General features: G+C 56.4%; 77 protein-coding genes and 1 riboswitch. Of the genes, 40 read left to right on the forward strand and 37 right to left on the reverse strand.

All coding sequences use genetic code 11. From position 1 onward, the window contains the following. Window positions 1–229: 229 nt before the first annotated feature. Entirely contained in the window at window positions 230–847 is a 618-nt protein-coding gene (locus QMN93_RS19695) for a transcriptional regulator (protein WP_033146969.1), read from the reverse strand. Window positions 848–1450: 603 nt separating this feature from the next. Here QMN93_RS19695 and QMN93_RS19700 point away from each other — a divergent pair. From QMN93_RS19700 to fabY, 7 genes are all read left to right on the forward strand, one after another. Then, window positions 1451–2148, forward strand: a protein-coding gene (locus tag QMN93_RS19700) for an IS1 family transposase (protein WP_226778077.1) whose coding sequence is annotated in 2 segments (ribosomal slippage) — window positions 1451–1700 and window positions 1700–2148 — 699 coding nt in all. Because the reading frame shifts where the segments join, the coding sequence is not laid out codon by codon here. A 20-nt stretch (window positions 2149–2168) separates the two neighbouring features. Further along, window positions 2169–2912, forward strand: coding sequence for a transcriptional regulator (locus QMN93_RS19705; protein ID WP_048981030.1), 744 nt, complete (start codon window positions 2169–2171; stop codon window positions 2910–2912). After that, window positions 2909–3379, forward strand: coding sequence for a hypothetical protein (locus QMN93_RS19710; RefSeq protein WP_033146967.1), 471 nt, complete (start codon window positions 2909–2911; stop codon window positions 3377–3379). The genes QMN93_RS19705 and QMN93_RS19710 overlap by 4 nt, the downstream gene beginning before the upstream one ends. Before the next feature lie 88 nt (window positions 3380–3467). Further along, window positions 3468–4067 (forward strand): glucose-1-phosphatase, encoded by a 600-nt coding sequence (gene yihX / locus QMN93_RS19715; RefSeq protein ID WP_064673051.1) that lies wholly within the window; start codon window positions 3468–3470, stop codon window positions 4065–4067. Further along, window positions 4061–4942, forward strand: a complete 882-nt coding sequence (locus QMN93_RS19720; protein WP_323619907.1) for a virulence factor BrkB family protein — start codon at window positions 4061–4063, stop codon at window positions 4940–4942. The genes yihX and QMN93_RS19720 overlap by 7 nt, the downstream gene beginning before the upstream one ends. After that, window positions 4939–5376: a D-aminoacyl-tRNA deacylase gene (gene dtd / locus QMN93_RS19725; RefSeq protein WP_008501836.1), complete on the forward strand. Its 438-nt coding sequence runs from the start codon at window positions 4939–4941 to the stop codon at window positions 5374–5376. Before QMN93_RS19720 ends, dtd begins: the two co-directional genes overlap by 4 nt. Before the next feature lie 44 nt (window positions 5377–5420). Next, window positions 5421–6362 (forward strand): fatty acid biosynthesis protein FabY, encoded by a 942-nt coding sequence (gene fabY / locus QMN93_RS19730; RefSeq protein ID WP_193140221.1) that lies wholly within the window; start codon window positions 5421–5423, stop codon window positions 6360–6362. 8 nt (window positions 6363–6370) lie between these two features. Here fabY and QMN93_RS19735 read toward each other — a convergent pair whose 3' ends face one another. Then, window positions 6371–7291, reverse strand: coding sequence for an alpha/beta hydrolase (locus QMN93_RS19735; RefSeq protein WP_069303436.1), 921 nt, complete (start codon window positions 7289–7291; stop codon window positions 6371–6373). A 199-nt stretch (window positions 7292–7490) separates the two neighbouring features. Between QMN93_RS19735 and QMN93_RS19740 the strand changes: the two genes are divergently transcribed. Then, window positions 7491–7733 (forward strand): ribbon-helix-helix protein, CopG family, encoded by a 243-nt coding sequence (locus tag QMN93_RS19740; protein WP_023309753.1) that lies wholly within the window; start codon window positions 7491–7493, stop codon window positions 7731–7733. Between the two features lie 2 nt (window positions 7734–7735). After that, window positions 7736–8107, forward strand: coding sequence for a type II toxin-antitoxin system VapC family toxin (locus QMN93_RS19745; RefSeq protein WP_083239553.1), 372 nt, complete (start codon window positions 7736–7738; stop codon window positions 8105–8107). A gap of 39 nt (window positions 8108–8146) precedes the next feature. On the opposite strand, the gene fdhE is transcribed toward QMN93_RS19745, so the two are convergent. From fdhE to fdnG, 4 genes are read right to left on the reverse strand one after another with little or no spacing between them, the layout of a single operon-like run. Next, entirely contained in the window at window positions 8147–9076 is a 930-nt protein-coding gene (fdhE, locus tag QMN93_RS19750; RefSeq protein WP_023309751.1) for a formate dehydrogenase accessory protein FdhE, read from the reverse strand. After that, complete coding sequence (gene fdoI / locus QMN93_RS19755) at window positions 9073–9708, reverse strand: formate dehydrogenase cytochrome b556 subunit (RefSeq protein ID WP_008501832.1); 636 nt, start codon at window positions 9706–9708, stop codon at window positions 9073–9075. The genes fdhE and fdoI overlap by 4 nt, the downstream gene beginning before the upstream one ends. Continuing rightward, window positions 9705–10607, reverse strand: coding sequence for a formate dehydrogenase subunit beta (fdxH, locus tag QMN93_RS19760; RefSeq protein ID WP_008501831.1), 903 nt, complete (start codon window positions 10605–10607; stop codon window positions 9705–9707). Before fdxH ends, fdoI begins: the two co-directional genes overlap by 4 nt. A 12-nt stretch (window positions 10608–10619) precedes the next feature. After that, window positions 10620–13670, reverse strand: a complete 3051-nt coding sequence (gene fdnG / locus QMN93_RS19765; protein ID WP_087822910.1) for a formate dehydrogenase-N subunit alpha — start codon at window positions 13668–13670, stop codon at window positions 10620–10622. A 373-nt stretch (window positions 13671–14043) separates the two neighbouring features. Here fdnG and fdhD point away from each other — a divergent pair, with 373 nt between their 5' ends. Both fdhD and QMN93_RS19775 read left to right on the forward strand, forming a co-directional pair. After that, the gene (fdhD, locus tag QMN93_RS19770) at window positions 14044–14880 is read left to right on the forward strand and encodes a formate dehydrogenase accessory sulfurtransferase FdhD (protein WP_064673053.1); all 837 of its coding nucleotides are present in this window, start codon (window positions 14044–14046) and stop codon (window positions 14878–14880) included. 114 nt (window positions 14881–14994) lie between these two features. Continuing rightward, on the forward strand, window positions 14995–15207 hold the full coding sequence (locus tag QMN93_RS19775) for a DUF1471 domain-containing protein (protein WP_033146958.1): 213 nt from the start codon (window positions 14995–14997) through the stop codon (window positions 15205–15207). Window positions 15208–15246: 39 nt separating this feature from the next. Here the strand turns inward: QMN93_RS19775 and QMN93_RS19780 are convergent, their stop codons facing one another. Both QMN93_RS19780 and QMN93_RS19785 read right to left on the reverse strand, forming a co-directional pair. Further along, window positions 15247–15570: an AzlD domain-containing protein gene (locus tag QMN93_RS19780; protein WP_033146957.1), complete on the reverse strand. Its 324-nt coding sequence runs from the start codon at window positions 15568–15570 to the stop codon at window positions 15247–15249. Beyond that, on the reverse strand, window positions 15570–16229 hold the full coding sequence (locus QMN93_RS19785) for an AzlC family ABC transporter permease (protein ID WP_193140219.1): 660 nt from the start codon (window positions 16227–16229) through the stop codon (window positions 15570–15572). The genes QMN93_RS19780 and QMN93_RS19785 overlap by 1 nt, the downstream gene beginning before the upstream one ends. A 103-nt stretch (window positions 16230–16332) precedes the next feature. Between QMN93_RS19785 and QMN93_RS19790 the strand changes: the two genes are divergently transcribed. The 4 genes from QMN93_RS19790 to QMN93_RS19805 all read left to right on the forward strand — a co-directional run bounded on the left by QMN93_RS19790 (window position 16333) and on the right by QMN93_RS19805 (window position 21444). Next, entirely contained in the window at window positions 16333–16881 is a 549-nt protein-coding gene (locus QMN93_RS19790; RefSeq protein ID WP_033146956.1) for a helix-turn-helix domain-containing protein, read from the forward strand. 17 nt (window positions 16882–16898) lie between these two features. Then, window positions 16899–17894 carry a LacI family DNA-binding transcriptional regulator gene (locus QMN93_RS19795; protein ID WP_193140217.1) on the forward strand — a complete coding sequence of 332 codons (996 nt, stop codon included), beginning with the start codon at window positions 16899–16901 and terminating at the stop codon, window positions 17892–17894. A 104-nt stretch (window positions 17895–17998) separates the two neighbouring features. After that, window positions 17999–20122 (forward strand): alpha-galactosidase, encoded by a 2124-nt coding sequence (locus QMN93_RS19800; protein WP_193140215.1) that lies wholly within the window; start codon window positions 17999–18001, stop codon window positions 20120–20122. A 44-nt stretch (window positions 20123–20166) separates the two neighbouring features. Next, window positions 20167–21444 (forward strand): MFS transporter, encoded by a 1278-nt coding sequence (locus tag QMN93_RS19805; protein WP_193140213.1) that lies wholly within the window; start codon window positions 20167–20169, stop codon window positions 21442–21444. Here the strand turns inward: QMN93_RS19805 and rhaM are convergent. From rhaM to rhaB, 5 genes are all read right to left on the reverse strand, one after another. Beyond that, the gene (gene rhaM, locus QMN93_RS19810) at window positions 21432–21746 is read right to left on the reverse strand and encodes an L-rhamnose mutarotase (protein ID WP_045888508.1); all 315 of its coding nucleotides are present in this window, start codon (window positions 21744–21746) and stop codon (window positions 21432–21434) included. The two genes, QMN93_RS19805 and rhaM, sit on opposite strands and share 13 nt — an antisense overlap. Further along, window positions 21743–22891, reverse strand: a complete 1149-nt coding sequence (fucO, locus tag QMN93_RS19815; RefSeq protein WP_193140211.1) for a lactaldehyde reductase — start codon at window positions 22889–22891, stop codon at window positions 21743–21745. The genes rhaM and fucO overlap by 4 nt, the downstream gene beginning before the upstream one ends. Window positions 22892–22932: 41 nt before the next feature. After that, window positions 22933–23763, reverse strand: a complete 831-nt coding sequence (rhaD, locus tag QMN93_RS19820) for a rhamnulose-1-phosphate aldolase (protein ID WP_047059155.1) — start codon at window positions 23761–23763, stop codon at window positions 22933–22935. A gap of 116 nt (window positions 23764–23879) precedes the next feature. Then, the gene (rhaA, locus tag QMN93_RS19825; RefSeq protein ID WP_193140209.1) at window positions 23880–25139 is read right to left on the reverse strand and encodes an L-rhamnose isomerase; all 1260 of its coding nucleotides are present in this window, start codon (window positions 25137–25139) and stop codon (window positions 23880–23882) included. Continuing rightward, window positions 25136–26605, reverse strand: coding sequence for a rhamnulokinase (gene rhaB, locus QMN93_RS19830; RefSeq protein ID WP_069303430.1), 1470 nt, complete (start codon window positions 26603–26605; stop codon window positions 25136–25138). The genes rhaA and rhaB overlap by 4 nt, the downstream gene beginning before the upstream one ends. 301 nt (window positions 26606–26906) lie before the next feature. Between rhaB and rhaS the strand changes: the two genes are divergently transcribed. Both rhaS and rhaR read left to right on the forward strand, forming a co-directional pair. Further along, window positions 26907–27743, forward strand: coding sequence for an HTH-type transcriptional activator RhaS (gene rhaS / locus QMN93_RS19835; protein ID WP_048976985.1), 837 nt, complete (start codon window positions 26907–26909; stop codon window positions 27741–27743). A 73-nt stretch (window positions 27744–27816) separates the two neighbouring features. Further along, window positions 27817–28665 carry an HTH-type transcriptional activator RhaR gene (gene rhaR, locus QMN93_RS19840; protein WP_064673062.1) on the forward strand — a complete coding sequence of 283 codons (849 nt, stop codon included), beginning with the start codon at window positions 27817–27819 and terminating at the stop codon, window positions 28663–28665. Here the strand turns inward: rhaR and rhaT are convergent, their stop codons facing one another. Further along, window positions 28666–29700: an L-rhamnose/proton symporter RhaT gene (gene rhaT / locus QMN93_RS19845; protein WP_039264206.1), complete on the reverse strand. Its 1035-nt coding sequence runs from the start codon at window positions 29698–29700 to the stop codon at window positions 28666–28668. It lies immediately after the preceding gene. 288 nt (window positions 29701–29988) lie between these two features. Between rhaT and sodA the strand changes: the two genes are divergently transcribed. Continuing rightward, on the forward strand, window positions 29989–30609 hold the full coding sequence (sodA, locus tag QMN93_RS19850; protein ID WP_004203668.1) for a superoxide dismutase [Mn]: 621 nt from the start codon (window positions 29989–29991) through the stop codon (window positions 30607–30609). 71 nt (window positions 30610–30680) lie between these two features. Next, on the forward strand, window positions 30681–31355 hold the full coding sequence (gene yiiM / locus QMN93_RS19855) for a 6-hydroxyaminopurine reductase (protein ID WP_064673063.1): 675 nt from the start codon (window positions 30681–30683) through the stop codon (window positions 31353–31355). A gap of 53 nt (window positions 31356–31408) precedes the next feature. Here yiiM and cpxA read toward each other — a convergent pair whose 3' ends face one another. After that, on the reverse strand, window positions 31409–32782 hold the full coding sequence (gene cpxA / locus QMN93_RS19860; RefSeq protein WP_023309731.1) for an envelope stress sensor histidine kinase CpxA: 1374 nt from the start codon (window positions 32780–32782) through the stop codon (window positions 31409–31411). Further along, entirely contained in the window at window positions 32779–33477 is a 699-nt protein-coding gene (cpxR, locus tag QMN93_RS19865; RefSeq protein WP_006179159.1) for an envelope stress response regulator transcription factor CpxR, read from the reverse strand. Before cpxR ends, cpxA begins: the two co-directional genes overlap by 4 nt. Window positions 33478–33627: 150 nt before the next feature. On the opposite strand from cpxR, the gene cpxP reads away from it, so the two are divergent. The 6 genes from cpxP to QMN93_RS19895 all read left to right on the forward strand — a co-directional run bounded on the left by cpxP (window position 33628) and on the right by QMN93_RS19895 (window position 39745). Then, a complete protein-coding gene (gene cpxP, locus QMN93_RS19870) occupies window positions 33628–34134 on the forward strand; it encodes a cell-envelope stress modulator CpxP (RefSeq protein WP_032662714.1) in 507 nt (168 codons plus the stop codon). A gap of 152 nt (window positions 34135–34286) precedes the next feature. Further along, the gene (gene fieF, locus QMN93_RS19875) at window positions 34287–35180 is read left to right on the forward strand and encodes a CDF family cation-efflux transporter FieF (RefSeq protein ID WP_023309697.1); all 894 of its coding nucleotides are present in this window, start codon (window positions 34287–34289) and stop codon (window positions 35178–35180) included. A gap of 174 nt (window positions 35181–35354) precedes the next feature. After that, window positions 35355–36317: a 6-phosphofructokinase gene (pfkA, locus tag QMN93_RS19880; RefSeq protein WP_023309696.1), complete on the forward strand. Its 963-nt coding sequence runs from the start codon at window positions 35355–35357 to the stop codon at window positions 36315–36317. Between the two features lie 209 nt (window positions 36318–36526). After that, window positions 36527–37516: a sulfate ABC transporter substrate-binding protein gene (locus QMN93_RS19885; RefSeq protein ID WP_023309695.1), complete on the forward strand. Its 990-nt coding sequence runs from the start codon at window positions 36527–36529 to the stop codon at window positions 37514–37516. Window positions 37517–37623: 107 nt separating this feature from the next. Continuing rightward, window positions 37624–38367: a CDP-diacylglycerol diphosphatase gene (locus tag QMN93_RS19890; RefSeq protein WP_193140207.1), complete on the forward strand. Its 744-nt coding sequence runs from the start codon at window positions 37624–37626 to the stop codon at window positions 38365–38367. 73 nt (window positions 38368–38440) lie between these two features. Next, complete coding sequence (locus tag QMN93_RS19895; RefSeq protein WP_039264211.1) at window positions 38441–39745, forward strand: SLC13 family permease; 1305 nt, start codon at window positions 38441–38443, stop codon at window positions 39743–39745. Window positions 39746–39844: 99 nt separating this feature from the next. Here QMN93_RS19895 and tpiA read toward each other — a convergent pair whose 3' ends face one another. Both tpiA and QMN93_RS19905 read right to left on the reverse strand, forming a co-directional pair. Next, window positions 39845–40612 (reverse strand): triose-phosphate isomerase, encoded by a 768-nt coding sequence (gene tpiA / locus QMN93_RS19900; protein ID WP_014172206.1) that lies wholly within the window; start codon window positions 40610–40612, stop codon window positions 39845–39847. 111 nt (window positions 40613–40723) lie between these two features. Further along, the gene (locus QMN93_RS19905) at window positions 40724–41320 is read right to left on the reverse strand and encodes a DUF1454 family protein (protein ID WP_023309692.1); all 597 of its coding nucleotides are present in this window, start codon (window positions 41318–41320) and stop codon (window positions 40724–40726) included. 112 nt (window positions 41321–41432) lie between these two features. Between QMN93_RS19905 and QMN93_RS19910 the strand changes: the two genes are divergently transcribed. Then, window positions 41433–41852, forward strand: coding sequence for a DUF805 domain-containing protein (locus QMN93_RS19910; protein ID WP_023293600.1), 420 nt, complete (start codon window positions 41433–41435; stop codon window positions 41850–41852). Here QMN93_RS19910 and fpr read toward each other — a convergent pair whose 3' ends face one another. The 4 genes from fpr to QMN93_RS19930 form a co-directional block, all read right to left on the reverse strand. Further along, window positions 41853–42599: a ferredoxin--NADP(+) reductase gene (gene fpr, locus QMN93_RS19915; RefSeq protein ID WP_029739198.1), complete on the reverse strand. Its 747-nt coding sequence runs from the start codon at window positions 42597–42599 to the stop codon at window positions 41853–41855. Between the two features lie 96 nt (window positions 42600–42695). Next, window positions 42696–43706 carry a class II fructose-bisphosphatase gene (gene glpX, locus QMN93_RS19920; protein WP_193140206.1) on the reverse strand — a complete coding sequence of 337 codons (1011 nt, stop codon included), beginning with the start codon at window positions 43704–43706 and terminating at the stop codon, window positions 42696–42698. Window positions 43707–43860: 154 nt separating this feature from the next. Then, window positions 43861–45369, reverse strand: coding sequence for a glycerol kinase GlpK (gene glpK, locus QMN93_RS19925; protein WP_193140204.1), 1509 nt, complete (start codon window positions 45367–45369; stop codon window positions 43861–43863). 21 nt (window positions 45370–45390) lie between these two features. After that, the gene (locus QMN93_RS19930; RefSeq protein ID WP_014885705.1) at window positions 45391–46236 is read right to left on the reverse strand and encodes an MIP/aquaporin family protein; all 846 of its coding nucleotides are present in this window, start codon (window positions 46234–46236) and stop codon (window positions 45391–45393) included. Window positions 46237–46635: 399 nt separating this feature from the next. On the opposite strand from QMN93_RS19930, the gene zapB reads away from it, so the two are divergent. Continuing rightward, window positions 46636–46875: a septal ring assembly protein ZapB gene (gene zapB, locus QMN93_RS19935; RefSeq protein WP_010436935.1), complete on the forward strand. Its 240-nt coding sequence runs from the start codon at window positions 46636–46638 to the stop codon at window positions 46873–46875. A gap of 587 nt (window positions 46876–47462) precedes the next feature. Here zapB and rraA read toward each other — a convergent pair. The 7 genes from rraA to priA form a co-directional block, all read right to left on the reverse strand. Further along, window positions 47463–47948: a ribonuclease E activity regulator RraA gene (rraA, locus tag QMN93_RS19940; protein ID WP_023309687.1), complete on the reverse strand. Its 486-nt coding sequence runs from the start codon at window positions 47946–47948 to the stop codon at window positions 47463–47465. A gap of 92 nt (window positions 47949–48040) precedes the next feature. Further along, window positions 48041–48961, reverse strand: a complete 921-nt coding sequence (gene menA / locus QMN93_RS19945) for a 1,4-dihydroxy-2-naphthoate polyprenyltransferase (RefSeq protein ID WP_033146936.1) — start codon at window positions 48959–48961, stop codon at window positions 48041–48043. A 68-nt stretch (window positions 48962–49029) separates the two neighbouring features. Then, complete coding sequence (hslU, locus tag QMN93_RS19950) at window positions 49030–50364, reverse strand: HslU--HslV peptidase ATPase subunit (RefSeq protein ID WP_023309685.1); 1335 nt, start codon at window positions 50362–50364, stop codon at window positions 49030–49032. 9 nt (window positions 50365–50373) lie between these two features. Beyond that, entirely contained in the window at window positions 50374–50904 is a 531-nt protein-coding gene (gene hslV, locus QMN93_RS19955; protein ID WP_008501802.1) for an ATP-dependent protease subunit HslV, read from the reverse strand. Between the two features lie 94 nt (window positions 50905–50998). Continuing rightward, a complete protein-coding gene (gene ftsN / locus QMN93_RS19960) occupies window positions 50999–51994 on the reverse strand; it encodes a cell division protein FtsN (RefSeq protein WP_048978883.1) in 996 nt (331 codons plus the stop codon). 93 nt (window positions 51995–52087) lie between these two features. Continuing rightward, window positions 52088–53113: a DNA-binding transcriptional regulator CytR gene (gene cytR / locus QMN93_RS19965; protein WP_023309683.1), complete on the reverse strand. Its 1026-nt coding sequence runs from the start codon at window positions 53111–53113 to the stop codon at window positions 52088–52090. A gap of 119 nt (window positions 53114–53232) precedes the next feature. After that, complete coding sequence (priA, locus tag QMN93_RS19970) at window positions 53233–55428, reverse strand: primosomal protein N' (RefSeq protein ID WP_033146934.1); 2196 nt, start codon at window positions 55426–55428, stop codon at window positions 53233–53235. 200 nt (window positions 55429–55628) lie between these two features. On the opposite strand from priA, the gene rpmE reads away from it, so the two are divergent. Continuing rightward, complete coding sequence (gene rpmE, locus QMN93_RS19975) at window positions 55629–55841, forward strand: 50S ribosomal protein L31 (RefSeq protein WP_003862040.1); 213 nt, start codon at window positions 55629–55631, stop codon at window positions 55839–55841. Between the two features lie 48 nt (window positions 55842–55889). Here rpmE and metJ read toward each other — a convergent pair whose 3' ends face one another. Then, a complete protein-coding gene (gene metJ, locus QMN93_RS19980) occupies window positions 55890–56207 on the reverse strand; it encodes a met regulon transcriptional regulator MetJ (RefSeq protein WP_007369220.1) in 318 nt (105 codons plus the stop codon). Between the two features lie 276 nt (window positions 56208–56483). On the opposite strand from metJ, the gene metB reads away from it, so the two are divergent. The 4 genes from metB (at window position 56484) to katG (ending at window position 63521) form a co-directional block, all read left to right on the forward strand. After that, entirely contained in the window at window positions 56484–57644 is a 1161-nt protein-coding gene (gene metB, locus QMN93_RS19985; protein WP_193140201.1) for a cystathionine gamma-synthase, read from the forward strand. Between the two features lie 2 nt (window positions 57645–57646). Continuing rightward, window positions 57647–60079, forward strand: coding sequence for a bifunctional aspartate kinase/homoserine dehydrogenase II (locus tag QMN93_RS19990; RefSeq protein ID WP_032662744.1), 2433 nt, complete (start codon window positions 57647–57649; stop codon window positions 60077–60079). 226 nt (window positions 60080–60305) lie between these two features. After that, window positions 60306–61193 (forward strand): methylenetetrahydrofolate reductase, encoded by an 888-nt coding sequence (gene metF, locus QMN93_RS19995; RefSeq protein ID WP_033146931.1) that lies wholly within the window; start codon window positions 60306–60308, stop codon window positions 61191–61193. Window positions 61194–61340: 147 nt separating this feature from the next. Continuing rightward, on the forward strand, window positions 61341–63521 hold the full coding sequence (katG, locus tag QMN93_RS20000) for a catalase/peroxidase HPI (protein WP_264884766.1): 2181 nt from the start codon (window positions 61341–61343) through the stop codon (window positions 63519–63521). An 83-nt stretch (window positions 63522–63604) separates the two neighbouring features. On the opposite strand, the gene QMN93_RS20005 is transcribed toward katG, so the two are convergent. The 5 genes from QMN93_RS20005 to argE form a co-directional block, all read right to left on the reverse strand. Beyond that, entirely contained in the window at window positions 63605–64708 is a 1104-nt protein-coding gene (locus tag QMN93_RS20005; RefSeq protein ID WP_193140197.1) for a glycerol dehydrogenase, read from the reverse strand. A 12-nt stretch (window positions 64709–64720) separates the two neighbouring features. Beyond that, window positions 64721–65383 carry a fructose-6-phosphate aldolase gene (gene fsa, locus QMN93_RS20010; RefSeq protein ID WP_193140196.1) on the reverse strand — a complete coding sequence of 221 codons (663 nt, stop codon included), beginning with the start codon at window positions 65381–65383 and terminating at the stop codon, window positions 64721–64723. A gap of 128 nt (window positions 65384–65511) precedes the next feature. After that, window positions 65512–66276: an AraC family transcriptional regulator gene (locus QMN93_RS20015; protein WP_058841961.1), complete on the reverse strand. Its 765-nt coding sequence runs from the start codon at window positions 66274–66276 to the stop codon at window positions 65512–65514. Window positions 66277–66370: 94 nt separating this feature from the next. Further along, window positions 66371–69022 carry a phosphoenolpyruvate carboxylase gene (ppc, locus tag QMN93_RS20020; protein ID WP_193140194.1) on the reverse strand — a complete coding sequence of 884 codons (2652 nt, stop codon included), beginning with the start codon at window positions 69020–69022 and terminating at the stop codon, window positions 66371–66373. Between the two features lie 271 nt (window positions 69023–69293). Next, on the reverse strand, window positions 69294–70445 hold the full coding sequence (gene argE / locus QMN93_RS20025; RefSeq protein WP_023309677.1) for an acetylornithine deacetylase: 1152 nt from the start codon (window positions 70443–70445) through the stop codon (window positions 69294–69296). Between the two features lie 88 nt (window positions 70446–70533). On the opposite strand from argE, the gene argC reads away from it, so the two are divergent. From argC to oxyR, 4 genes are all read left to right on the forward strand, one after another. Continuing rightward, window positions 70534–71538, forward strand: a complete 1005-nt coding sequence (argC, locus tag QMN93_RS20030) for an N-acetyl-gamma-glutamyl-phosphate reductase (RefSeq protein WP_193140192.1) — start codon at window positions 70534–70536, stop codon at window positions 71536–71538. A 6-nt stretch (window positions 71539–71544) separates the two neighbouring features. Next, window positions 71545–72321, forward strand: a complete 777-nt coding sequence (gene argB / locus QMN93_RS20035; protein WP_182382884.1) for an acetylglutamate kinase — start codon at window positions 71545–71547, stop codon at window positions 72319–72321. A 78-nt stretch (window positions 72322–72399) separates the two neighbouring features. Next, entirely contained in the window at window positions 72400–73773 is a 1374-nt protein-coding gene (gene argH, locus QMN93_RS20040; protein WP_182382885.1) for an argininosuccinate lyase, read from the forward strand. Window positions 73774–74076: 303 nt separating this feature from the next. Beyond that, complete coding sequence (gene oxyR / locus QMN93_RS20045; RefSeq protein ID WP_023309664.1) at window positions 74077–74994, forward strand: DNA-binding transcriptional regulator OxyR; 918 nt, start codon at window positions 74077–74079, stop codon at window positions 74992–74994. Here the strand turns inward: oxyR and sthA are convergent. After that, window positions 74977–76377, reverse strand: coding sequence for a Si-specific NAD(P)(+) transhydrogenase (gene sthA / locus QMN93_RS20050; protein WP_008501785.1), 1401 nt, complete (start codon window positions 76375–76377; stop codon window positions 74977–74979). The genes oxyR and sthA overlap by 18 nt on opposite strands. 196 nt (window positions 76378–76573) lie before the next feature. Here sthA and fabR point away from each other — a divergent pair, with 196 nt between their 5' ends. Together fabR and QMN93_RS20060 are read left to right on the forward strand one after the other, a co-directional pair. Next, window positions 76574–77212, forward strand: coding sequence for an HTH-type transcriptional repressor FabR (gene fabR, locus QMN93_RS20055; RefSeq protein ID WP_008501784.1), 639 nt, complete (start codon window positions 76574–76576; stop codon window positions 77210–77212). A 9-nt stretch (window positions 77213–77221) separates the two neighbouring features. Then, a complete protein-coding gene (locus QMN93_RS20060) occupies window positions 77222–77581 on the forward strand; it encodes a YijD family membrane protein (RefSeq protein ID WP_008501783.1) in 360 nt (119 codons plus the stop codon). Between the two features lie 79 nt (window positions 77582–77660). Here QMN93_RS20060 and trmA read toward each other — a convergent pair whose 3' ends face one another. Next, window positions 77661–78761 carry a tRNA (uridine(54)-C5)-methyltransferase TrmA gene (gene trmA, locus QMN93_RS20065; protein ID WP_047059188.1) on the reverse strand — a complete coding sequence of 367 codons (1101 nt, stop codon included), beginning with the start codon at window positions 78759–78761 and terminating at the stop codon, window positions 77661–77663. A gap of 104 nt (window positions 78762–78865) precedes the next feature. Next, a riboswitch (cobalamin riboswitch) is annotated at window positions 78866–79042 on the forward strand. A 65-nt stretch (window positions 79043–79107) separates the two neighbouring features. Here trmA and btuB point away from each other — a divergent pair. Both btuB and murI read left to right on the forward strand, forming a co-directional pair. After that, entirely contained in the window at window positions 79108–80955 is a 1848-nt protein-coding gene (gene btuB / locus QMN93_RS20070) for a TonB-dependent vitamin B12 receptor BtuB (protein WP_182382886.1), read from the forward strand. Then, window positions 80900–81751, forward strand: coding sequence for a glutamate racemase (gene murI, locus QMN93_RS20075; RefSeq protein ID WP_023309660.1), 852 nt, complete (start codon window positions 80900–80902; stop codon window positions 81749–81751). The genes btuB and murI overlap by 56 nt, the downstream gene beginning before the upstream one ends. The last annotated feature ends 294 nt before the right edge of the window (window positions 81752–82045 follow it).

Below are 82045 nucleotides of genomic sequence, written 5' to 3' on the forward strand. Positions count from 1 at the left end.
AGCTGATAGAAACAGAAGCCACTGGAGCACCTCAAAAACACCATCATACACTAAATCAGTAAGTTGGCACCATTACCTGCATTCGCGGTAAATAACGCTGACGATAACGCCAGTGAAATCGCAACTGCGACAGGTGAGTGTTTCATTAAATATGGCATGACTGCCCCCTTTCTTTCAGGCGTAGAACATCCTCCACGCGATTAATTGTGGGTATGCTAAGAGGTTGAAATTACAAAATAGAAACGAGAATTTTATGAATGCTGGTACCTAACTTCCTCTCAAGTCGTATTTTATGAACATAAATTTTTTTAACATCAATGCTGTCTGTTTTTATAATCTCCTGGAGGCATGCTCCTGATAAAAACCTGTTAAGCAAAGTAAATTCGACAGCATTCAACTTACTTCCACGTCTGCTATTTACCCGTCTTCCGGAGAAAAGGTGGTTGATTTTATCCTGCAATATAACGTCATTATCGTCTGAATAAATAACTCCCTTTATTTCACTGTGGTGAGTGAGTAAGTAATTAGCCAATGCCTCTAGTTTACGGTCCGAGATTATAACGATGTTCATGTTAGTTATCGCCAGGCGTTCAATCCATTGCGGATCGGCCAGTACGCGCAGGTTGTACATCGAAAAGTCTACAAAAATAAACCCTCGTGACAGGTGATTCTTGTTCCTGCGTAATATTTTATTTACAACTGCAATCTGCAGGAAATGATTCCCAACCGGCCAAACTGCGAACGAGGCATTACCACAATATTGTGATCGTACTGCGTTATCTGGAAATAACTGACAGGACAATTCACAGCTTATACAGCGGGCAACTGTTTTCGACGATGTTATCATCCAGTCCACTCCTGTCTTTTTTCATTGTCAATATTTCATTGCCGTTCAAATGTGTCAATCTTGAAACATATCCAGTTATCCTGTCTTGTTTATGAAAAAGAGTATCAGGGAAATAAATTCCTGGGCTTATCTATTCAGTCAGTCCGTCGTCATAGCGAAAAAATATCACCTGGCAGAAGTGCTCCAGGAATATTTGTCACTCCTTTAAGATTATTCGGCAAAAAAAATCCAGGAAGGAGGTACACGAAATAGCACTAATAGCTAAAGATTCGTTTCCTCAGTCTGCCGCAACGTCAGTCTTTTCTCTGGTTGCGGCTCAATATAATTATTTGGGCTGGCGAAGTGTAATGAAATCTCATTATGTCGTTTTAGATGAGGTAAACCTAAGAAAATTGCCTTGTAACTAATTGAAAAATAATATGTTGTTTTTAATCTTAGATGGGGCGGTATCGCGTCCTAATCCATCTGACCTATACTGTTGTTAAATATACGTATATGTTTTTGGTGTATAGAGTTATGTATTGTTATTTCTGAGGAAAGGAAAATTGGGTAATGGTGCCAACTTACTGATTTAGTGTATGATGGTGTTTTTGAGGTGCTCCCGTGGCTTCCATCTCCATCAGTTGTCCCTCCTGCTCAGCTACTGAAGGCGTGGTGCGTAACGGTAAAAGTTCTGCCGGACATCAGCGCTATCTCTGCTCTCACTGCCGTCAAACATGGCAGCTACAGTTCACTTACACCGCCTCTCAGCCCGGTACACACCAGAAAATTATTGATATGGCCATGAATGGCGTCGGATGTCGCGCCAGTGCACGCATTATGGGCGTTGGCCTCAACACGATTTTACGACACTTAAAAAACTCAGGCCGCAGTCGGTAAACTCACGCATACAACCGGGCAGTGACGTCATTGTTTGCGCGGAAATGGACGAACAGTGGGGTTACGTCGGCGCTAAATCACGCCAGCGCTGGTTGTTTTACGCGTATGACAGGATACGGAGGACGGTTGTGGCGCACGTATTCGGTGAACGCACGTTGGCCACGCTGGAGCGTCTTCTGAGCCTGCTGTCGGCCTTTGAGGTCGTGGTATGGATGACGGATGGCTGGCCGCTGTATGAATCACGCCTGAAGGGAGAACTGCACGTTATCAGCAAGCGATATACGCAGCGCATTGAGCGGCATAACCTGAATCTGAGGCAGCATCTGGCAAGGCTGGGCAGGAAGTCACTGTCGTTCTCAAAATCGGTGGAGCTGCATGACAAAGTCATCGGGCATTATCTGAACATAAAACACTATCAGTAAGTTGGAGTCATTACCGAAAATTGTATCTCATTAACAAGTTGGTCGAGTATGACCCAGAAAACAAAACCCTGGTAAATCATATTACCGGGCGAACGATACAATTGCAGCTTCCTGCCAATCTCTGTTTTCTTTATCTCATCACCCATCCTGGAAAAATAATTTCGCAAAATAAGTTAATGGTGGTGGGATGGGGGGAGCGCAATGACGTCACAACACCGAATACCTTTTACCAGGCCATTTTGACATTACGCAATGCGCTTGCTGAGGTGGGGTTGCCGCGCGATACGGTAAAAACGATTTCTCGCCGCGGGCTTACGCTTTCCGAAGCCACCCAGGTTGAAGTATTTACCCCAACCGCTGAGCCCGTGATGGTTAATAACGAGGCGGAAATAGCTGATGATACCGCGATGCAGATGCCGGTCTGGTTGATAATAACCACCGCTGTGCTTTTGCTGATCGCGCTTATCAACGGGGGGATATTATATAAGCATTACCAGAACATGCCGTTTAGCCACTACATGCCACTTTCAACGGGCAGTACGAACAACGCCTGCCAGCTTTTTTATGCACCTAATGAACCTGTTCAGGATCATTACTTGCGCCTGTTAAAAAATCATCCCGGTCTGTGCGCCGAAAAAAGATACGTTTTTCTGATCGGCTATAGTAAAACGGAGCGAATCGCGGCGTTTGTCTGTAATAACGATGCGCGACGGGATGCGGCAGCATTATGTACCACGCATTATTTTTGGGCGCATGAGCAATGAAGACATTCCGGAACCGTATTATTTTTCTGGCGGCGTTTCTGGGGGCCGCTATCACCAGCGGCTGGTTAGCGTATTCGCATTTCTCGAGTTCGCCGATACGCTGTACGGGGGATGTGGAATGGACGATTGGTAAAAACCGATTTGTGGGTACGGTCTCCTGGCGGATGCAGCATCGGGAGGGATCCACCGTCATTAACGGTAAATTATTTGGTCAGACGGTTTCTGAAGTTAACCGGACCATCTATTTTCACTACAGCTATCATCAGAACGCGCGCGTATTAAATAACGATCGTATTGTTAAAACCTTCGCCGATAATGCGGATGAGGCTGATATCAACGCCACGCTGCCGGGTTTTTATCGCACGCCGGGAAGAGAGCTGAGCCTGATGATCGATGAGTATCGGGGGGCCTGGCTTTTTGCCGCGTCAAACGTCCCTTCACTTTACTGTCGTAAAAGCGCGCCGTAGAAATCGATCGCACACCTTAGACTGCACGCATAGTCAAATCTCTTTATTCCCGCTACAGTTATCTCTCCACGGCGAGCAGGAGATAAACATGCTTTATATCTTTGATTTAGGAAACGTAATCGTCGATATCGATTTTAATCGCGTGCTGGGTGCATGGAGCGACTTTAGCCGCGTTCCGCTGGCGACACTGAAGCAGAATTTCGCGATTGGCGAGACCTTCCATCAGCATGAACGCGGCGAGATCGACGATGAAGAATTTGCTGAACGTTTCTGCCAGGAGATGGACCTACCGTTAAGCTACGAGCAGTTTTCTCACGGCTGGCAGGCAGTATTTGTCGCCATCCGGCCTGAAGCGATCGACATCATGCACAAGCTCCGCGAGCAGGGCCATCGGGTCGTTGTGCTGTCCAATACCAACCGTCTGCACACCACGTTCTGGCCTGAGGAATATCCTGAAGTTAAGGCGGCGGCCGATAAGATCTATCTCTCGCAGGAGATGGGCATGCGTAAACCTGAAGCACGCATTTATCAGGCTGTTCTCCAGTCGGAAGGATTCACCGCGGCCGATGCGGTCTTTTTTGACGACAACGCCGATAATATAGAGGGAGCTAACCAGTTGGGTATAACGTCAATTCTGGTGACCGGAAAAGAGACGATACCAAACTACTTTGCGAAGCAGCTATGCTAAAAACCGTTCATCAAAAAGCCACGCATCATACTCGCCCCCTGAGGGCCTGGCTGAAACTGCTCTGGCACCGTATTGACGAGGACAACATGACCACGCTGGCGGGTAACCTCGCCTACGTGTCGTTGCTCTCATTAGTGCCGCTTGTGGCGGTCATCTTTGCCCTGTTTTCCGCCTTTCCGATGTTTGCGGACGTCAGCCTGCAGCTTCGTCATTTTGTCTTCGCGAATTTCATCCCTGCAACCGGGGATGTCATCCAGAACTACATTGAGCAGTTTGTTGCCAACTCCAGCAAGATGACGGCAGTGGGGGCGTGCGGTCTTATCGTTACCGCGCTGCTGTTGATGTACGCCATTGATAATGCGCTGAATACAATCTGGCGAAGTAAAAAAGCGCGGCCAAAGGTCTATTCCTTTGCCGTGTACTGGATGATTCTCACGCTGGGGCCGCTGCTGGCCGGGGCGAGCCTGGCGATCAGTTCGTATCTTCTCTCCTTGCGCTGGACGAGTGATTTAAACGGCGTAATTGATAATGCGCTTCGCATCTTCCCGCTGATCCTGTCGTGGCTCTCGTTCTGGCTGCTCTACAGCGTCGTGCCGACCACGCGCGTGCCTAACCGCGATGCGGTTGTGGGAGCGCTGGTGGCGGCGTTGCTTTTTGAGCTCGGTAAAAAAGGGTTTGCCCTCTACATCACCATGTTTCCGTCCTATCAGCTGATTTACGGCGTGCTGGCGGTGATCCCCATTTTGTTTGTCTGGGTCTACTGGACCTGGTGTATCGTCTTGCTTGGTGCCGAAATAACTGTCACTCTCGGTGTGTACCGCGAACTTAAAAAAGCAGCAGAAGCTGAAAAACAATTAGAAGCAGACCAACCATGATTGCATTGATACAGCGCGTAACCCGTGCCAGCGTCACCGTGGAGGGAGAGGTGACGGGTGAAATTGGCCCAGGACTTTTGGTGTTGTTAGGTGTCGAAAAGGATGACGACGAACAAAAAGCCAACCGCTTGTGTGAGCGCGTGCTGGGCTACCGTATTTTCAGCGATGCGGAAGGCAAGATGAACCTGAACGTCCAGCAGGCGGGCGGCAGCGTGCTGGTGGTTTCCCAGTTTACGCTGGCTGCGGATACCGAGCGCGGCATGCGCCCGAGCTTCTCCAAAGGTGCCGCGCCGGATCGTGCAGAAGCACTTTACGAGTACTTTGTTGAGCGTTGTCGCCAGCAGGAAATGAATACGCAAACTGGACGATTCGCTGCAGATATGCAGGTTTCGCTGGTGAACGATGGCCCCGTCACATTCTGGCTCCAGGTATGAGCCAACTGGCGGCGTGGCCGCGGGTAACAAGAGAGAGTACAGCTATGTATCACCTTCGAGTACCGCAAACGAAAGAAGAGTTAGACGCTTATTACCAGTTCCGCTGGGAAATGCTGCGCAAGCCACTGCATCAGCCAAAAGGATCTGAACGCGACGCCTGGGATGCGATGGCCCACCATCAGATGGTGATGGACGAAGAGGGTAACCTCGTCGCCGTCGGGCGCTTGTATATCAACGCCGATAACGAAGCGTCGATTCGCTTTATGGCGGTTCATCCCTCCGTTCAGGACAAAGGTCTGGGAACGCTAATGGCGATGACCCTTGAGTCCGTCGCCCGTCAGGAAGGCGTTAAGCGCGTCACCTGTAGCGCCCGCGAAGATGCCGTAGATTTTTTCGCCAAGCTCGGCTTTGTGAATCAGGGGGAAATCACGACCCCTCAAACCACGCCGATTCGTCATTTTTTGATGATCAAACCCATCGCCACGCTGGATGATATTCTTCATCGCGCCGACTGGTGTGGACAGCTGCAGCAGGCCTGGTATCAGCACATTCCGCTCAGCGAAAAAATGGGTGTGCGCATTCAGCAGTACACCGGACAAAAATTTATTACCACCATGCCGGAAACCGGCAATCAAAACCCGCACCACACTCTGTTTGCCGGAAGTCTGTTTTCCCTCGCGACGCTCACCGGCTGGGGGCTCATCTGGCTGATGCTTCGCGAGCGCCATCTGGGCGGCACCATCATTCTTGCTGATGCTCACATTCGCTATAGCGCACCGATAAGCGGCAAGCCGAGCGCCGTGGCCGATCTGGGGTCACTGGGCGGCGATCTGGACCGCCTGGCGCGCGGCCGCAAAGCCCGCGTACAAATGCAGGTTGAACTGTTTGGCGATAAAACACCGGGTGCGGTGTTTGAAGGCACCTACATTGTTCTTCCAGCGAAGCCCTTCGGCGCGTATGAAGAGGGTGGGAACGAGGAGGAGTAATCTTCCGTTCACTCTCCTCGGGCGTGGTTAATCCGCCCGGCGATATCCCGCATAACGTCTCGCGCTGACTGGCTGACGCCGCCAAGCTGAAAGAAGCCATGGATGACGCCCAGCCAGCGCTGAGCGGTACACTTCACACCCTGCTCAGTCAGATGCTGATACAACATTTCTCCCTCATCGCACAGGGGATCGTACTCTGCGGTAATGATATGCACTGGCGGAAGCCCGTAAAAATCATCGCGCCACAGCGGGCTGGCTTCCGGATGCTGGCGGTCAGTCTCTGCGAGATACATTTCATACCCGCTGAGCAGGGTATCGCGGGTGATAATATAATCCGTGCCATTGAGAGCATAGCTTTCAAAACTGGCGGTGGCGTCGAGCATGGGATAGATAAGAATAAGCTGCACAGGTTGCCACAGCTTTTTAACCTTAAGCCTCAGCGCCGTCACCAGCGCCAGATGCCCTCCTGCGCTGTCTCCACAGAGGGTGAGCCTGTTCTTATCCACGCCTAATTTGTCCGCATACTTCCAGACCAGATCTGCACCTCTTTCAGCATCGTCATGTGCGGTAGGGAAGGTATGCTCCGGCGCCAACCTGTACTGAACCGCGATCACCCGGCAATTGCCGTAGCAGGCTAACTGACGGAGTTGGTTGTCATGGGTATCAAAGCCGCCGCTGATAAAGCATCCGCCGTGATAGTAGATGGCAGCAGGCAATATTTCAGGGGCATTAAGAGGTGAAAATACCCGAATGGTAAGGCCCTCAAGCACTAGCGCTTCTACCTGAACGCGCGTTTCTGTCTTCCCGGCAAGCCCCGTGCTGGCAATGTACCCTGCTCGTCGTACCTCAATGGTCTGTCGACGTGACGAAGGCCGGCCTGCAGCGATAAATCCCTGAACCAGCTGCGCAATACCCTGTTCCAGTGCCATGAAAACTCCCTTTAACTGTATGGATATACAGTTTTATAACCTGGTTTGATTCAAAAGAAAATAAGAAAATTGTCGAGGACTAAAAATCTGGAAAGCGCTTCGCAAATAGCAGGAAAACTATAGCTACGGGCTTTAACCCTTCTGAATGAAAGCGTATGTTGCCTTGAAAATAGACAATAGTGATATACTAAGGTGATATATGAGTCTTTCCGCGGATCTTGATATGGGCAGAATTCTGATCGATTTGTCTGATGACGTAATTCAACGACTGGATAATCTGAAGCAGCTGCGTAACCGGCCTCGTGCCGAATTGCTTCGGGAAGCCATTGAGCAATATCTTGACCAGCAAAGTTCATCGGTTATCCGCGATGCGCTTGGTTTGTGGGGAAATCAGCAGGAAGATGGGCTTGAGTATGAACGCAAGCTGCGTGAGGAGTGGTAATCATGGAGCACATGGCGGTGTTCGATACCAATATACTCATCGATCTTTTTAATAATCGCGTTGAGGCTGCGGATGCAATTGATCGCACAGCTTCGCATCGAGCCATTAGTCTGATCACATGGATGGAAGTCATGGTGGGGGCCCGCAAACATGGTCACGAAGCGAAAACTGCGACAGTGATGGGCGTATTTGAGATTATTGATATCACCCGAGATATCGCTGAAAGAAGTGTAATTCTGCGCGAGAAGCATGGAATGAGACTGCCTGATGCTATCATTCTGGCCACAGCTCAGAGCAGAAATTGTCCGTTGATTTCTCGAAACACGAAAGACTTTTCGGGCATTACTGGAGTCGTTTCACCTTACCAACTGTAGGCCGGGCAAGCTTACGCCGCCCGGCACTGTCAGAGGGAATTACTCCCCTTCGCCCGGGAACAGGAACGGGTTGATCGAGCTGCGGGCAAAGCCCTCCTGCTCCATCTTCGCATCCAGAATCAGCGAGGCGAGATCGTCGGCCACGGCTTCGACTTTCGGGTCTTTTTCCTGATAAAGAATCTTCAGGTAAGTGCCGCAGTCGCCGCAGCTTTCGGCTTTCACCGCCGCTTCTTCATTTTCCAGCGACCAGTAGTTCAGATCGCGGGTCTGCTCGCAATTGCTGCACTTGATGCGCACCACGTGCCACTCGGTTTCGCACAGGTTGCAGTGCAGGTAGCGCAGCCCCTGAGTGGTGCCGATTTGCACCATGCTCGATACCGGCATGGAGCCGCAGACTGGGCAGAACTGGCGCGCCTCGCCGTATTCGGCGCGGGCTTTACCGGGGATCAGGCTTGCCATTTGCGCCCAGTAGAGCGACAGCGCAGCCCAGATAAACGGCGCTTTATCGCTGCTCACCAGAGCGAAGTCGGAGGCAAACAGCGCGCTCGCCATCTCTTCCAGCTCCAGGTCAGAGGCTTTTTCCAGATTCTCAATGACCGCCAGCGCGGTGCCGCTCATCTCCGGCTTCAGCTCGGCAATCAGAGAATGCAGCAGCTTTTGCCAGTGCTTGTCGCGCGGCAGGACGTGAATGTCCAGCGGCGGCTTGCCCTGCGCGTTGGCTTCTTTGATGCGCGCAGTCAGATCCATTTGCAGCGGGTGGTCGTACAGCACCACTTCCTGCGCGTGGGCAACCAGCGCGGCAAAGCGCAGAAAATCACCCAGCGGGTTGTTCTCTGCCAGCTCGCGCAGACGCTCTGCGCGGCGGTTGTAGAGGTTCTTGAGTCTGGGGAATAACAACGGCGGAATATAATCCGCCGTGCGTTTCTCGCTCGACCCCAGCTCATCTTGCGGGATTATGCGAATACTCATTCAGATGACTTTTCCTGTTTCTGGCGGACTTCACGGTACCAGCGCGGGTGATGTTTCTTCGCCCACGTACTGGTTACCCATCCTTCCACCATCGCGGTAATGGTGCCTTTCACCCAGAGGGCGGCGTAGATATGCACCATGATAACCACAATTAACGCCACTGCGGCAAATGAATGCAGCATCAGCGCGAATCGGATCACCGGGATTGAGAAAGCAGGCGCAAAGTACGGACGCCAGATGATCACGCCGCTCACCAGCAACAGGACCAGGAAGATAATCGCCGCCCAGAATACGCATTTCTGGCCGAAGTTATAACGCCCGGTATCACCCACTTCCTCGTTGACGACGATCTTACGAATATTCTTCGCCCAAAAGATATCATCCCGATTGATTAGGTTATGATGCCAGTAGCGGAAAAACATGATGATAAACGACGCGAACATGATGACGCCCACAAACGGGTGCAGAATACGCGCCAGCTGTGGTGTCCCCATGATCTGCATCAGCCAGTTGAAGGACGGGAAGAAGAACCCCAGTCCGCTTATCGCCGCCAGCATGAAGCAGAAGGCGGTGACCCAGTGGTTGATGCGTTCCGGCGCGGTGTAGCGCACGATGGTGTCACGTTTTCTCATTTGCGCACCTCGTCTTTCTCTTCATGCAGGTTGTCGTCTTCCTCTTCCGCGCGGTTCGGACCAACGCCGACGTAGTGGAAGATGCTCGCTGCGAAGGTGGCAGCAAAACCGACCGCTGCCAGCGGTTTCCAGATGCCTTTCCAGAACTTCACGGTGGCGCTGATTTCCGGGTTCTCCGGCAGGCCGTGATACAGGTTCGGCTTGTCGGCGTGGTGCAACACGTACATCACGTGCGTACCGCCAACTCCGGCCGGATCGTACAGGCCCGCGTTGTCGTAACCGCGGGTTTTCAGCTCGCCCACGCGCTCTGCCGCCAGCGTTTTCATATCCTCTTTGGAGCCAAAGTGGATTGCGCCGGTTGGGCAGGTCTTCACGCACGCTGGCTCCTGGCCGACGGTGACGCGGTCAACGCACAGCGTGCATTTGTAGACGCGGTTGTCTTCCGGGTTCAGGCGCGGTACGTCGAACGGGCAGCCCGCGATGCAGTAGCCGCAGCCGATGCACTGTTCGGACTGGAAGTCGACGATACCGTTGGCATACTGAATGATAGCCCCTTCTGACGGACATGCCTTCAGGCAGCCCGGATCCGCACAGTGCATACAGCCGTCTTTGCGGATAAGCCATTCCAGTTTGTCGTTCTGCTCAACTTCCGAGAAACGCATCACCGTCCAGGACTTGGCGGTCAGGTCCGCCGGGTTGTCGTACACCCCGACGTTGTGACCCACTTCGTCACGCAGATCGTTCCACTCCGAGCACGCCACCTGACAGGCTTTACAGCCGATACAGGTGGTCACGTCGATAAGCTTCGCCACTTCCTGCTGGTGGTCCCGCGCCTGAGGCGCGGGCGTGAAACCGTTAGTCGCGGAACGACGGATAATGTCTTGAGATTGATAAGCCATAAGTCGTCTCCGTTACACCTTTTCCACGTTCACGAGGAAGGCCTTAAACTCCGGCGTCTGCGTGTTCGCATCGCCGACGAACGGCGTCAGGGTGTTCGCAATGAACCCTTTCTTCGCCACGCCCTCATAGCCCCAGTGGATCGGAATACCGATGGTATCCACCTGCTGACCGTGAACGTTCAGCGTGCGGATACGCTTGGTCACCACCGCCTTGGCCTTGATATAGCCGCGGTTAGAGGAGACCTTCACGGTATCGCCATGGGCAATGCCGAGCTTGCCCGCCAGCTTCTCGCCGATCTCCACAAACTGTTCCGGCTGCGCGATGGCGTTAAGCAGCGCGTGCTTGGTCCAGTAGTGGAAGTGCTCGGTCAGACGGTAGGTGGTGCCCACGTACGGGAACTTGTCCTTTTTACCCAGCGCTTCGAAATCGCCCTTGAAGATACGGGCTGCCGGGTTAGAGACCACGTTCGGGTGCAGCGGGTTGGTACCCAGCGGCGTCTCAAACGGCTCGTAGTGTTCCGGGAACGGACCTTCCGCCATCTTATCGATAGCAAACAGACGTCCCATCCCTTCAGGCTGCATGATAAACGGCCCAACGTCGCTGCCCGGTGCGGCAGTGCTGTAGTCCGGAATATCAACGCCGCCCCATTTCGCGCCGTCCCACTTCAGAAGCTGACGCTTCGGATCCCACGGGTTGCCCTGCGGGTCAGCGGATGCGCGGTTATAGAGGATACGGCGGTTGAGCGGCCATGCCCATGCCCAGCCCAGCGTATTGCCCAGGCCTGACGGGTCGGCGTTATCGCGGTTGGCCATCTGGTTGCCCTTCGGCGTCCAGCTACCGGCGAAGATCCAGCAGCCGCTTGACGTGGTACCGTCATCGCGCAGGTGCGCGAAGGTGCTGAGCTGATCGCCTTTCTTCGCCAGCACGGTACCGGTGGCCGGGTCGATAACGTCCGCCAGCGCCTTACCGTTGCTCTCCATCGCCACTTCTTCCGGCGCAGGGTTTTCCGGCGTCGAGTAGTTCCAGCTCATGTTCAGCACCGGCTCAGGGTTCGCGCCGCCTTCTTCCGCATACATCTTACGCAGGCGTAAGAAGATGCCGGCCAGGATCTCGCCGTCGTTCATGGCGATGCCCGGGGCGTCCGCACCTTTCCAGTGCCACTGCAGCCAGCGTCCGGAGTTGACGATAGAACCGTTCTCTTCCGCGAAGCAGGTCGACGGCAGACGGAACACTTCGGTCTGAATCTTCGACGGATCGACGTCGTTCGATTCACCGTGGTTCTGCCAGAAGGTTGAGGTCTCGGTATTGAGCGGGTCAATCGTCACCAGGAACTTCAGCTTCGACAGAGACTCAACAACCTTGTTCTTGTTCGGGAACGAGGCAACCGGGTTAAAGCCCTGGCACAGATAGCCGTTCACTTTGCCCTGGTGCATCATCTCGAAATACTGCAGAACGTCGTAACCTTTGTCCCACTTCGGCAGCCAGTCAAAGCCCCAGCTGTTTTCAGCCGTCGCTTTGTCGCCGAAGAAGGCTTTCATCATCGAGACGAAGAACTTCGGATAGTTGCCCCAGTAGTTTACCTGGCCTTCGAGCAGCGGTTTAGGCGTGCTGGCCGTCAGGTAGGTTTGCAGGTCGGTCTGTTTCTCGCTTGGCAGGTTCATGTAACCCGGCAGGCTTTGAGACAGCAGGCCGAGGTCGGTCAGACCCTGAATATTGGAGTGACCGCGCAGGGCGTTCACGCCGCCGCCTGCCATCCCCATGTTGCCGAGCAGGAGCTGAACCATCGCCATGGTACGGATGTTCTGCGCGCCGATGGAGTGCTGCGTCCAGCCGAGGGCGTACAGGAACGACGCGGTTTTATCTTTCGCGCTGGTCTCGGCGATAAGCTCGCACACCTTCAGGAAATCTGCCTTCGGCGTACCGCAGATATTCTCAACCACCTCCGGCGTATAGCGGGAAACGTGCTCTTTCAGCAGGTTCCACACGCAGCGCGGATGTTGCAGGGTGGTGTCGCGCTTCGCAAAGCCTTTTTCATCCAGCTCGTAGTTCCAGCTGGTTTTATCGTATTTGCGTTTTTCGGCGTCGTAACCGCTGAACAGGCCATCTTCGAAGTGGTAATCCTCACGCACGATCAGGCTGGCGTTGGTATAGGCTTCGGTGTATTCGCGGTTATATTTTTCGTTGGTCATCAGGTACAGCAATACGCCTGACAGGAAAGTGATGTCAGTACCTGAACGAATTGGGGTGTAGAAATCCGCCACTGACGCAGTACGCGTAAAGCGGGGATCGATCACAATCAGTTTCGCACCGTTGTGGATTTTGGCTTCCATCGCCCAGCGGAACCCGACAGGGTGCGCTTCAGCGGCGTTACCGCCCATCACCACAATGAGGTTGGCGTTCTTGATGTCGACCCAGTGGTTGGTCATCGCACCGCGACCAAATGTTGGAGCAAGACTTGCTACCGTTGGTCCGTGTCAGACACGCGCCTGGTTGTCGACCGCGAGCATACCGAGTGCGCGCGTAAATTTCTGGGTTAAATAACCGGTTTCGTTGCTGGAAGCAGAGGCACACAGCATCCCGGTGGAGAGCCAGCGGTTGACCGTGACGCCGTCGGCGTTCTTCTCAACAAAGTTGGCATCGCGGTCTTCTTTAATGTGTTTTGCGATGCGGTCGAACGCCTCTTCCCAGCTGATTTGCTGCCATTTATCGGAGCCAGGCGCGCGATATTCAGGGAACTTGAGGCGGCTTTCGGAGTGGATAAAGTCCACCAGACCGGCCCCTTTCGGGCACAATGCGCCGCGGTTGACCGGATGATCCGGGTCGCCTTCGATATGGAAAATAGACGCTTTGGCGTTTTTAGCACCGTCGCCGAGGCTATACATCAACAGCCCGCAACCGACAGAGCAGTACGTACAGGTATTACGGGTTTCACGGGTGCGCAGCAGTTTATACTGCCGCGTTTCCGCCAGCGCTACGCCGGGCGCAAAGCCCAGTGCCGCTGCCGTGGTGCCTGCCATACCGCCAGCGCAGATCTTAAAGAACTGCCTTCTGCTGACCTGCATGGGTCACTCCTTGTTTCGACATTGCTTACATATGTAGTTTTAACTTCGCGGTTGAGAATTGACCGCAAAGGAGAAAAATTTGCGTTAATCCCTCAATTCCACGAGGGATATCATCAGAATACCACAATGTCGGTACAGCTGTTCTAATGGCGTTAATACAAAGTGAACGTATTATCACCCTGTTGACTATAAAGTGTGATATTAATCACATTATTAACCCCGCATGTTAAAGGGGTGTAGCATGCGTTTTGTTGTACCTCTCACAAGTGAGTAGGTAAACTTGATGCTGAAAAGTTGATCCATACTATGCGTAAGCCCTGTTGTTTGTGATGCAATAGCAGGCTCACCTCCGTGGTTGTTCAGGAATACCGTTGTGTCTAAACAAAACCGTGCTCCCCACTCGTCCCCCCTGCCTGCGGGCATTGTGGAACTGTCGGTACACAGACCGCCCCACATTACCCATGCCACGCCGGATTTTCTGGCGGAAGAGGTGCCCGTTGCGCTCGTTTACAACGGTATCTCCCATGTGGTGATGATGGCTTCGCCGAAAGATCTCGAGCTGTTCGCCATCGGTTTTTCCCTCTCGGAAGGCATCATTGACCATCCGCAGGAGATCTACGGCATGGATGTGGTGCAGGCTTGCAACGGCCTTGAAGTGCAAATCGAACTCTCCAGCCGCCGCTTTATGGGGCTGAAAGAGCGCCGCCGCGCGCTGGCCGGGCGTACCGGCTGCGGCGTGTGTGGCGTTGAGCAGCTCAATGATATTGGCAAACCCGTTGCGCCACTGCCGTTTACTCAGATCTTTAATCTGGCTCACCTCGACCATGCGCTCGAGCACCTGAACGATGTACAGCCCATCGGCCAGCTGAGCGGCTGCACGCACGCGGCGGCATGGGTGTTGCCGTCGGGCGATATTGCCGGGGGCCACGAGGACGTGGGCCGCCACGTGGCGCTGGACAAGCTGCTCGGTCGCCGTGCGCGTGAAAGTGATGTCTGGATGCAGGGGGCGGCACTCGTTTCCAGCCGCGCCAGCTATGAGATGGTGCAAAAATCGGCGATGTGCGGTGTGGAAATTCTCTTCGCGGTGTCGGCGGCGACCACGCTGGCGGTGGAGGTGGCGGAGCGCTGCAACCTGACGCTGGTGGGCTTCTGCAAGCCGGGAAGGGCGACGATTTATACCCATCCTCAGCGATTAATAGTTAATCAATAATTTTGAATGATAATAGCAAATCCTTCCGCTTTTAGTTGTTCGAGATGAGGTCTAGTATTTATCTCATCAAGGCACGGTGCCTTACCTAAACAACTTAATGAAAGGGTTTATATCATGAAAAGCATCAAAACTTTTGTCGCTGTAATCGCTCTGGCTACTTCTTTCGGTTCTTTCGCTGCACAGACCGTGACCGCAACCGCCTCTACCATTGATGGCGCAGAAGCTAAAATCGCGGCTCAGGCTCAGGATGCTGGCGCATCATCTTACAAAATTACCCAGGCGTTCTCAGGTAACCGCGTACACATGACTGCTGAACTGACTAAATAAGCTGTCACACCGTCGAAAGAGCGCCCCCGGGGCGCTTTTTTAGTTTATGCCCGCCACGCGCAGCAGCGCGGTTACCACTGCCGCCGCCACGATCACCACAATTAACGGCATTTTCCGCCAGGCCAGAAATACCGCAAACGCCACGCCCAGCACGCGCGCCATTCCGGCAAAGTGGTCACCTTCATAAAACGTGGTCGCCAGCGCCACGGAAAACAGCAATACCGTTGCCGCATCTGACAGCAGCGCCTGTGAACGCTCTGACAATGCCAGCCTGCTGCCCAGTTTCGCCCCGCCAAGACGCATCAGATACGTTCCCGCAGACAAAATGGCGATGCCGAGAATAAAAAACGTCATATTTCCCATTATTTTTTCCTCGCAGCGAGACCCAGTAAGGAGAGCAGCACCGGTAATCCCACCGGGGCAAACGGCACGGCGGCCAGTGACAGCGCGGCGCCGCTGCAGGCGCGGATCAGCGTGGTACGGTTTTTAAACGCGGGAACCACCAGCGCCAGCAATATGGCCGGGAATACCGCATCCAGCCCGAGGGTTTCCGGATCCGGCAGCAGCTTGCCGACCATAGCGCCCAGCAGGGCCCCCAGTGGCCAGACAATCGCCACGCCTAAACCACATAGCCAGTACGCCGCTTTGCGCTGTTCGGGCGTTTTTTGCGACAGGCCAAACACCACGCTTTCGTCATTCATGATGTGGCAGCCCAGCAGGCTCAGGCCGCGTTTGCCGACCAGCTCACGCACCGTCACGCCAAACGGCACGTGCCGCGCGTTGACCAGCAACCCCGCGGCTGCGGCCGCCAGCGGGTTACCGCCGCTTGCCACGATGCCAATAAACATAAACTCTGACGCGCCCGCGAGTACGGTGATGGAGAGTACAAACGGTACCCAGACCGGGAAACCGTAGGCCATCGCCAGGGAGCCGTATGACATCCCGACCACGCCGACCGCGAGGCAGACCAGGATGATTGCTTTTATGGTGTCGCCTTTCAGGCAAGAGAGATGATGCTTCATACATTTTTAGCCATATCGAACGGGTATCCATTATAATGAACGCAACAGAAGTGTTTTTCAAGATGAACGATTCGTTCGGTTTATAGAACAAAGAGGCCGTTTTATGACGCAGCCAATCAGCGTAATCGCCAAAAGCCTGGTGCGAGAACGCCTGCGAACCGGGCTTTCACTGGCGGAAATCGCTCGCCGTGCCGGGATCGCAAAATCCACGCTTTCTCAGCTAGAGTCAGGCAACGGTAACCCTAGCCTCGAAACGCTGTGGTCGCTTTGCGTGGCGCTGGATATTCCTTTTGCCCGCCTGCTTGAACCACAGCAGCCTACCACTCAGGTGATCCGTCGTGGTGAAGGTACGAAGGTCGTTGCCGGACAGGCCAACTACGAGGCGATACTGCTGGCGGCATGTCCGCCTGGCGCGCGACGCGACGTATACCTCCTGCTTACCCAGCCGGGCGCAGACCGCATTTCCCAGCCGCATCCGCCGGGGTCCGTTGAACATATTATTGTGACGCAGGGGCGCGCGTTAGTCGGCCTGATCGACGCGGCGGAAGAGCTCGGCCCGGGAGATTACATCTGTTATCCCGCCGATCTGCCGCATATCTTTAAGGCGCTGGAGCCGGATACGCACGCGCTGCTGGTGGCGGAACAAAACTAACAGAGATACGGAAACTCATGTCGCTTAAATCCATTGCCAAAGAACTGGGGCTGTCAGTCACCACCGTCAGCCGCGCCCTCAACGGATATGACGACGTCTCCGCCGAGACGCGCGCACGCGTGGAAGCAGAGGCCCAGCGCCGTGGTTACCGACCGAACACCTTCGCCCGCCGCCTGAAGATGGGCAAAATTGACGCCGTCGGGCTGGTGTTTCCCGTACATCCTGTTCCGCTCAATAACAGCGTATTTATGGACATGGTCGGCGAAATTAGTCATGAACTGGCGCGACATGAGATCGACTTATTGCTCATCGCCGACGACGATCTGGCGGATAAGCACAGCTATATGCGCATGGTGCAAAGCCGACGCGTCGACGCGCTGATTGTGGCGCACACGCTGGACCACGATCCGCGTCTTGTTCAGCTTCAGGCCGCCGGTTTTCCTTTCCTGGCGCTTGGGCGCAGCCACCTCCCGCAGCCGTACGCGTGGTTTGACTTCGACAACTATGCCGGTACCTGGCAGGCGACCCGCTGGCTGATCGAGAAAGGCCATAAGCGTATCGCGCTACTTGGCGAAAGCAACAATCAGGCGTTTATCACCCAGCGCCGTCAGGGTTATCTGGACGCCCTGCGGGAAGCCGGGCTTTCCAGCGAATGGCTGCGCGCCATGCCGCCTTCGCGCCGCGTCGGGTATGCCACCACGAAAGAACTGCTTGCCCTGCCGCAGCCGCCAACGGCCATCATCACCGACTGCAACACCCACGGCGACGGCGCGGCGATGGCGCTGGCGCAGATGGGGCGTTTATCCGGCGACAACGCCGTCTCGCTGGTGGTCTATGATGGCCTGCCGCAGGACAGCATCGTTGATATTGAGGTGGCGTCGGTGATCCAGTCCACCCGCCAGGGCGTCGGGAAACAGATTGCCAATATGGTGCGCCAGCTGATTAGCGGCGACGATATTGAACAGCTTCAGGTGCTCTGGCAGCCTGAATTCTCTCCGGGCCAGACGGCCTAAATACCGCAAAATTTTAAACCCGATCACAGAACCGAAACGTTTTGGTTTGTATCCGAAACGTTTCGGATCAACACTCAGATCATCCCGATGACAGGAGATGTCTGATGCAAGATCCCGTTTTACGACTCGAAACCACGACGGTAGACGTGGTGATCAAAACCCATCCGTTCGCCGAAATTCTCTACTGGGGGCCTCACCTTCAGCACTTTTCGCCTCAGGATGTTGCTATTCTCGCACGTCCTGTTGCCAACGGCAGGCTTGACGTCGACTCCCCGGTCACGCTGATGGCCGAGCTGGGGCATGGTCTGTTTGGTTCGCCTGGCATTGAGGGTCATCGCCAGGGGCTGGACGGTTCCCCGGTGTTCAAAACCACGCAGGTGCATCAGGACGTAAACACCCTGACGATTACCGCCGAAGATGAGCATGCGGGCTTGCGCCTGACCAGCGAGCTGGCGCTGGATGTCAGCGGCGTGCTGGTGGTTCGTCACGGTTTAACGAACCTGAAAGCGATCCCCTGGCAGGTTGACCGTTTCGCCGTCACGCTGCCGGTGGCCGAGCGCGCGCAGGAGGTGATGGCCTTCCACGGACGCTGGATCAGAGAGTTTCAGCCGCACCGCGTAAAGCTTGAACACGACAGCTTCGTGATTGAAAACCGTCGGGGTAAAACCTCCCACGAGCACTTCCCGGCGCTGATTGCCGGTACGCCGTCGTTCAGCGAAATGCAGGGCGACGTCTGGGGCGTGCATCTGGGCTGGAGCGGTAATCACCGCCTGCGCGCGGAAGCGAAAACCGACGGTCGTCGCTATCTTCAGGCCGAAGCGCTCTACCTGCCGGGTGAAATGGCGGTTGAGGAGGGCGATACGCTCTGGACGCCGCGCCTGTACGCCAGCTACTCCACGCAGGGCCTGAACGGCATGAGCCAGCCGTTTCATCGCTACCTGCGCAACAACGTCATCCGCTTCCCGGAAAACAAACCGCGCCCGGTGCACCTCAATACCTGGGAAGGGATCTACTTCAACCACGATCCGGACTACATTAAGCGCATGGCCGACGAGGCTGCCGCGCTGGGCGTGGAGCGCTTCATCATCGATGACGGCTGGTTCAAAGGCCGCAATGACGACCATGCCGCGCTGGGCGACTGGTATCTGGACGAGAAAAAATACCCGAACGGCCTGACGCCGGTGATCGACCACGTCAAACGGCTCGGCATGGAGTTTGGCATCTGGGTTGAGCCGGAGATGATTAACCCGGATTCAGATTTGTACCGTGCGCATCCTGACTGGGTACTGGCGCTGCCGGGCTATCCCCGGGCGACCGGACGACACCAGCTGGTGCTCAATCTCAGCATCCCGGAGGCCTTTGATTACCTGGTGGAGCGCATGAGCTGGCTGCTGGGCGAGCATGCGGTCGACTACGTGAAGTGGGACATGAACCGCGAGCTGGTGCAGCCTGGACACAACGGTAAAGCCGCCGCCGACGCTCAGACCCGTCAGTTTTACCGCCTGCTGGACGTGCTGGGCGAGCGCTTCCCGCATATTGAGTTTGAATCCTGCTCCTCCGGCGGCGGTCGCATTGATTATGAGGTACTGACCCGCAGCCACCGCTTCTGGGCGTCCGACAACAACGACGCGCTGGAGCGCAGCACCATCCAGCGCGGCATGAGCTACTTCTTCCCGCCGGAGGTGATGGGTGCGCATATCGGTCATCATCAATGCCACGCCACCTTCCGCCAGCATAGCATCCAGTTTCGCGGGCTGACGGCTCTGTTTGGCCATATGGGGCTGGAGCTGGATCCGCTCACCGTGGACGCACGGGAGCGCGAAGGCTATCGCCATTACGCCGCGCTGCACAAGCAGTGGCGGAATGTCATTCATCACGGCACCCAGTGGCGAATTGATATGCCGGACGCCACCACGCTGGCGCAGGGTATTGTTAGCGAAGATAAGGCTCAGGGGCTGTTTATGGTCAGCCAGCTCGCGATGCCGGACTACAGCCTGATGATGCCGCTGCGCATGGCGGGGCTGGAGGCCAGCGCGCAGTACCGCGTCACGCTGCTCGATCACCCGAATATTCAGATTACGGGTGAAGGAGGGCACACCATGCGCAAGCTGCCGGCGTGGATGGAAACGCCGCAAACGGTGAGCGGCGAGTGGCTGATGCAGGCGGGCATTGCGCTGCCGATTCTGGATCCGGAAACCGCCATTCTGATTGGCGTTGAACGCGTGTAAGGGTGACGGGCCGGGCAGCCGGCCCTCCGTTGAGGATAAAAATAATGAACACAACAACCTGTACCTACAAAGACAACCCTAACTTCTGGATCTTTGGGCTGTTCTTCTTTCTCTACTTCTTCATCATGGCCACCTGCTTTCCGTTCCTGCCGATTTGGCTGTCGGACATCATCGGCCTGAATAAAACCCACACCGGGATTGTCTTCTCCTGCATCTCGCTGTCGGCTATCGCCTTCCAGCCAGTGCTGGGCGTGATTTCGGACAAGCTGGGGCTGAAAAAACACCTTCTGTGGATCATCGCGGTGCTGCTGTTTCTGTTCGCGCCGTTCTTCCTGTACGTCTTCGCGCCGCTGCTGAAAGTCAATATCTGGCTGGGCGCGCTGAGCGGCGGGATGTATATCGGTTTTGTATTTTCGGCCGGATCGGGGGCGATTGAGGCCTACATTGAGCGCGTGAGCCGCAACAGCTTCTTTGAGTACGGCAAGGCGCGGATGTTTGGCTGCCTCGGCTGGGGCTTGTGCGCCTCAACGGGCGGCATCCTGTTCGGCATCGATCCGTCGTACGTTTTCTGGATGGGATCGGGAGCGGCATTGCTGCTGATGCTGCTGCTGGTGGTGGCGAAGCCAAAGCCCAACCAGACGGCGCAGGTCATGGATGCCCTGGGCGCGAACCAGCCGCAAATCACCGCCAAAACCGTGTTCAACCTGTTCCGCCAGCGCAGAATGTGGATGTTTATCCTCTATGTGATTGGCGTGGCCTGCGTGTATGACGTTTTCGACCAGCAGTTTGCCACCTTCTTTAAAACCTTCTTCGCCACGCCGCAGGAAGGAACCCGCGCCTTTGGTTTCGCAACGACTGCGGGGGAAATCTGTAACGCCATCATTATGTTTTGCTCGCCGTGGATCATTAACCGCATCGGCGCGAAGAACACGCTGCTGATCGCCGGGGTGATTATGGCGACGCGCATTATCGGTTCATCGTTCGCCACCACCGCCGTGGAGGTGATTGCCCTCAAGATGCTGCACGCGCTGGAAGTCCCGTTCCTGCTGGTGGGCGCATTTAAGTACATCACCGGGGTGTTTGATACCCGACTGTCAGCGACTATCTATCTGATCGGCTTCCAGTTCTCCAAGCAGTCGGCGGCCATTTTCCTCTCCGCTTTTGCCGGGAATATGTATGACCGGATCGGCTTCCAGGAGACGTATCTGATGCTGGGCTGTTTCGTGCTGGCGATTACGGTGGTGTCGGCGTTTACGCTGAGCAGCAGGCAGGAGATCGCCGCCGCCGCGGGGGCAGCAGCGTTAACACATCAGTCCAGGTAAAAGACCTCTTTCAGCTCGGTACTCACCGGGCTGTTATCCGGGTTCGACGGCATGACGTCGCCCATATGTTTCCACCAGCGCTGGCAGACGTCGGTATTCGCTACCGCGCTCCAGCGCTCCTCCGATTCAATCTCTACGGTCGCAAACAGCAGGCTGCGGGCCCTATCGAGATAAATGGCGTAGTGGTGTGCGCCGTGGTCTTTCAACACCTTTTCCAGCTCCGGCCAAATTGGATTGTGGCGGCGCGCGTACTCCTCGTGCGCGTCCGGGTTTACTTGCATCACAAAGGCTTTGCGGATCATAGTGCCTCCAGATAGAGCTCGCGAACTTCCTCACGACTGGCGGCGCGCGGATTGCACGGCGCACACGGATCGGCGAGCGCTTTATCCAGCCAGCCTTCAATATCGGCTTTGGTCACGCCGAGCTGGCTAAAGCCCGCAGGGATGCCGACGCGAGCGCTCAGGTCGCGAATCGCCTGAATGGCGGACATGCTGGCGGCTTCATCGCTCATGCCGCGGGTATCGACGCCCATCGCCTGCGCCACGCGGGCAAAACGCGCGACCGCGTTCGGGCGGTTAAAGCTTTCGACGATCGGCAGCAGGATGGCGTTGCACACGCCGTGCGGCAGGTTGTGCGTCGCGCCCGGCTGGTGCGCCAGGGCATGCACAAGGCCGAGACCTGCACTGTTAAACGCCATGCCCGCCAGATACTGACCAAACGCCATCTGCTCGCGCGCCTCAAGGTTATGACCGTCTTCGACCGCTTCCGGCAGCCACAGGTTGATCAGGCGAATTGCTTCCAGCGCGTTGGCGTCGGTCAGCGGGTGCGCGCCAACGGACACGTAGGCTTCAATGGCATGGGTCAGGGCATCCATACCGGTTGCGGCGGTCACGGAGGCGGGAATATCGAGCATCACGCTGGCATCGTCCACGGCGATGTCCGGGATGATGTTTGGGTCAATAATCACCTCTTTCACCTGACGTGCGGAGTCGACGATCACCGCATTGCTGGTCATCTCCGCCGCCGTGCCTGCGGTGGTATTAATTGCCACCAGCGGCACGCCCGCATTTTTCACCTTGCCGACGCCGGAATAATTGGTTGACGGGCCGGGGTTGGCGGTGAGGATTTTAATCGCCTTGGCGGTATCAATCGGGCTGCCGCCGCCGAAGGCAATCACGTAATCACACTCCGCGTCCCGGTATGCCGCAAATCCTTTTTGCACCAGCGCTTCCGTCGGGTTCGGGAACACCTCATCGAACAGGTGATACGACACCTGATGGGCGTCCAGCGCGGTAAACAGGCTGTCGAGCAGGCCCAGCTTCACCAGCTGGCCGTCGGTGACAATCAGCGCTTTTCCCCACTGTTTGTTCGCTACCAGGTTGACCATATCGCCGATTGCGCCCGCGCCGTGAAGGCTGATTTTTGGAAGTGCCAACATAAAGCTCATGATAATTCTCCTTAACGATCAACGTTTGTCCTGCGAAGGCGTTATGCGTACAAATCCAGCGCGGATTGCAGCGGGCTCACGCCAAAGCGCTTGCCGAGGGCGATGAGTTCTTCCCGGGAAATGGTCTGCTTCATGCCGCCCATGGAGTACACCTTCACCAGCACTTCCGCTGATTTCTCGGCGGTGTCGATCAGGCCAAAGGTTTCATCCAGCGTTGGGCCGCTGCCGAACACGCCGTGGAACGGCCACAGCACCAGAGCATGTTTTTGCATATCAACGGCGGTTGCCTGGCCGATTTCGTCGGTACCCGGCACCATCCACGGCAGAATGCCCACGCCGTCCGGGAACACCACCAGACACTCGGTACTGCCTTCCCACAGCTTACGGGTGATGAAGTCGGCGCTGTTTTCCAGCACGTAGGTCAGGGCGATCAGGTTGGTGGCGTGGCAGTGCATGATCACGCGGTCTTTGCCGTTCGTCGCCCTGATGCGCTCGCAGTGGGAGAGGAAGTGCGCCGGCAGTTCGGAGGTGGGCACCGCCTCGTCGGTCAGTCCCCAGAGAATGTGGTAGCCCGCGCCATCGCTGTCCACTTTCACCACGCCGAGGTTGGCCTCCGGGTCGAGCTGGACGTTACGGAAGAACTTGCCGGAACCGGTGACGATAAACGGCGTGTTGGCGAGCAGCGGCATCGGCTGGCTCAGCGCGATATAGCGCGGCTTCTGGTGGAAATCGGCCGCGAACGGTTCAATATCCGCGTCGTCCAGGCGCAGCGTCAGGTTGCCGCCGTTGCGCTCGTCCCAGCCTTTCAGCCAGGCGTCGGAGGTGGCTTTGATCATGCCCTGGACGAACCAGGAAGTGGTGATGGTCTGCATAGTCTTCATTTTCCAGTTATCGCGGTGAGGTTGAACCCTCACCCCGGCCCTCTCCCACAGGGAGAGGGGGTAAAAGTTCCCTCTCCCTGTGGGAGAGGGTTAGGGTGAGGGCAAAATTACCCGCGCTGACTCAACACGTCTTTCTCGTATGCCCGTACGTTGTCCAGCCACTGGCTGCCCGCCGGGGCGTCGTTACGCTGGCAGTACATCTCCCACACCGCCTGCCACGGCAGGGATTTCTGCTCTTCCAGCAGCGCCAGACGCGCGGTGTAGTCGCCGTTAGCCTCCAGCTGTTTCAGCGCGGCGACAGGCTCCAGCAGCGCGCGCAGCAGGGCTTTCTTCATGTTGCGGGTGCCGATAACCCACGCTGCGATGCGGTTGATGGAAGCATCGAAGAAGTCGAGGCCGATGTGTACGCGCTCAAAGAGGTCGTGACGGATGATTTCGCTGGCAATCGCCTGGGTTTCGTCATCCAGCAGCACCACGTGGTCGCTGTCCCAGCGCACCGGACGGCTGACGTGCAGCAGCAGGCGCGGCACGTAGAGCATGGCGGCGGAGATTTTGTCGGAGATCACCTCGGTCGGGTGGAAGTGGCCGGCATCCAGACACAGCGCGGTCTGGCGGCTGGTGGCGTAACCCATATAGAACTCGTTTGAGCCTACGGTGTAGCTCTCGGCGCCAATGCCGAACAGCTTGCTCTCTACGGCGTCGATGTGGTGCGCCGGGTCCAGCTTCTCGCTGATGGCCTCATCCAGCGCGGCCAGCAGGCGCTGGCGCGGGGCCAGACGGTCGACGGTGATATCCTTCATGCCGTCCGGGATCCAGATGTTCATCACCGACGGCGTGCCGAGCTGTTCGCCGAAATAGGCCGAAACGCGGCGGCTGGCCTTCACGTGGTCGATCCAGAACTGGCGGATGTCGTCGTCCGCGTGGGCGAGGGTAAAACCGTCCGCGCTCAACGGATGTGAGAAGCAGGACGGATTAAAGTCCAGGCCCAGCCGGTTGGCTTTGGCCCACTCCACCCAGTTCTTAAAGTGTTCCGGTTTGATTTCGTTGCGCGTCACCGGCTCGTCGGATTCGAGATAAATCGCATGCAGGTTCAGGCGTTTTGGCCCCGGGATCAGGCTCAGCGCCAGCTCCAGGTCGGCGCGCAGTTCGGTCGCGTTACGCGCTTTGCCGGGGTAGTTACCGGTGGCCTGAATACCACCCGTCAGGGAACCGCCTGGGTTCTCGAAACCGGCGACGTCATCGCCCTGCCAGCAGTGCATGGAGACGGGCAGACGGTCGAGCTGGCGCAGCGCCTCTTCGACATCCACGCCGACGGCGGCGAAACGCTGTTTAGCCAGGCCCCAGGCTTGTTCTAATTGAGTTGTCATGCGCAAAGCTCCTTAGTCAGTCGGTTTTGCTGAAACTGCGCCCGAAAGCGAGCAATTTCACGGCAGGGATTGGGGGTGAAGGTGGTCAGGCTGGCGTTAGCCGCCACCACAGAACGGAAGTCATCAACGCTGGAAAGTTCGTCCAGGGTCATCAGCTGAATGCCGATATTCCCGAGCGTGGAGGCCTCCACGGGACCCGCCACCACGGTGATGCCGCAGGCATCGGCGCAGAGCTGGTTCAGCAGCTGGTTCTGGCAGCCGCCGCCCACGATATGCAGCTGGCTAAACGGTTTTCCGCGAAGGCTCGCCAGCTCGCTGAGGATGTCGGCATACAGCAGGGCGAGGCTGTCAAAAATGCAGCGCGCCAGTTCGGAAGGGCTCGACGGCACCGGCTGCCCGCCCTCGACGCAGGCGGCCTGAATTTCGGCGCTCATGTGCGCCGGGTTGATAAAGCGGTCATCGTTCGGGTTGATCAGGAACGTACAGGCCTTCAGCTTCTCGGTTTCGGCGATAAGCGCGGGCAGGTCGGTAATGTTTTGCTCTTTCAGCACCCGCTGGAGCAGCCACAGCCCCATGATGTTTTTCAGTACGCGGTAGCGGCCTTCGGCACCGCCTTCGTTGGTAATGTTTGCGGCCATCGCGGCATCGCTGGCGTACGGGGTTTTGCTCTCAAAGCCCATCAGCGACCAGGTGCCGGACGAGAGGTAAGCCGCGTCTTTGCTTGCAAGTGGGGACGCTATTACCGCGCTGGCGGTATCGTGGCTGGCGACGGCAACGACAGGGATTGCGTTCCCCTGGGGGCAAATCCAGTGACCGATCACGTTACCCGGGTGGGTGGGTGTGCCGAACCAGGAAGGCGACGCCCCCGTCCAGGCCAGCAGATGTTCATCCCAGCTATCCGAGTTGATATTGACCAGCTGCGTGGTGGTGGCGTTGGTATATTCCCAGTTCATGTTGCCGGTCAGGCGATAGCTCAGGTAGTCCGGGATCAGCAGCGCATGGGCCACATCCGCGACCAGCTCCGGCTGTTGCTCGACCAAAGCACGCAGCTGATAAAGCGTGTTAAACGGCAGAAACTGAATGCCGCTGCGCCCGTAGATGTTGTCCTTGCCAAGCTGGGCGATAGCGTTCGCCATCAGGCCGTCGGTGCGGCTGTCGCGATAAGAAACCGGCAAGCCGACGCGCTCGCCATGGCTATCAAGCAGAACGAAGTCTACGCCCCAGGTATCAATGCCGATGCTGTCGATGCGAATGCCGTCGTTGCAGACGTTGTTCAGTCCGGTACGGATCTCCGCCTCCAGGGCATCGATATCCCAGGTATCAAAACCGTCCTGCTTTTGCAGGCAGTTGGCGAAACGGTGCATTTCGCGAAGCGAAAGCGCGTGCTGCTCACGGTCCCAGCTCGCGAGCATTACGCGGCCGCTGGATGCGCCTAAATCGACAGCCACACAATGGCGAAAAGTCATGGTCGGGTCCTTTCTTAAGTCATTAGCGGTGAGTGTAAAAAAGGGAAGAAAAAGTCACCTTCTCACCACTGACAGGCCAAATCTCGCGCTGGCAAGAAAGCAAAGGTGAATGTGAGGGCGTTCACAGTTTCCAGCAGTGGCGGGATGCTCAGGCAGTGTGACGCTGGGCGCATTTCCCGATCTTTCCCCCTGTTTCTTGAAAAATGGACAGCTTTTGCGAGGTTTACTGCCAAAAATTGAAGGTGAGTGTGGGAGGCCTTAATTACTATTTTGAGAACATTTTTCATTGGTGGGGGCCGTTATGACCGTACTGCACTGCGTGGATTTTTTTCCTTCAGGAGGTTCGCCTGTCGCGATTGAGCCACGGCTTCCTCAGGCTGCGTTCCCGGAGCATCATCATGATTTTCACGAAATTGTGATTGTTGAGCGCGGGACGGGTATTCATGTTTTCAATGGCCAGCCCTATACCATCAGCGGCGGTACGGTGTGCTTCGTGCGCGACCACGACCGGCACCTGTATGAACATACCGACAACCTGTGTCTGACGAATGTGCTTTACCGTTCCCCGGACGCGTTCCAGTTTCTTTCGGGGCTGAGCCAGCTGTTGCCCCAGGAGCAAGACGGACACTATCCGTCGCACTGGCGGGTGAATCAGTCCATCCTGCAGCAGGTGCGTCAGCTGGTGAGCCAGATGGAGAAGAGCGAGGACGGGCAGGAGACGCACGCCATTGCCACGCGTGAACTGCTGTTTATGCAGCTTCTGGTGCTGCTGCGCCGCAGCAGCCTGGTGGAAGGGCTGGAAGATAACAACGCGCGCCTGAACCATCTGCTGGCCTGGCTGGAAGATCATTTTGCCGAGGATGTCTGCTGGGAAACGCTTGCGGATGATTTTTCCCTGTCGTTGCGGACCCTGCATCGCCAGCTTAAACAGCACACCGGGCTGACGCCGCAACGCTACCTTAACCGTCTGCGCCTGATCAAAGCGCGTCATCTTTTACGTCATACCGACGATAGCGTCACGGATATTGCCTATTGCTGCGGTTTTGGCGACAGCAATCACTTTTCAACGCTGTTTCGCCGGGAATTTAACTGGTCTCCGCGCGATATTCGCCAGGGAAAAGACGCGATGCTTCAGTAACGCGAGGGCAGTCACCGTTTTATTTCCGCAAAAAAGCTAATAGTGTCAGGTTATTCGGCGTAGAGGTCGTGGTGTGGCTGCTCAGTTAATTCTTCGCAAAGATGATTTTTTTGCCTCCGCGAGTCAGGCCGTCACGGTGGCCGATCGCTACCCGCAGGACGTCTTTGCCGAACATACCCACGAGTTTTGCGAGCTGGTGCTGGTTTGGCGCGGTAACGGCCTGCACATCCTCAACGACCGTCCCTACCGCATCACGCGCGGAGACCTGTTCTACATTCGCGCGGATGATAAACACTCCTACGCCTCGGTTAACGACCTGGTGCTGCAGAACGTTATTTACTGTCCGGACAGGCTCAAGCTTAACGTGGACTGGGCCGCGAGCATTCCGGGCTTTCTTGATGCTAAGGGTTCTCCGCACTGGCGCTTAAGCAGTAGCGGCATGGCTCAGGTACGGCAGGTTATTTCTCAACTGGAGCAGGAGAGCCAGAAGAACGATCCCGTTGCTAACCAGCTGGCGGAGTTGCTTTTCGCCCAGCTGGTGATGACGTTGAAGCGCCATCGTTACGCCACTGATAACCCCTCCGCCACAACGCAGGAAGCGCTGCTGGATAAGCTCATCACCCGGCTTGCGGGCAGCCTGAATAAAAACTTTGTACTGGATAAATTCTGCGAGCAGGAACAGTGCAGCGAGCGCGCGTTGCGCCAGCATTTCCGCACCCTGACCGGGATGACGGTGAACCACTACCTGCGCCAGCTGCGCATCTGCCATGCACAATATCTCCTCCAGCATACGGAGTGGATGGTCAGTGATGTGGCGATGCGCTGCGGCTTTGAGGACAGTAACTACTTTTCAGTGGTGTTTAACCGCGAGGTGGGGATGACGCCGGTACAGTGGCGTCATCGCAGTCGAAAGGGGGCGTAATCAGTTTGCCATGCCGAGGCCGACGATATTGGCAGCGATAATAATCACCACGCAGCCGAGGCTCAGTACGCCAACCGGACGACGTCCGGCGTTCGTCCACTCTTTCAGCACCAGCCCAACCAGCCCGCCGCAAAGTACGTAGAAACTCATGTGCAGCATCCAGCTTATATAGTCGTATTGCGCCGGAATGCTGGCGTGGCCCCAGGCGTAGAAGAAGAACTGCAAATACCACATCAGGCCGCCCAGAGCCGAGAGGAGCACGTTGGTGATGATGAGCGATGTTGCCAGCGAGAAATCGGTTTTTACCGACAGGTTTTTTACTTTTGCCAGACGAATGAAGCAGAAGCCCAGGTTAACCATCGCGCCGCCACCCATAATCACGACATAGCTTGGTAGCGCAACGTACAGCGGATCGACGCCCAGCGCGGCAGCCGCTTCGTGCATCGGTTTGGCGGCGTTCATGGCGAACGACATGCCGGCCGAGAAAATGCCGCACATCACCGCCAGCAGCAGACCTTTCTTCAGGTTAAAATCTTCAGCTTTAATGCCCATCTTGCGTTCTTTCAACTGCCCCGCGCGCGTCACAATTCCTACGCCAATGACCGCCACCAGCACGCCCAGGAGCGTCATCCGCCCACCCTGAGTATTAATAAGCACGTCGAAATTGCCGTTGAGAATTGGCGTCATCAGGGTACCGACGATCAGCGTGATGCCAATCGCGATACCAATCCCCATCGACATGCCAAGATAACGCATGGTGAGGCCATAGTTGATGTTGCCGACGCCCCACATCGCGCCGAACAGGAACACCGGCAGCAGGGTGGCGGCGCTGAAGGAGGAGAAGTAGCCCCAGAAATCGGGCAGCAGCATGGCGCTAATGGTCCAGGGCAAAATCAGCCAGGACACGATACCGCCAACGGACCACATGGTTTCCCATGACCAGCCTCTCACTTTTTTAAACGGAGCATAGAAACAGGCTGCACTGGCAGCGCCTATCAAATGCCAGAAGATACCCATCGTAATCGCATGATTCATTTTTACACCCTCATCGTTTTTATCGTCAGCGGCTTCCCACCGACTTGAGGAGTGTAAAAATTAGGCGGTTTGGGGACCTTCAGAAGGTTGCCGCACATGCGTTCTGGATGGCAATCAGCACGTTAACCGCGTGAGCAGACTCACAATTTCGCGATTAATCGAAAAACGAATAACCTTATAAAAAATACGGCATTGATAATCATTTTCAATATCATTTAATTAACTATAATGAACCAACTGCTTACGCGGCATTAACAGCTGTGCCGCCCGACAATAATGGAGAGGATTATGAGTTATACACTGCCATCCCTGCCGTATGCCTACGACGCACTGGAACCGCATTTCGACAAGCAGACGATGGAAATCCATCACACTAAACACCACCAGACCTATGTGAACAACGCGAACGCCGCGCTGGAAAGCCTGCCAGAGTTCGCTAACCTGTCTGCTGAAGAGCTGATCACCAAGCTGGACCAGCTGCCAGCGGACAAGAAAACCGTTCTGCGTAACAACGCAGGCGGCCACGCTAACCACAGCCTGTTCTGGAAAGGCCTGAAGACCGGTACCACCCTGCAGGGCGACCTGAAAGCGGCTATCGAGCGCGACTTCGGCTCCGTTGACAACTTCAAAGCGGAATTCGAAAAAGCCGCTGCAACCCGTTTCGGCTCTGGCTGGGCGTGGCTGGTTCTGAAAGGCGACAAGCTGGCGGTGGTTTCTACTGCTAACCAGGACTCCCCGCTGATGGGTGAAGCGATTTCTGGCGCATCCGGCTTCCCAATCCTGGGTCTGGACGTGTGGGAACACGCTTACTACCTGAAATTCCAGAACCGTCGTCCGGACTACATCAAAGCCTTCTGGGACGTGGTGAACTGGGACGAAGCAGCAGCGCGTTTCGCCGCTAAAAAATAAGGTTGCATTGACGCCTGTGAGAAGCGAGTCTTATGACTCGCTTTTTTTGTATCTGCGTAATGGAGGCAGCAATGCATTACCCGGTGAACGTGTTTACAGGCAAGGTAAGGGAGTACGACGGCAGCCGCCCAAGCGCCATCGCCAAAATTCAGGTCGACGGTGAGTTGACGTTAACCGACCTCGGGCTTGCGGGTGACGAGCAGGCCGAAAAGAAAATCCACGGCGGGCCCGATCGCGCGCTGTGCCACTACCCGCGTGAACACTATCAGCACTGGAAAACCGAGTTTCCCGAGCAGACGGACCTCTTTGTTGCTCCCGCGTTTGGCGAGAATCTCTCCACCGAAGGGCTCACCGAAAAGAACGTGTTTATCGGTGATATCTACCGCTGGGGCGATGCCCTGATTCAGGTGACGCAGCCACGCTCGCCGTGCTTCAAGCTCAACTACCACTTCGGTATTCAGGATATGTCGGCCCAGCTGCAAAAAGCGGGTAAAACCGGCTGGCTGTATCGCGTGGTGCTGGCTGGGCAGGTTTCAGCGGACGCGCCGCTTGAGCTGGCGTCGCGCCTGAGCGATGTGTCTGTTTATGACGCCTGCGCCATTGCCTGGCATATGCCGTTTGACGACGAACAGTATCACCGCCTGCTGTCGGCGGCGGGATTATCCATCAGCTGGACAAGAACGATGCAGAAGCGGCGTTTAAGCAGCAAGATCGAGGATAATTCGCGGAGATTGTGGGGGAAATAGTCCTCCGCAGAAAGTAGGCCGGGTAAGGCGAAGCCGCCACCCGGCACTAACAGCTACGAACGCTTATACAACGGCAGCCACAGCGTTAAACGTAGTCCACCCAGCGGGCTATCGTCGGCTTTCACCCAGCCGCGGTGCTGCTGCATGGCGGTTTCAACAATCGCCAGACCCAGTCCCGTGCCGCCCGATTCCCGGTCGCGCGCCTCATCGGTACGATAGAACGGACGGAAAATCTGCTCGCGGTCTTCCGGGCTCACGCCTGGGCCGTCATCATCGACAATGACGGTGATCCCGTCTTTATCCACCGAGAACGCCACCTCAATCTTCGTATGCGAGTAGCGCAGGGCGTTACGCACGATGTTCTCCAGCGCGCTTTCCAGCGTGTTGGGGTTTCCGTACAGCGGCCACGGGCCCGGCGGGAAGTTGACGGTAAAGGATTTACCCATCTGTTCCGCTTCGAACGCCGCGTTGTCCAGCACCTCGTGCCACAGGTGATTGGCTTTCACCGTTTCGCTAACCAGCGCGTTTTTCTGCTGATTGCGCGACATGACCAGCAGGTCGTTGATCATGCTGTCCAGGCGGTGCGCTTCCGTTTCAATACGCTCCAGCTCTTTGCTCTCACCGCTGCGGCGGCGCAGCAGCGCGGTGCCAAGCTGCAAGCGCGTAAGCGGGGTACGCAGCTCGTGCGAGATATCCGACAGCAGACGTTGCTGTGCGGTCATCATACGATCGAGGGCGCTCACCATCTGGTTAAAACTGGTTCCGGCGGCAAGGAACTCCTGCGGACCTGCTTCCAGTTCAGGGTGTTGTCGCAGGTTACCCTGCGCCACCTCATCGGCGGCATTCTTCAGCTTACGCGCCGGTTTTGCCAGGCTCCACGCCAGCCATAACAGCAGCGGTGAGCTGACCAGCATGGTGACAATCAGCAGCAGGAGAGGGCGGTCAAACAGCAGGTTGATAAAATCAGACTGGGAGTTGCTCGCCGGACGGATCAGATAGAGCTGATAATTATCCTCTCCGTCCCTGACGGAGAAAGGCCCTACCATCTCTACGCGGCCATATTTCTTCTTCTGGGGATGATCGGCATTATCCGCCTGGCCAATGAAGTTGCGGATAATCTGCATTTCATTGCGATCGGCCCCAATCACGCGGCCTTCGCTGGTCACCAGCAGCAGGCGTTGTCCGGGCGGCGCCCACTTGTCGATAGCGCGAAACAGCCTGCGCCACCACATTAAATCGTTTGGCGGATCGTTTGCCAGCTCGGCTTCCACGTGCTGCTCGATCATCACGCCCTGACGTTGCTCGCTGTCGAGAAGCTCCGTCATCTGGCGTGAGTCGAGTTTTGGCAACATCAAAACGAGCATTAAAACCAGTGCCAGCGTCAGCCAGAAGATGGCGAAGATGCGGGCGGTTAAGCTTCCTATCATGAAGCGGAAACCATCAGATAACCGCGACCACGCAGGGTTTTAAACCATGGGTGACCGTCTTTACGCTCCGGCAGCTTACGGCGCAGGTTAGAGATGTGCATGTCGATGGCGCGGTCAAACGGGGTGAGGCGTTTGCCCAGCACTTCCTGGCTTAGATGTTCACGCGATACCACCTGGCCGAGGTGCTGAGCCAGCAGATACAGCAGGGTGAACTCCGTGCCGGTCAGTTCCAGCGTCTGGCCATCAAAGCTCGCTTCCTGACGGCCCGGGTTGAGGCTCAGGGAGTCGACTTCAAGAGTAGGTGAGCTGTTGTCGGTATTTTGCTGCTGTTCGCTCCAGTGGGAACGACGCAGGATAGCGCGAATACGGGCAACCAGTTCACGGTCGTTAAACGGCTTGGGTAAATAGTCATCCGCGCCCAGCTCAAGGCCGAGTACGCGGTCAAGTTCGCTGCCGCGCGCGGTCAGCATAATAACGGGAGTCTGGTGTGTCTGGCGAAGCTCTTTCAACGTATCAATACCGTTTTTCTTCGGCATCATCACGTCGAGCAAAAGTAAATCGATGCTGTCGTCAAGGAGACTCAGCGCCTGCTCGCCATCATGGGCAACCAGGACGTTGAAACCTTCCATGTCGAGCAACTCCTTTAAAAGGGATGTGAGCTCTCGGTCATCATCAACTAACAGGATTTTATTCATTGTTTAAATACCTCCGAGGCAGAAATTACGACATCAAGGCTGTCTAATCCATGACTTTACGTTGTTTTACACCCCCTGACGCATGTTTGCAGCCTGAATCGTAGACTGTCTCTCGTTGAATCGCGACACGAAAGATTTTGGGAGCAAGTGATGCGCAAAGTTACCGCTGCCGTCATGGCCTCAACGCTGGCGTTCAGTGCGTTTAGCCAGGCTGCTGAAGCTATCATCAGCGATAACAGTCCCTTACAAGAGGGCGCAACGCAGAACAGCAGCCAAAGCCATATGTTTGACGGCATAAGTTTAACCGAACATCAGCGTCAACAGATGCGAGATCTGATGCAGAGGGCACGACACGACCAGCCCCCTGTTAATGTTAGCGAAATGGAGACAATGCATCGCCTTGTCACCGCAGAAAATTTTGACGAAAGCGCTGTACGCGCTCAGGCCGAAAAAATGGCACAGGAACAGGTTGCCCGCCAGGTAGAGATGGCGAAGGTCCGCAACCAGATGTTCCATCTGCTAACGCCCGAGCAGCAAGCGGTTTTGAATGCCAGACATCAGCAGCGAATGGACCAGCTGCGCGAGGTTGCACGGATGCAGCGAAGCTCAGAAACGACGTTTTTCAGTAGCAATAGCAGTACCCGTAGTAACCAGTAAACCCTGTTTTCCTTGCCATAGACACCATCCCTGTCTTCCCCCACATGATGTGGGGGTTTTTTTTGCCCCGCATCCGCGCTGTTAACCGTTTATTCATCCTTAGACTCCCCATGCTTCCGTTATACTAGCGGCATGACATGACAGGAGCGTTTATGAATCAATCCTATGGAAGACTGGTAAGCCGGGCCGCCATTGCGGCGACCGTCATGGCCTCCAGCCTGTTACTGATTAAAATCTTTGCCTGGTGGTATACCGGCTCGGTCAGTATTCTGGCGGCGCTCGTGGACTCGCTGATGGACATTGCCGCCTCGTTGACCAACCTGCTGGTGGTGCGTTACTCGCTGCAGCCAGCGGATGAAGAGCACACATTTGGGCACGGTAAAGCGGAGTCGCTGGCCGCGCTGGCGCAAAGTATGTTCATTTCCGGCTCTGCGCTGTTCCTGTTTTTAACCGGCATTCAGCATCTCGTTTCGCCGACACCGATGAACGATCCCGGCGTGGGCGTAGTTGTGACGATCGTTGCGCTTATATGCACACTTGTTCTGGTAACGTTCCAGCGCTGGGTTGTTCGCAAAACGCAAAGTCAGGCTGTACGGGCGGATATGCTTCATTATCAATCTGATGTTATGATGAATGGGGCTATTCTTATTGCGCTCGGTCTGGCCTGGTATGGCTGGCATCGCGCCGATGCGTTATTTGCGTTAGGGATTGGTATCTATATTTTATATAGCGCCCTGCGGATGGGGTATGAGGCGGTGCAATCACTGCTTGACCGCGCCCTCCCGGACTCAGAACGGAATGAAATTTTTTCTATCGTGACCTCCTGGCCCGGCGTCAGCGGTGCACACGATCTTCGAACGCGGCAGTCAGGGCCGACCCGCTTTATTCAGATTCATATTGAAATGGAAGACAACCTGCCACTGGTTCAGGCTCACGTTATTGCTGAGCAGGTCGAGCAGGCGATTTTGCAGCGTTTTCCTGGTTCAGACGTCATCATTCACCAGGATCCCTGCTCGGTTGTACCCGGTCATGTTGGGCTTTCGTAATTCGTTGTAAAAAAGTGAGCCAGGCCAGCATTTTGTGTATAAATTACCGCCGTTTGGTCTGACCTGAATCAATTCAGCTGGAAGGGATTGATATACTATTTGCAGTATTCGTTGGTCGATAAGTTTCTTCCGGCAACAGATTTCAATTTTGCATTCCTAAGTTCAGAGGTAGTCATGATTAAGAAAATCGGTGTGTTGACAAGCGGCGGTGATGCGCCGGGCATGAACGCGGCAATTCGTGGTGTTGTCCGTGCAGCGCTGACGGAAGGCCTGGAAGTTTTTGGCGTTTATGACGGTTATCTGGGCCTGTATGAAGATCGTATGGTTCAGCTCGACCGTTACAGCGTGTCTGACATGATCAACCGTGGCGGTACTTTCCTCGGTTCCGCGCGCTTCCCGGAATTCCGTGATGAACACGTTCGCGAAGTGGCTATCGAAAACATGAAGAAACGCGGCCTGGACGCCCTGGTGGTTATCGGTGGTGACGGCTCCTACATGGGTGCAAAACGTCTGACCGAAATGGGCTTCCCGTGCATCGGTCTGCCGGGCACCATCGACAACGACATCAAAGGTACTGACTACACTATCGGCTTCTTTACTGCACTGGGTACCGTTGTTGAAGCGATTGACCGTCTGCGTGACACCTCTTCTTCTCACCAGCGTATCTCTATCGTTGAAGTGATGGGCCGTTACTGCGGCGACCTGACGCTGGCGGCAGCCATTGCGGGCGGTTGCGAATTTATCGTCGTGCCGGAAGTCGAATTTAGCCGTGAAGATCTGGTGGCTGAAATCAAAGCGGGCATCGCGAAGGGTAAAAAACACGCGATCGTGGCTATCACCGAGCACATCTGCGACGTTGACGAGCTGGCGAAGTACATCGAAGCCGAAACCAAACGCGAAACCCGCGCGACCGTACTGGGTCACATCCAGCGCGGCGGTTCCCCAGGCCCTTACGACCGTATTCTGGCGTCCCGTATGGGCGCGTACGCTATCGATCTGCTGCTGCAGGGTCACGGCGGCCGCTGCGTCGGTATTCAGAACGAAAAACTGGTTCACCACGACATCATCGACGCGATTGAAAACATGAAGCGTCCGTTCAAAGGTGACTGGCTGGACTGCGCGAAAAAACTGTACTGATCGGTTCTGTTGCCCGGTGGCGCTGCGCTTACCGGGCCTACAAAGCACGACTCGTAGGCCGGGTAAGGCGTAGCCGCCACCCGGCTTTTTTATGCGCGCACGCTTTTTTTATTCCACTACGTTATAGCCAATCTTTTTTTATTCTTTAATCCTCGATTCGCTTTCTGGCACGCTGCATTCATCAAAACACTACACAAGAGAGCTGGGCGATGAATAAATGGGGCGTGGGTTTAACATTATTGCTGGCATCGACCAGCGTTCTGGCTAAGGATATCCAGTTACTGAACGTGTCATACGACCCGACGCGTGAACTGTACGAGCAATACAACAAAGCGTTTGCGGCACACTGGAAACAGGAAACCGGCGACAACGTGGTGGTTCGTCAGTCGCATGGCGGCTCCGGCAAGCAGGCGACGTCCGTGATAAACGGTATTGAAGCCGACGTGGTGACCCTGGCGCTGGCCTACGATGTCGACGCGATCGCCGAGCGCGGCCGCATCGACAAAAACTGGATCAAACGCCTGCCGGATAACTCCGCACCCTACACCTCGACCATCGTCTTCCTGGTGCGTAAAGGAAACCCGAAACAAATTAAAGACTGGAACGATCTGATCAAACCGGGCGTTTCTGTGATTACCCCGAACCCGAAAAGCTCCGGCGGCGCTCGCTGGAACTACCTTGGCGCGTGGGGTTATGCACTGCATCACAACAATGGCGACCAGGCCAAAGCGCAGGAATTCGTGAAGGCGCTGTATAAAAACGTTGAGGTGCTGGACTCCGGCGCGCGTGGCGCCACCAACACCTTCGTTGAGCGCGGGATTGGCGACGTGCTGATTGCCTGGGAAAACGAAGCCCTGCTGGCCACCCACGAGCTGGGCAAAGACAAATTTGAGATCGTGACCCCGAGCGAATCGATTCTGGCTGAGCCGACCGTTTCCGTGGTCGATAAAGTGGTTGAGAAGAAAGATACCAAAGCGGTGGCGGAAGCCTACCTGAAGTATCTGTACTCGCCAGAAGGCCAGGAAATTGCGGCGAAAAACTTCTATCGTCCACGCGATGCGGCGGTCGCCAAGAAATACGAAGGGGAGTTCCCAAAACTGAAGCTATTCACTATTGACGATGTGTTCGGCGGCTGGACCAAAGCGCAGAAAGAGCACTTCTCTAACGGTGGCACTTTCGACCAGATCAGCCAGCGCTAACCATTAGCCTGTGACACGGTGACCCGGCGTGAGAAATCCGCCGGGTTTTTTATTTGGTCATCATTTTGCGTTACTCTTTTGCCTCTATTGAAAACAGGGAACGCGTTGTGAAAAAAATTATCTTATTGCTCCTCATTGTCATCGCCCTTGCCGCTGGCGGCGTGTACTGGATGAAGGCGGGTAATCCGAATGCGTTGCGACATATCGTTCTCGACCAGTGCGTGCCGAATCAGATCCAGAACCGTAACCCGGCACCGTGTGCGCAGGTGAAAACGGATGCAGGCTATGTGGTATTTAAAGATCGCAACGGGCCGCTGCAATACCTGCTGATGCCGACATATCGCATCAACGGCACCGAGAGCCCGCTGCTGACCGAAGCTCATACGCCGAACTTTTTCTGGCTGGCGTGGCAGTCGCGCAGCTTTATGACCCTGAAGCATGGATCCGAGGTGCCTGACAGCGCCATTTCGCTGACGATTAACTCGCCGACTGGCCGCACGCAGAACCATTTTCATATTCATATCTCCTGCCTGCGCCCGGACGTGCGCGAGAAGCTCAACGCGGTACAGGGAGAAATCAGCACCCAGTGGCTGCCTCTTCCGGGGGGGCTGGAAGGACATGAATATCTTGCTCGCCGCGTGACGGAGAATGAACTGGTCCAGCGCAGCCCGTTTATGATGCTGGCGGAAGAGCTGCCGGAAGCGCGCGACCATATGGGGCGTTTCGCGCTGGCAATGGCGCAGCAGTCGGACGGCTCTTTTGTTTTGCTTGCGACAGAGCGTAACCTGCTCACGTTTAACCGCGCGTCTGCGGAGGAACTGCAGGATCATCAATGCACTATCCTGAAGTAACCCCACCATAAATCGCGTTTACTCGGGCTGCCTGTCACCGTAGACTTGCTGAAAAATTCTACAGGAGACAGGTATGTCGCTCTGGTTAACGTATCCTCTGCTGCTGCCCTCACTGATCGTTGGCGTCACCATCGTGCTGTGGGCGACGTCGCTATTGCCGGAATTTATCACCGCGCTGCTGTTCTTCACGGCGGCGATGACCGCCAGAATCGCCCCGCCGGAGGTCATCTTCGGCGGTTTTGCCTCGTCTGCTTTCTGGCTGGTATTCAGCGGCTTTGTGCTTGGCGTGGCGATCCGTAAAACCGGACTGGCGGACAGGGCCGCCCGGGCGCTGTCGGCAAAACTCACCGACTCCTGGGTGTTGATGGTGGCGAGCGTGGTGCTGCTAAGCTACGCGCTGGCGTTTGTGATGCCGTCGAACATGGGACGTATTGCGCTGCTGATGCCGATTGTCGCGGCGATGGCAAAACGCGCCGGTATCGCCGACGGCTCCCGCGCCTGGTTCGGACTGGCGCTGGCGGTGGGGTTCGGGACTTTCCAGCTTTCGGCAACGATCCTGCCTGCTAACGTCCCTAACCTGGTGATGAGCGGTGCGGCGGAAGGCTCGTACGGCATCCATCTGAACTATGTCCCGTATCTGCTGCTGCACACGCCGGTGCTCGGTATTCTCAAAGGCCTGATTCTGATTGGCCTCATCTGCTGGCTATTTCCCGGCAGCCCAAAACCGCCGAAGGAACAGGCGCCGTCTGATCCTATGGGGCGGGATGAAAAGCGTCTTGCCTGGCTGCTGGCGGTGGTGCTGGGGATGTGGGTCACGGAGAGCTGGCACGGCGTGGGGCCGGCGTGGACGGGGCTGGCGGCGTCGGTCATCGTTATGCTGCCGCGCATTGGCTTTATCACCGGGGAAGAGTTTTCTGCGGGGGTGAACATGCGCACCTGTATTTACGTCGCGGGCATTCTTGGGCTGGCGATTGTCGTGACGCAAACCGGTATCGGAACGGCCGTGGGCGAGGCGTTGCTTCGCATTATGCCGCTGGATGCAGACAGACCGTTCACCAGTTTCCTGGCGCTGACCGGTATTACCACGGCGCTCAACTTCATTATGACCGCCAACGGCGTTCCGGCGCTGTACACCACCCTGGCGCAGAGTTTTTCGGACGCGACCGGTTTTCCGCTGCTGTCGGTGATCATGATTCAGGTGCTGGGCTATTCTACGCCACTGCTGCCGTATCAGGCGTCGCCGATTGTGGTGGCGATGGGGTTAGGAAAGGTGCCTGCAAGGGCGGGGATGGTGCTCTGTCTGGCGCTGGCTATCGCAACGTATCTGGTGCTGCTGCCGCTGGATTATCTGTGGTTTAGTTTGCTGGGGAAAGTGTAGTTCGGTGCGAGGTGTTTCCCCTCACCCCAACCCTCTCCCAAAGGGAGAGGGAGGAGAAGAGCGGCGGGTAAGCGCAAGCGCCACCCGCCACAAAGGCAATTACGCCTGTTTAGCCGCTTCTGCTGCCTTAACGATCACCGCGAAAGCGTCAGCTTTCAGGGATGCACCGCCAACCAGCGCGCCATCGATGTCTGGCTGGGTGAACAGCTCAGCAGCGTTGGAGGCGTTTACGGAACCGCCGTACTGGATAATCACTTGCTCAGCGACCTTCGCGTCGGCTTTAGCAATGTGGTCACGAATGAATTTGTGAACCGCCTGAGCTTGCGCAGGGGTTGCAGATTTGCCGGTACCGATCGCCCAGACTGGCTCGTATGCGATTACTGCGCCTTCGAACGCTGCCGCGCCCTGGGTTTTCAGCACTGCGTCGATCTGACGTGCGCACACTTCTTCGGTTTTGCCCGCTTCGTTTTCCGCTTCGGTTTCACCGATGCACAGAACCGGAATCAGACCCTGCTCTTTCAGCACGGCAAATTTCTTCGCGATGAACTCGTCGGATTCTTTGTGATAGGTGCGACGCTCGGAGTGGCCGATGATGATGTATTTCGCGCCGATATCTTTCAGCATTTCAGCGGAGGTTTCACCGGTGAACGCGCCAGACAGGTTAACGTCAACGTTCTGCGCGCCCAGAATGATGTGGCTGCCGTCAGCGGCGTGTTTAGCCAGATCCAGGTACATATCCGGCGGAGCGATAGCAACCGCGCAGCCCGTCACGCCAGCCAGCTCTTTACGCAGGTTCGCAACCAGTTCGTTTACCATGTGGCGGCTGCCGTTCAGTTTCCAGTTACCCATCACTAAAGGATGTCGCATTTCAATTCTCCACGCTAAATAAGCGAATTAAGGAATATGGCCACCCTGTCGGGCAGCATGGTCTGTGAATCAGTATAGAGATTTTCCCTCGAAAGGCTTTGCTTTTTGTCATTAATTCGCCCCGCCGAGGGTGTCAGATAGTGCCAGCTTAATCGGTTCAACAGCGAAGGTCAGTCCTTTTTCGCCGTTGTCCGCCACAACATAGCGGATCGCGCCTTCGGTATCAGCGTAGTAACGCTTGTTTTTCCCGGCGGTAAGGAGTTTTTGCAGCTTTTGCTGACTTTGCTTTTTCGTCAGCGCAGGGGTAAAGGCCTGCAGTACCGCGCTCATGTACTCCAGCGCTTTCGCCTTAGCGGCTTTCTGCTCTGGCCCCTGTATCGGCAGCCAGGTGATTTGCATGCTTTTGATTTTTAACGTACCGCGCTCCAGCGCCGTGGAAGCATACAAATTCTCGTTAATCTTGCTTGCCGCACGGGTCAATGTGGGGGTATCGCGTGAGCCATCAATGGCGCGAAACTCATCCAGCGGCAGCGTGGGGTTGGTCTGATTAAAGGTTTCACGAAACTGGCTGATGGACTGATCGAAGGACGGTGCGCCCGCCAGCAGATAGGGTGCTGTGGTCGGGGCTGTGGTTTCGGCGGCGTGCAGGGGATAACCCGCGCTGAGCAGCGCTAAACACAGGAAAAGAGAACGTGCCGAACTTTTCATCAACATTGCCCCTGGCCGTAAGTGCTCATGATTAAAACGATATCTGGTCGGCTTGTCAAAAGGTCACAACTCCAGGGTAAAATACGCGCTATACGATAATAAGGAACCTTACATGACCATACAGCAGTGGCTGTTTTCATTCAAAGGGCGTATTGGACGCCGTGATTTCTGGATCTGGATGGTGACGTGGGTTGTCGCCATGCTGCTTCTGTTTTTCGTGGCTTACAACGCCTGGCTGAGCACGCAAACGGCGGCCTTCGCGCTGGTCTGCCTGCTATGGCCAACGGCGGCGGTTGTCGTAAAACGGCTGCACGATCGCGGGCGTTCCGGCGCGTGGGCATTTCTGATTATTCTGGCGTGGATGCTGGTGGCGGGAAACTGGGCGATGCTGCCGTCCATCCTGCCGTGGGTTGTGGGCAGGCTGCTGCCGTCGGTCATCTTCGTGATGATGATTGTCGATCTGGGCGCGTTTATTGGCACCCAGAGCGAAAATAAATACGGTAAAGACACCGTCGAGGTGAAATACCGCTGATCACCAGTAGTGTTCGGCGGTCATATGGCCCGGTCGGCGGCGAAGATGTTTCGTCATCTGCCGGGTATCCTTCAGAAGCTGCTGCGTGTCCCGCACCATCTGGGGGTTGCCGCACAGCATGACGTGGCTGGTTTCAGCGTTCAGCGGCAAACCCACCGCGTCTTCCAGGGCTCCACTCTCAATTAGCGCCGGCACGCGGCCGGTAAGCGCTCCTGCTACGGTTTCGCGGCTGACCACCGTCTGAATCTTTAACTTCCCGCCGTACTGCTGTTCAAGCGCCTGCATTTGCGGCAAATAGCTCAGGTCTGCGGCGTAGCGCGCAGCGTGAACCAGCACGATATTTTTAAAGCGCTCCAGGTCTTTGCCGTACTGCAAAATAGAGAGATAAGGGCCGATGGCCGTTCCGGTTGCCAGCATCCAGAGCGTGTCACAGTCAGGGATCTCTTCGAGCACAAAGAAGCCTGCCGCTTCACTCACAATTTGCACCTCGTCGCCGGGCTTAAGGGCGGCAAGGCGCGGGCTGAGCTTACCGTCAGGAACGGTGACCAGATAGAACTCGAGATCCGGGTTATCAGGCGCGTTAACGTAAGAGTAGGCGCGCTGCACGCGCTCGCCGTCGACGTCCAGCCCCAGCTTCGCAAATTGCCCGGCTTTAAACGGGTGAACGGGAGCATGTACGGTGAGACTAAATAGCGCATCGGTCCAGAACTGTACCTTTGTGACTTTACCTGTTACCCAGTCCGCCATGATCTTCTCCTGTGCTGTTTCTCTGTTCTATCTTCCGTACTTGTGGTGATAATTTCCAGCCCGTCAGGGCCGGAAAGCTCTATCGATCAAACGGTTTTACAGAATGTGCGTCTGCACGTCCGGGTCTTTGCGGTCGAGATAGTGGATAGACTGAATGCGGCGAATGGTGCGTGATTTACCGCGGATCAGCAGGGTTTCAGTGGTGGCCATATTGCCCTTGCGGGTGATGCCGTCCAGCAGATCGCCTTTGGTGATGCCGGTCGCCGAGAAGACAACGTTATCGCTACGCGCCATCTCGTCCAGAGCCAGCACTCTATTGGCCTCGATGCCCATCGCTTCGCAGCGCGCCAGCTCGTTTTCCCCAATACGGCGGTTCTCTTCGCTGTCGCCTTTCACCTCATGGCGGGGCAGCAGACGGGCCTGCATATCGCCATCCAGCGCGCGGATCACTGCCGCGGAGACCACACCTTCCGGCGCGCCACCGATGCCGTACAGCACGTCGACTTCGCTGTCCGGCATGCAGGTCAGGATCGAGGCGGCAACGTCACCGTCAGGAATAGCAAACACGCGCACGCCGAGCTTTTGCATCTGCGCGATGGTGGCGTCGTGGCGCGGTTTCGCCAGAATGGTGACGGTGAGTTCGCTAAGGGGTTTGCCCAGGGCTTTGGCGATGTTGTGCAGGTTCTCTTCCAGCGGCAGGCTAAGGTCGATTGCGCCTTTTGCGCCAGGACCGACAATCAGCTTTTCCATGTACATGTCCGGCGCGTTCAGGAAGCAGCCCTTATCGCCGACGGCCAGCACCGCTAACGCATTGGCCTGACCCATCGCCGTCATGCGGGTGCCTTCGATCGGGTCAACCGCGATATCCACGGCATCGCCTTTGCCGGTACCGACTTTTTCACCGATGTAGAGCATCGGCGCTTCGTCGATCTCGCCTTCGCCGATCACGATGGTGCCGTCGATGTTGACCTGGTTAAGTACAATACGCATGGCATGGACGGCAGCGCCGTCTGCGGTATTTTTGTCGCCACGACCCAGCCATTTATAGCCTGCAAGTGCGGCCGCTTCGGTGACGCGGGAAAACTCGATAGCAAGTTCACGTTTCATGAGGTACTCGTGCAATCAAAAGGAATTGCACGAAGTTTATCACAGAGTGGGTAAGGTGCGGTCTGTACTCCCCTCACCCTAACCCTCTCCCCAAAGGGGCGAGGGGACTTAAAACACCCTCTCCCCTTTGGGGAGAGGGTCGGGGTGAGGGGAATTACTCTTCGTGCTCTTCCCACGCCAGGGCGCGTTTCACCGCTTTTTTCCAGCCGCTGTAGCGGAAGTTACGCTCGGTGGTTTCGATGCCCGGGCGGAACTCGCGTTCGATAACCGCTTTTTCCTGCAGCTCGTCCAGGTTCTGCCAGAAGCCTACCGCCAGACCGGCAAGGTACGCCGCGCCCAGCGCCGTGACTTCACGCACTTCAGGGCGCTCAACGCGGGTGCCGAGAATGTCGGACTGGAACTGCATCAGGAAGTTATTCGCTACCGCACCGCCGTCCACGCGCAGGGCGTGCAGACGAATGCCGGAGTCAGCCTGCATCGCTTCCAGCACGTCGCGCGTCTGGTAGGCGATGGATTCCAGAGTAGCGCGAATAATGTGGTTAGAGTTCACACCGCGCGTCAGGCCGAAAATTGCGCCGCGTGCATACGGATCCCAGTACGGTGCGCCCAGACCGGTGAACGCAGGCACCACGTACACGCCGTTGGTGTCTTTCACTTTGGTCGCGAAGTACTCGGAGTCGAACGCATCGCTGATCAGCTTCATCTCGTCGCGCAGCCACTGAATGGATGCACCCGCCATGAACACCGCACCTTCCAGCGCATAGTTCACTTCGCCGCGCGGGCCGCAGGCGATGGTGGTCAACAGGCCGTTTTCTGATTTCACCGCTTTCTCGCCGGTGTTCATCAGCATAAAGCAGCCGGTGCCGTAGGTGTTCTTCGCCATCCCTTCCTTGACGCACAGCTGGCCGAACAGCGCCGCCTGCTGGTCACCGGCGATACCGGCGATAGGAATACGGGTGCCGCCTTTACCGCCGATGTTGGTCTGGCCGTATACTTCTGAAGACTTACGCACTTCAGGCAGCATCGCGCGCGGAATGTCCAGCGCGTCCAGCATCTTGTCATCCCACTCCAGGGTGTTGATGTTGAACAGCATGGTACGCGAGGCGTTGGTGTAGTCGGTCACGTGAACGCGTCCCTGGGTCATCTTCCAGATAAGCCAGGTATCGACGGTACCGAACAGCAGCTCGCCGCGTTTAGCACGCTCGCGTGAACCTTCTACGTAGTCGAGGATCCATTTCACTTTGGTGCCGGAGAAATACGGGTCAACCACCAAACCGGTGGCGCTGCGAACGTACTCTTCCATACCGTCGCGCTTCAGCTGTTCGCAGATCTCGGATGTACGGCGGCACTGCCAGACGATAGCGTTGTAAATGGGCTTACCGGTTTCACGTTCCCAGACAATCGTCGTTTCACGCTGGTTGGTAATACCAATCGCGGCAATCTCGTCGGAACTGATATCGGCTTTCGCCAGCACTTCGACCAGCGTGGAGCTTTGTGACGCCCAAATCTCCATTGGGTCATGTTCTACCCAGCCTGGACGAGGATAAATTTGCTCAAATTCGCGCTGTGACACGCTGACGATGTTCGCGTCATGATCCATTACGACAGCGCGGGAGCTGGTAGTGCCCTGGTCGAGCGCAACGATATATTTTTTTTCGGTCATGGTATGTGTCCCGTAGTCAGATTACAGCGAAGCTTTTTGTTGTGCGGTAGAAGTCGTTTCCTTCTCCTCTTCCACACAGGTGTCGCACGGTAAGTGGCGACCAATTAATTTGCGGTAGCTAAACGCACCCAGCGCAGCCCCCACAACCGGCGCAAACAGCGGTACCAGGAAGTAAGGAATGTCTTTGCCACCGGTGAAGGCGACGTCGCCCCAGCCTGCGATAAAGGCGAAGGCTTTTGGTCCGATATCACGTGCCGGGTTCATCGCGAATCCGGTCAGCGGGCCCATGGATGCGCCAATTACCGCAATCAGCAAACCAATCAGCAGGGGTGCCAGCGGGCCGCGCGGAATGCCGTTTCCGTCGTCGGTCAGCGCCAGGATAACGCCCATCAGAATAGCGGTAATCACCATTTCAACTGCGAACGCCTGCACAAAATTAATATGCGGGTTAGGGTAGGTTGAGAAGATGCCTGCCAGATCCAGACTTTCGACGCTGCCGCGTACCATATGATGCGTCTGTTCGAAGTCGATGAAAAGATTGTAATAAAGCCCGTAAACTAACGCCGCTGCGCAAAACGCGCCGGCAAACTGAGAAAGAATGAAAGGAACAACTTTGCGTCCGTCGAAGCACGCGAACAGCCACAGTGCGATTGTCACCGCCGGGTTAAGATGTGCACCAGAAACCCCTGCAGTCAGGTAGATGGCCATCGCCACGCCCAGACCCCAGATGATACTGATTTCCCACTGACCAAAACTGGCACCCGCCACTTTCAGTGCAGCGACACAGCCCACTCCGAAGAATATCAACAACCCGGTACCAAGGAACTCGGCAATGCACTGGCCTTTTAAGGTTGATGTCTGACTCATAATCGGAATCCTGAAGAAATTGATGTTTATTGTTAGCATGGCCGCCCGTGACAGCCACGATGCCCTGTAGACATAGTGTTAATTTATCGTTAACGAGCAAAAACGAGAAATATCGAAATCAAAATGTGTGGTCTGTGTCAATAAAATGAGCGTTTTCGCGCCATAAAGCACATTTTTGCATCAGTACAGGAATGTGAGCTGAATCATTTCATTAACGAATCAGTTAACAATTTAGGGGTATATGACGCGAACACACCAGGACCAGACCTAAAAGTGTTGCAAACCGCGATCTGCGCGGTGTGTCGCTGGACACAGAGCGCCGCGCTCCATACAATCGACGGTATATGTCGTGCGCGTTTATGTTAAAGCGTCGCCTTGCAATTCAGGAGAGGTAGCATCATGTCTTTAGAAGTGTTTGAGAAACTGGAATCGAAAGTACAGCAGGCGATTGACACCATCACCCTGCTGCAGATGGAAATTGAAGAGCTGAAAGAAAAGAACAACAGCCTGGCGCAGGAAGTTCAGAACGCTCAGCACGGCCGCGAAGAACTGGAGCGCGAAAACAACCAGCTGCGCGAACAGCAGAACGGCTGGCAGGATCGCCTGCAGGCGCTGCTGGGACGTATGGAAGAGGTCTAATTCCCATTGGGATGAACTGAACAGGCCGGGTAAGGCGAAGCCGCCACCCGGCTTTTTTTTTATGGTTTGATGTCAGTCGGCGATCACCATAAAAAAGGCCGCCAAAGGCGGCCTTAACGCTACTTGTCCTGCGCTGTCATAGCAAAAGCAACGAACACATTGGGTTCATCACTCTTTACAACGAGTACGCTGGCGACAATGAACGCGATACATAAATAGCGTTTCATTATGCGGTCCCTGCAGCTAACCGCTCCACCGTTCACCACCGGTGATAAGTCGGTGGACACAAGCCCTGGTATTAGCCTGCTTTACGGTAGTGAATACACCTTTCCCTGGACCGATGCCCATTTGCGAGATGGCGGAAAGGGACGCTTCATCATAATGAGCATCAACCGTGGAGTTAAGGTATTCATAGACAATTAGGATTTTATAAAAGTTCTGAGGGGTTGCCCAAGGCTTGGACGAGAGTATGATGAAACTCCCTGGTGTTAGCCTGCAAAACTTCCCAACGGACCGCGAATCCTGAGGGGACAAAAAACCGCCACATTGCTGTTGGCGGTTTTTTTATGGTTCTCGCTGACTTTTTACTACTCGATATCCAGCGGGTCTTCCGACAGGATAATGCCAGTATTATCGGCGTAGAGATGGTCCCCGGAGAAGAAGGTCACGCCGCCGAAATTGACGCGCACGTCGCTTTCGCCGATGCCGTCACCCGCCGCCCCTACCGGTATGGCCGCGATGGCCTGAATCCCGATATCCAGGTCTTCCAGATCGTCGACCTGACGTACGGAACCATACACCACAAGGCCTTCCCACTCATTCTGAACGGCAATGCCGGCCAGTTCAGCATCAATTAATGCACGGCGCACGGAACCGCCGCCGTCGACCACAAGAACGCGGCCGCGGCCATTCTGTTCGAGCAGATCGTACAGCAACCCGTTGTCCTCGAAACATTTCACCGTGACGATTTGACCGCCAAACGACGACCTCCCACCAAAGTTGGAGAACAGCGGTTCAACGACGTTGACATCTTCCTGGTAGATGTCACAGAGCTCGGAGGTATCGTATTTCATAGGTTTAACGCTCAGTTGCTGCGAATGTGTTCAGTATATCGTGCGAAATGCGTTGTTGGCAAAATCATCAATTGTTAATTGATATTTGTCAGCTAACGCAGCGTCTGGCTTAAAACAATCCCGATGACGAACAACAGGTTAGTCAGCAACGCGCCTTTTACCGTGCGTTCCAGCATCGGCGGCATGGCGGACGGGCTGAGTTCACGCATCACAAAGCGGGCCTGCTTAATCAGCAGCGGCGCGGCAAGCACAAACAGCCAGCCCCACAGGCTCTGCAAGGAAATCAGGTTAAACAGCGCCAGGCAAACCAGCGCGCCAATGAGCAGACAGGCGTGATAGCGGCGCGCATTGACCGGCCCCAGACGAACCGCCAGAGTGTTTTTGCCGTTCTCGCGATCGCTGTCGATGTCGCGCAGGTTGTTGATGTTGAGCACCGCCGTCGCCAGCAGACCGCAGGCGGTCGCGGGCAGGAATAGGGCAGGGATCACCGTATGCGCCTGCAGGTACCAACTTCCCATCACGCTCAGCCAGCCGAAGAACACCAGTACGGAGATATCCCCGAGTCCAATATAACCGTAAGGACGCGTGCCGACGGTGTAGGTGATGGCCGCGATAATGGCCAGTAAACCCAGCACCAGGAAGCCAATGAAATCGCTGGTGGTCTTAGACGCCACCGTCACCAGCGCCAGGCCGGATACGCAGATCAGCACCACGGTGATAATCAGCGCGCGTTTCATCTGCGCCTGGGTAATCACCCCTTTCTGCATTCCGCGCAGTGGCCCTATGCGGTCCGGCTTGTCGCTGCCTTTTACCGCGTCGCCGTAGTCGTTGGCGAGATTGGAGAGGATTTGCAGCAGGCCGGCGGTAATCAGTGCCAGCGCGGCGACCAGCGGATCAAAATAACCCTGCCACCAGGCAAGGGCGGTGCCGACGATAATTGCGGCAAAGGCCAGAGGAAGCGTTTTAGGGCGCAGACTTTCGAGCCACGCCTGAGTACGGCTGATGTCAGTCATAAGTATTTAGCCAATAAAAATGGGGGCATTAGCCCCCATTAAACGTGATGAGAATCCAGTAACCGCGATTATAGGATAAAACGGCTCAGATCTTCATCTGCCACTAACGCATCCAGATGTTTACTCACATATTCTGCGTCAATGGTAACGGTTTGGCCGTTAAGGTCGCTCGCGTCATAAGAGATATCTTCTACCAGGCGTTCCAGCACGGTATGCAGGCGACGCGCACCGATGTTCTCGGTGGTTTCGTTGACCTGCCATGCGGCTTGGGCAATACGCTTGATACCGTCTTCGGTGAACTCGAGGTTCACGCCTTCGGTCGCCATCAGCGCTTTGTACTGTACGGTAGCAGAGGCGTTTGGCTCGGTCAGGATACGTTCGAAATCTTCGGTAGTAAGCGCCTGCAGCTCAACGCGGATAGGCAGACGCCCCTGCAGTTCGGGGATCAGATCCGACGGGCTGGCAACCTGGAACGCCCCTGAAGCGATAAACAGGATGTGGTCCGTTTTCACCATGCCGTGCTTGGTGGAGACTGTGCAGCCTTCAACCAGCGGCAGCAGGTCGCGCTGAACGCCTTCGCGGGACACGTCCGGGCCGGAGCTGTTGCCGCCGCGCTTACAAATTTTGTCGATTTCGTCGATAAACACGATACCGTGCTGCTCAACCGCGTCGATAGCGTCCTGCTTCAGCTCTTCCGGGTTTACCAGCTTCGCCGCTTCTTCTTCAATCAGCAGCTTCATCGCGTCTTTGATTTTCAGCTTACGCGCTTTCTGCTTCTGGCCGCCCAGGTTCTGGAACATGGACTGCAGCTGGCTAGTCATCTCTTCCATGCCCGGAGGCGCCATGATTTCCACACCCATTGGCGCGGCAGCGAGATCGATCTCAATCTCTTTGTCGTCCAGCTGGCCTTCACGCAGTTTTTTGCGGAATGCCTGGCGCGCCGCGGATGGTTCCGCCTGCTGCTCTGCCTGGCCCCAGTTGTTTTTTGCCGGTGGGATCAGCACGTCGAGAATGCGCTCTTCGGCCATCTCTTCCGCGCGATAGCGGTTTTTCTCGATCGCCTGGACGCGCACCATCTTGATCGCCGAGTCGGTCAGATCGCGGATGATGGAGTCCACTTCTTTACCCACATAGCCCACTTCGGTGAACTTGGTGGCTTCAACTTTGATGAACGGCGCGTTAGCCAGCTTCGCCAGACGACGGGCGATTTCGGTTTTACCGACGCCGGTCGGGCCGATCATCAGAATGTTTTTCGGCGTCACTTCGTGGCGCAGCTCTTCATCAAGCTGCATACGACGCCAGCGGTTACGCAGGGCGATAGCCACGGAACGCTTGGCGTTATCCTGGCCGATAATGTGTTTGTTCAGTTCGCTGACAATTTCGCGTGGGGTCATTTCAGACATGGGAGATCCTTACGCTTTGGAGGTCAATTCTTCGATGGTGTGGTTGTGGTTGGTATAAATGCAGATATCACCTGCAATATCCAACGCCTTCACCGCGATATCACGCGCGTTCATGTCGGTATTCTCCAACAGCGCGCGGGCTGCAGCCTGGGCATAAGGGCCGCCAGAGCCGATGGCAATCAGGTCATTTTCCGGCTGAATGACGTCACCGTTACCGGTGATGATCAGCGAGGCGGTTTCATCGGCCACTGCCAGCAGCGCTTCGAGCTTGCGCAGCATGCGGTCGGTACGCCAGTCTTTCGCCAGCTCAACGGCAGCTTTCACCAGATGACCCTGGTGCATTTCCAGTTTGCGTTCAAACAGTTCAAACAGCGTAAAGGCGTCCGCCGTGCCGCCAGCAAAACCGGCGATCACTTTGTCGTTGTAGAGGCGGCGCACTTTCTTCACGTTGCCTTTCATGACGGTATTACCCAGCGTGGCCTGGCCATCACCGGCGATTACCACATGGCCGTTACGGCGTACACTTACTATTGTTGTCACGAGCAGACCCCCTGGTTACAGAATCGGGAAACAGAAGCCCTGAGCCTGTGCTCAGGGCTGAATTAAATGATAGATGGGGGGGATTTTGGGGGTTTCAACCCCCGGAGGCGAGTCGAATGCAGTTTGTATGGCCGGCGATTTTCAAACGAGAAATGGTGCCATCGGCATTTTCTTTGCCTTTGACCGGACCAATCACCACGCGATTCCAGCCGTTATTGGTGGTAATACGCGAATCAAACCCTTCAAAGGCCAGCTGCGCACGTACCGTTTCCGCCTGCTCCGCGCCTTTGAACGAACCGCACTGTACCATCCAGCGACGCTCGTCTTTTTTCTCAGCCGTCTGCTTCGGCGCTTCGGTCTCTTTGGTCACCGGCGCGGCCTGCTGAGTTTTCGGCTGCTGCGCGGTGGTATGCGCTGGCGTCTGGAGCAGATCCTGATACGGCTGAGCCGCCTGTTTCTGCGGCTGCGTTTTCGGCTGCTGCTGGACTGGCTGAGACTGCGCCGTACGCGTCGGCTGCTGGTATGGCTGTTCCGTTACCCGCGGCTGTGCTTTCGGCTGCTGCACCGGCTGGGTTTGCGCCCACTGCTGCTGTTGCTGCTGCTGGATCTGCTGTTGCGCCTGACGTCGCTGCAGCGTTTGCTGGCGCTGTGCCGGCGTCTGCTCATTCCACGGTACTTCGTTCAGCTGCGTAGGCTGCTGGCGCATATCGGCCTGCATTTGGGCCAGCAGCTGTCGCTGTTCATCCGTCAGCTGATTCGCATTCTGCACTTCACCACCCGCAGAAGGTTCGGTTGGCGCACGCACCCCGGGCTGACGGCTTTCCAGCTCTTTGATATAGCGCCAGCGCTCTTCAGGCTTCGGAGGAAGGCCATTTCCGGCAACTTTACTGGCCTGAAGCGCCTCAGACTCTTCTTTTTTATGGTGCGTGATGAAGTACAGGCCACCAATAAAGGCGACGACTACAGCCGCAGCAATAGCGACCATTGCTGGCGAGACAGCAGGCAGGTTACGTTGCTTTTTCCTTGAGCTACTCTTTTTGCGTCGCGAAGGTGCCGGCTGGCCGCGACGTACATAATCTCGTTGTGCCACTATCGTTTCGCTGTATTTATTCGTTCGTCAGTCCGCCATGTTACTTAAGCGGCGGGGCTTTGACCAGATAAGGGTATCCGAAAGACGTTTACTTTAAGTCAATGCCTGGGTAGTGCCGCGGACAATCAGTTCACAGTCCAGCAACCGCGAGCCGCTGCTAACTGTTTGACCGTGAAGCTGATCCAGCAGAAGGAGCATCGCTTCGCGGCCGATTTGGTAGCGCGGCTGAGCGACCGTTGAGAGCGGCGGATCGCAAAATTCTGAAAGCGAAATATTGTCGAATCCGATGATCGATAAATCTTTCGGTATGCGAAGGCCGCGGCGTTTGGCGTACGACAATGCGCCCAGCGCCATCACGTCGCTGTGACAAAATACGGCGGTTGGCGGCTCAGGCAGGTCCAGAAGTTTCTCCAGAGCTTGTCCACCCGCGGCGAAGGTAAAATCACCGCGCGCAATATAGTGCGGATCGACGGTGACGCCGGTACGGCGCAGCGCCTGCACGTAGCCCTGTAAGCGATAGTGACACAGCGGCATCTCTTCAGGCCCGGCAATACAGCCAATACGCTTATGCCCCAGCTCCTGGAGATAGTTTACGGCGTTGAACGCGGCGGTGAGGTTATCAATGTGGACCGTCGGCAGCTCCAGCTCCGGCGCAAACTCGTTGGCCATGACCATCGGCGGTAAATTACGCTGCTCTTCAATGCTGGCATCAAACGGCAGGCGGGAGCCAAGCAGCAGCATGCCGTCGATCTGCTTGGTGATAATGAGATCGATGAAGGTTTTTTCCTGCTGGTTCTGATGAGCGCAGTCGCCAATCAGCACCAGGTAACCCTGTTCTGCTGCGGTGACTTCAATACCGCGGATAATCTCGCTGAAGAAGGGGTCGCAGATATCCGGCACAATCACCAGAATGGTGCGCGACTCATTGCGTTTGACGTTACGCCCCATCGCCTGTGGGAAATAGCCCACTTCAAGCGCAGCCTGCTCTACCCGGTTACGGGTCGCCTGGGAGACTTTATCCGGGTTCATTAATGCGCGGGATACCGTTGCCGTAGAGACTTGTGCTTTCTGGGCAACGTCTTTCATGGTCGCCGGTGCAACCTCTTTCCTGGACTTCAACGTCTTCTCCTCGCCTGAACACCGAACTTCTGACATCACCATTTTTACAGATAGTTAATGGAATCGGTTACAGAATTTTCATAAAAAGTGTGAGGAGCGTTAAATTTTTCGATCCGTCTTCAGCCTTCGATGGGATCGACGTCCAGTACCCACTTCACTTTTCGCGCTTCCGGCAGCGTGTTGATGAGCGCCAGCGTGCCGCTGACGATATGCTGCAGGCGAACACGTGAGGGGTGCTGAAGTAAGATTTGCCAGCGGAAACGTCCGCCGCGCTTTGGCGCGAGTGCCGGCACCGGGCCCAGGATCCACAGCTGATTATCCACCAGCGGGCTGGCCTGCAGGAGGTTTCTCAGCTGCTGCAGGAAAAGCGGCGCCTGCTGGTTATTGTGATCTTCCGCGCGGATGATGACGTGGCTGGTCCACGGCGGCAGCTGCATGGTCTGGCGTTCGGCCAGCGCCTGCTCGGCAAAAGCGTCATAGCCTTTATGCAGCAGGGTTTGCAGCAGCGGATGCTCAGGGTGGTGCGTTTGCAACACCACTTCGCCCTGTTTACCGGCGCGACCGGCACGCCCTGCCACCTGGGTATAAAGCTGGGCGAAGCGCTCGGCTGAGCGGAAATCTGCCGAGAACAGCGCGCCGTCCACGTCCAGCAGGGCGACCAGCGTCACGTCCGGGAAGTGGTGGCCTTTGGCCAGCATCTGGGTGCCAATCAGGATGCGCGCGCCGCCGCGATGCACTTCCGCCAGCTGCTGTTCCAGCGCGCCCTTGCGGCTGGTGGTGTCCCGGTCGATACGCGAAATAGGCACGTCCGGGAAGAAAGGGCCAAGCGCCTGTTCCAGCTGTTCCGTCCCCAGACCGACCGGCACGATATGCGTTGAGCCACACGACGGGCACTGGCGCGGCACCGGGCGCTGGCTGTCGCAGTGGTGGCAGCGCAAATGCCGCTGGGCCTGGTGGAAGGTATAGTAGTGGTCGCAGCGCGGACACTCGGCAATCCAGCCGCAGTCGTGGCACAACAGGGCGGGCGCGAAGCCTCGTCGGTTGAGGAACAGAATGACCTGATTGCCCGCCTGCAAATGCTGGCGCATACGGGTAATCAATGCAGGCGCTAGCCCGGCCTGAACCTGCTGACCTTTCAGATCCAGCACGTGCTGAATGGCCGGACGGGCATTCCCCGCCCGACGCGTCAGGCGCAGCATGTGGTACTTACGCTGGCGCACGTTGTGCAGCGTTTCGAGCGCCGGCGTGGCGGAGCCGAGAATAATGGGAATTTGCTCGCTGTGCGCGCGATAGACCGCCAGATCGCGGGCGTGATAGCGCCAGCCCTCCTGCTGTTTATAGGAGCTGTCGTGTTCTTCGTCGATCACGATAACGCCAAGATTTTTAAATGGCGTAAACAGCGACGAGCGGGTGCCGATCACAATCGCCGCTTCGCCGTTTTTGGCTTTCAGCCAGGCGCTGAGGCGTTCGCTGTCGTTCAGGCCGGAGTGCAGCACCTCAACCGGCGCGTTAAAGCGCTCGCGGAATCGGGCGATGGTTTGCGGCGTCAGGCCAATTTCCGGCACCATCACCAGCGCCTGTTTGCCCTGAGCCAGCACGTTTTCCAGCACGCTCAGGTAGACTTCGGTCTTGCCGGAACCGGTGACCCCCGCCAGCAGCCAGGCAGAGAAATGATCGGAGGCGCTATGAATCGCGCCCACGGCGGTGGCCTGCTCGGTATTCAGACGCAGGCGATCCCCTGAAACGGAGAAACTCTCCCGCCAGTCGTAAAGAGCGGGAGCTTCGCTGGCCAGTTCGCTCAGCCCTTTCTTTCTTAAGGCCTGTAGCGCCGTTTCGCTGACCTCAAGCTCGTCGACCTGATGTCGCCAGATTTTTCCCTGACGCAGCGCCGCCAGCGCCTGCTGCTGTTTCTGCGATCGCTTCAGGCTGTTGATATCCACCGCCTGGCCCTGCTCGGTGGCAAACCAGTACCACATCGGCGCATGGCTGGCGCTCTTGCCCTGGCGCAGCATAATTGGCAGGGCATGGAACAGGACGTCGCCAATCGGGTGATGATAATAATCTGCCGCCCACAGCAGCAGTCGCCAGGTGCTGGTGGAGTAAACGGGCTCGCTGTCCAGCACCTCAACGACCGACTTCAGTTCATTGAGCGGCAGTTCACTTTGATCGCTGACGGAGACAACAATCCCCACGCGCTGCTGTTTGCCAAACGGCACGGTCACGCGGCAACCCGCTTTGGCGCTCATGCTGTCGGGCAGCAGATAGTCAAAGGTGCGGGGAAGCGGAACGGGCAGGGCAACGTGAGCGACGGGCATCGAATCTTCCTGACTTGAAAAGTGGCGCGTTAGTATACACATTAGTAAAAGCGGCGTGCGGATCAGTTTGCATACGTTGGTCAAATTCTGTATGATTCGCCGCCTTTGGTGTACTTTACGCCAAAGAACTTACAATCAACATCGCGTGGTGTCTGGCGTTAGGGCTGGAAGAGCGACGCGGCCTTAACTGAGGTTCTCCCATGAAAAAAGATATTCACCCGAAATACGAAATGATTACTGCAAACTGTTCTTGCGGTAACTCTATCCAGATCCGCTCTACCGTGGGTCACGATCTGAACCTGGACGTGTGCGGCAAATGCCACCCGTTCTACACTGGTAAGCAGCGTGACGTTGCAACCGGTGGCCGTGTTGACCGCTTCAACAAGCGTTTCAGCATCCCGGGCGCTAAATAAGTTTCCCGAAAAAAAGGCACCGCAAGGTGCCTTTTTTGTATCCGCTTCTCAGTATTCCCACGTATCCGGGTCAATACCCAGTTCACGCATGATCACCTTCGCCTCTTCCGGGATTTCATCACTGCGCTCTTTGCGCAGATCTTCATCGTTCGGCAACGGTTGACCGGTAAACGCATGCAGAAACGCTTCGCACAGCAGTTCGCTGTTGGTCGCGTGGCGCAGGTTATTCACCTGACGACGCGTACGTTCATCGGTGAGGATCTTCAACACCTTCAGAGGAATGGAAACCGTAATTTTCTTTACTTGCTCACTCTTCTTACCGTGCTCAGCGTATGGGCTGATATATTCGCCGCTCCATTCAGCCATGAGATACCTTTAATCCTCTCAGTCATTTATTTAAAGGTGCAAAACCTGTAACCACCCGTTTTGAACCGCAATCTTGTCTAGTTTACCGTAGAGACGATACCGTGGCACGGATATTGCCGCTGCAGCGTGCACTAAAGCATATAATTTTAACGGCTATTTGCGCATTGCTCAATCTATACGCAAAGAAGTTTAGATGTCCAGATGTATTGACGTCCATACTTTCAATGTTTACTCTGGTGCCTGACTTTTCACCTCATTCGCCAGGAAGCCCTCACCATGACGCGTAAACAGGCCACTATTGCAGTGCGTAGCGGATTAAATGATGACGAGCAGTACGGCTGCGTTGTCCCGCCGATTCATCTTTCCAGTACCTATAATTTCACCGGATTTAATGAACCCCGCGCGCATGATTATTCGCGTCGTGGCAACCCTACGCGTGACGTGACCCAGCGCGCGCTGGCCGAGCTGGAAGGTGGCGCAGGTGCAGTATTAACCAATACGGGGATGTCTGCCATTCACCTGGTGACCACGGTGTTCCTGAAACCGGGCGATCTGCTGGTTGCGCCGCACGACTGCTACGGCGGCAGCTATCGCCTGTTTGACAGCCTGGCGAAACGCGGCTGCTATCGCGTCCTGTTTGTCGATCAAAACGATGAACAGGCGCTGAAACAGGCCCTGGCAGAGAAGCCGAAGCTGGTTCTGGTGGAAAGTCCAAGCAATCCATTGTTGCGCGTTGTCGATATTGCGAAAATTTGTCAGCTCGCAAGGGATGCGGGAGCGATAAGTGTAGTGGATAATACGTTCCTCAGTCCGGCCCTTCAGAACCCACTCGCACTGGGTGCCGATCTGGTATTGCATTCATGCACTAAATATCTGAACGGCCATTCTGATGTGGTGGCGGGCGTGGTGATTGCCAAAGATCCCGACGTTGTCACCGAACTGGCATGGTGGGCCAATAATATTGGCGTCACCGCGGGGGCCTTCGACAGCTATCTGCTGTTGCGCGGCATCCGCACGCTGTCGCCGCGCATGGACGTGGCGCAGCGCAATGCCCAGGCGATTGTCGATTTCCTGAAAACCCAGGCGCTGGTGAAAAAGCTTTATCACCCGTCGCTGCCGGAAAATCAGGGGCATGAGATTGCCGCGCGTCAGCAGAAAGGGTTTGGCGCGATGTTAAGTTTTGAACTGGACGGTGACGAGCAAACGCTGCGTCGCTTCCTGGGCGGGCTGTCATTGTTTACGCTGGCGGAATCCTTAGGTGGGGTTGAAAGCTTGATCTCCCACGCCGCAACCATGACGCACGCAGGTATGGCACCGGAAGCTCGTGCCGCCGCCGGAATTTCTGAGACGCTGCTGCGTATCTCAACCGGCATTGAAGATTCTGAAGATTTAATTGCCGATCTGGAAAATGCCTTCCGGATCGCAGCCAAGGGGTAATCATGAGTGTGATAGCGCAGGCAGGGGCGAAGGGTCGTCAACTGCACAAGTTTGGTGGTAGTAGTCTTGCTGATGTGAAATGTTACCTGCGCGTTGCAGGGATCATGACGGAATATTCACAGCCGGGTGACATGATGGTTGTCTCGGCGGCGGGCAGCACCACCAACCAGTTGATTAGCTGGCTGAAACTGAGCCAGACCGATCGCCTTTCTGCGCATCAGGTGCAACAGTCCTTACGCCGTTACCAGAGCGAGCTGATTGCCGGCCTGCTGCCTGCGGACGTGGCGGACGGGCTGATCAGCGCCTTTACGCATGACCTTGAGCGTCTGGCTGCCCTGCTGGACAGCGGAATTACCGACGCGGTGTATGCCGAAGTGGTGGGCCACGGTGAAGTGTGGTCCGCGCGCCTGATGGCCGCCGTGCTGCAACACCTGGGCGTGGAAGCGGCCTGGCTCGACGCGCGTGATTTCCTGCGCGCCGAACGCGCCGCGCAGCCGCAGGTGGATGAAGGGTTGTCCTACCCGCTGCTGCAACAGCTGCTGGTACAGCACCCGGGCAAACGTATTGTTGTCACCGGCTTTATCAGCCGCAGCAACGCGGGCGAAACCGTGCTGCTGGGCCGTAACGGTTCGGACTACTCGGCAACGCAGATTGGTGCCCTGGCGGGCGTGTCCCGCGTCACCATCTGGAGCGACGTGGCCGGTGTGTACAGCGCGGACCCGCGTAAAGTAAAAGATGCCTGCCTGCTGCCGCTGCTGCGTCTCGACGAAGCCAGCGAGCTGGCGCGTCTGGCCGCGCCGGTACTGCACGCGCGCACGCTGCAGCCGGTTTCCGGCAGCGATATCGACCTCCAGCTGCGCTGCAGTTACACCCCGGATCAAGGTTCCACGCGCATTGAGCGCGTACTGGCGTCCGGTACCGGGGCGCGTATTGTCACCAGCCACGACGACATCTGCCTGATTGAGTTCCAGGTGCCTGCGGGCCAGGACTTCAAGCTGGCGCATAAAGATATCGACACGATCCTCAAACGCGCCCAGGTGCGTCCGCTGGCCGTTGGCGTGCATAACGATCGCCAGCTGCTGCAGTTCTGCTATACCGCGGAAGTGGCGGACAGCGCGCTGAAAATTCTGGATGAAGCGGGCCTGCCGGGCGAGCTTCGCCTGCGTCAGGGGCTGGCGCTGGTGGCGATGGTGGGCGCGGGCGTCACCCGTAACCCGCTGCACTGCCACCGCTTCTGGCAGCAGCTGAAAGGCCAGCCGGTGGAATTCACCTGGCAGTCGGAAGAGGGCATCAGCCTGGTCGCCGTCCTGCGTAAAGGCCCAACCGAGAGCCTGATTCAGGGTCTGCACACCTCCCTGTTCCGCGCGGAAAAGCGCATCGGCCTGGTGCTGTTCGGGAAAGGCAACATCGGTTCCCGCTGGCTGGAACTGTTTGCCCGCGAACAGGTGACGCTCTCGGCGCGTACCGGATTCGAATTCATTCTCGCGGGCGTTGTGGACAGCCGCCGCAGCCTCCTGAACTACGAAGGGCTGGACGCCAGCCGCGCGCTTGCGTTCTTTAATGATGAAGCGGTAGAGCAGGATGAAGAGTCGCTGTTCCTCTGGATGCGCGCACACCCGTATGACGATCTGGTGGTGCTGGACGTTACCGCCAGCGAACAGCTTGCGGATCAGTATCTGGATTTCGCCAGCCACGGTTTCCACGTCATCAGTGCGAACAAGCTGGCGGGGGCAAGCAGCACCGATAAATACCGCCAGATCCACGATGCGTTTGAAAAAACAGGGCGCCACTGGCTCTATAACGCCACCGTTGGGGCTGGCCTGCCGGTTAACCACACCGTGCGTGACCTGATTGAAAGCGGCGACAGCATTCTGGCGCTGAGCGGTATCTTCTCCGGCACGCTCTCCTGGCTGTTCCTGCAGTTTGACGGCACCGTACCGTTCACTGACCTGGTGGATCAGGCGTGGCAGCAGGGCTTAACCGAGCCCGATCCGCGCGTTGACCTTTCCGGCAAAGACGTGATGCGTAAGCTGGTGATCCTGGCGCGTGAAGCCGGTTATGACATCGAACCGGACGCCGTACGCGTCGAATCGCTGGTGCCTGCCGGCTGTGAAGAAGGTTCTGTGGATCATTTCTTTGAAAATGGTGAAGAGCTTAACGAGCAGATGGTACAGCGTCTGGAAGCGGCGAACGAGATGGGGCTGGTACTGCGCTACGTGGCGCGTTTCGAGGCCAACGGAAAAGCGCGAGTCGGCGTCGAGGCGGTGCGTCCTGAACATCCGCTGGCGGCGCTGCTGCCGTGCGATAACGTCTTCGCCATCGAAAGCCGCTGGTACCGCGATAACCCGCTGGTGATCCGCGGCCCTGGCGCGGGTCGTGATGTCACCGCTGGAGCCATTCAGTCCGACATCAACCGTCTGGCTAAGCTGCTGTAAAGCCTGAATTTCCCTCTCCCTGTGGGAGAGGGTTAGGGTGAGGGCATCAGACCGCACTCACCCTCATCCTGAATTTCCCTCATATTCCCTGAGCAAACCTCACCGTTATTGTTGATTATTTATGTTGACGTCCCTCCGCTTTTCCGTCATTTTTACATCTGGACGTCTAAACGTATAGAAGTTCACAACACAACAAATAACGACATGCGATTGATAGAGGTAAGGTATGAGCTTTTTTCACGCCAACCAGCGGGAAGCACTGAATCAGAGCCTGGCCGAAGTAAACGGCCAGATTAACGTCTCTTTTGAATTTTTCCCGCCGCGCACCAGTGAAATGGAGCAAACCCTGTGGAGCTCTATCGATCGTCTCAGCAGCCTGAAGCCGAAGTTCGTCTCCGTGACTTACGGTGCTAACTCCGGCGAGCGTGACCGTACGCACAGCATCATTAAAGGCATCAAAGATCGTACCGGTCTGGAAGCGGCGCCGCATCTCACCTGTATCGACGCCACCCGCGACGAGCTGCGGGCCATCGCTCAGGATTACTGGAATAACGGCATTCGTCATATCGTCGCTCTGCGCGGTGACCTGCCGCCGGGCAGCGGTAAGCCGGACATGTATGCCGCCGATCTGGTCGCGCTGCTGAAAGAGGTGGCTGATTTTGATATCTCCGTTGCCGCTTATCCTGAGGTGCATCCGGAAGCGAAAAGCGCCCAGGCCGATCTGCTGAACCTCAGGCGTAAAGTGGACGCCGGCGCGAACCGCGCCATTACCCAGTTCTTCTTCGATGTGGAAAGCTACCTGCGTTTCCGTGACCGCTGCGTCTCCGCGGGCATCGACGTTGAAATTATCCCGGGTATTCTGCCGGTCTCTAACTTCAAACAGGCGAAGAAGTTCGCCGATATGACCAATGTCCGCATTCCGCTGTGGATGTCCAAAATGTACGAAGGGCTGGACGATGACCCGGAAACCCGCAAGCTGGTGGGGGCGAATATCGCGATGGACATGGTGAAAATTTTAAGCCGTGAAGGGGTGAAAGATTTCCACTTCTATACGCTGAACCGCGCGGAGATGAGCTACGCCATTTGCCATACGCTGGGCGTTCGTCCGGCGTAATAAGCACAAAGCCCTCGTATTATGAGGGCTTTTTAGTTACGCGAATAGTTAAAAGGTATTAGCTATCGAATCTGTGGATTAATTCAACTATAACTTATTGCTAGTGGTGTATATCGTAACGGTAACACTGTAAAAGGGAGCATAGCGATGAGCACGTCAGACGAGACCAATAAAGCGGCATCGGTCGGCAAATGCCCGTTCCACCAGGGCGGAGTCGATCACAGCGCGGGAGCAGGTACAGGCAGCCGCGACTGGTGGCCAAAACAACTCCGCATCGATCTTCTTAACCAACATTCCAATCGTTCGAACCCGCTGGGTGAAGACTTCGACTACCGCAAAGAATTCAGCAAACTTGATTACTCCGCCCTTAAAGGCGACCTCAAAGCCCTTTTAACCGACTCTCAACCGTGGTGGCCTGCCGACTGGGGCAGCTATGCGGGCCTGTTTATCCGTATGGCCTGGCACGGCGCGGGGACCTATCGCTCCGTTGACGGGCGCGGTGGCGCAGGCCGCGGTCAACAGCGCTTTGCGCCGCTGAACTCCTGGCCGGATAACGTGAGCCTGGATAAGGCGCGCCGTCTGCTGTGGCCAATCAAGCAAAAATACGGCCAAAAAATTTCCTGGGCCGACCTGTTTATCCTCGCGGGTAACGTGGCGCTGGAGAACTCCGGCTTCCGTACGTTTGGTTTCGGTGCCGGGCGTGAAGACGTCTGGGAACCAGACCTGGACGTGAACTGGGGCGATGAAAAAGCCTGGCTAACCCACCGTGACCCGGAGGCGCTGGCGAAGCGACCGCTGGCCGCCACCGAAATGGGCCTGATTTATGTGAACCCGGAAGGGCCAAACGCCAGCGGTGAACCTCTGTCTGCTGCGGCGGCCATTCGTGCCACCTTCGGCAACATGGGGATGAACGACGAAGAGACCGTTGCGCTGATCGCGGGCGGCCACACCCTCGGCAAAACCCACGGCGCGGGTGAAGCCACGCACGTCGGCACCGACCCGGAAGCCTCGCCGATTGAAGCGCAGGGCCTGGGCTGGGCCAGCACGCACGGCACGGGAATTGGCGCAGATGCCATTACCTCCGGTCTGGAAGTCATCTGGTCGCAAACCCCGACCCAGTGGAGCAACTACTTCTTCGAAAACCTGTTCAAATACGAATGGGTGCAGACCCGCAGCCCGGCGGGGGCGATTCAGTTTGAAGCCGTGGATGCGCCGGAAATCATGCCCGATCCGTTCGACCCGTCGAAAAAACGCAAACCTACCATGCTGGTCACCGACCTGACGCTGCGTTTTGACCCGGAATTCGAGAAAATTTCCCGCCGCTTCCTGAACGATCCGCAGGCCTTCAACGAAGCCTTCGCGCGCGCGTGGTACAAGCTGACCCACCGCGATATGGGGCCAAAATCGCGTTACCTTGGCCCGGAAGTGCCGAAAGAAGATCTGATCTGGCAGGACCCGCTGCCGCAGGCGGTGTTCAATCCGTCGAAAGAAGACATTGAAAGCCTGAAGGCGGAAATCGCTGCCTCTGGCCTCTCGGTGAGCGAACTGGTTTCCGTTGCGTGGGCGTCAGCGTCGACCTTCCGCGGTGGCGACAAGCGCGGCGGCGCCAACGGCGCGCGTCTGGCGCTGGCTCCTCAGCGCGACTGGGATGTGAACGCCGCAGCGGTTCGCGCGTTGCCGGCTCTGGAAGCTATCCAGCGCACCACCAACAAAGCCTCTCTGGCCGATATCATCGTGCTGGCGGGCGTCGTGGGCGTTGAGCAGGCGGCGAAAGCGGCAGGCGTTTACGTCAACGTTCCGTTTACGCCAGGGCGCGTGGATGCGCGTCAGGATCAGACGGATATCGAGATGTTTAACCTGCTCGAACCCATTGCCGACGGCTTCCGCAACTACCGTGCGCAGGTGGATGTGTCCACCACTGAGTCACTGCTGATCGACAAATCCCAGCAGCTGACGCTGACCGCGCCTGAGCTGACGGTGCTGATCGGTGGCCTGCGCGTGCTGGGTGCAAACTTTGATGGCAGCAAGAATGGCGTGTTTACCGACCGCGAGGGCGTGCTGAGCAACGATTTCTTCGTGAATCTGCTGGACATGAACACCCAGTGGAAGGCAACCGACGAATCTAATGAACTGTTTGCCGGAAGCGATCGCGCCAGCGGTGAAGTGAAATACACCGCCACCCGCGCCGATCTGGTCTTCGGTTCTAACGCCGTCCTGCGCGCGCTGGCAGAGGTTTATGCCAGCAGCGATGCCAGCGAGAAGTTCGTCCGCGACTTCGTTGCCGCATGGGCGAAGGTAATGGATCTGGATCGGTTCGACCTGCAGTAACCCTTGTGCCGGGTGGCGCTAACGCTTACCCGGCCTACGGGCAAAAAAATCCCCGCTGATGCGGGGATTTTTATTCACGCTATTTACTCCCACTCCTGCAGGAACCGCTGCCCATACTGGTCGGCCACCAGCAGCGCCGCATATACCTGATCCGGCGTTACGCCGCCGGGCATGTTGTGGATAGTTTCCCCTTCGGCACAGGAGGCTTCTGCGATCAAACGCATTTTGGCCGGAATATCCTCTTTGATATTTAGCTGTGCCAGCGTGATCGGCAGCCCAACGCTGTGACAAAGCGCGGCGACGGTCTCTATTTCTTCTACCGGCGCGTTTTCCAGCACCAGCTGCGTGAGCGTACCAAACGCCACTTTTTCACCGTGATAGAAGTGGTGCGCGTCCGGTACCGCCGTCATTCCGTTATGAATAGCGTGTGCTGCCGCCAGCCCGCCGCTTTCAAAGCCTACGCCGCTGAGATAGGTGTTGGCTTCGATAATGCGTTCCAGCGCCGGTGTAACCACATGCTGTTCCGCGGCCAGCATGGCTTTTTCACCCTCTTCAACCAGCGTGTTGTAGCACAGCTCGGCCAGCGCGAGTGCAGCCTGCGTACATTTGCCTCCCGCCATGGTGGTTGCGCCGCTGCGCGAGCAGGCGCGTGCTTCAAACCACGTCGCCAGCGCATCGCCAATCCCGGCGGCCAGCAGGCGTGCCGGCGCGCCCACGACTACTTTGGTATCGACGATAACCATGTTTGGGTTGTGCGGCAGCATCAGGTAGCGATCGAACTCACCGCTGTCAGTGTAAATGACCGAAAGGGCGCTGCACGGCGCATCGGTGGAGGCGATTGTTGGCGCAATGGCGACCGGCACGTCCATAAAATGGGCCAGCGCTTTAGCGGTATCCAGCGTTTTACCACCGCCGATACCCAGCACCGCCAGGCAGTCGGCGCTGTCTGCCAGCTTTTTCAGCCGGTCGATTTCATTTTGTGAACATTCGCCGCCAAACGGCGCTATTTCGGCGTGCAGTTCGGCTTTTTTAAAACTCTGGCGCAGGGTCTCTTCGGCAAAACCCAGCACAAATTTATCGCCGACGACCAGCCAGCGATTGGCCAGGGGTTTCAGATAGTCGCCGAGACGGGTAAGCACATCAGCGCCCTGGATATATTTTCCCGGCGATTGAATGATACGGTCCATAACAGTTCTCCCTTAGAGGTTGAGGTTACCAAACGCGTTTTTCCAGTCCTGCTCGAACTTCTCTATGGCTGACTCTACCGCTGGCGTGCCGAGCATTTGTTGCGCTACGTCTAAGGGAAGCGTGATTGCCTCGCATCCCGCCAGCAGGCAGTCCAGCGCCTGCCGCGGCGTTTTGAAGCTGGCGGCCAGCACTTTGCTGTCCGGCGCGTGCAGTTCCAGCAGGGATTGCAGCTCCTGGACCATGCGAATGCCGTCACCGCCCTGCGCGTCAATGCGGTTTACATACGGCGCGACATATTTCGCGCCTGCCAGCGCGGCGAGCAGGCCCTGTGCCGCGCTGTAAACGGCGGTCCCCAGCGTGGTAACCCCCTCTTTTTTCAATGCCTTAATCGCGATGAGCCCCTGAGCCGTCACCGGGATTTTCACCACGATGCCCGGGACGGCGTTACTCAGGCGTTTGGCCTCCGCCACCATCCCTTCGGCATCGCGGCTCATGGTTTGAGCAAACAGCGTGCCTTCCGGCCCGATGGCTTTTTGCAGACGCGGCAGCACGTCCCAGATGGATTCACGGCTGGCGGCAACGATGCTCGGATTGGTAGTGACGCCCGCAATGGGGAAGATCCGCGCCAGGCGTTCAACTTCCGCCACGTTGGCGGTATCCAGGTACAGTTCCATTATTTTTCCTTAAGTCAGAAAGGTTGAACAAAGGATAAGGCGCGGGCAGGCAGGGCGGATACAGGCCAATTTTGCCAAATACTGGACAAATGTAATGTCCTTAGCGAAGTGCGAGAGCGATCACAATGCTATTTTTTGGCGGTCAGCTCGCTGTGATACTGGCGACGATATTCGGAAGGAGAGCGTTCGGTGTGCTTACGAAAGAGACGGCAGAAGTAATTGCTGTCTGTAAACCCACAGCGTGCGGCGATATCTTTGATTTTAAGATCGTAGCCTTTGAGCAGCTGGCGCGCGTGTTCGAGCCGCGTTTGCGTCAGGTATTCGTTGAACCCCACGTTGCCAATCTTCTGAAAGAGGTGGGAAAGGTAGTTCGGCGAGACGTAGAACGCCTGCGCGACGGATTCACGGGTTAACGCCGAAGCGTGATGTTCTTCGATGAAGCGGCGAATGGCCTCAAACAGGGCGCGGCTGCGGCTGGCGGTGTGGATATCGCTGCCAAGCAGATCCCGGCAGTGGCTGAGCAAGCTTAATACCACCAGTATCGCGGTCTCTTGCTCATCCGGCTGCATCTGTAATTCGGTTAGCGTCTGCAGAAGAAAAGCACCCGTTCGCGGACCGCGGCGGGCAACCTGGAGCTGCTGCACAAGCGTATTGTCATGCTGTAACTCGATAGTCAGCAGCTGCTTACCGAAATGTATGCTCAGGGCATTAGACGATGGATGCGTTAAGTGTCCAAAGGATGAAAATATCGCCTCACAGGGGGCATCAAGGGTAATGACGAGGCAGGGAGATGTTCGGGAATGCTGTTCAGACAGCGCTGAGAAATGAATCTGGCCCAGCGGTAGCGTGCGGTTTACCAGGTCTGCCAAAATTCGGGTGATATCGGAATGCATGAGAAGACTACCGAAATGTGCCGGGTGGCGCTAACGCTTACCCGGCCTACCAGTCACAGGTCCGGGCAAGCGCGGCGCCGCCGGGCATAGAGTATTAGCCGGTGTTACGCATTCCCGCAGCAACGCCCGCAATCGTCACCATCAGCGCCTGTTCAACGCGCGGATCCGGCTCTTTACCTTCTTCTTCCGCCAGACGCGAACGGTGCAGCAGCTCTGCCTGCAGGACGTTCAGCGGGTCGGTGTAGATGTTACGCAGCTGAATAGACTCGGCAATCCACGGCAGGTCCGCCATCAGATGTGAGTCGTTGGCGATGTCCAGTACCACTTTGATGTCGCCTTCCAGCAGTTCGCGCAGCTCTTTACCCAGCGCCCACAGCGCTGGTTTCACCAGACGCTGGTCGTAGTATTCCGCCAGCCACAGGTCAGCTTTCGAGAAGACCATCTCCAGCATGCCCAGACGGGTAGAGAAGAACGGCCAGTCGCGGCACATGGTTTCCAGTTCGTTCTGTTTACCGTCTTCCACCACTTTTTGCAGCGCGGCACCGGCACCCAGCCAGGCGGGCAGCATCAAACGGTTCTGCGTCCAGGCGAAGATCCACGGGATCGCGCGCAGAGACTCTACGCCACCGGTCGGGCGACGCTTCGCAGGACGTGAGCCCAGCGGCAGTTTACCCAGCTCCTGCTCAGGCGTTGCCGAGCGGAAGTAAGGAACGAAATCTTTGTTTTCACGCACGTAGCCGCGGTACAGATCGCAGGAGATATCAGACAGCTCGTCCATGATATGGCACCAGGATGCTTTCGGCTCCGGCGGTGGCAGCAGGTTTGCTTCCAGGATAGCGCTGGTGTAGAGCGACAGGCTGCTGATGGTCACTTCCGGCAGACCGTACTTGAAGCGGATCATCTCGCCCTGCTCGGTGACGCGCAGGCCGCCTTTCAGGCTTCCCGGCGGCTGTGAAAGCAGCGCTGCGTGTGCAGGCGCGCCGCCACGGCCAATCGAGCCACCGCGTCCGTGGAACAGGGTCAGCTCAATACCGGCTTTCTCGCAGGTTTTGATCAGTGCGTCCTGCGCCTGATACTGCGCCCAGGATGCCGCCATCACGCCCGCATCTTTCGCGGAGTCAGAATAGCCAATCATCACCATCTGTTTGCCCTGAATAAAGCCGCGGTACCAGTCGATATTCAGCAGCTGGGTCATGACGTCGTTGGCGTTGTTCAGGTCGTCGAGGGTCTCAAACAGCGGGGCGACCGGCAGAGCGTAGTCGATTCCTGCTTCTTTCAGCAGAAGGTGAACGCCCAGCACGTCTGACGGGGTCTTCGCCATGGAGATCACATAGGCGGCCACCGATCCTTTCGGTGCGTCCACGATCGCTTTACAGGTGTTGAGCACCTCGCGGGTTTCGTTGCTTGGCTCCCAGTTGCGCGGCAGCAGAGGGCGCTTCGAGTTCAGCTCGCGGATCAGGAAGGCCTGTTTGTCGGCTTCGGACCAGCTTTCATAGTCGCCGATGCCGAGATAGCGGGTCAGTTCGCCCAGCGCTTCGGTATGACGGGTACTTTCCTGACGCACGTCGATACGCACCAGCGGCACGCCGAAACACTTCACGCGGCGCAGGGTGTCGAGCAGTTCGCCGTTAGCGATGATGCCCATCCCGCAGGCCTGCAGTGATTTATAACAGGCATACAGCGGCTCCCAGAGCTGTTCGTTCTGGCTGAGCAGACCCTCTGGTTTTGGCAGGCGCTGACCTTTCAGACGCGCTTCCAGCCAGGCCTGAGTGGCCATCAGCTGACCACGCAGTTTCTTCATCAGGAAACGGTACGGCTCGCTGGCGCCTTCTTCTCCGGCCAGCGCGCGCAGTTCCGGTGTCGCTTCAACCATCGACAGCTCGGAGATCAGCACCTGAATGTCTTTCAGGAACAGGTCGGTCGCTTTCCAGCGGCTCAGCAGCAGGACGTGACGGGTGATTTCCGCGGTCACGTTCGGGTTACCGTCGCGGTCGCCGCCCATCCAGGAGGTGAAGCGGACCGGAACGAAGTCGACCGGCAGGCGGTAGCCGAGGTTCTCTTCCAGCTGTTCGTTCAGCTCGCGCAGGTAGTTAGGCACCCCTTCCCACAGGCTGTTTTCCACCACCGCAAAGCCCCATTTGGCTTCGTCGACCGGGCTTGGACGATGCTTACGAATTTCATCGGTGTGCCAGGACTGGGCAATCAGCTGGCGCAGACGGCGCATCAGCTGGTTACGTTCGTAGTCGGCAATGTCTTTGTTATCCAACTGCTTCAGACAGTTGTTCACTTCCACCATTTTGTGGATCAGGGTGCGACGGGTAATTTCAGTGGGGTGTGCGGTCAGCACCAGCTCCAGCGAAAGCGATTCCACCGCTTTTTTGATGGTGGCTTCGTTGAGGTCTGGCTGGTCTTTCAGTTTACGAAGGGTGCGAGCAATGACTTCCGGGTTGCTTGCCGCTTCGCCGTTTGGCGAAATGCTGTGGTATTGCTCAGCGGTGTTAGCCAGGTTCAGGAACTGGCTGAATGCGCGTGCAACGGGCAGCAGCTCATCGTTAGAGAGGTTCTGCAAGGTGGTGAGCAGCTCCTGACGACTGGCCTCGTTACCGGCACGGGAAGATTTAGACAGCTTGCGGATGGTTTCAACGCGGTCGAGGATGTTCTCCCCCAACGCGTCTTTGATGGTATCTCCAAGCACTTTGCCGAGCATACTGACATTACTACGCAACGCGGAATATTGTTCGTTCATAAAAACCCAGTCACCCCATCATTTTTGTTTATGCCCAGGCGAAAATCATCTGGACATTATTTTGTCATCTCCCTTTATAAAGCCACGTAAAACCCCCGTCGTCAATTGCTGCGAAAACGGTTCAGCAAACGAATAAATGCGGGCAATTTACGAAATTTAATTCGCATTGCGTCAGATAAGAGATGCTTATGGGAATGTGACGGAGATCATGCGATTTGTTGGCCTCACCCTGACCCTCTCCCACTGGGAGAGGGGACTCTTCGGTGCGGTTTTAATGCCAGCAGAAGTGATGCACAACCTGGGTAATCAGTTCGCGGGTTGGCTTGATGAAGCGGGTTTCCAGATATTCATCAGGCTGGTGGGCCTGGTTGATGGAGCCGGGGCCCAGGACCAGCGTAGGGCAAAGCGTCTGAATAAACGGCGCTTCGGTGCAGTAGTTCACCACGTCGGTTTTCTCACCGAGCAGCTTTTCCACCACCTCAACCAGCTGATGATCCGGCGGGCATTCGTAACCCGGGATCGGCGGATGCAGTTCGGAGACCGTCAGGCGGCCCGGCCAGCGCTCGCTCACCGGAGCCAGCGCCTCATTCAGCAGGCCGTCGAGATCGCTCAGCGTCATGCCCGGCAGCGGGCGGATGTCCATATGCAGTTCGCAGCAGGCGCAGATACGGTTGGAGGCATCGCCGCCATGCAGGCTGCCGAGGTTCAGCGTCGGATACGGCACGGTGAACGCGTCGTAGTGGTAGCGCTCTTTCAGATCGTCGCGCAGGGTCATGATGCGGCCGATGGCGTCATGCATCAGCTCGATGGCGTTCACGCCGCGCGCCGGGTCGCTGGAGTGGCCGGACTGACCCAGCACGCGCACGGCCGTAGAGATATGGCCTTTATGCGCGCGGATCGGCTGCAGAGACGTCGGCTCGCCGATGATCGCGCAATCCGGGCGAATCGACGTGTTTTCAGAGAAGTAGCGCGCGCCCGCCATGCTGGTTTCTTCGTCGGCGGTCGCCAGAATGTAGAGCGGTTTTTTCAGCTTCGTCACGTCCACGTCACGCAGCGCGTCGAGGATAAAGGCGAAGAAGCCTTTCATGTCGGCGGTGCCCAGGCCATAGAGCTTGTTGTCGTGCTCGGTCAGGGTGAACGGATCGCGCGTCCAGCGGCCATCGTCAAACGGCACGGTGTCGGTATGGCCGGCCAGCAGCAGGCCGCCCGCACCGGTTCCGGTGCTGGCGAGCAGGTTAAATTTGTGGCGTGTTCCGGGAACGGGCTGAACCTCAACGTTAAACCCAAGATCGCTAAACCAACCCGCCAGCAGATTGATTAAAGACTCATTGCTCTGATCCAGCGCTTCTTCCGTTGCGCTGATGGACGGAGTGGCAATCAGGGCGCGGTAGATCTCGATAAATGGCGGTAAGTTCATTTTCATTGTTGACACACCTTAGGTCGTGATAGTATCAATATTCATGCAATAAATGTGAATAAAAATACATTAACGTTGAGCATAAAGGAACCCGATGTTGAATACGCTGATTGTAGGCGCTAGCGGTTATGCGGGCGCAGAGCTTGTAAGCTACGTGAATCGCCATCCACATATGACCATAACCGCTTTGACCGTGTCAGCGCAAAGCAATGATGCAGGAAAGTTAATTTCCGATTTGCATCCGCAGCTTAAGGGTCTTGTCGATCTGCCGCTGCAGCCTATGTCTGACATCAGCGAGTTTACCGACGGCGTCGACGTGGTGTTTTTAGCCACCGCGCACGAGGTCAGCCACGACCTGGCGCCGCAGTTCCTGGCGGCTGGCTGCGTGGTCTTCGACCTTTCCGGCGCGTTCCGCGTGAACGACGGTGCGTTTTACGAAAAATATTACGGTTTCACCCATCAGCATCCGGATCTGCTGGAAAAAGCGGTGTACGGCCTGGCGGAGTGGAGCGCAGATAAACTGAAAGAAGCGGACCTGATTGCCGTTCCGGGCTGCTACCCGACGGCGGCGCAGCTTTCCCTGAAGCCGCTGATCGACGCAGGCCTGCTGGATCTGAGCCAGTGGCCGGTGATCAACGCCACCAGCGGCGTGAGCGGTGCAGGACGCAAGGCGGCGATTTCCAACAGCTTCTGCGAAGTGAGCCTTCAGCCGTATGGCGTGTTTAACCACCGTCATCATCCTGAAATCACGACGCATCTGGGCGCGGACGTCATTTTCACCCCGCATCTGGGCAGCTTCCCGCGCGGGATCCTCGAAACCATTACCTGCCGCCTGAAGCCGGGCGTGACCAAAGAGCAGGTGAACGAGGCCTTCACGCAGGCGTATGCGGATAAACCGCTGGTGCGCCTGTACGATAAAGGCGTGCCGGCGCTGAAAAACGTGGTCGGCCTGCCGTTCTGCGACATCGGCTTTGCCGTGCAGGGCGAGCATCTCATCGTTGCCGCCGCAGAAGATAACTTACTCAAAGGCGCTGCCGCACAGGCAATGCAGTGTGCAAATATTCGTTTCGGTTTCCCGGAAACGCAGGCTCTTATTTAAGGTGTGATGATGAACCCATTAATTATCAAACTCGGTGGTGTACTGCTGGACAGCGAAGAAGCGCTGGAGCGTCTGTTTACCGCGCTGGTGAACTATCGCGAATCACACCAGCGTCCGCTGGTGATTGTCCACGGCGGCGGCTGCGTGGTGGATGAGCTGATGAAAGGGCTCAACCTGCCGGTGAAAAAGAAGAACGGCCTGCGCGTCACGCCTGCTGACCAGATTGACATCATTACCGGTGCGCTGGCGGGTACGGCGAACAAAACGCTGCTGGCGTGGGCGAAGAAACACCACATCGCGTCCGTCGGCCTCTGTCTGGGCGATGGCGACAGCGTAAAAGTGACCCAGCTCGACGAAGAGCTCGGCCACGTTGGACTGGCGCAGCCGGGTTCGCCTAAGCTGATTAACACGCTGCTGGAAGGGGGTTTCCTGCCGGTGGTGAGCTCTATCGGCGTGACCGAAGAGGGCGAGCTGATGAACGTCAACGCTGACCAGGCGGCGACGGCACTGGCGGCAACGCTGGGCGCGGATCTGATCCTGCTCTCCGACGTGAGCGGCATTCTGGACGGCAAAGGCCAGCGCATTGCGGAAATGACGGCTGAGAAAGCCGAGCAGCTGATTACCCAGGGCATTATTACCGACGGCATGATCGTCAAAGTGAACGCCGCGCTGGATGCCGCACGCACGCTGGGCCGCCCGGTGGATATCGCCTCCTGGCGTCACGCGGAACAACTGCCGGCGCTGTTTAACGGCACGCCGATTGGCACGCGTATTCTGGCGTAATCGATTTAATGTTTTGTAGGCCCGGTAAGCGTAGCGCCACCGGGCAATGAAATTCAAAGATATTTAAGGAAGCATGTTATGGCACTTTGGGGTGGGCGTTTTACACAGGCAGCGGATCAGCGGTTCAAACAGTTCAACGACTCTTTGCGCTTCGACTACCGCCTGGCCGAACAGGATATTGTCGGCTCTGTGGCCTGGTCCAAAGCGCTGGTGACGGTGGGCGTACTGACCGCAGACGAACAATTACGGCTGGAAGAAGCGCTGAACAATCTGCTGGAAGAGGTACGTCTTAACCCGCAGCAGATCCTCGAAAGCGATGCTGAAGATATTCACAGCTGGGTGGAAGGCAAGCTTATCGACAAAGTCGGCCAGCTGGGTAAAAAGCTGCATACCGGCCGCAGTCGTAACGACCAGGTCGCCACCGATCTGAAGCTGTGGTGCAAAGATACCGTTGGCGAACTGCTGGCGGCTAACCGTCAGCTGCAGAGCGCGCTGGTGGAGACCGCGCAGAACAACCAGGACGCGGTGATGCCGGGTTATACCCACCTGCAGCGCGCCCAACCGGTGACCTTCGCGCACTGGTGTCTGGCCTACGTCGAGATGCTGGCGCGTGACGAAAGCCGTCTGCAGGATACCCTGAAGCGTCTGGACGTCAGCCCGCTGGGCAGCGGCGCGCTGGCCGGTACGGCGTATGAAATCGACCGTGAACAGCTGGCAGGCTGGCTGGGCTTTGCTTCCGCCACCCGTAACAGCCTGGACAGCGTGTCCGACCGCGACCACGTGCTGGAGCTGCTCTCCAATGCCTCTATCGGAATGGTGCATCTGTCGCGCTTTGCCGAAGACCTGATTTTCTTTAACTCTGGCGAAGCGGGCTTCGTCGAGCTGTCTGACCGCGTGACCTCAGGCTCATCCCTGATGCCGCAGAAGAAAAACCCGGACGCGCTGGAGCTGATCCGCGGTAAATGTGGCCGCGTGCAGGGCGCGTTGACCGGCATGATGATGACCCTGAAAGGGCTGCCGCTGGCGTATAACAAAGACATGCAGGAAGACAAAGAAGGGCTGTTCGACGCGCTCGACACCTGGCTGGACTGTCTGCATATGGGTGCCCTGGTGCTGGACGGCATTCAGGTGAAACGTCCGCGCTGCCAGGAAGCGGCGCAGCAGGGCTATGCGAACTCTACCGAACTGGCGGATTATCTGGTGGCGAAAGGCGTACCGTTCCGTGAAGCGCACCATATTGTGGGTGAAGCGGTGGTGGAAGCCATTCGTCAGGGTAAACCGCTGGAAAATCTGGCGCTGGCCGACCTGCAGAAGTTCAGCGCGATTATCGGGGATGATGTGTATCCGATCCTTGCGCTGCAGTCCTGTCTGGATAAACGTGCCGCGAAAGGCGGCGTGTCGCCTAAGCAGGTGGCGCAGGCGATAGCGGATGCGAAAAACCGGTTGGTTTAAACCGTGCGGGCTGGTGCCCTCACCCCGGCCCTCTCCCACGGGGAGAGGGAGCAAAACGAAGCCTGGCTTAGCGCTGGGCTTTTTTACGCAAAAAAAAGCGGACCACGGGGTCCGCAAAAGTTCACGTTGGCTTTAGTTGTTCGAGTTTTGAGAGAAACTCGCTGACGGTGCGGGGACGTCAAGGGTCAAACACGTGCCGCCTCGTCTATGTGGTGTATTATTCAACAGAATGCTTGATAGGGATAATCGTTCGTTGCTATGCTATCTATCGCCATGAACTATCGTGGCGACGGAGGATGAATAATGAATATTCGTGATCTTGAATACCTGGTAGCGTTAGCCGAGCATCGTCACTTTCGCCGCGCGGCAGATTCCTGCCACGTCAGCCAGCCCACGCTGAGCGGTCAGATCCGCAAGCTGGAAGACGAGCTGGGCGTGATGCTGCTGGAGCGCACCAGTCGTAAGGTTCTGTTCACACAGGCAGGTCTGCTGCTGGTGGATCAGGCGCGCACCGTGCTGCGCGAGGTCAAAGTGCTCAAGGAAATGGCAAGCCAGCAGGGGGAGGCGATGTCCGGCCCGCTGCATATCGGCCTGATCCCAACCGTTGGCCCGTACCTGTTGCCGCACATCATTCCGATGCTGCACCAGACGTTCCCGAAACTCGAAATGTACCTGCATGAAGCGCAAACCCATCAGCTGCTGGCGCAGTTAGACAGCGGCAAGCTCGACTGCGCCATTCTGGCGCTGGTGAAAGAGAGTGAAGCCTTTATTGAAGTGCCGCTGTTCGATGAGCCGATGATGCTGGCGATCTATGAAGATCACCCGTGGGCGAACCGCGATCGCGTACCGATGGCCGATCTGGCCGGTGAAAAGCTGCTGATGCTGGAAGATGGCCACTGCCTGCGCGATCAGGCGATGGGCTTTTGCTTCGAAGCGGGTGCGGATGAGGATACCCATTTCCGCGCAACCAGCCTGGAAACGCTGCGTAATATGGTCGCGGCGGGAAGCGGTATTACGCTGCTGCCTGCGCTGGCCGTGCCGCGCGAGCGTAAACGTGATGGCGTGGTTTATCTGCCGTGCATTAAGCCGGAGCCGCGTCGCACTATCGGCCTGGTGTATCGTCCGGGCTCACCGCTGCGCAGCCGCTATGAGCAGCTGGCAGAGGCCATCCGTGGTTCGATGGATGGCCATTTTGACAGCGCGTTAAAACAGGCGGTTTAAGCCGTTCAGCGCGGCTACCCGATAGGCTTCCGCCATGGTCGGGTAGTTAAAGGTGGTGTTAACGAAGTACTCAATGGTGTTACCACCGCCTTTCTGCTCCATTATCGCCTGGCCGATATGAATGATTTCCGCCGCGCGTTCACCAAAGCAGTGAATGCCGAGGATCTCTTTGGTCTCGCGGTGGAACAGGATCTTCAGCGTTCCCACGCTCATCCCCACGATTTGCGCCCGCGCCAGATGTTTAAACTGCGCGCGACCCACCTCGTAAGGCACCTTCATTGACGTCAGCTGCTGCTCGGTTTTCCCGACTGAACTGATTTCCGGGATGGTATAGATCCCCGTCGGAATATCTTCGATCAGGTGCGCCGTCGCTTCGCCTTTTACCAGCGCCTGTGCGGCGATGCGTCCCTGGTCGTAAGCGGCTGAGGCCAGGCTTGGGTAGCCAATCACGTCGCCGACCGCGTAAACGTGCGGCAGGGCGGTCTGATACATGCTGTTGACCTTCAGCTGACCGCGACTGTCGGTTTCAAGCCCGATATTTTCCAGCTGCAGTGAATCGGTGTTGCCGGTACGACCGTTGGCGTACAGCAGGCAGTCTGCTTTCAGCTTCTTACCAGACTTCAGGTGCATGATCACCCCGTCGTCGCAGCCTTCGATCTTCTCGTACTCTTCGTTGTGGCGAATCACCACGCCGCTGTTCCAGAAGTGGTAGGAGAGAGAGTCCGACATCTCCTGATCCAGGAACGCCAGCAGGCGGTCACGGGTGTTGATCAGGTCAACTTTGACGTCCATTCCGCGGAAGATCGACGCATATTCGCAACCAATGACCCCTGCACCATAGATAATGACGTGGCGAGGCTCATGGTGCAGGCTCAGAATCGAGTCGCTGTCGTAGACGCGCGGATGCGAGAAGTCCACGTCGGCCGGATGGTAAGGGCGTGAGCCGCAGGCGATCACAAATTTTTCAGCCGTGATGGTTTCAACCGAACCGTCGTGGCATTCGAGTGCCAGGGTGTGTTCATCCACAAAATGCGCGTTGCCCTGCAAAATTTCACAGTGGTTACGCTCATAAAATCCCTGACGCATGCGTGTCTGCTGGTTAATAACGGTATCCGCGTGATTCAGGATGTCAGCAAAGGATGAACGAAGAAGTCGGGAGTGGTCGCTGTAAAGAGGGTTCTGGTTAAATTCGATAATGCGGCTAACGGCGTGGCGGAGGGCTTTCGAAGGGATGGTGCCCCAGTGGGTGCAACCGCCGCCGACATTATGGTAGCGCTCGATGACCGCTACTCTGGCTCCCTGTTTCACCAGACCCATAGCAGCACCTTCGCCGCCGGGGCCGGAACCAATAACTATTGCGTCGTAATCGTAGGAATGTGGCATGGTAAGGCTTACCTGTTCTTATACATAAAAGCAACAGAATCATAACATCATTGCCAGAGTAACCCAATTATCGTTGTGCTTTTTTCGGGCAGTGGAGCACAAACCGCACGTAAACAATCATTCACAAAGCCAGGCAAACAGATTAATTTTATTCTCTGGTATAGTGCCATCAGGCCTTTGGAAGGATTCAACTATCGTGATGGGCGTAAGAGCACAACAAAAAGAGAAAACCCGGCGTTCGCTGGTGGAAGCCGCATTCAGTCAACTGAGTGCTGAGCGGAGTTTTGCCAGTTTGAGCCTGCGCGAAGTCGCACGCGAGGCCGGGATAGCGCCAACGTCCTTCTATCGTCATTTCCGTGATGTGGATGAACTGGGCCTGACTATGGTCGACGAGAGCGGTCTGATGCTGCGCCAGCTGATGCGCCAGGCGCGTCAGCGTATCGCCAAAGGGGGCAGCGTGATCCGCACCTCCGTATCGACCTTTATGGAATTTATCGGCAATAACCCCAACGCGTTTCGTCTGCTTCTGCGCGAGCGTTCGGGCACATCGGCGGCGTTTCGTGCCGCCGTCGCGCGTGAAATTCAGCACTTCATCGCGGAACTTGCCGACTATCTTGAACTCGAAAACCATATGCCGCGTGCGTTTACTGAAGCACAGGCCGAGGCGATGGTGACGATTGTTTTCAGCGCGGGTGCCGAAGCGCTGGATGTCAGCATTGAACAACGCAAACAGCTCGAAGAGCGACTGGTATTGCAGCTCAGGATGATCTCCAAAGGCGCGTACTACTGGTATCGCCGTGAACAAGAGAAACTGGCACATCAAACCGAAGAGTGAAGGTGAGTAATGAAACAGTCAGGTCAGGATAAAGGGACGCTGTTGCTGGCATTGATCGCTGGCTTATCCATTAATGGTACGTTTGCCGCTATTTTTAGCTCAATTGTTCCATTTTCGATTTTCCCGCTTATAGCGCTGGTGCTGACGGTTTACTGCCTGCATCAACGTTACCTGAACCGCACCATGCCGGTGGGGTTACCGGGGCTGGCCGCTGCCTGCTTTATTCTGGGCGTATTGCTGTATAGCACGGTGGTTCGCGCGGAGTATCCGGATATCGGCTCTAACTTCTTCCCTGCGGTACTGTCTGTGGCGCTGGTGTTCTGGATTGGCTCGCGCATGCGTAGCCGTAAGAGCCAGTTACCGGAGTAATGAATTATTTGTAGGGCAGGTAAGCGAAGCGCCACCTGCCAAAAACGCCGGATGGCGCTACGCTTATCCGGCCTACAGATCACCGTGCGGTAAGTAAAACGCCGCACTCCATATGGTGCGTATACGGGAACTGATCGAACAGCGCCAGACGTTCAACCTTGTGCGTTTGGCCTAATGTTTCGAGGTTCTTGCACAGCGTCTCCGGGTTACAGGAGATGTACAAAATACGCGGGTACGCCTGAACCATCTTCTCGGTTTCGCTGTCCAGGCCACTGCGCGGCGGGTCGACAAAAATCGTCTCACACTGGTAGCTTTTCAAATCGATCCCTTCCAGGCGGTTAAACTGGCGTACGCCGTTCATGGCCTGCGTGAATTCTTCCGCGGCCATACGAACGATCTGCACGTTATCGATATGGTTAGCAGCGATGTTGTACTGCGCGGCAGCCACCGACGGCTTGGCGATTTCCGTTGCCAGAACGCGATCGAAATTACGCGCCAGCGCCAGCGAGAAGTTGCCGTTACCGCAGTAGAGCTCAAGCAGATCGCCCGTTGACCCTTCCGTCGCCTTCAGCGCCCACTCCAGCATCTGCACGTTCATCGCAGCGTTTGGCTGGGTAAAGCTGTTCTCGACCTGACGATACACCATCTCTTTACCTGCCACCGGCAGGCGCTCGTCGATGTAGTCCTGATCCAGCATGATTTTGGTTTTTGTCGCGCGGCCAATCAGGTGAACGTTGATGTTCTGCGCGCGCAGCGCATCGCGCAGCGCTTCTGCCTGCTCGCGCCACTCGTCATTGAGCGCTTTGTGGTACAGCAGGGAGACAATCGCCTGATTGCTTTGCGTGGTCAGGTAGTCAATCTGGAACAGCTTGTTACGCAGTACCGGATTGTTGCGCACGCCGTCCATTATCAGCGTCATCAATTGGTTAATGAGCTCGCTCGCCGCCGGAAAGCTGTCCACGCGAATACGGGATTTCGTCTGCTGATCGAAAATGATGTGGTACAGGTCGTCGCCGTCGTGCCAGATGCGGAACTCGGCGCGCATGCGGTAGTGGCTGACGGGAGAGCGGAACACCTCGGGAACGGGCGCGTTGAAAGGCGTCATCATACTTTGCAGGCGGACGACTTTCTCTGCCAGCTGCGCGTCGTACTGTTCTGTCGGGAGGTGTTCTGGGGTCATGATGCGTCCTGAGTGATAAAGAATTACGCGGGGATTGTAGGCATTGTTCAGGGGATGTCCAGATTTAATGGGCAATAGCTGTCTGGACATCCATACGTGTCTAATTGTAGCATTCTGTTTCCGGTCTCCTGAGAGTGAAAAGGGAATCCAGTGTAAATCTGGAGCTGACGCGCAGCGGTAAAGTCTGGCGGGATGAGCGTTGTAGACACTGTGAAAATGGGAAGTCTTCATCCTTATATAGCCACCTAGCCCGAAGACCTGCCGGGATCACGTCGCATTTGGTTTCATCATCGCGTGCTATCGATGAGGCCTGCGGCATCCTTCTTATATTGTGGATGCTTTAACAATGATTAAAAAAGTATCGCTGTTGACGGCGTTGTCCGTCACGGCATTTTCGGGCTGGGCGCAGGATAGCGCCGACTCGTTGGTGGTGACGGCAAATCGTTTTGAACAACCTGAAAAAGCTATTCTGGCTGCAACCTCCGTTGTTACGCGTGCCGATATTGACCGTTGGCAATCAACCTCAGTCCTTGATGTTATGCGTCGCCTGCCCGGCGTGGATACGGCGCAAAATGGCGGGATGGGGCAACTCTCTTCTCTCTTTATACGTGGCACCAACTCCAGCCATGTCCTGATCCTTGTTGATGGGATCCGCCTTAACCAGGCGGGCGTTACGGGGTCGTCCGATCTCAGCCAGTTCCCGATCTCCCTGGTGCAGCGTATCGAATATGTTCGTGGACCGCGTTCGGCGGTATACGGCTCGGACGCGATTGGCGGAGTCGTAAACATTATTACCACTCGCGCGAAGGACGGTACCACGCTGAATGCAGGTGTAGGGTCGCATGGTTACCAGAATTATGGCGGCAGTACTCAGCAAACATTGGGCGACAGCACGCGCGTCACGCTTGCGGGTGATTACACCTATACCAAAGGGTTTGATGTGGTTGCGGACGGCAACAATGGTGGCCTTGCCCAGACCGATCGCGACGGCTTTATGAATAAAACGCTCTATGGTGCACTGGATCACGCATTCTCGGAGCAGTGGAGCGGATTTGTTCGCGGCTTTGGCTACAGCAACCGTACTGCCTACGACGGTTACTACAGTTCATTTACCCCTGACGTACTGGTCGATACCCGCCAGCTCTATAGTCAGACCTGGGATGCAGGATTGCGCTTCAACGATGACATCTTCCATTCACAGCTGCTCACCAGCTATAGCCACAGCAAGGACTATAACTACGACCCAAATTTGGGCCGCTACGATTCGACAGCCACACTGGATGAAATCAAGCAGTACAACGTCCAGTGGCTGAACTCCGTTGATGTTGGCCATGGAAACATTGGCGCGGGCGTTGACTGGCAGAAGCAGAGCACCGAGCCGGGTACAAACTACGTGACCAACGGCTACGACCTGCGTAACACCGGCGTTTACCTGACCGGGTTGCAGCAGTTTGGTGACTTCACTCTGGAAGGAGCGGTTCGCAGCGATGACAACTCTCAGTTCGGTCGCCATGGCACCTGGCAAAGTAGTGCGGCCTGGGAGTTCGTGGAGGGTTACCGCTTCGTTGCTTCTTATGGTACGGCCTATAAAGCACCGAATCTGGGTCAACTCTATGGTTTCTATGGCAATGACCATCTTGATCCCGAAGAGAGCAAGCAGTGGGAAGGTGCGTTTGAAGGCCTGACGGCCGGCGTGAGCTGGCGCGTCTCCGGCTACCGTAATGACGTCGATAATCTCATCGACTTCGATAATAACCTTCAGCAATATTACAACGTCGGTAAAGCGCGCATTAAAGGTGTGGAAGCGACAGCATCGTTTGATACGGGTCCGTTGACGCATACTGTAGGCTACGACTATGTGGATGCCCGCAATGCCGCAACCAACGAACTTCTGGACCGTCGTGCTAAGCAGCAGGTGAAATATCAGCTCGACACGCAGATCTATGATTTCGACTGGAGCCTGACTTATCACTATCTCGGTACGCGTTACGACACTGACTTTGGTGCTTATCCGTCTGAGAAAGTAAAAATGGGCGGTGTTAGCCTGTGGGATGTCGCAGTTTCGTATCCTGTCACCTCACATCTCACAGTTCGTGGTAAAATAGCCAACCTGTTCGATAAAGATTACGAGACAGTTTATGGCTACCAAACTGCAGGACGGGAATACACCTTGTCTGGCAGCTACACCTTCTAATCCGCGTCCCACCGTGCTGGTGTTTGATTCCGGCGTCGGTGGGCTTTCGGTCTATGATGAGATTCGGCATCTCCTGCCGGATCTCCATTACATCTACGCCTTCGATAACGTCGCTTTCCCGTATGGGGAAAAGAGCGAAGATTTTATTGTTGAGCGTGTGGTTGAAATCGTCACCGCGGTACAAAAGCGCTATCCCCTTGCGCTGGCCGTCATCGCCTGTAATACGGCGAGCACCGTTTCTCTTCCCGCCCTGCGTGAAAAATTCCAGTTCCCGGTTGTGGGCGTCGTTCCTGCAATAAAGCCAGCCGCGCGCCTGACGGCGAACGGCATTGTGGGTCTGCTGGCAACGCGAGGCACGGTAAAGCGTCCTTATACCCGCGAACTGATCGACCGTTTTGCCAACGAATGCCAGATTGCGATGCTGGGTTCGGCTGAGCTGGTGGAGATGGCTGAAGCGAAGCTGCATGGAAAGGCGGTATCACTCGACGAGCTGCGTCGTATTCTCCGTCCGTGGCTGCGCATGCCTGAACCCCCGGATACCGTTGTGCTGGGCTGCACCCACTTCCCGCTATTACAGGAAGAGCTATTAGAGGTATTGCCGGAGGGGACGCGCCTGGTGGATTCCGGTGCGGCTATCGCTCGTCGTACGGCCTGGCTGCTGGAACATGAAGCGCCGGATGCGAAATCTACCGATGCGAATATCGCGTTTTGTATGGCCATCACGAAAGAGACTGAGCAACTTTTACCCGTTTTACGCCGTTATGGCTTTGAAACGCTCGAAAAACTGGCGCTGTAGCACGGTTTTGAGCAAAAAAGAGACGGTTGAAAGTTTTTTTTAAAAGAGGGGTTGTCAACGTCTGAGAACTCCCTATAATGCGCCTCCACTGACACGGAACAACGGCTTACAGGCCGCCGGGTTAGCGGGGTTCAGAGATGAACGCCGGCAGAGAAAAGCAAAAATAATCGCTTGACTCTGAATGAGGAAAACGTAATATACGGGACCTCGCAACGGTGAGCTTAACGCCGCGTTGCAACTGCTCTTTAACAATTTATCAGACAATCTGTGTGGGCACTCAAAGTGACATGGATT

It is taken from the genome of Enterobacter sp. R-1.6.2 (genome assembly GCF_035064085.1).
Classification (GTDB): Bacteria; Pseudomonadota; Gammaproteobacteria; order Enterobacterales; family Enterobacteriaceae; genus Enterobacter; species Enterobacter asburiae_B.

Bases quoted from the DNA above. Each gene is read 5' to 3' on its own strand.
- fdoI (WP_008501832.1), bottom strand. From the start codon at position 9,708: ATGAGAAAACGTGACACCATCGTGCGCTACACCGCGCCGGAACGCATC.
- QMN93_RS19785 (WP_193140219.1), bottom strand. From the start codon at position 16,229: ATGAAGCATCATCTCTCTTGCCTGAAAGGCGACACCATAAAAGCAATC.
- cpxA (WP_023309731.1), bottom strand. From the start codon at position 32,782: ATGATAGGAAGCTTAACCGCCCGCATCTTCGCCATCTTCTGGCTGACG.
- argB (WP_182382884.1), top strand. From the start codon at position 71,545: ATGATGAACCCATTAATTATCAAACTCGGTGGTGTACTGCTGGACAGC.
- rhaB (WP_069303430.1), bottom strand. From the start codon at position 26,605: ATGACTTTTCGCCATTGTGTGGCTGTCGATTTAGGCGCATCCAGCGGC.
- pfkA (WP_023309696.1), top strand. From the start codon at position 35,355: ATGATTAAGAAAATCGGTGTGTTGACAAGCGGCGGTGATGCGCCGGGC.
- QMN93_RS19895 (WP_039264211.1), top strand. From the start codon at position 38,441: ATGTCGCTCTGGTTAACGTATCCTCTGCTGCTGCCCTCACTGATCGTT.
- cpxP (WP_032662714.1), top strand. From the start codon at position 33,628: ATGCGCAAAGTTACCGCTGCCGTCATGGCCTCAACGCTGGCGTTCAGT.
- sodA (WP_004203668.1), top strand. From the start codon at position 29,989: ATGAGTTATACACTGCCATCCCTGCCGTATGCCTACGACGCACTGGAA.
- QMN93_RS19800 (WP_193140215.1), top strand. From the start codon at position 17,999: ATGCAAGATCCCGTTTTACGACTCGAAACCACGACGGTAGACGTGGTG.
- rhaT (WP_039264206.1), bottom strand. From the start codon at position 29,700: ATGAATCATGCGATTACGATGGGTATCTTCTGGCATTTGATAGGCGCT.
- rhaA (WP_193140209.1), bottom strand. From the start codon at position 25,139: ATGACAACTCAATTAGAACAAGCCTGGGGCCTGGCTAAACAGCGTTTC.
- argH (WP_182382885.1), top strand. From the start codon at position 72,400: ATGGCACTTTGGGGTGGGCGTTTTACACAGGCAGCGGATCAGCGGTTC.
- metF (WP_033146931.1), top strand. From the start codon at position 60,306: ATGAGCTTTTTTCACGCCAACCAGCGGGAAGCACTGAATCAGAGCCTG.
- QMN93_RS19720 (WP_323619907.1), top strand. From the start codon at position 4,061: ATGCTAAAAACCGTTCATCAAAAAGCCACGCATCATACTCGCCCCCTG.
- glpK (WP_193140204.1), bottom strand. From the start codon at position 45,369: ATGACCGAAAAAAAATATATCGTTGCGCTCGACCAGGGCACTACCAGC.
- QMN93_RS19990 (WP_032662744.1), top strand. From the start codon at position 57,647: ATGAGTGTGATAGCGCAGGCAGGGGCGAAGGGTCGTCAACTGCACAAG.
- hslU (WP_023309685.1), bottom strand. From the start codon at position 50,364: ATGTCTGAAATGACCCCACGCGAAATTGTCAGCGAACTGAACAAACAC.
- fdhE (WP_023309751.1), bottom strand. From the start codon at position 9,076: ATGAGTATTCGCATAATCCCGCAAGATGAGCTGGGGTCGAGCGAGAAA.
- btuB (WP_182382886.1), top strand. From the start codon at position 79,108: ATGATTAAAAAAGTATCGCTGTTGACGGCGTTGTCCGTCACGGCATTT.
- metJ (WP_007369220.1), bottom strand. From the start codon at position 56,207: ATGGCTGAATGGAGCGGCGAATATATCAGCCCATACGCTGAGCACGGT.
- trmA (WP_047059188.1), bottom strand. From the start codon at position 78,761: ATGACCCCAGAACACCTCCCGACAGAACAGTACGACGCGCAGCTGGCA.
- QMN93_RS19930 (WP_014885705.1), bottom strand. From the start codon at position 46,236: ATGAGTCAGACATCAACCTTAAAAGGCCAGTGCATTGCCGAGTTCCTT.
- sthA (WP_008501785.1), bottom strand. From the start codon at position 76,377: ATGCCACATTCCTACGATTACGACGCAATAGTTATTGGTTCCGGCCCC.
- QMN93_RS19885 (WP_023309695.1), top strand. From the start codon at position 36,527: ATGAATAAATGGGGCGTGGGTTTAACATTATTGCTGGCATCGACCAGC.
- QMN93_RS19710 (WP_033146967.1), top strand. From the start codon at position 2,909: ATGAAGACATTCCGGAACCGTATTATTTTTCTGGCGGCGTTTCTGGGG.
- rpmE (WP_003862040.1), top strand. From the start codon at position 55,629: ATGAAAAAAGATATTCACCCGAAATACGAAATGATTACTGCAAACTGT.
- QMN93_RS20060 (WP_008501783.1), top strand. From the start codon at position 77,222: ATGAAACAGTCAGGTCAGGATAAAGGGACGCTGTTGCTGGCATTGATC.
- rhaD (WP_047059155.1), bottom strand. From the start codon at position 23,763: ATGCAGACCATCACCACTTCCTGGTTCGTCCAGGGCATGATCAAAGCC.
- metB (WP_193140201.1), top strand. From the start codon at position 56,484: ATGACGCGTAAACAGGCCACTATTGCAGTGCGTAGCGGATTAAATGAT.
- QMN93_RS19805 (WP_193140213.1), top strand. From the start codon at position 20,167: ATGAACACAACAACCTGTACCTACAAAGACAACCCTAACTTCTGGATC.
- tpiA (WP_014172206.1), bottom strand. From the start codon at position 40,612: ATGCGACATCCTTTAGTGATGGGTAACTGGAAACTGAACGGCAGCCGC.
- fieF (WP_023309697.1), top strand. From the start codon at position 34,287: ATGAATCAATCCTATGGAAGACTGGTAAGCCGGGCCGCCATTGCGGCG.
- fucO (WP_193140211.1), bottom strand. From the start codon at position 22,891: ATGAGCTTTATGTTGGCACTTCCAAAAATCAGCCTTCACGGCGCGGGC.
- yiiM (WP_064673063.1), top strand. From the start codon at position 30,681: ATGCATTACCCGGTGAACGTGTTTACAGGCAAGGTAAGGGAGTACGAC.
- QMN93_RS19740 (WP_023309753.1), top strand. From the start codon at position 7,491: ATGAGTCTTTCCGCGGATCTTGATATGGGCAGAATTCTGATCGATTTG.
- rhaS (WP_048976985.1), top strand. From the start codon at position 26,907: ATGACCGTACTGCACTGCGTGGATTTTTTTCCTTCAGGAGGTTCGCCT.
- QMN93_RS20015 (WP_058841961.1), bottom strand. From the start codon at position 66,276: ATGCATTCCGATATCACCCGAATTTTGGCAGACCTGGTAAACCGCACG.
- QMN93_RS19795 (WP_193140217.1), top strand. From the start codon at position 16,899: ATGTCGCTTAAATCCATTGCCAAAGAACTGGGGCTGTCAGTCACCACC.
- QMN93_RS19735 (WP_069303436.1), bottom strand. From the start codon at position 7,291: ATGGCACTGGAACAGGGTATTGCGCAGCTGGTTCAGGGATTTATCGCT.
- cpxR (WP_006179159.1), bottom strand. From the start codon at position 33,477: ATGAATAAAATCCTGTTAGTTGATGATGACCGAGAGCTCACATCCCTT.
- fsa (WP_193140196.1), bottom strand. From the start codon at position 65,383: ATGGAACTGTACCTGGATACCGCCAACGTGGCGGAAGTTGAACGCCTG.
- zapB (WP_010436935.1), top strand. From the start codon at position 46,636: ATGTCTTTAGAAGTGTTTGAGAAACTGGAATCGAAAGTACAGCAGGCG.
- argE (WP_023309677.1), bottom strand. From the start codon at position 70,445: ATGAAAATGAACTTACCGCCATTTATCGAGATCTACCGCGCCCTGATT.
- yihX (WP_064673051.1), top strand. From the start codon at position 3,468: ATGCTTTATATCTTTGATTTAGGAAACGTAATCGTCGATATCGATTTT.
- dtd (WP_008501836.1), top strand. From the start codon at position 4,939: ATGATTGCATTGATACAGCGCGTAACCCGTGCCAGCGTCACCGTGGAG.
- rhaM (WP_045888508.1), bottom strand. From the start codon at position 21,746: ATGATCCGCAAAGCCTTTGTGATGCAAGTAAACCCGGACGCGCACGAG.
- QMN93_RS19790 (WP_033146956.1), top strand. From the start codon at position 16,333: ATGACGCAGCCAATCAGCGTAATCGCCAAAAGCCTGGTGCGAGAACGC.
- QMN93_RS19695 (WP_033146969.1), bottom strand. From the start codon at position 847: ATGATAACATCGTCGAAAACAGTTGCCCGCTGTATAAGCTGTGAATTG.
- oxyR (WP_023309664.1), top strand. From the start codon at position 74,077: ATGAATATTCGTGATCTTGAATACCTGGTAGCGTTAGCCGAGCATCGT.
- fabY (WP_193140221.1), top strand. From the start codon at position 5,421: ATGTATCACCTTCGAGTACCGCAAACGAAAGAAGAGTTAGACGCTTAT.
- QMN93_RS19745 (WP_083239553.1), top strand. From the start codon at position 7,736: ATGGAGCACATGGCGGTGTTCGATACCAATATACTCATCGATCTTTTT.
- QMN93_RS20005 (WP_193140197.1), bottom strand. From the start codon at position 64,708: ATGGACCGTATCATTCAATCGCCGGGAAAATATATCCAGGGCGCTGAT.
- menA (WP_033146936.1), bottom strand. From the start codon at position 48,961: ATGACTGACATCAGCCGTACTCAGGCGTGGCTCGAAAGTCTGCGCCCT.
- murI (WP_023309660.1), top strand. From the start codon at position 80,900: ATGGCTACCAAACTGCAGGACGGGAATACACCTTGTCTGGCAGCTACA.
- priA (WP_033146934.1), bottom strand. From the start codon at position 55,428: ATGCCCGTCGCTCACGTTGCCCTGCCCGTTCCGCTTCCCCGCACCTTT.
- QMN93_RS19905 (WP_023309692.1), bottom strand. From the start codon at position 41,320: ATGAAAAGTTCGGCACGTTCTCTTTTCCTGTGTTTAGCGCTGCTCAGC.
- ppc (WP_193140194.1), bottom strand. From the start codon at position 69,022: ATGAACGAACAATATTCCGCGTTGCGTAGTAATGTCAGTATGCTCGGC.
- fdxH (WP_008501831.1), bottom strand. From the start codon at position 10,607: ATGGCTTATCAATCTCAAGACATTATCCGTCGTTCCGCGACTAACGGT.
- glpX (WP_193140206.1), bottom strand. From the start codon at position 43,706: ATGAAACGTGAACTTGCTATCGAGTTTTCCCGCGTCACCGAAGCGGCC.
- katG (WP_264884766.1), top strand. From the start codon at position 61,341: ATGAGCACGTCAGACGAGACCAATAAAGCGGCATCGGTCGGCAAATGC.
- argC (WP_193140192.1), top strand. From the start codon at position 70,534: ATGTTGAATACGCTGATTGTAGGCGCTAGCGGTTATGCGGGCGCAGAG.
- rraA (WP_023309687.1), bottom strand. From the start codon at position 47,948: ATGAAATACGATACCTCCGAGCTCTGTGACATCTACCAGGAAGATGTC.
- QMN93_RS19775 (WP_033146958.1), top strand. From the start codon at position 14,995: ATGAAAAGCATCAAAACTTTTGTCGCTGTAATCGCTCTGGCTACTTCT.
- QMN93_RS19910 (WP_023293600.1), top strand. From the start codon at position 41,433: ATGACCATACAGCAGTGGCTGTTTTCATTCAAAGGGCGTATTGGACGC.
- fpr (WP_029739198.1), bottom strand. From the start codon at position 42,599: ATGGCGGACTGGGTAACAGGTAAAGTCACAAAGGTACAGTTCTGGACC.
- QMN93_RS19780 (WP_033146957.1), bottom strand. From the start codon at position 15,570: ATGGGAAATATGACGTTTTTTATTCTCGGCATCGCCATTTTGTCTGCG.